Annotated in this window: 103 protein-coding genes, 4 tRNA genes, 3 rRNA genes and 1 riboswitch (2 of these 111 only partly in view); of the genes, 52 read left to right on the forward strand and 58 right to left on the reverse strand. The window is 52.6% G+C overall.

The features are described 5' to 3' along the window. The 6 genes from ilvA to ilvL form a co-directional block, all read right to left on the reverse strand. Window positions 1–1,528: the 5' portion of a threonine ammonia-lyase, biosynthetic gene (gene ilvA, locus RIN69_RS21455; RefSeq protein WP_313854447.1), read on the reverse strand. The gene continues 20 nt to the left of window position 1, outside the view; 1,528 of the gene's 1,548 nt are visible here — the first part of the coding sequence; the start codon lies at window positions 1,526–1,528; the stop codon falls past the left edge of the window. 2 nt (window positions 1,529–1,530) lie between these two features. Further along, a complete protein-coding gene (ilvD, locus tag RIN69_RS21460; RefSeq protein WP_313854449.1) occupies window positions 1,531–3,381 on the reverse strand; it encodes a dihydroxy-acid dehydratase in 1,851 nt (616 codons plus the stop codon). 65 nt (window positions 3,382–3,446) lie between these two features. Further along, a complete protein-coding gene (gene ilvE, locus RIN69_RS21465; protein WP_313854451.1) occupies window positions 3,447–4,376 on the reverse strand; it encodes a branched-chain-amino-acid transaminase in 930 nt (309 codons plus the stop codon). Between the two features lie 18 nt (window positions 4,377–4,394). Beyond that, window positions 4,395–4,652 (reverse strand): acetolactate synthase 2 small subunit, encoded by a 258-nt coding sequence (gene ilvM, locus RIN69_RS21470; RefSeq protein WP_313854453.1) that lies wholly within the window; start codon window positions 4,650–4,652, stop codon window positions 4,395–4,397. Then, the gene (gene ilvG / locus RIN69_RS21475) at window positions 4,649–6,295 is read right to left on the reverse strand and encodes an acetolactate synthase 2 catalytic subunit (protein WP_313854455.1); all 1,647 of its coding nucleotides are present in this window, start codon (window positions 6,293–6,295) and stop codon (window positions 4,649–4,651) included. The genes ilvM and ilvG overlap by 4 nt, the downstream gene beginning before the upstream one ends. 150 nt (window positions 6,296–6,445) lie before the next feature. Continuing rightward, on the reverse strand, window positions 6,446–6,544 hold the full coding sequence (gene ilvL / locus RIN69_RS21480) for an ilv operon leader peptide (RefSeq protein WP_072133251.1): 99 nt from the start codon (window positions 6,542–6,544) through the stop codon (window positions 6,446–6,448). 333 nt (window positions 6,545–6,877) lie between these two features. Between ilvL and RIN69_RS21485 the strand changes: the two genes are divergently transcribed. Beyond that, window positions 6,878–8,401: a YifB family Mg chelatase-like AAA ATPase gene (locus tag RIN69_RS21485; protein WP_313854458.1), complete on the forward strand. Its 1,524-nt coding sequence runs from the start codon at window positions 6,878–6,880 to the stop codon at window positions 8,399–8,401. A 27-nt stretch (window positions 8,402–8,428) separates the two neighbouring features. Here RIN69_RS21485 and RIN69_RS21490 read toward each other — a convergent pair whose 3' ends face one another. After that, window positions 8,429–8,767: a DUF413 domain-containing protein gene (locus RIN69_RS21490; protein WP_052900516.1), complete on the reverse strand. Its 339-nt coding sequence runs from the start codon at window positions 8,765–8,767 to the stop codon at window positions 8,429–8,431. A gap of 122 nt (window positions 8,768–8,889) precedes the next feature. On the opposite strand from RIN69_RS21490, the gene hdfR reads away from it, so the two are divergent. After that, window positions 8,890–9,711: an HTH-type transcriptional regulator HdfR gene (hdfR, locus tag RIN69_RS21495; RefSeq protein WP_313854460.1), complete on the forward strand. Its 822-nt coding sequence runs from the start codon at window positions 8,890–8,892 to the stop codon at window positions 9,709–9,711. A 166-nt stretch (window positions 9,712–9,877) separates the two neighbouring features. Here hdfR and RIN69_RS21500 read toward each other — a convergent pair. The 9 genes from RIN69_RS21500 to btuB form a co-directional block, all read right to left on the reverse strand. Further along, window positions 9,878–9,953 (reverse strand) — tRNA-Trp (locus tag RIN69_RS21500). Window positions 9,954–9,960: 7 nt separating this feature from the next. Further along, a tRNA-Asp gene (locus RIN69_RS21505) sits at window positions 9,961–10,037 on the reverse strand. 86 nt (window positions 10,038–10,123) lie between these two features. Beyond that, window positions 10,124–10,239 (reverse strand): 5S ribosomal RNA (gene rrf, locus RIN69_RS21510). Window positions 10,240–10,352: 113 nt separating this feature from the next. After that, window positions 10,353–13,261, reverse strand: a 23S ribosomal RNA gene (locus RIN69_RS21515). Window positions 13,262–13,456: 195 nt separating this feature from the next. Beyond that, window positions 13,457–13,532: transfer RNA gene (locus RIN69_RS21520), tRNA-Ala, on the reverse strand. A gap of 151 nt (window positions 13,533–13,683) precedes the next feature. Then, window positions 13,684–13,760 (reverse strand) — tRNA-Ile (locus RIN69_RS21525). A 74-nt stretch (window positions 13,761–13,834) separates the two neighbouring features. Continuing rightward, window positions 13,835–15,377: ribosomal RNA gene (locus RIN69_RS21530) — 16S ribosomal RNA — on the reverse strand. Together the 16S, 23S and 5S rRNA genes with 4 tRNA genes alongside form the textbook arrangement of a ribosomal RNA operon. A 360-nt stretch (window positions 15,378–15,737) precedes the next feature. Then, a complete protein-coding gene (gene murI / locus RIN69_RS21535) occupies window positions 15,738–16,589 on the reverse strand; it encodes a glutamate racemase (protein WP_313854462.1) in 852 nt (283 codons plus the stop codon). After that, window positions 16,534–18,417, reverse strand: coding sequence for a TonB-dependent vitamin B12 receptor BtuB (gene btuB, locus RIN69_RS21540; protein WP_313854463.1), 1,884 nt, complete (start codon window positions 18,415–18,417; stop codon window positions 16,534–16,536). The genes murI and btuB overlap by 56 nt, the downstream gene beginning before the upstream one ends. 72 nt (window positions 18,418–18,489) lie before the next feature. After that, a riboswitch (cobalamin riboswitch) is annotated at window positions 18,490–18,670 on the reverse strand. 123 nt (window positions 18,671–18,793) lie between these two features. On the opposite strand from btuB, the gene trmA reads away from it, so the two are divergent. Beyond that, a complete protein-coding gene (gene trmA / locus RIN69_RS21545) occupies window positions 18,794–19,894 on the forward strand; it encodes a tRNA (uridine(54)-C5)-methyltransferase TrmA (protein WP_313854464.1) in 1,101 nt (366 codons plus the stop codon). Window positions 19,895–19,933: 39 nt separating this feature from the next. On the opposite strand, the gene RIN69_RS21550 is transcribed toward trmA, so the two are convergent. Next, on the reverse strand, window positions 19,934–20,284 hold the full coding sequence (locus tag RIN69_RS21550) for a YijD family membrane protein (protein WP_313854465.1): 351 nt from the start codon (window positions 20,282–20,284) through the stop codon (window positions 19,934–19,936). A gap of 22 nt (window positions 20,285–20,306) precedes the next feature. Continuing rightward, window positions 20,307–20,948, reverse strand: coding sequence for an HTH-type transcriptional repressor FabR (gene fabR / locus RIN69_RS21555; protein WP_052901668.1), 642 nt, complete (start codon window positions 20,946–20,948; stop codon window positions 20,307–20,309). 194 nt (window positions 20,949–21,142) lie between these two features. Between fabR and sthA the strand changes: the two genes are divergently transcribed. Next, window positions 21,143–22,543, forward strand: coding sequence for a Si-specific NAD(P)(+) transhydrogenase (gene sthA / locus RIN69_RS21560; RefSeq protein ID WP_313854467.1), 1,401 nt, complete (start codon window positions 21,143–21,145; stop codon window positions 22,541–22,543). Here the strand turns inward: sthA and oxyR are convergent. Next, window positions 22,526–23,443 (reverse strand): DNA-binding transcriptional regulator OxyR, encoded by a 918-nt coding sequence (gene oxyR / locus RIN69_RS21565; protein ID WP_313854469.1) that lies wholly within the window; start codon window positions 23,441–23,443, stop codon window positions 22,526–22,528. The two genes, sthA and oxyR, sit on opposite strands and share 18 nt — an antisense overlap. Window positions 23,444–23,580: 137 nt before the next feature. On the opposite strand from oxyR, the gene RIN69_RS21570 reads away from it, so the two are divergent. After that, window positions 23,581–24,315, forward strand: coding sequence for a redoxin family protein (locus tag RIN69_RS21570; protein ID WP_313854472.1), 735 nt, complete (start codon window positions 23,581–23,583; stop codon window positions 24,313–24,315). A gap of 45 nt (window positions 24,316–24,360) precedes the next feature. Here RIN69_RS21570 and argH read toward each other — a convergent pair whose 3' ends face one another. The 4 genes from argH to argC all read right to left on the reverse strand — a co-directional run bounded on the left by argH (window position 24,361) and on the right by argC (window position 28,862). Then, window positions 24,361–25,734, reverse strand: coding sequence for an argininosuccinate lyase (argH, locus tag RIN69_RS21575; protein WP_313854474.1), 1,374 nt, complete (start codon window positions 25,732–25,734; stop codon window positions 24,361–24,363). A gap of 81 nt (window positions 25,735–25,815) precedes the next feature. Continuing rightward, on the reverse strand, window positions 25,816–27,030 hold the full coding sequence (locus tag RIN69_RS21580; protein ID WP_052901678.1) for an argininosuccinate synthase: 1,215 nt from the start codon (window positions 27,028–27,030) through the stop codon (window positions 25,816–25,818). Between the two features lie 30 nt (window positions 27,031–27,060). Further along, window positions 27,061–27,837 (reverse strand): acetylglutamate kinase, encoded by a 777-nt coding sequence (gene argB, locus RIN69_RS21585; protein WP_313854477.1) that lies wholly within the window; start codon window positions 27,835–27,837, stop codon window positions 27,061–27,063. Window positions 27,838–27,857: 20 nt separating this feature from the next. Continuing rightward, window positions 27,858–28,862: an N-acetyl-gamma-glutamyl-phosphate reductase gene (gene argC / locus RIN69_RS21590; RefSeq protein WP_313854478.1), complete on the reverse strand. Its 1,005-nt coding sequence runs from the start codon at window positions 28,860–28,862 to the stop codon at window positions 27,858–27,860. Window positions 28,863–29,048: 186 nt separating this feature from the next. Here argC and argE point away from each other — a divergent pair, with 186 nt between their 5' ends. Beyond that, window positions 29,049–30,200: an acetylornithine deacetylase gene (gene argE, locus RIN69_RS21595; RefSeq protein ID WP_313854479.1), complete on the forward strand. Its 1,152-nt coding sequence runs from the start codon at window positions 29,049–29,051 to the stop codon at window positions 30,198–30,200. 244 nt (window positions 30,201–30,444) lie between these two features. After that, complete coding sequence (ppc, locus tag RIN69_RS21600; RefSeq protein ID WP_313854481.1) at window positions 30,445–33,096, forward strand: phosphoenolpyruvate carboxylase; 2,652 nt, start codon at window positions 30,445–30,447, stop codon at window positions 33,094–33,096. Window positions 33,097–33,139: 43 nt separating this feature from the next. Here ppc and metF read toward each other — a convergent pair whose 3' ends face one another. The 3 genes from metF to metB form a co-directional block, all read right to left on the reverse strand. Further along, window positions 33,140–34,039: a methylenetetrahydrofolate reductase gene (gene metF, locus RIN69_RS21605; RefSeq protein ID WP_313854482.1), complete on the reverse strand. Its 900-nt coding sequence runs from the start codon at window positions 34,037–34,039 to the stop codon at window positions 33,140–33,142. 226 nt (window positions 34,040–34,265) lie between these two features. Next, the gene (locus RIN69_RS21610) at window positions 34,266–36,701 is read right to left on the reverse strand and encodes a bifunctional aspartate kinase/homoserine dehydrogenase II (RefSeq protein ID WP_313854484.1); all 2,436 of its coding nucleotides are present in this window, start codon (window positions 36,699–36,701) and stop codon (window positions 34,266–34,268) included. A 2-nt stretch (window positions 36,702–36,703) separates the two neighbouring features. After that, window positions 36,704–37,864 (reverse strand): cystathionine gamma-synthase, encoded by a 1,161-nt coding sequence (metB, locus tag RIN69_RS21615; protein ID WP_313854485.1) that lies wholly within the window; start codon window positions 37,862–37,864, stop codon window positions 36,704–36,706. 341 nt (window positions 37,865–38,205) lie between these two features. Here metB and metJ point away from each other — a divergent pair, with 341 nt between their 5' ends. Next, entirely contained in the window at window positions 38,206–38,523 is a 318-nt protein-coding gene (gene metJ / locus RIN69_RS21620; protein WP_125290568.1) for a met regulon transcriptional regulator MetJ, read from the forward strand. Between the two features lie 92 nt (window positions 38,524–38,615). Here metJ and rpmE read toward each other — a convergent pair whose 3' ends face one another. Next, on the reverse strand, window positions 38,616–38,831 hold the full coding sequence (rpmE, locus tag RIN69_RS21625) for a 50S ribosomal protein L31 (RefSeq protein ID WP_313854487.1): 216 nt from the start codon (window positions 38,829–38,831) through the stop codon (window positions 38,616–38,618). Window positions 38,832–39,048: 217 nt separating this feature from the next. On the opposite strand from rpmE, the gene priA reads away from it, so the two are divergent. The 6 genes from priA to rraA all read left to right on the forward strand — a co-directional run bounded on the left by priA (window position 39,049) and on the right by rraA (window position 46,224). Then, window positions 39,049–41,244, forward strand: a complete 2,196-nt coding sequence (gene priA / locus RIN69_RS21630) for a primosomal protein N' (RefSeq protein WP_313854488.1) — start codon at window positions 39,049–39,051, stop codon at window positions 41,242–41,244. Between the two features lie 244 nt (window positions 41,245–41,488). After that, window positions 41,489–42,490 (forward strand): DNA-binding transcriptional regulator CytR, encoded by a 1,002-nt coding sequence (cytR, locus tag RIN69_RS21635; protein WP_390902469.1) that lies wholly within the window; start codon window positions 41,489–41,491, stop codon window positions 42,488–42,490. A gap of 180 nt (window positions 42,491–42,670) precedes the next feature. Continuing rightward, window positions 42,671–43,576, forward strand: a complete 906-nt coding sequence (gene ftsN / locus RIN69_RS21640) for a cell division protein FtsN (RefSeq protein ID WP_313854490.1) — start codon at window positions 42,671–42,673, stop codon at window positions 43,574–43,576. Between the two features lie 89 nt (window positions 43,577–43,665). Further along, window positions 43,666–44,196, forward strand: a complete 531-nt coding sequence (gene hslV, locus RIN69_RS21645) for an ATP-dependent protease subunit HslV (RefSeq protein WP_004154863.1) — start codon at window positions 43,666–43,668, stop codon at window positions 44,194–44,196. Between the two features lie 11 nt (window positions 44,197–44,207). Further along, a complete protein-coding gene (gene hslU, locus RIN69_RS21650; RefSeq protein WP_313854492.1) occupies window positions 44,208–45,539 on the forward strand; it encodes an HslU--HslV peptidase ATPase subunit in 1,332 nt (443 codons plus the stop codon). 199 nt (window positions 45,540–45,738) lie between these two features. Next, window positions 45,739–46,224, forward strand: coding sequence for a ribonuclease E activity regulator RraA (gene rraA / locus RIN69_RS21655; RefSeq protein WP_313854493.1), 486 nt, complete (start codon window positions 45,739–45,741; stop codon window positions 46,222–46,224). A gap of 64 nt (window positions 46,225–46,288) precedes the next feature. Here the strand turns inward: rraA and zapB are convergent, their stop codons facing one another. Beyond that, entirely contained in the window at window positions 46,289–46,528 is a 240-nt protein-coding gene (zapB, locus tag RIN69_RS21660; protein WP_313854494.1) for a cell division protein ZapB, read from the reverse strand. A 441-nt stretch (window positions 46,529–46,969) separates the two neighbouring features. On the opposite strand from zapB, the gene RIN69_RS21665 reads away from it, so the two are divergent. From RIN69_RS21665 to glpX, 3 genes are all read left to right on the forward strand, one after another. Next, a complete protein-coding gene (locus RIN69_RS21665; protein ID WP_313854496.1) occupies window positions 46,970–47,824 on the forward strand; it encodes an MIP/aquaporin family protein in 855 nt (284 codons plus the stop codon). A 34-nt stretch (window positions 47,825–47,858) separates the two neighbouring features. Next, window positions 47,859–49,370: a glycerol kinase GlpK gene (glpK, locus tag RIN69_RS21670; protein WP_313854497.1), complete on the forward strand. Its 1,512-nt coding sequence runs from the start codon at window positions 47,859–47,861 to the stop codon at window positions 49,368–49,370. Between the two features lie 153 nt (window positions 49,371–49,523). After that, the gene (gene glpX / locus RIN69_RS21675) at window positions 49,524–50,534 is read left to right on the forward strand and encodes a class II fructose-bisphosphatase (protein WP_313854499.1); all 1,011 of its coding nucleotides are present in this window, start codon (window positions 49,524–49,526) and stop codon (window positions 50,532–50,534) included. A gap of 39 nt (window positions 50,535–50,573) precedes the next feature. Here glpX and emrD read toward each other — a convergent pair whose 3' ends face one another. Further along, complete coding sequence (gene emrD / locus RIN69_RS21680; protein ID WP_313854501.1) at window positions 50,574–51,752, reverse strand: multidrug efflux MFS transporter EmrD; 1,179 nt, start codon at window positions 51,750–51,752, stop codon at window positions 50,574–50,576. A 313-nt stretch (window positions 51,753–52,065) separates the two neighbouring features. On the opposite strand from emrD, the gene fpr reads away from it, so the two are divergent. Next, window positions 52,066–52,812 (forward strand): ferredoxin--NADP(+) reductase, encoded by a 747-nt coding sequence (fpr, locus tag RIN69_RS21685; protein ID WP_313854502.1) that lies wholly within the window; start codon window positions 52,066–52,068, stop codon window positions 52,810–52,812. Here fpr and RIN69_RS21690 read toward each other — a convergent pair. Continuing rightward, complete coding sequence (locus RIN69_RS21690; protein ID WP_313854504.1) at window positions 52,803–53,240, reverse strand: DUF805 domain-containing protein; 438 nt, start codon at window positions 53,238–53,240, stop codon at window positions 52,803–52,805. The two genes, fpr and RIN69_RS21690, sit on opposite strands and share 10 nt — an antisense overlap. Before the next feature lie 102 nt (window positions 53,241–53,342). Here RIN69_RS21690 and RIN69_RS21695 point away from each other — a divergent pair, with 102 nt between their 5' ends. Next, window positions 53,343–53,933 (forward strand): YiiQ family protein, encoded by a 591-nt coding sequence (locus RIN69_RS21695; protein WP_313854505.1) that lies wholly within the window; start codon window positions 53,343–53,345, stop codon window positions 53,931–53,933. 121 nt (window positions 53,934–54,054) lie between these two features. Next, window positions 54,055–54,819: a triose-phosphate isomerase gene (tpiA, locus tag RIN69_RS21700; protein ID WP_313857835.1), complete on the forward strand. Its 765-nt coding sequence runs from the start codon at window positions 54,055–54,057 to the stop codon at window positions 54,817–54,819. A gap of 68 nt (window positions 54,820–54,887) precedes the next feature. Here tpiA and RIN69_RS21705 read toward each other — a convergent pair whose 3' ends face one another. From RIN69_RS21705 to fieF, 4 genes are all read right to left on the reverse strand, one after another. Beyond that, on the reverse strand, window positions 54,888–55,640 hold the full coding sequence (locus tag RIN69_RS21705; protein WP_313854506.1) for a CDP-diacylglycerol diphosphatase: 753 nt from the start codon (window positions 55,638–55,640) through the stop codon (window positions 54,888–54,890). 114 nt (window positions 55,641–55,754) lie between these two features. Next, entirely contained in the window at window positions 55,755–56,744 is a 990-nt protein-coding gene (locus RIN69_RS21710) for a sulfate ABC transporter substrate-binding protein (RefSeq protein WP_313854507.1), read from the reverse strand. Window positions 56,745–56,892: 148 nt separating this feature from the next. Then, the gene (gene pfkA, locus RIN69_RS21715; protein ID WP_313854509.1) at window positions 56,893–57,855 is read right to left on the reverse strand and encodes a 6-phosphofructokinase; all 963 of its coding nucleotides are present in this window, start codon (window positions 57,853–57,855) and stop codon (window positions 56,893–56,895) included. 215 nt (window positions 57,856–58,070) lie between these two features. After that, window positions 58,071–58,973 (reverse strand): CDF family cation-efflux transporter FieF, encoded by a 903-nt coding sequence (gene fieF, locus RIN69_RS21720; protein WP_313854511.1) that lies wholly within the window; start codon window positions 58,971–58,973, stop codon window positions 58,071–58,073. Between the two features lie 353 nt (window positions 58,974–59,326). Here fieF and RIN69_RS21725 point away from each other — a divergent pair, with 353 nt between their 5' ends. Further along, on the forward strand, window positions 59,327–60,208 hold the full coding sequence (locus tag RIN69_RS21725) for a GNAT family protein (protein WP_313854512.1): 882 nt from the start codon (window positions 59,327–59,329) through the stop codon (window positions 60,206–60,208). A 205-nt stretch (window positions 60,209–60,413) separates the two neighbouring features. Here the strand turns inward: RIN69_RS21725 and cpxP are convergent, their stop codons facing one another. After that, complete coding sequence (cpxP, locus tag RIN69_RS21730) at window positions 60,414–60,929, reverse strand: cell-envelope stress modulator CpxP (protein WP_313854513.1); 516 nt, start codon at window positions 60,927–60,929, stop codon at window positions 60,414–60,416. A 151-nt stretch (window positions 60,930–61,080) separates the two neighbouring features. Between cpxP and cpxR the strand changes: the two genes are divergently transcribed. From cpxR to trmL, 3 genes are read left to right on the forward strand one after another with little or no spacing between them, the layout of a single operon-like run. Next, window positions 61,081–61,779 (forward strand): envelope stress response regulator transcription factor CpxR, encoded by a 699-nt coding sequence (gene cpxR / locus RIN69_RS21735; protein ID WP_313854515.1) that lies wholly within the window; start codon window positions 61,081–61,083, stop codon window positions 61,777–61,779. Next, entirely contained in the window at window positions 61,776–63,149 is a 1,374-nt protein-coding gene (cpxA, locus tag RIN69_RS21740) for an envelope stress sensor histidine kinase CpxA (protein WP_313854516.1), read from the forward strand. Before cpxR ends, cpxA begins: the two co-directional genes overlap by 4 nt. A 43-nt stretch (window positions 63,150–63,192) precedes the next feature. After that, on the forward strand, window positions 63,193–63,663 hold the full coding sequence (gene trmL, locus RIN69_RS21745; protein WP_313854517.1) for a tRNA (uridine(34)/cytosine(34)/5-carboxymethylaminomethyluridine(34)-2'-O)-methyltransferase TrmL: 471 nt from the start codon (window positions 63,193–63,195) through the stop codon (window positions 63,661–63,663). Between the two features lie 34 nt (window positions 63,664–63,697). Here the strand turns inward: trmL and cysE are convergent, their stop codons facing one another. From cysE to RIN69_RS21770, 5 genes are all read right to left on the reverse strand, one after another. Then, window positions 63,698–64,519, reverse strand: a complete 822-nt coding sequence (gene cysE / locus RIN69_RS21750; protein ID WP_313854518.1) for a serine O-acetyltransferase — start codon at window positions 64,517–64,519, stop codon at window positions 63,698–63,700. Window positions 64,520–64,590: 71 nt separating this feature from the next. Then, on the reverse strand, window positions 64,591–65,610 hold the full coding sequence (gene gpsA, locus RIN69_RS21755; RefSeq protein ID WP_313854520.1) for an NAD(P)H-dependent glycerol-3-phosphate dehydrogenase: 1,020 nt from the start codon (window positions 65,608–65,610) through the stop codon (window positions 64,591–64,593). Continuing rightward, the gene (gene secB, locus RIN69_RS21760) at window positions 65,610–66,074 is read right to left on the reverse strand and encodes a protein-export chaperone SecB (protein WP_313854521.1); all 465 of its coding nucleotides are present in this window, start codon (window positions 66,072–66,074) and stop codon (window positions 65,610–65,612) included. The genes gpsA and secB overlap by 1 nt, the downstream gene beginning before the upstream one ends. A gap of 48 nt (window positions 66,075–66,122) precedes the next feature. Beyond that, the gene (gene grxC, locus RIN69_RS21765; protein WP_313854523.1) at window positions 66,123–66,374 is read right to left on the reverse strand and encodes a glutaredoxin 3; all 252 of its coding nucleotides are present in this window, start codon (window positions 66,372–66,374) and stop codon (window positions 66,123–66,125) included. A gap of 19 nt (window positions 66,375–66,393) precedes the next feature. Further along, window positions 66,394–66,825, reverse strand: a complete 432-nt coding sequence (locus RIN69_RS21770; protein WP_313854526.1) for a rhodanese-like domain-containing protein — start codon at window positions 66,823–66,825, stop codon at window positions 66,394–66,396. Between the two features lie 515 nt (window positions 66,826–67,340). On the opposite strand from RIN69_RS21770, the gene envC reads away from it, so the two are divergent. Further along, complete coding sequence (gene envC / locus RIN69_RS21775) at window positions 67,341–68,648, forward strand: murein hydrolase activator EnvC (RefSeq protein ID WP_313854527.1); 1,308 nt, start codon at window positions 67,341–67,343, stop codon at window positions 68,646–68,648. 3 nt (window positions 68,649–68,651) lie between these two features. Then, window positions 68,652–69,569, forward strand: a complete 918-nt coding sequence (locus RIN69_RS21780) for a divergent polysaccharide deacetylase family protein (RefSeq protein ID WP_390902470.1) — start codon at window positions 68,652–68,654, stop codon at window positions 69,567–69,569. Between the two features lie 49 nt (window positions 69,570–69,618). Here RIN69_RS21780 and tdh read toward each other — a convergent pair whose 3' ends face one another. Beyond that, complete coding sequence (tdh, locus tag RIN69_RS21785; RefSeq protein ID WP_313854528.1) at window positions 69,619–70,644, reverse strand: L-threonine 3-dehydrogenase; 1,026 nt, start codon at window positions 70,642–70,644, stop codon at window positions 69,619–69,621. A gap of 11 nt (window positions 70,645–70,655) precedes the next feature. Further along, window positions 70,656–71,852 carry a glycine C-acetyltransferase gene (kbl, locus tag RIN69_RS21790; RefSeq protein ID WP_313854529.1) on the reverse strand — a complete coding sequence of 399 codons (1,197 nt, stop codon included), beginning with the start codon at window positions 71,850–71,852 and terminating at the stop codon, window positions 70,656–70,658. 235 nt (window positions 71,853–72,087) lie between these two features. Between kbl and rfaD the strand changes: the two genes are divergently transcribed. Genes rfaD through RIN69_RS21810 form a run of 4 tightly spaced genes read left to right on the forward strand, consistent with a single transcriptional unit; the run spans window position 72,088 to window position 75,986 of the window. Beyond that, a complete protein-coding gene (gene rfaD, locus RIN69_RS21795) occupies window positions 72,088–73,020 on the forward strand; it encodes an ADP-glyceromanno-heptose 6-epimerase (protein ID WP_313854531.1) in 933 nt (310 codons plus the stop codon). A gap of 17 nt (window positions 73,021–73,037) precedes the next feature. Further along, window positions 73,038–74,087 (forward strand): ADP-heptose--LPS heptosyltransferase RfaF, encoded by a 1,050-nt coding sequence (rfaF, locus tag RIN69_RS21800; protein WP_313857837.1) that lies wholly within the window; start codon window positions 73,038–73,040, stop codon window positions 74,085–74,087. Next, window positions 74,087–75,052 carry a lipopolysaccharide heptosyltransferase RfaC gene (gene rfaC / locus RIN69_RS21805; protein ID WP_313854535.1) on the forward strand — a complete coding sequence of 322 codons (966 nt, stop codon included), beginning with the start codon at window positions 74,087–74,089 and terminating at the stop codon, window positions 75,050–75,052. The genes rfaF and rfaC overlap by 1 nt, the downstream gene beginning before the upstream one ends. 10 nt (window positions 75,053–75,062) lie before the next feature. After that, the gene (locus tag RIN69_RS21810) at window positions 75,063–75,986 is read left to right on the forward strand and encodes a glycosyltransferase family 2 protein (RefSeq protein ID WP_313854537.1); all 924 of its coding nucleotides are present in this window, start codon (window positions 75,063–75,065) and stop codon (window positions 75,984–75,986) included. A gap of 21 nt (window positions 75,987–76,007) precedes the next feature. On the opposite strand, the gene RIN69_RS21815 is transcribed toward RIN69_RS21810, so the two are convergent. From RIN69_RS21815 to RIN69_RS21825, 3 genes are read right to left on the reverse strand one after another with little or no spacing between them, the layout of a single operon-like run. Further along, entirely contained in the window at window positions 76,008–77,255 is a 1,248-nt protein-coding gene (locus RIN69_RS21815) for an O-antigen ligase family protein (protein ID WP_313854539.1), read from the reverse strand. A gap of 32 nt (window positions 77,256–77,287) precedes the next feature. Then, complete coding sequence (locus tag RIN69_RS21820) at window positions 77,288–78,388, reverse strand: glycosyltransferase family 9 protein (RefSeq protein WP_313854541.1); 1,101 nt, start codon at window positions 78,386–78,388, stop codon at window positions 77,288–77,290. Then, window positions 78,385–79,347 (reverse strand): polysaccharide deacetylase family protein, encoded by a 963-nt coding sequence (locus RIN69_RS21825; protein WP_313854543.1) that lies wholly within the window; start codon window positions 79,345–79,347, stop codon window positions 78,385–78,387. The genes RIN69_RS21820 and RIN69_RS21825 overlap by 4 nt, the downstream gene beginning before the upstream one ends. Window positions 79,348–79,523: 176 nt before the next feature. Here RIN69_RS21825 and RIN69_RS21830 point away from each other — a divergent pair, with 176 nt between their 5' ends. The 7 genes from RIN69_RS21830 (at window position 79,524) to coaD (ending at window position 86,624) form a co-directional block, all read left to right on the forward strand. Next, complete coding sequence (locus tag RIN69_RS21830; RefSeq protein WP_313854544.1) at window positions 79,524–80,627, forward strand: glycosyltransferase; 1,104 nt, start codon at window positions 79,524–79,526, stop codon at window positions 80,625–80,627. 30 nt (window positions 80,628–80,657) lie between these two features. Beyond that, window positions 80,658–81,674 carry a UDP-glucose 4-epimerase GalE gene (gene galE / locus RIN69_RS21835; protein ID WP_313854545.1) on the forward strand — a complete coding sequence of 339 codons (1,017 nt, stop codon included), beginning with the start codon at window positions 80,658–80,660 and terminating at the stop codon, window positions 81,672–81,674. A gap of 132 nt (window positions 81,675–81,806) precedes the next feature. Further along, on the forward strand, window positions 81,807–82,883 hold the full coding sequence (gene rfaQ, locus RIN69_RS21840; protein ID WP_313854547.1) for a putative lipopolysaccharide heptosyltransferase III: 1,077 nt from the start codon (window positions 81,807–81,809) through the stop codon (window positions 82,881–82,883). Then, window positions 82,876–84,009, forward strand: coding sequence for a glycosyltransferase family 4 protein (locus RIN69_RS21845; RefSeq protein ID WP_313854548.1), 1,134 nt, complete (start codon window positions 82,876–82,878; stop codon window positions 84,007–84,009). The genes rfaQ and RIN69_RS21845 overlap by 8 nt, the downstream gene beginning before the upstream one ends. Before the next feature lie 90 nt (window positions 84,010–84,099). Beyond that, window positions 84,100–85,374: a lipid IV(A) 3-deoxy-D-manno-octulosonic acid transferase gene (gene waaA / locus RIN69_RS21850; RefSeq protein WP_313854550.1), complete on the forward strand. Its 1,275-nt coding sequence runs from the start codon at window positions 84,100–84,102 to the stop codon at window positions 85,372–85,374. Next, window positions 85,375–86,148 (forward strand): glycosyltransferase family 2 protein, encoded by a 774-nt coding sequence (locus RIN69_RS21855; protein WP_313854551.1) that lies wholly within the window; start codon window positions 85,375–85,377, stop codon window positions 86,146–86,148. Continuing rightward, window positions 86,145–86,624 carry a pantetheine-phosphate adenylyltransferase gene (coaD, locus tag RIN69_RS21860; RefSeq protein WP_313854552.1) on the forward strand — a complete coding sequence of 160 codons (480 nt, stop codon included), beginning with the start codon at window positions 86,145–86,147 and terminating at the stop codon, window positions 86,622–86,624. Before RIN69_RS21855 ends, coaD begins: the two co-directional genes overlap by 4 nt. Before the next feature lie 30 nt (window positions 86,625–86,654). Here coaD and mutM read toward each other — a convergent pair whose 3' ends face one another. The 4 genes from mutM to radC form a co-directional block, all read right to left on the reverse strand. Then, a complete protein-coding gene (gene mutM, locus RIN69_RS21865; protein WP_313854553.1) occupies window positions 86,655–87,464 on the reverse strand; it encodes a bifunctional DNA-formamidopyrimidine glycosylase/DNA-(apurinic or apyrimidinic site) lyase in 810 nt (269 codons plus the stop codon). A 78-nt stretch (window positions 87,465–87,542) separates the two neighbouring features. Further along, window positions 87,543–87,710, reverse strand: a complete 168-nt coding sequence (gene rpmG / locus RIN69_RS21870) for a 50S ribosomal protein L33 (protein WP_003024094.1) — start codon at window positions 87,708–87,710, stop codon at window positions 87,543–87,545. 11 nt (window positions 87,711–87,721) lie between these two features. Beyond that, a complete protein-coding gene (gene rpmB / locus RIN69_RS21875; RefSeq protein WP_052901820.1) occupies window positions 87,722–87,958 on the reverse strand; it encodes a 50S ribosomal protein L28 in 237 nt (78 codons plus the stop codon). A 280-nt stretch (window positions 87,959–88,238) separates the two neighbouring features. Then, entirely contained in the window at window positions 88,239–88,907 is a 669-nt protein-coding gene (gene radC, locus RIN69_RS21880) for a RadC family protein (protein ID WP_313854555.1), read from the reverse strand. A 190-nt stretch (window positions 88,908–89,097) separates the two neighbouring features. On the opposite strand from radC, the gene coaBC reads away from it, so the two are divergent. The 3 genes from coaBC to slmA all read left to right on the forward strand — a co-directional run bounded on the left by coaBC (window position 89,098) and on the right by slmA (window position 91,459). Beyond that, window positions 89,098–90,312: a bifunctional phosphopantothenoylcysteine decarboxylase/phosphopantothenate--cysteine ligase CoaBC gene (gene coaBC / locus RIN69_RS21885; RefSeq protein WP_313857838.1), complete on the forward strand. Its 1,215-nt coding sequence runs from the start codon at window positions 89,098–89,100 to the stop codon at window positions 90,310–90,312. After that, window positions 90,290–90,748, forward strand: a complete 459-nt coding sequence (gene dut, locus RIN69_RS21890) for a dUTP diphosphatase (RefSeq protein ID WP_313854558.1) — start codon at window positions 90,290–90,292, stop codon at window positions 90,746–90,748. Before coaBC ends, dut begins: the two co-directional genes overlap by 23 nt. A 114-nt stretch (window positions 90,749–90,862) precedes the next feature. Then, complete coding sequence (gene slmA / locus RIN69_RS21895) at window positions 90,863–91,459, forward strand: nucleoid occlusion factor SlmA (protein ID WP_313854560.1); 597 nt, start codon at window positions 90,863–90,865, stop codon at window positions 91,457–91,459. 4 nt (window positions 91,460–91,463) lie between these two features. Here the strand turns inward: slmA and RIN69_RS21900 are convergent, their stop codons facing one another. The 4 genes from RIN69_RS21900 to rph are packed head-to-tail and all read right to left on the reverse strand — an operon-like array spanning window position 91,464 to window position 95,434. Continuing rightward, window positions 91,464–91,952 (reverse strand): GDYXXLXY domain-containing protein, encoded by a 489-nt coding sequence (locus tag RIN69_RS21900; protein ID WP_390902471.1) that lies wholly within the window; start codon window positions 91,950–91,952, stop codon window positions 91,464–91,466. Next, on the reverse strand, window positions 91,939–93,987 hold the full coding sequence (locus RIN69_RS21905) for a DUF2157 domain-containing protein (RefSeq protein ID WP_313854564.1): 2,049 nt from the start codon (window positions 93,985–93,987) through the stop codon (window positions 91,939–91,941). The genes RIN69_RS21900 and RIN69_RS21905 overlap by 14 nt, the downstream gene beginning before the upstream one ends. Window positions 93,988–94,018: 31 nt before the next feature. After that, window positions 94,019–94,660 (reverse strand): orotate phosphoribosyltransferase, encoded by a 642-nt coding sequence (gene pyrE / locus RIN69_RS21910; RefSeq protein WP_313854565.1) that lies wholly within the window; start codon window positions 94,658–94,660, stop codon window positions 94,019–94,021. Between the two features lie 57 nt (window positions 94,661–94,717). After that, a complete protein-coding gene (gene rph, locus RIN69_RS21915; protein ID WP_313854567.1) occupies window positions 94,718–95,434 on the reverse strand; it encodes a ribonuclease PH in 717 nt (238 codons plus the stop codon). Between the two features lie 166 nt (window positions 95,435–95,600). On the opposite strand from rph, the gene RIN69_RS21920 reads away from it, so the two are divergent. After that, window positions 95,601–96,785 carry a NupC/NupG family nucleoside CNT transporter gene (locus RIN69_RS21920; protein ID WP_313854568.1) on the forward strand — a complete coding sequence of 395 codons (1,185 nt, stop codon included), beginning with the start codon at window positions 95,601–95,603 and terminating at the stop codon, window positions 96,783–96,785. A 36-nt stretch (window positions 96,786–96,821) separates the two neighbouring features. Here RIN69_RS21920 and RIN69_RS21925 read toward each other — a convergent pair whose 3' ends face one another. Next, window positions 96,822–97,259 carry a DUF3574 domain-containing protein gene (locus tag RIN69_RS21925; RefSeq protein ID WP_313854569.1) on the reverse strand — a complete coding sequence of 146 codons (438 nt, stop codon included), beginning with the start codon at window positions 97,257–97,259 and terminating at the stop codon, window positions 96,822–96,824. Window positions 97,260–97,386: 127 nt separating this feature from the next. On the opposite strand from RIN69_RS21925, the gene RIN69_RS21930 reads away from it, so the two are divergent. The 3 genes from RIN69_RS21930 (at window position 97,387) to RIN69_RS21940 (ending at window position 102,651) form a co-directional block, all read left to right on the forward strand. Beyond that, window positions 97,387–98,250, forward strand: coding sequence for a YicC/YloC family endoribonuclease (locus tag RIN69_RS21930; protein WP_313854571.1), 864 nt, complete (start codon window positions 97,387–97,389; stop codon window positions 98,248–98,250). Between the two features lie 558 nt (window positions 98,251–98,808). Beyond that, a complete protein-coding gene (locus tag RIN69_RS21935; protein WP_313854574.1) occupies window positions 98,809–100,182 on the forward strand; it encodes a glycoside hydrolase family 28 protein in 1,374 nt (457 codons plus the stop codon). Between the two features lie 189 nt (window positions 100,183–100,371). Next, complete coding sequence (locus tag RIN69_RS21940) at window positions 100,372–102,651, forward strand: FdhF/YdeP family oxidoreductase (protein WP_313854576.1); 2,280 nt, start codon at window positions 100,372–100,374, stop codon at window positions 102,649–102,651. Between the two features lie 54 nt (window positions 102,652–102,705). On the opposite strand, the gene RIN69_RS21945 is transcribed toward RIN69_RS21940, so the two are convergent. Further along, window positions 102,706–103,230 carry a hypothetical protein gene (locus RIN69_RS21945; protein ID WP_313854579.1) on the reverse strand — a complete coding sequence of 175 codons (525 nt, stop codon included), beginning with the start codon at window positions 103,228–103,230 and terminating at the stop codon, window positions 102,706–102,708. Window positions 103,231–103,902: 672 nt separating this feature from the next. On the opposite strand from RIN69_RS21945, the gene RIN69_RS21950 reads away from it, so the two are divergent. Then, window positions 103,903–104,298: a polyketide cyclase gene (locus RIN69_RS21950; RefSeq protein WP_313854580.1), complete on the forward strand. Its 396-nt coding sequence runs from the start codon at window positions 103,903–103,905 to the stop codon at window positions 104,296–104,298. Between the two features lie 6 nt (window positions 104,299–104,304). Here the strand turns inward: RIN69_RS21950 and RIN69_RS21955 are convergent, their stop codons facing one another. Then, window positions 104,305–105,024, reverse strand: a complete 720-nt coding sequence (locus RIN69_RS21955; RefSeq protein ID WP_313854582.1) for a helix-turn-helix transcriptional regulator — start codon at window positions 105,022–105,024, stop codon at window positions 104,305–104,307. 480 nt (window positions 105,025–105,504) lie between these two features. On the opposite strand from RIN69_RS21955, the gene RIN69_RS21960 reads away from it, so the two are divergent. Further along, window positions 105,505–106,122, forward strand: coding sequence for a trimeric intracellular cation channel family protein (locus RIN69_RS21960; protein ID WP_313854584.1), 618 nt, complete (start codon window positions 105,505–105,507; stop codon window positions 106,120–106,122). 38 nt (window positions 106,123–106,160) lie between these two features. Here RIN69_RS21960 and ligB read toward each other — a convergent pair whose 3' ends face one another. Next, window positions 106,161–107,837 (reverse strand): NAD-dependent DNA ligase LigB, encoded by a 1,677-nt coding sequence (gene ligB, locus RIN69_RS21965; RefSeq protein WP_313854585.1) that lies wholly within the window; start codon window positions 107,835–107,837, stop codon window positions 106,161–106,163. 252 nt (window positions 107,838–108,089) lie between these two features. On the opposite strand from ligB, the gene gmk reads away from it, so the two are divergent. Genes gmk through recG form a run of 5 tightly spaced genes read left to right on the forward strand, consistent with a single transcriptional unit; the run spans window position 108,090 to window position 113,955 of the window. Next, window positions 108,090–108,713 carry a guanylate kinase gene (gene gmk / locus RIN69_RS21970; protein ID WP_313854587.1) on the forward strand — a complete coding sequence of 208 codons (624 nt, stop codon included), beginning with the start codon at window positions 108,090–108,092 and terminating at the stop codon, window positions 108,711–108,713. Window positions 108,714–108,767: 54 nt separating this feature from the next. Further along, complete coding sequence (gene rpoZ / locus RIN69_RS21975) at window positions 108,768–109,043, forward strand: DNA-directed RNA polymerase subunit omega (protein ID WP_017801603.1); 276 nt, start codon at window positions 108,768–108,770, stop codon at window positions 109,041–109,043. Between the two features lie 21 nt (window positions 109,044–109,064). Continuing rightward, window positions 109,065–111,179, forward strand: coding sequence for a bifunctional GTP diphosphokinase/guanosine-3',5'-bis pyrophosphate 3'-pyrophosphohydrolase (spoT, locus tag RIN69_RS21980; protein ID WP_313854591.1), 2,115 nt, complete (start codon window positions 109,065–109,067; stop codon window positions 111,177–111,179). 2 nt (window positions 111,180–111,181) lie between these two features. Beyond that, window positions 111,182–111,877 (forward strand): tRNA (guanosine(18)-2'-O)-methyltransferase TrmH, encoded by a 696-nt coding sequence (trmH, locus tag RIN69_RS21985; RefSeq protein ID WP_313854593.1) that lies wholly within the window; start codon window positions 111,182–111,184, stop codon window positions 111,875–111,877. Beyond that, the gene (gene recG / locus RIN69_RS21990) at window positions 111,874–113,955 is read left to right on the forward strand and encodes an ATP-dependent DNA helicase RecG (protein WP_313854595.1); all 2,082 of its coding nucleotides are present in this window, start codon (window positions 111,874–111,876) and stop codon (window positions 113,953–113,955) included. The genes trmH and recG overlap by 4 nt, the downstream gene beginning before the upstream one ends. 4 nt (window positions 113,956–113,959) lie before the next feature. Here recG and RIN69_RS21995 read toward each other — a convergent pair whose 3' ends face one another. Beyond that, a complete protein-coding gene (locus RIN69_RS21995; RefSeq protein WP_313854596.1) occupies window positions 113,960–114,625 on the reverse strand; it encodes an SDR family oxidoreductase in 666 nt (221 codons plus the stop codon). A gap of 185 nt (window positions 114,626–114,810) precedes the next feature. Between RIN69_RS21995 and RIN69_RS22000 the strand changes: the two genes are divergently transcribed. Next, window positions 114,811–115,343, forward strand: partial view of a nucleobase:cation symporter-2 family protein gene (locus tag RIN69_RS22000; RefSeq protein WP_313854598.1) — the 5' portion only. The gene runs 856 nt beyond the window's last position; 533 of the gene's 1,389 nt are visible here — the first part of the coding sequence; the start codon lies at window positions 114,811–114,813; its stop codon lies beyond the right edge, outside the window.

Genomic DNA, 115,343 nt, shown 5'->3' on the forward strand with positions numbered 1-115,343 from the left:
AGCTGAACGCCGGATTCCGCGTCTCATCGTGGCAGTCATAGCCCAGCGCGGTGAGATGCTGTTCAAATTCCGGTTCGTTTTCTCCCAGCTCAAAACCGGCCAGTACCCGACCGTAGTCGGTGCCGTGACTGCGGTAATGGAACAACGAAATATTCCAGTGAGTACCCAGCGTCTGCAGAAAACGCAGCAGTGCGCCCGGTGACTCCGGGAACTCAAAGCTGAACAGCCTTTCGCGAAGCGGTTTTGACGGGCGTCCGCCGACCATATAGCGTACATGCAGCTTCGCCATTTCATCGTCAGACAGATCCACCACCTTGTAGCCGCCGTCGCTGAGCAGAGCGATGATTTCACCGCGCTCTTCAATGCCACGGGTTAAGCGCACGCCAACAAAAATGCAGGCGTTATCAGCATCAGCATAGCGATAGTTGAACTCGGTGACCGCTCTGCCACCCAACAGCTGGCAAAACTTCAGGAAGCTGCCTTGCTGTTCAGGAATCGTGACCGCCAACAGCGCTTCACGCTGTTCCCCCAGTTCGCAGCGCTCTGATACATAGCGCAGCCCGTGGAAGTTCACGTTGGCCCCCGACAGCACATGCGCCAGCCGTTCGCCTTTGATGTCGTGCTGCTGGATATATTTCTTCATCCCGGCCAGCGCCAGCGCGCCAGAAGGCTCCGCGACCGCGCGCACATCTTCAAACAGGTCTTTCATTGCCGCGCAGATCGCGTCACTGTCAACGGTGATGATGTCGTCGAGATACTCCTGACACAGGCGGAAGGTTTCGTTACCAATACGTTTGACTGCTACGCCTTCAGCAAACAGCCCGACGCGCGGCAGGTCGACCGGTTCACCGGCCTCCAGCGCGGCTTTCAGGCAGGCTGAATCTTCCGCTTCCACCGCAATCACTTTGATTTGCGGCATCAGCTGTTTAATCAGCACTGCCACACCGGCCGCCAGGCCACCTCCGCCAACCGGAACAAATATCCGATCAAGGTGCGCATCCTGCTGCAACAGCTCCATTGCCAGCGTTCCCTGGCCCGCAATCACCGCCGGATGATCGAACGGTGGAACAAAGGTGTAACCCTGAGCTTCCGACAGTTCAATCGCTTTGGCTTTCGCTTCATCGAAATTAGCGCCGAACAGAAAAGCCTCACCGCCAAACGCCCGCACCGCATCGACCTTGATGTCTGCCGTCGCCACTGGCATGACGATCAGCGATTTAATGCCCAGCTTAGTGGCCGACAGCGCCACGCCCTGCGCGTGGTTGCCTGCCGACGCCGTCACTACGCCGCGCGCTTTCTGCTCTTCCGTCAGGCTGGCGATCATCGCGTAAGCGCCGCGCAGCTTAAAGCTGTGAACCGGCTGACGATCTTCGCGTTTTACCAAAATGGTATTACCCAGACGCAAAGAAATTTTTTCCATTTTCTGCAGCGGTGTTACCTGCGCCACTTCGTATACCGGCGCGCGCAACACTGCGCGCAGATACTCAGCACCACAGGGTGCGTCGGATAGCGGTTGAGACTCTGCCATTTTTAGCCTCCCAGCTTGCTCTTATCGCGGATCGCGCCTTTGTCGGCACTGGTCGCCAGCAACGCGTAAGCACGCAGTGCAAGAGAGACCTGACGTACACGACCGTGCGGCGTGTAAGCTTCGGCACCGCGTGCCTCTTCTTCTTCACGACGCGCGTGCAGTTCGTTATCCGGCACATCCAGCTTAATGCCGCGATTCGGGATATCGATATCGATGATGTCACCGTCTTTCACCAGCGCAATTACACCGCCCGCTGCGGCTTCCGGTGAGGCATGACCGATAGAGAGACCGGAAGTACCGCCGGAGAAACGGCCGTCGGTGATCAGCGCACAGCTTTTGCCGAGGCCCATCGATTTCAGATAAGTGGTCGGATAGAGCATTTCCTGCATGCCCGGCCCGCCTTTTGGCCCTTCGTAGCGAATCACCACCACGTCGCCTGCAACCACCTTGCCACCGAGAATCGCTTCAACCGCGTCATCCTGTGACTCATAAACTTTCGCCGGGCCGCGGAAAACATGGCTCTCTTTCTCGACGCCTGCGGTTTTCACGATGCAGCCGTCCTGCGCGATGTTGCCGTACAGCACCGCTAAGCCGCCATCCTGACTGAAAGCAAATTCACGCGAACGGATACAGCCTTCCTGACGATCGTCATCCAGCGTGTCCCAACGGCAATCCTGCGAGAATGCCTGCGTGGTGCGGATGCCTGCCGGACCGGCGCGGAACATCTTCTTCACCGCTTCGTCTTTAGTCAGCATAATGTCGTACTGTTCCAGCGTCTGTTTCAGGTTCAGACCCAGCACGTTACGCACGTCGTTATTCATCAGTCCGGCGCGATCCAACTCACCGAGAATACCGAGCACGCCACCGGCGCGATGGACATCTTCCATATGGTATTTCGGCGTGCTTGGCGCCACTTTACACAGATGCGGCACCAGGCGAGACAGGCGATCGATATCACTCATATCGAACTCAATCTCGCCTTCCTGCGCAGCAGCCAGCAGATGCAGTACGGTATTGGTAGAACCGCCCATGGCAATATCCAGCGTCATCGCGTTCTCGAATGCCGCTTTACTGGCGATGCTACGTGGCAAGGCACTTTCGTCGTCCTGTTCGTAGTAGCGTTTTGCCAGATCAACGATACGTTTACCGGCATTAAGGAACAGCTGTTTACGGTCGGCGTGAGTCGCCAGCAGTGAACCATTACCCGGCTGCGACAGACCCAGCGCCTCGGTCAGACAGTTCATTGAGTTAGCGGTAAACATGCCGGAACAGGAACCACAGGTTGGACAGGCAGAACGTTCAATCTGATCGCTGTCAGCGTCGCTGACGTTCGGGTTTGCGCCCTGAATCATGGCGTCAACCAGATCCAGCTTGATGATTTTATCGGACAGCTTGGTCTTACCGGCTTCCATCGGACCGCCGGAGACAAAGATGACAGGAATGTTCAGACGCAGCGCGGCCATCAACATTCCTGGGGTGATTTTGTCGCAGTTGGAAATACACACCATTGCATCGGCGCAGTGGGCATTAACCATATATTCCACTGAGTCAGCAATCAACTCACGAGACGGCAGTGAATACAGCATGCCACCATGACCCATGGCGATTCCGTCATCGACTGCAATGGTGTTGAACTCTTTTGCCACACCACCAGACGCTTCAATCTGCTCGGCGACCAGCTTGCCCAGATCGCGCAGGTGCACATGGCCGGGTACGAATTGGGTGAATGAGTTAACAACCGCGATGATCGGCTTACCAAAATCATCATCAGTCATTCCGGTAGCGCGCCACAAGGCACGGGCACCCGCCATATTACGGCCGTGGGTGGTGGTGGCGGAACGGTACTTAGGCATGCTCTATTTACTCCAGTCTGAATAAGTTGCGAGCGGACAATAATCCGCTCGCCGAATCGTTATACTTATGGGTTTACCTGATCCAGCCAGCCCCATTTGTCTTCCGTTTCACCGGTAAACAGGCCGAAGAATGCTTGTTGAATACGCTTGGTGACAGGACCACATTTGCCCTCGCCGACCTTGATGCCGTCAACGCTGCGCACCGGGGTGATTTCCGCTGCGGTACCGGACATAAAGACTTCGTCTGCCAGATACAGGGATTCACGCGACAGGACCTGTTCACGCACTTCGATACCCATATCTTTGGCTAATTTGATGATGGCATCACGGGTAATGCCTGGCAGTGCTGAAGAGGTAAACGGCGGCGTAAACAGGATGCCATCTTTCACTTCAAACAGGTTTTCGCCTGCACCTTCAGAGATGTAGCCCTGAGTATCCAGTGCAATACCTTCCTGATAACCGTGACGACGCGCTTCGCTGCCAACCAGCAGTGAAGAGAGGTAGTTACCACCGGCTTTCGCTGCGGTTGGCAGAGTGTTTGGTGCGACGCGATTCCAGGAAGAAACCATGGCGTCGATGCCCTGCTCCAGCGCTTCAGCACCGAGGTAGGCACCCCAAGGGAAGGCAGCGATGATCACATCAGTGTTATAACCGTCTGGCGGGTTAACGCCCAGACCAACATCACCAACAAATACCAGCGGACGAATGTAAGCACTTTTCAGGTTGTTTTTGCGCAGAACTTCGCGGCACGCTTCCATCAGCTCATCGACGCTCTGGCTGACCGGGAAACGATAAATTTTGGCAGAATCATGCAGGCGCTGCATATGTTCACGATGGCGGAAAACTACCGGGCCTTTGTGCGAGTCGTAGCAACGGACGCCTTCGAATACTGAGGTGCCGTAGTGCAGTGCGTGGGACATTACGCTGACCTTAGCGTCTTCCCATTTAACCATCTCGCCATTGAACCAGATAAAGTCTGCTTTCTTCGTCGTCATTCTTATTTCCTTTCGCGACTACGCGCGGATTTGTTGTGTTGTCTGTTGTTGAATCTGAACGCAGGCAACGTCCATTAATTTACTCAGCTGCACTGACAGTAAATCGATGGAGCGCTGGCTGGCAACGGTCATTTCAATATTAATATTGCTCACATTGCTCGACGAAGCCATGTTCATAGAACAAACCTGGAATCCACGATGGCGAACAACGCGTAAAATACGCTCCAATATTTCAGGTCGGAAACGCGCTTCGATAGACAATTGATGCTGATTCATGAGATTTTCTCCATCATATTTGCGTTGCTGGCACCAGGCGGTACCAGTGGCCAGACGTTTTCATGCTCATCGATTGAAACATGCAGCATGTAAGGCCCTTCGCTATTCAGCAGAGCATCTAATGCAGCGTCGACCTGGTCTTTTCGGGTAATGCGCTGGCCTGGAATATCAAAGGCACGGGCCAGCATCAGGAAGTCGGGGTTGTCAGAGAGATTGGTTTCACTGTAGCGCTCAGAGAAGAACAGCTGCTGCCACTGTCGAACCATGCCTAAACGTTGATTATCCAGCAGGACGATTTTTACCGGCAGCTGTTTACGCTTGATGGTGCCCAGCTCCTGCACATTCATCATAAATGAACCGTCGCCGGATACGCAGATAACCGTGTCATCCGGGCGAGCCACCTGTGCACCGACCGCGGCAGGCAGGCCAAAACCCATCGTACCCAACCCACTGGAAGTAATGAAGTTCTCCGGGGCGCTAAAACTCATATGCTGAGCGCTCCACATCTGGTGCTGACCAACATCGGTAGTCACCACCGCACTGTCCGGCTTGCGGGCCGACAGCTGCTGTAAAAACAGCGGCGCATAGATTGCTTCACCCGGATGATCGTAACGCCAGCCGTGCTCAGCCTTCAGCGCCATCACATGTTCGCGCCAGGCAGCTATCTCTAATGGTTGGTACATCTCTGGCAGCAGCTGATTAAAATCACCCTGCAATGCGACATGCGCACGACGCAGCTTGTTCAGTTCTGCCGGATCGATATCCATATGGATAACACTGGCGTGTGGCGCGAAAGTATCCAGCTTACCGGTAACGCGGTCGTCAAAACGTGCGCCGATCGCAATCAGTAAGTCACACTCCTGAACCGCGAAGTTAGCCGCTTTGGTACCGTGCATCCCCAGCATGCCCAGGTAGCAGGCATCGTTTGCATCCGGTGCGCCAAGCCCCTTCAGCGTGGCAACGGTCGGGATCCCGGTCTCTTTAGCAAAGGCGCGCAGCGCCGGCACCGCTTGCGCCATACCCACGCCGCCACCCACATACAGCACCGGCTTTTTCGCCTGAGCCAGCATTGCACGCGCTTGCTGCAACTCGTTGACCGGATGCGCCAGCGGTTCCTCCACTGGCAGCAGATATGGCGTAAATTCGCCATTGGCCAGCTGAATATCTTTAGGAATATCGACCAGTACCGGGCCAGGACGGCCAGACTGAGCAATGGCAAAAGCTTCTGCCATTACTGAAGGCAGATCGTCGAGTGACTCAACCAGGAAACTATGTTTGGTGCATGACAGTGACAGGCCTAATACATCGATCTCCTGAAACGCATCGGTACCGATAAAAGCCGACGATACCTGGCCGGTGATGGCAACTACCGGCACGGAGTCCATCATCGCATCTGCCAGTCCGGTAATCAGGTTCGTCGCGCCCGGACCGGAAGTGGCGATACAGACGCCCACTTTACCGGTTGAGCGTGCATAGCCAATTGCTGCCATCGCGGCACCTTGCTCATGACGACACAGTAGGTGCTCGACGCCGCCATCATAGAGTGCATCGTACACCGGCATGATCGCGCCACCCGGATAGCCGAATACTGTTTCTACACCTTGCGCACGCAACGCCTGAACCACCCACTGAGCACCATTCATAGTTATTCCCCCGCCTCTCGCTGGGAACAACAGCATTTTATGCTACTGTTCATTCTTTATTCCTCTCGCATTCTCTGACATTGCGTCTGGTCGAAAAAAAACCCCCGGACCTTTCGGTGCGGGGGTTTTTTGTGAATTCAGACTTGATTTTTAAGCCTTTCTTTCTCCAAGCGAAGCCCCGCAAGGTGTGATAATAATCACCACCACGCTAATCACGACTAGGCTAATCACTCGTAGAAGGGCTTTCATTTTAGTTTCTATTTTTCGCTTGTTCGAAGTAATGCCTACAGAGTTATCACAGTTACCCAGTGAATGACAACTTTTTTCGGCGGAAATTTTTGCGCCGAGTGTTAGATAACTGAGTTAAGCGATTGTTATAACGTAAATAAACTGAACCCTGAAAAAAGTTCATCACACCGCTGGCGTGATAAAAACTTCAGCCGGCTTTGCGAAGCGTCGCCAGAATTTATTCAGCCATCTGTAACCGTCGACGATCATTTTCGACACACCACACATCATTCTGTTTTAGCCCTCGCCACTGCGAGATTCTCCGGACACACTGTTCGCTCACAAGGAGTGATTATGGCGATTGCGATTGTCTCAACGCGTGCGGCGCTGGGTGTTGAAGCACCGCTGGTTTCTGTCGAAGTACATCTAAGTAACGGTCTGCCCGCGCTATCTTTGGTCGGTTTACCCGAAACCACGGTAAAAGAAGCACGCGATCGCGTCAGAAGTGCGATTATTAACAGTGGATTTACCTTTCCAGCTAAACGCATCACCGTCAACCTGGCACCCGCCGACCTGCCAAAAGAGGGTGGCCGCTATGACCTGCCGATAGCCATCGCTATTCTTGCCGCCTCAGAGCAAATCCCTGACGATAAGTTGCCTGACTATGAATTCCTGGGAGAGTTAGCACTTAGCGGCGCACTACGAGGCGTACAGGGCGCTATTCCTGCGTCGATCGCTGCGCTGCATAGTGGTCGCCAGCTGATTCTGTCGCGGGATAATCAACAGGATGTCGGTTTAATCCAGCATGGCGAAAGTTTAGTTGCCAGCCATCTGCTGGAGGTGTGTAGTTTTTTGCATGGTCAGAGCAGCCTGGCGGTGGCCGTTGCCGATGCGTTGGCTGAAGCTGAAAATCCGCACGATCTCAATGAAATCATCGGTCAGCATCAGGCCAGGCGCGCTTTAGAAATTACGGCGGCAGGAGGCCACAATCTGCTGCTTATTGGCCCGCCCGGCACTGGCAAAACTATGCTGGCGACCCGACTGGTTGGATTGATGCCGCCATTAAGCGACCACGAAGCGCTGGAGTGTGCGGCAATTGCCAGCCTGGTTGGTAGCGGCACGATGCATAAACAATGGCGTCAGCGGCCGTTCCGGGCGCCTCATCACAGCTCCTCAATGTATGCGCTGGTCGGTGGCGGTTCGCTGCCGCGTCCGGGAGAAATTTCTCTTGCCCACAATGGCGTATTGTTTCTTGATGAGCTGCCGGAGTTTGAGCGACGGGCGTTGGATGCATTAAGAGAACCTATCGAGTCCGGGGAGATTTCGATTTCACGCGCACGCGCTAAAGTGACCTACCCGGCACGTTTTCAGCTGGTTGCCGCCATGAATCCCAGCCCTTCCGGCCATTATCAGGGCATGCACAGCCGCAGTTCACCGCAGCAAACTTTGCGCTATCTCAGTCGCTTGTCAGGTCCATTTCTTGACCGATTTGATCTGTCGCTGGAAGTACCATTACTGCCTTCGGGAATGTTAAGCAGCCGCGAACGGTGTTGTAGTGAGTCTACAGAGACGGTCAGACAGCGAGTGTTAACAGTCCGGAAGCGACAGCTGTCTCGCGCAGGGAAAAGCAATGCCATGCTAAGCAATAGTGAGATACAGCAATGGTGTGTAATTTCTCAGCAGGACGCTGAATGGCTGGAGTCGGTACTGATAAAACTGGGGCTTTCAGTCAGAGCATGGCAACGTATTGTTAAAGTTGCACGCACTATTGCTGACCTGGCGGGTGAGGAAGAGATACAGCGTGCGCATCTGCATGAAGCTCTTAGCTATCGCGCTATCGACCGCTTACTGATTCATTTGCATAAAAGTCTGGAATGAAAAATGGGGCTTTTGGCCCCATTTATTTTAATCGTCGCTGTCAGAGTAGTCTTCAACACCTTCCATCTGCGGTTTACCGCCTGAAAGGGTATGAAAGCGTTTCGGACGCTTGATGCGTGTCATATACTTTGACCAGACGCGTTCCGCTTCCGTTTGCGGTTCACGAACACCACGACACACTTCGATAAACAGACGCTCTTCTTCCGTAACCGGTTCGCGCTTTGCCAGATCCAGCTCATTGAACGCATAACCGTGACGTTCAAGAAGTTGCGCTTCCTTGATGGTGAAATCACCGTGACGAGAGAATCCTCGTGGATAATGTTTGTTATCAAAAAAACGATTAGTTGTTGCGAAGCTTTCCGCCATTTTACACGCTCCTAACTCTTTATATGGCCGTGCTATTTATGGCGCGGAGTATTAGATAGGCTTGACAGAGTGTAAAACAAAACATTTAAATCATTACGACAAATGATTTTTGGGAGATAACTGTGGATACGGAATTACTTAAAACCTTTCTTGAGGTGAGCAGAACTCGCCACTTTGGGCGTGCGGCTGAAGCACTTTATCTCACGCAGTCTGCGGTCAGTTTCCGTATCAGACAGTTGGAAAATCAGTTAGGGGTGAATCTCTTTACCCGCCATCGCAATAATATTCGTCTGACCTCAGCCGGAGAGCGTTTACTGCCCTACGCCGAGAGTCTGATGAGTACCTGGATGATGGCAAAAAAGGAGGTATCGCACACTCAGCAGCATCACGAGCTGTCGATAGGTGCCAGCGCTTCATTGTGGGAAGCCTATCTGACACCGTGGCTACAATCGCTGTATGAGAATCAACAGAACCTGCATCTTGAAGCGCGAATCGCTCAGCGTCATCTGTTGGTGAAGCAACTACATGAGCGTCAGCTTGATCTGCTTATCACCACTGAAGCACCGAAAATGGATGAGCTGACCAGCCAGCAAATTGGTCATATTTCTTTGACGCTATTCCGCTCACGACAGAGCGAAAAACGAGAAAAGTATGATTACATTAAGCTGGAATGGGGTGCGGATTTTCATCAGCATGGGAGCTATCTGGCTGGGGCCGATGACGTGCCGGTTCTCACTACCACCTCAGCACATTTAACCCGGCAATTGCTGCATACAACCGGAGCCTGCGCATTTTTGCCAGACGTTTGGCACAGTTTTTATCCCGATCTGCTGGTCATTCCAGACACACCAGTTGTGGTACGCCCTTTGTATGGAGTCTGGTTGCAGAACAGCGATCAACAGTCTCATATCCGTCAGCTGTTAAAATTTCCGGTCATTAAATAAGCCATAAGTTTAAAAAGCGAGCAGAGAAAATCAGGGTTGGCCATGGCTGGCCCAGTTGATTGCTGTTATTTGCAGCGAAAAGAAGTAAGAGGTGAGTAAGAGGTGAGCTTGCGTGGCAAATTGCAGACAAAAAAAATCCTTTGCCGAAGCAAAGGATTATTTTTTATGGCAGGGGCGGAGAGACTCGAACTCCCAACACCCGGTTTTGGAGACCGGTGCTCTACCAATTGAACTACGCCCCTAAAAGGGTGGCGGAACGGACGGGGCTCGAACCCGCGACCCCCTGCGTGACAGGCAGGTATTCTAACCAACTGAACTACCGCTCCACCGATTCTGTACTGATTCCAGACTTATCGTCTGACTTCAGGTGTTTCTCTCACTTCCGCGTCACGGGAAATGGTACTAATTTGATGCCTGGCAGTTCCCTACTCTCGCATGGGGAGACCCCACACTACCATCGGCGCTACGGCGTTTCACTTCTGAGTTCGGCATGGGGTCAGGTGGGACCACCGCGCTAAAGCCGCCAGGCAAATTCTGTTATCCGCGCCGCCCCTGCAGGCCACGCGAATCAATCCGTTTCGAACAAGCTGAATATTGATGGTTCTCTCACTTCACAACCACCAAAACACTTCTGGCGTTGTAAGGTTAAGCCTCACGGGTCATTAGTACCGGTTAGCTCAACGCATCGCTGCGCTTACACACCCGGCCTATCAACGTCGTAGTCTTCAACGTCCCTTCAGGACCCTCAAGGAGTCAGGGAGAATTCATCTCGAGGCAAGTTTCGCGCTTAGATGCTTTCAGCGCTTATCTTTTCCGCATTTAGCTACCGGGCAATGCCATTGGCATGACAACCCGAACACCAGTGATGCGTCCACTCCGGTCCTCTCGTACTAGGAGCAGCCCCTCTCAATTCTCCAGCGCCCACGGCAGATAGGGACCGAACTGTCTCACGACGTTCTAAACCCAGCTCGCGTACCACTTTAAACGGCGAACAGCCGTACCCTTGGGACCTACTTCAGCCCCAGGATGTGATGAGCCGACATCGAGGTGCCAAACACCGCCGTCGATATGAACTCTTGGGCGGTATCAGCCTGTTATCCCCGGAGTACCTTTTATCCGTTGAGCGATGGCCCTTCCATTCAGAACCACCGGATCACTATGACCTGCTTTCGCACCTGCTCGAGCCGTCACTCTCGCAGTCAAGCCAGCTTATGCCATTGCACTAACCTCACGATGTCCGACCGTGATTAGCTGACCTTCGTGCTCCTCCGTTACTCTTTAGGAGGAGACCGCCCCAGTCAAACTACCCACCAGACACTGTCCCCACGCCGGATTACGGCGCCAGGTTAGAACATCAAACATTAAAGGGTGGTATTTCAAGGTTGGCTCCACGCAGACTGGCGTCCACGCTTCAAAGCCTCCCACCTATCCTACACATCAAGGCTCAATGTTCAGTGTCAAGCTGTAGTAAAGGTTCACGGGGTCTTTCCGTCTTGCCGCGGGTACACTGCATCTTCACAGCGAGTTCAATTTCACTGAGTCTCGGGTGGAGACAGCCTGGCCATCATTACGCCATTCGTGCAGGTCGGAACTTACCCGACAAGGAATTTCGCTACCTTAGGACCGTTATAGTTACGGCCGCCGTTTACCGGGGCTTCGATCAAGAGCTTCTCCTTGCGGATAACCCCATCAATTAACCTTCCGGCACCGGGCAGGCGTCACACCGTATACGTCCACTTTCGTGTTTGCACAGTGCTGTGTTTTTAATAAACAGTTGCAGCCAGCTGGTATCTTCGACTGGCTTCAGCTCCGGGAGCAAGTCCCTTCACCTACGCGCCAGCGTGCCTTCTCCCGAAGTTACGGCACCATTTTGCCTAGTTCCTTCACCCGAGTTCTCTCAAGCGCCTTGGTATTCTCTACCTGACCACCTGTGTCGGTTTGGGGTACGATTTCGTGTTACCTGGAGCTTAGAGGCTTTTCCTGGAAGCATGGCATCAGTTACTTCACCACCGTGGTGGCTCGTCATCACGCCTCAGCCTTAAAGCATTCCGGATTTGCCTGGAATGCAAGCCTACACGCTTAAACCGGGACAACCGTCGCCCGGATAACCTAGCCTTCTCCGTCCCCCCTTCGCAGTAACACCAAGTACAGGAATATTAACCTGTTTCCCATCGACTACGCTTTTCAGCCTCGCCTTAGGGGTCGACTCACCCTGCCCCGATTAACGTTGGACAGGAACCCTTGGTCTTCCGGCGAGCGGGCTTTTCACCCGCTTTATCGTTACTTATGTCAGCATTCGCACTTCTGATACCTCCAGCAGACCTCACAGTCCACCTTCGACGGCTTACAGAACGCTCCCCTACCCAACAACACATAGTGTCGCTGCCGCAGCTTCGGTGCATGGTTTAGCCCCGTTACATCTTCCGCGCAGGCCGACTCGACCAGTGAGCTATTACGCTTTCTTTAAATGATGGCTGCTTCTAAGCCAACATCCTGGCTGTCTGTGCCTTCCCACATCGTTTCCCACTTAACCATGACTTTGGGACCTTAGCTGGCGGTCTGGGTTGTTTCCCTCTTCACGACGGACGTTAGCACCCGCCGTGTGTCTCCCGTGATAACATTCTCCGGTATTCGCAGTTTGCATCGGGTTGGTAAGCCGGGATGGCCCCCTAGCCGAAACAGTGCTCTACCCCCGGAGATGAGTTCACGAGGCGCTACCTAAATAGCTTTCGGGGAGAACCAGCTATCTCCCGGTTTGATTGGCCTTTCACCCCCAGCCACAAGTCATCCGCTAATTTTTCAACATTAGTCGGTTCGGTCCTCCAGTTAGTGTTACCCAACCTTCAACCTGCCCATGGCTAGATCACCGGGTTTCGGGTCTATACCCTGCAACTTAACGCCCAGTTAAGACTCGGTTTCCCTGCGGCTCCCCTATACGGTTAACCTTGCTACAGAATATAAGTCGCTGACCCATTATACAAAAGGTACGCAGTCACCCTGATAAATCAAGGCTCCCACTGCTTGTACGTACACGGTTTCAGGTTCTGTTTCACTCCCCTCGCCGGGGTTCTTTTCGCCTTTCCCTCACGGTACTGGTTCACTATCGGTCAGTCAGGAGTATTTAGCCTTGGAGGATGGTCCCCCCATATTCAGACAGGATGTCACGTGTCCCGCCCTACTCATCGAACTCACAGCAAGTGCAGCTTCGTGTACGGGGCTATCACCCTGTATCGCGCCACTTTCCAGAGGCTTCCACTGCTGCACAAACTGATTCAGGTTCTGGGCTGTTCCCCGTTCGCTCGCCGCTACTGGGGGAATCTCGGTTGATTTCTTTTCCTCTGGGTACTTAGATGTTTCAGTTCCCCAGGTTCGCCTCATTAAGCTATGTATTCACTTAATGATAATGCAACGAATTGCATTGGGTTTCCCCATTCGGGTATCGACGGTTGTAGCGCCTCATATCGGCTTACCGTCGCTTATCGCAGATTAGCACGCCCTTCATCGCCTCTGACTGCCAGGGCATCCACCGTGTACGCTTAGTCGCTTAACCTCACAACCCACAAGTGTTTCCACTGCGGTTGTAAGCATTTGAGAGACTCGAACACATCGCGATTCATTTCTTATTACGGAGAAATGAGACGACGCGTCGTTTCAATTTTCAGCTTGTTCCGGATTGTTAAAGAGCATAATACTTCGCAGCACACCGTTGCCGGTTTGCTCTGAAGTATTTTTTGAGTAAACAGTATGGTGGAGCTAAGCGGGATCGAACCGCTGACCTCCTGCGTGCAAGGCAGGCGCTCTCCCAGCTGAGCTATAGCCCCATACAGTTACTGCAGAGACCATCTACTACCACTCACCAGGAGTCACACTCGTTAAAAACACGAATGCTAATTTGTGCTCAGGCAAGGCGTGAGGTTGCGACGCATAGTTCACTATGCGAGCCAGCCGAACAACGCAGCATGAGTACAAATTTGGTAGGCCTGAGTGGACTTGAACCACCGACCTCACCCTTATCAGGGGTGCGCTCTAACCACCTGAGCTACAAGCCTGTAGAGGTTTTTTCTGCTCGTTACTTTTTCATCAGACAATCTGTGTGGGCACTACGCGGGTATCTTCACATAGGTAAGGAGGTGATCCAACCGCAGGTTCCCCTACGGTTACCTTGTTACGACTTCACCCCAGTCATGAATCACAAAGTGGTAAGCGCCCTCCCGAAGGTTAAGCTACCTACTTCTTTTGCAACCCACTCCCATGGTGTGACGGGCGGTGTGTACAAGGCCCGGGAACGTATTCACCGTAGCATTCTGATCTACGATTACTAGCGATTCCGACTTCACGGAGTCGAGTTGCAGACTCCGATCCGGACTACGACGCACTTTATGAGGTCCGCTTGCTCTCGCGAGGTCGCTTCTCTTTGTATGCGCCATTGTAGCACGTGTGTAGCCCTGGCCGTAAGGGCCATGATGACTTGACGTCATCCCCACCTTCCTCCGGTTTATCACCGGCAGTCTCCTTTGAGTTCCCGACATTACTCGCTGGCAACAAAGGATAAGGGTTGCGCTCGTTGCGGGACTTAACCCAACATTTCACAACACGAGCTGACGACAGCCATGCAGCACCTGTCTCACGGTTCCCGAAGGCACTAAGGCATCTCTGCCGAATTCCGTGGATGTCAAGGCCAGGTAAGGTTCTTCGCGTTGCATCGAATTAAACCACATGCTCCACCGCTTGTGCGGGCCCCCGTCAATTCATTTGAGTTTTAACCTTGCGGCCGTACTCCCCAGGCGGTCGACTTAACGCGTTAGCTCCGGAAGCCACGCCTCAAGGGCACAACCTCCAAGTCGACATCGTTTACGGCGTGGACTACCAGGGTATCTAATCCTGTTTGCTCCCCACGCTTTCGCACCTGAGCGTCAGTCTTCGTCCAGGGGGCCGCCTTCGCCACCGGTATTCCTCCAGATCTCTACGCATTTCACCGCTACACCTGGAATTCTACCCCCCTCTACGAGACTCAAGCTTGCCAGTTTCAAATGCAGTTCCCAGGTTGAGCCCGGGGATTTCACATCTGACTTAACAAACCGCCTGCGTGCGCTTTACGCCCAGTAATTCCGATTAACGCTTGCACCCTCCGTATTACCGCGGCTGCTGGCACGGAGTTAGCCGGTGCTTCTTCTGCGGGTAACGTCAATGACGAAGGTTATTAACCCTCATCCCTTCCTCCCCGCTGAAAGTACTTTACAACCCGAAGGCCTTCTTCATACACGCGGCATGGCTGCATCAGGCTTGCGCCCATTGTGCAATATTCCCCACTGCTGCCTCCCGTAGGAGTCTGGACCGTGTCTCAGTTCCAGTGTGGCTGGTCATCCTCTCAGACCAGCTAGGGATCGTCGCCTAGGTGAGCCGTTACCCCACCTACTAGCTAATCCCATCTGGGTTCATCCGATGGTGTGAGGCCCGAAGGTCCCCCACTTTGGTCTTGCGACGTTATGCGGTATTAGCTACCGTTTCCAGTAGTTATCCCCCTCCATCGGGCAGATCCCCAGACATTACTCACCCGTCCGCCACTCGTCACCCAGGGAGCAAGCTCCCCTGTGCTACCGTTCGACTTGCATGTGTTAGGCCTGCCGCCAGCGTTCAATCTGAGCCATGATCAAACTCTTCAATTAAAAAGCTTGATGCTCAAAGAATTAAAACTGTTATTCGTAATGAATATAGTAGTCACTCTTGAGACTTGATATTTCAAATTTTTTCCATCCGAGGATGGTTTGCGATATCAACCCTGCGAGTGCCCACACAGATTGTCTGATAAATTGTTAAAGAGCAGTGCAATCAGCATTTTAAGTTGCTGTTGCGAGGTCACGTATATTACGCTTTCCTCTTGAAGAGTCAAGTATTTTTTTACTTTTCTCTTCCTGATGCGGCGACCGTTAAGTCGTTGTTCCGTGTCAGTGGAGGCGCATTATAGGGAGTTTCTGACAGCTGACAAGCCCTAAATGCAAAAAACTTTTCGAGTGTCTCTTTTTTGCTCAAAACGTCAATTTTTCGAGCTTTTCAAAGCCATAACGCTGTAAAACGGGCATTAATTGCGCAGTTTCTTCGGTGAAAGCCATGCAATAAGCCGTATTGCCTGCCGCTGACAGCGCAACAGGAGACTCATGCTCCAGTAACCAGACTGTCCGTCGTGCAATAGCGGCACCGGAATCGACCAGCCGCGTGCCCTCAGGCAATACCTGCTGTAGCTCTTCACTTAATAAAGGGAAGTGAGTGCAGCCCAACACTACCGTGTCCGGTGGCTCAGCCATTCGCAGCCACGGCTGCAGAATGCGTTTGATCTCTTCTAAAGAGACCGGCTGACCGTGCAGTTTAGCCTCGGCCAGTTCCACCAGCTCCGCTGAGCCGAGCATTTCGGTTTTACATTCACTGGCAAAACGCGCCACCAGCTCATGAGTATAGGGACGACGTACCGTGCCACGGGTCGCCAGCAAACCGACAATACCGTTACGGGTCAAGCGTGCCGCAGGCTTAATCGCCGGCACAACGCCGACCACCGGAAATTCAAAGCGCGCGCGCAGAGCAGGTAAAGTGACGGTACTCGCCGAGTTACAGGCAATAACCACCAGTGCCAGAGGAGTAATTTGAGTAATTGCCGTCACAATCTCTACGACACGCTCAACAATAAACTCTTCACTCTTCTCACCATAAGGAAAAGCGACGTTATCGAAAGCATAGAGATAATGGAGATCCGGCAGCAGTTGCCGAATCTCATCATAGACAGAAAGCCCACCGACGCCGGAGTCAAAGATCAACACGGTGGGTCTTAAATCAGAAGCTGTAGCTGCCGTTGACGAAGTATTCCCGTCCTGGGGTTTGATAGCCATACGCTGTCTCGTAATCTTTATCGAACAGGTTGGCAATTCTACCACGAACGGTGAGCTGAGTTGTGACCGGATACGAAACCGCGAGATCCCACAAACTTACTCCACCGAGTTTTACGCTGCGGGCAGTGTAAGAAGAGTTGAAATCTTTATCATAGCGTTCGCCGAGATACTGATAACTCACTGACCAGTCAACGTTGTAGAGGGTCCAGTCAAGCTGGTACTTAACCTGCTGTTTAGCACGACGTAACAGTACTTCATTCGTCGTGACATCGCGTGGATCAACATAGTCATAAGAAATTTGATGGCTAAGCGGACCAGTATCAAAGGAGGCCGTGGCTTCAACGCCTTTAATCTTCGCTTTATCTATATTGTAGAAACGGTAGGTCGATGGATCGCTACTAATCAAATCGTCGATATCGTTACGATAGCCAGAAATGCGCCAGTTTACCGGACCGGTTAAACCGGCAAAGCCGCCTTCCCACTGCTTACTCTTTTCCGGATCGAGATCGCGATTGCCATAAGTTTCGCTGTAGACCTGATTGAGGTTGGGCGCTTTAAAAGCGGTGCCGTAAGAAGCGAAGACGCTATAACCGTCAACAAACTCCCATGACGCGGCAGATTGCCAGGTGTTATGCCAGCCAAATTCATTATTGTCGTCACCGCGCACCGCCCCCTCCAGCGTCACGCTGCCAAATTTCTGCTGGGTGGTGGCATAGACACCGGTATTGCGCTGCTCCTGTCCTGACTGTACAAAACCGCTGCCGGGCTCAGAGGTCTGCTTTTGCCAGTCAACACCGGCGCTCAGCGTGCCGTTAGCCACTGCGAAAGTATTGCCCCACTGCAGGTTATACTGCTGCACATCATCCAGCGTCGCGGAGGCATCGTAGCGACCCTTGGCAGGATCGTAATTGTAATCCTTGGTATGGCTGTAGCTGGCTATCAGCTGAGTTGAGTAGATACCTTCATGGAAACGTAAACCGGTATCCCAGGTCTGGCTGTAGAGTTGGCGGGTATCCGGCAGGCCTATAATGTTGAAGGCATCGTCGTAGGCCCAGGTACCATCATAACCGGTGCGATTATCAAAACCGTAACCACGAAAGAAACCGCTGAACCGATCGTCAAACTGATGTTCAACCATGCCGTACAGCGTTTTACTCATAAAGCCGTCGCGGTCTGGCTGTCCGGGAGTGCCATAAACATCCGGAAATCCGGCTTCGACATCAAACCCTTTGGTATAAGTGTAGTTGCCCGCCATCGTCAGCAAGGTGTTCTCACCTAACTGCTGCTGAGTCGAACCATCATAAGCCTGATAACCATGGGAACCGAGACCCGCTGTCAGAGTGGTGCCCGGCTTATCGCGGCCGGTGATAATATTTACCACGCCGCCAATCGCATCAGAACCATAGGCTGCAGAACGCGCGCCGCGCACATATTCTATGCGCTGTACCAAAGAGATGGGAATTTGACTGAGATCGGAAGAACCACTGATTCCAGCCTGATTAAGACGAATGCCGTCAATCAGCACCAGAACATGGCCAGAGTTGGTGCCACGAATAAACAGCGAGCTTTTCTGCCCCATTCCGCCATTTTGTCCGATATCTACACCCGGTAACCGGCGCATCACATCGGTGACAGTTTTAGATTGCCAGCGATCGATCTGTTCTTTCGTCACAACCGTTGTCGGGGCCAGTACTGAAGAAACTGGCTGCGCAAAACGATTAGCGGTAACTACCAGCTGATCATCATTTTGCTGCGCAACGCCGTTTTGCGCCCAGAGTGAAATTGCCGTGGCGCTAAAAGCCAGCAGCGAAGTTTTTGTTTTAATCATTTGAATTAAAGCATCCAAACAGATGTAGCAGGATGCCGCAGGCATACGACCGATAGCACGCGATGACCGTATAAATTGCGACGTACTCCGGCAGGTCTTCGGGCTTGGTGTCATTAACTGGCGAAGACTTCCCATCAATATAGACAGTGTCTGCACTGGCAATCGCCACGACAATCCTTACCGCTGCGCGTCAGCTCCAGATTTGCACTGGATTCCCTTTTAACTCAAGGAGGCCGGAAATCGCATACTACGATTTAGATGAATAGAAATCCAGACTTCCAGGCTGCTAAAATAAGGGTTTTCGCGACAACGCTGGACATCGACGATCGAATCCCTACAATCGCCCGGCAAGTCAGCCACTCAATCAGGAATTCTCATGACGCCCGAACAATTGCCAATCGAAAACTATGACGCCCAGCTGGCGGAGAAAGTCACCCGTTTACAGGGGATGATGTCACCCTTTGCTGCGCCTGAAGTTGAGGTATTTCGTTCACCGGTCAGTCATTACCGGATGCGTGCAGAGTTTCGCCTCTGGCATGACGGCGACGACATCTATCATATTATGTTTGATCAGCAGACCCGTGAGCGTATTCGCGTCGACAGCTTCCCGGCAGCCAGCGAACTGATTAATCGCCTGATGCCGCTGTTGATTGAAGCGATTCGCGATAACCGCGTGTTGCGCCGCAAACTGTTCCAGATAGATTATCTGTCGACCATGAGCAACCAGGTGGTGGTGTCGCTGCTGTATCACCGTAAGCTGGATGATGAGTGGCAACAGGCGGCAGCGGCACTGCGTGATGCGTTACGCGCGCAGGGGTTTGAGCTTCATCTGATTGGTCGCGCCACCAAAACCAAAATCTGTCTCGACCAGGATTTTGTCGATGAGCGTCTGCCGGTCGCGGGCCGTGAACTGGTTTATCGTCAGGTAGAAAATAGCTTCACGCAGCCTAATGCGGCGATGAATATTCAGATGCTGGAGTGGGCGCTGGATGTCACTGCCGGTTCACAGGGTGACCTGCTGGAACTGTATTGTGGTAACGGCAACTTCTCGCTGGCGCTGGCTCGTAATTTCCGCCGCGTACTGGCTACCGAAATCGCCAAGCCGTCGGTCGCTTCAGCGCAGTACAATATTGCGGTGAACCAGATTGATAATGTGCAGATTATTCGCATGTCGGCGGAAGAGTTTACCCAGGCGATGAACGGCACGCGTCAGTTTAACCGTTTAGAGGGTATCGACTTAACCAGTTACCAGTGTGAAACCATCTTTGTTGACCCGCCACGCAGCGGCCTTGATGACGAAACGGTGAAGATGGTGCAGGCGTATCCACAGATTCTGTATATCTCCTGTAACCCGGAGACACTGAGCGCTAACCTGCAAACGCTGTCGCAAACCCACGATGTGACACGCCTGGCACTGTTTGATCAGTTCCCGTATACCCATCATATGGAATGCGGTGTGCTGCTGACTCGCCGCTAAAAAACAGTAACGGCGAACCGAGTTCGCCGTTTTACGCTGTTATTTTCTGCCGGCTTTAATACGCAGCCCAATCCAGAAGATCAACGCCACCATCAAAATGGTCGGCACAAAATTCGATCCAATATCCGGATACTCCGCACGCACAATCGCGCTATACAGCAGAATGCCCAGCAGGAAAAATGCGGCGGCCAGCGAAGGCATGCCATCAGGCATCGCGCGGTTGAGATAACGCTGATGCAGACACCAGGCGGCAAGACCCAACGCAATCAGCGGAAAGATTGAAAACGGCACAATGGAGCTAAAAAGCACCGAAAAAGAACCATTTATCGACAGGCCAGTAATAAACGCTAAAACTAGTGTTCCTTTATCCCGGTGGGTCGGTTCAGTCATTTCATTATCCTTATCAACCAGCTTAATCATTTGATGCTAAAGTGACCGCCAGCCTCTCTTGCTCACGGCGATACCAGTAATACGCACCTTTCGAGATCATGCGCAGCTGTAACACCAGTCGCTCTTCGAGCTGACGGCGCTGCGCGACATCGATGTCCAGCGCCTCTGCACCGGCGTTAAAGACAATAATAACCATTGCCTCGGCCTGCGCTTCGGTGAAACTGCGCGGCATACGGTTTTCCAGCTCAAGATAATCCGCCAGTTCAGCGATAAAATGTTGTATCTCCCGCGCCACAGCGGCACGGAAAGCGGCAGAAGTACCCGAACGCTCGCGTAATAACAGGCGAAAAGCGTTGGGATTGTTGCCGATAAACTCCATAAAAGTAGAGACCGAGGTGCGAATAACGCTGCCGCCTTTGGCAATACGCTGACGAGCCTGACGCATCAACTGACGCAGCATCAGACCGCTCTCGTCGACCATGGTCAACCCTAACTCATCTACATCACGAAAGTGACGATAAAATGATGTCGGCGCGATTCCCGCTTCGCGCGCAACTTCTCGCAGGCTCAGGCTGGCGAAACTTCTTTCGGCACTCAGCTGACTGAATGCCGCTTCAATGAGCGAACGCCGTGTACGTTCTTTTTGTTGTGCTCTGACGCCCATGGTTGTGCCTGTTTGTCCTGCCGAAGCGGAACTATAGCAAACTTTTCAGCGTACAGTCCTATCAACTTTGTCAACGCTTGTTAACCTCACGCTTTGTCAAATCGAGGCAAAAATCGCTGATACAATTGGGATGTCTGCAATGAGATGTTAGAATCTCGTTGTAAAAATGTAGATAAAATATAGGACGTACTGGTATGCAACAGTCTTACGATTACGATGCCATAGTCATTGGCTCAGGTCCTGGTGGCGAGGGTGCCGCCATGGGCCTGGTTAAACAGGGAGCGCGTATCGCGGTAATCGAGCGCTTTCACAATATCGGCGGTGGCTGTACCCACTGGGGAACCATCCCGTCGAAAGCGCTCCGTCACGCTGTAAGCCGCATCATCGAATTCAATCAGAACCCGCTTTACAGTGACCACAGCCGCCTGCTTCGCTCCTCATTTGCTGACATTCTTAACCACACCGAAAACGTTATCAGCCAGCAAACCCGCATGCGTCAGGGTTTTTATGAGCGCAACCATTGCGAGTTGTTTCAGGGCGATGCCCAGTTTGTTGATGCCAACACCGTTGAAATTGTCTTTCCTGACGGCACTACTGACCGCCTGACCGCAGAGAAATTTGTTATCGCCTGTGGGTCACGCCCGTATCATCCGGCCGAAGTCGACTTTACCCATCCGCGCATTTATGACTCCGACTCGATCCTCAATCTGCATCATGAGCCGGGCCATGTGATCATTTATGGTGCCGGGGTGATCGGCTGTGAATACGCATCGATCTTCCGTGGCCTGAATGTCAAAGTCGATCTGATTAACACTCGCGATCGTCTGCTGGCATTCCTCGATCAGGAGATGTCCGACTCGCTCTCTTACCACTTCTGGAACAGCGGCGTGGTGATTCGTCACAACGAAGAGTTTGAGAAAGTAGAAGGCGTACAGGATGGCGTGATTGTGCATCTGAAATCCGGCAAGAAAGTGAAAGCTGATTGCCTGCTGTATGCCAATGGCCGTACCGGTAACACTGATTCGCTCTCGCTGGACAAGGTGGGTCTGGAAGCCGACAGCCGTGGCCTGCTGAAGGTTAACAGTATGTATCAGACTGCCCAGCCGCATATTTACGCGGTCGGTGACGTGATCGGTTATCCAAGCCTTGCGTCGGCAGCCTACGATCAAGGGCGTATTGCAGCACAGGCGATCATTAAAGGTGAAGCTTCAGCCCATCTGATTGAGGATATCCCAACCGGGATTTATACCATTCCGGAAATCAGTTCTGTCGGTAAAACCGAACAGCAGCTGACGGCGATGAAAGTGCCATATGAAGTGGGTCGTGCGCAGTTTAAACATCTGGCGCGTGCGCAGATTGTGGGTATGCACGTTGGTAGCCTGAAGATCCTGTTCCATCGCGAAACCAAAGAGATTTTAGGCATTCACTGCTTTGGTGAGCGCGCCGCCGAGATTATTCATATCGGTCAGGCGATCATGGAGCAAAAAAATGGTGGCAACACGATTGAATACTTCGTGAATACCACCTTTAACTATCCGACGATGGCGGAAGCCTATCGGGTAGCGGCACTGAACGGCTTAAACCGCCTGTTTTAAGCTACTGCCCATCACACCCTGCATATGGGTGCGAATCGCCTCTGCCAGCTGTTCATAACGGCTGCGCAGTGGCGAGCCAGGGCGATAGACCAGCGCAATCGTGCGCTGCGGTTCCGGCTTGTAGCACGACAGATAGCAGACGCCATCGCGCACGCGCTCTTTCGGCACCGCCAGTGAAGGTAACAGCGTAATACCGCTGCCTGCCGCCACCATATTGCGCAGCGTCTCTAAACTGGTGGCCCGGAAATGCGTATCTTCATCGGCACCCGCCTGGAAACAGAAGCCCATCGCCTGATCGCGCAGACAGTGACCGTCCTCCAGCATCAGCAGCTTTTCACCCGCCAGATCGGACATCGGCACACGATCGCGATCGTGCCATGGATGATCGGCATAGATCGCCAGTTTCATTGGCTCGTCGAATAACGGCACCTCAATAAAGGCTTCGCTCTCTTTGACCAACGCCAGGATCGCGCAGTCCAGCTTACCGCTGTCGAGTTGCGCCAGCAGCTGCTGGGTCTGAGATTCATGCAGATACATTTCCAGCTTGGGAAAAGTCTGGTGCAGCATCGGCACAATTTGTGGCAGCAAATAAGGCCCAACGGTTGGAATCAGGCCGATATGCAGTGGCCCGGACATCGCCTCGCCCTGTTGGCTCGCCATCTCTTTCAGTACTTTCACTTCACGCAGCACGGTGCGCGCCTGATCCACCAGCAGCAAACCCGCCTGCGTGAAAAGTACTTTACGGCTGGTGCGCTCCAGCAGCATGACGCCTAATTCATCTTCCAGTTTACGAATCTGGCCACTCAGCGTTGGCTGACTGACATGGCAGGAATCGGCAGCACGTCGAAAATGACGGTGCTCGGCTAACGCCACCAGATATTCAAGATCACGAATATTCATTTTATCCTCCGAGCCACGATAGTCCGTGGCGATAGATAGGATAGCAATCAACGATTATCCCTATCAAGCTGATAAAGCAATAATGTTAAGCATTCAGGCAAGGGCCAAATTGATTAATCTTAACCGCGAGGTACTTTATGTTTGCAAGTCAGGAAGGTAAGTCCATCCCGCAGGTCACTTTTCATACGCGTCAGGGCGATCGCTGGATCGACGTTACAACTGATGAGCTGTTTAAAGATAAAACGGTAATCGTGTTTTCACTGCCAGGTGCATTTACCCCGACCTGTTCGTCGAGCCACCTGCCACGCTATAACGAGCTGTCCAGCGTATTCGCTCAGCACGGCGTCGACAGCATTCTGTGCGTTTCGGTGAATGACACCTTCGTGATGAACGCGTGGAAAGCCGATCAGCATGCCAACAACATCACCTTTATTCCTGATGGCAACGGTGACTTTACCCGTGGCATGGAGATGCTGGTTGAGAAAGCCGATCTCGGATTTGGCCCGCGCTCATGGCGTTATTCAATGCTGGTGCGTAACGGTGTGGTAGAGAAGATGTTTGTTGAACCAAACAAACCGGGTGACCCGTTTGAAGTTTCCGATGCGGATACCATGCTGCGCTACCTGGCACCAGAATTTAAAGTGCAGGAATCAGTGTCACTGTTTACTAAACCCGGTTGTCCGTTCTGCACCAAAGCGAAACAGATGCTGCTGGACCGGGGCATTCAGTACGAAGAGATCGTGCTGGGTCAGGATGCCACCACCGTCAGCCTGCGCGCCGTAACCGGCCGCGCCACCGTACCACAGGTGTTTATTGGCGGTCGCCATATTGGTGGTAGTGACGATCTGGAGCAGTTCTTCGCCACTGCATAACAGATAGCTTAAGGGAGCCTTTTACGGCTCCCTTCTGTTATGCGCTTAGCCTAAACGTTGTTTCGCTTCAGTAATCGCCAGGGCAACCTGATGCGGAGAGACGCCACCTTTGGCATTACGCTGATCGAGGCAGGATTGCAGCGCAAGGTACGGATAGACATCATCGCCAATCACGCTGCTGAATTTCTGCAAATCAGCCAGTTTCAGTGCTTCCAGCGCCACACCCTGTTGAATCGCTTCCACTACCGCTTCACCGACAATATGGTGCGCTTCACGGAATGGCACGCCTTTACCAACCAGATAATCCGCCAGTTCAGTCGCATTAGCATAACCCTGCTCCGCCGCTTCCTGGCAACGTGGACGCTTCACCTGAATGCCATCCAGCACCAGCGCCGCCATATGCAGACAGTCGGACCAGGTATCGAGCGCATCAAACAGCCCTTCTTTGTCTTCCTGCATATCTTTGTTATAAGCCAGCGGCAGACCTTTCAGCGTCATCATCATGCCGGTCAGTGCGCCCTGTACGCGGCCACATTTACCGCGAATCAGCTCCAGCGCATCCGGATTCTTCTTCTGTGGCATCAGCGAGGAGCCGGACGTCACACGGTCGGACAGCTCAACAAAGCCGGCCTCACCGGTATTGAAGAAAATCAGATCTTCAGCGAAACGCGACAGGTGCACCATGCCGATTGAGGCATTGGAGAGAAGCTCTAACACGTGGTCGCGGTCGGAAACGGTATCCAGACTGTTACGGGTTGCCGACGCAAAGCCTAACCAGCCCGCCAGCTGCTCACGATCGATTTCATAGGCGGTACCGGCCAACGCACCACAGCCCAGTGGGCTGACGTCAAGGCGCTTCAGGGTGTCCTGCAGGCGGCTCTCATCACGCGCCAGCATCTCAACATACGCCAGACACCAGTGAGCAAAGGTAACCGGCTGCGCGCGTTGCAGATGGGTATAACCAGGCATCACGGCATCCTGATTAGCTTCGGCAGTGGCGACCAGCGCCTGCTGCAGCTGACGCGTGGCGCTCAGCAATTCGCTGACCTCGGTTTTACACCAGAGCTTCAGGTCGGTAGCGACCTGATCGTTACGGCTACGGCCAGTGTGGAGTTTCTTACCCAGCGCGCCGACTTTATCGATTAAACGCCCTTCCACCCAGCTGTGAATATCTTCTGCATCGCTTTCGAGAATCTGCTGCGGATTCGCACGCACTTCTTCCAGCAACACGGTTAATGCCTGTTCTAACTGCTGCTGTTCGTCCTCGGTCAGCACGTTAACCGTTACCAGCGCTTTGGACCAGGCGACGGAACCGACAATATCCTGTTCTGCCAGACGATAGTCGAAGCGCAGCGAGTCGTTGAAAAGCTTGAAACGTTGATCTGCTGCCTGAGTAAACCGTCCACCCCAAAGTGCCATGTTATTGCTCCGTTTGATAAAAATGAATAGGTATTGCCATTAAGACGGGCGGCGAAAACGCCGCCCACTACAGAGTTCGAATTATTTCTTTTCGTTCAGTGCACGGATGCGTGAAGAGAGCGAGAACAGACGGATAAAGCCGCCCGCGTGACGGTGGTCATATACTTCGTCTTCGCCAAAAGTCGCAAACTCTTCAGAGTACAGGCTGTTCGGCGATTTTTTCTGAATCGCAGTCACCTGGCCTTTGTACAGTTGCAGAACCACTTCACCGTTCACTTCTTCAGCCAGTGCTTCAGCGGAAGCCTGCAGGGATTTACGCAGTGGCGCGAACCAGCGGCCATCGTATACTACGTAAGACATTTCCAGGCCCAGCTGCTCACGCCATTTGAAGCTGTCGCGATCCAGAACCAGCTGCTCAACCGCGCGCAGGGCGTTGACCATAATGGTGCCGCCAGGCGTTTCGTAGCAACCGCGGGATTTGATACCCACCAGACGGTTTTCCACGATATCAATACGACCCACGCCGTGTTTGGCACCGATCACATTCAGTTTTTCCAGGCACTGGAACGGGCTAAGTGCTTCGCCGTTTACCGCCACTACACAGCCTTTTTCGACTTTGATGGTGACCTGCTCAGGCTGATCCGGTGCTTCCAGCGGATCAACGGTCCAGACCCAGCAATCTTTGTTTGGTGCATTCCACGGGCTTTCCAGCACGCCACCCTCGGTCGAGATGTGCCAGGCGTTTTCATCACGGCTATAGATTTTTTCCAGTGACGCGGTGGTCGGGATGTTACGCTCTTTCAGGTAATCCAGCAGGGCTTCACGGGAACGCAGGTTCCACTCACGCCATGGAGCCACAACTTTCAGCTGGGGTGCCAGCGCGGTGTAGGTGGTTTCAAAACGCACCTGGTCGTTACCTTTGCCGGTCGCGCCGTGGCACAGTGCATCAGCACCCACTTTCAGTGCCAGCTCAACCTGGGCTTTAGCAATGATTGGACGCGCCATTGAAGTACCCAGCAAATAAGTGCCTTCGTACAGCGCACCGGTTTGCAGCACCGGATAGACGTAATCGCGGATAAACTCTTCACGCAGATCGACTACATGGCACTCGGATGCGCCCGACTGCAGCGCTTTTTGCTCAACGCCTTCCAGATCGCCACGCTCCTGACCGATATCGGCAACAAATGCGACCACTTCGCAGTCGCCGTAATTCTCTTTCAGCCATGGAATGATTGCTGAGGTATCCAGACCGCCGGAGTAAGCCAGAACGATTTTCTTAATGCCTTGGTTTTGCATCTTTTAATCCTTGAATATAAAAACGTTTCGTTATGCGAGAATCCGGGTGCCAATGGACACACCGTTAAATAAAGTTGGCAACTGTTCAGCGTTACGCCAGCTGGCGATATCGACCGGACGTCCCAGCGTACGGGCAGCATCGAGAGCGGCGTTAACTTTAACAATCATGCCATCGGTAATAATGCCCTGCGCAATCAGCTGCTCGGCTTTCGCGGCGGTCATCTCTTCGATGCGCTGACCTTTGCCATCCAGAATACCGCTGACGTCAGAGAGCAGAATCAGGTCAGCACCGAGCGTGGCAGCCAGCGCCGTCGCCGCCTGGTCAGCATTGACGTTCATCAGTTCGCCAGCATCAGTAATGCCAATTGAGCTCACTACCGGCAAGAAATTAGCCGCCAGCAGGGTATTAATTAACACCGGGGAACCTGGCGTCGCATTACCAACATGCCCCAGTGATTCATCAAGTTGCGTCACGTTAACGCTATTGCCGTCACCGAGACACAGGCCAACAGCATTGATAGCATATTTCTTCGCCCACGCCAGCAGCGTTTTGTTGGCGGTTCCTGCCAGCGCACCGGTGATGATGTCGATCTGATCGGCAGGCGTCACCCGCAGGCCATTTTTCTTCTGAACCGGCAGCGCCAGTTTCTTCATCAGTTCATCCACCAGACAGCCACCGCCATGCACGATTAACAGCGGACGCTGGTGAGATTCACGATAAGTCACCAGCGCGTCAAACAGTCGCGCCAGCGCCTCTTCACTGTCCAGTAACACACCGCCCAGTTTGATAATGAGTGGATTGGTCATAATGTTCTCAAACTCGTCAGTTAAATAAGTGACAGCGTTTCAGGGAAACCGAAACGGATATTCAGACACTGCACCGCCTGCGAAGACGCGCCTTTCAGCAGGTTATCTTCCGCCGCAACGAGGATCACATGCTCGCCCTGTACGGCAAAACCAATATCGCAGAACGGCAGACCAATCACAGATTTTAGCGCTGGCAGGCTCTTGTCATGCAGACGCACCAGTGGTTTGTCGTGATAGGCGTTGTGCAACGCTTCCGCCACATCTTCACGGCTGATGCCGGCTTTCAGGCGACAGGTAATAGTTTCCAGAATACCGCGCGGGAAATTGCCCAGATGCGGGTTAAAAATTACCGGCATCCCCAGATGTTCAGCGATTTCCGGCTGATGGCGATGAGCAAACAGGTTGTAGGGTTGCAGGCTCACTTCGCAGAAACTGGTGTTAATACTGGCCTTACGACCGGCACCGCTGACGCCACTGGTGGCGTTGATCACCGGCCACTGATCGCGATTCAGCAGATCGGCTTCGATCAACGGCTTCAGCGCCAGCTGAGCCGCGGTCGGATAGCATCCCGGCACCGCAATCAGCTGCGCTTCTTTAATTCTGTCGTGCTGCCACTCGGCCAGGCCATAAACAGCTTTATCCAGCCACTGCTGATGCTGATGGGTAAAACCGTAGTATTGGGTGTAGAAGTTCTCATCGTTTACGCGGAAAGCGCCAGAGAGATCGAACACCACACAGCCGGCTTTCAGGAATTCAGGCGCCAGGTCGTGGCTGACCTCGTGGGCGGTGGCGAGGAATACCACATCAACCTTGCCAGCATACTCGGCAGCATCACTCAGCGGCTGTAAAGGCATATCAACGATGCCTTTCAGCTGCGGATGAAGCTCGGAGAGTAATTTTCCTGCATCCGGGCTTTGCGCTGAAACCGCTAAAGCGGTTATGTTCATATGCGGATGGCGATTCAGATAGGTCGCAAGCTCTACACCAGCATAACCGCTGGCACCAACAATCAGCGTATTCAACATCAGGCTGTATACCTTTTTACAGTCACCAAATTCCGGGTTGCAGCCGTTTAGGCTTCTGACCCACGATGCCAGGCGTTTATTTGTTCAGGGCACATTTAACCGTTCCCTTAAGCCTGACGTTAATGTATTTTTATTCACTATTAATGCATGAATATTGATACTATCCTAACCCAAGGACTGTCAACAGTGAAGACAAAATTACCCCCTTTTATTGAACTATACCGCCAGTTGATCGCGATACCATCAATCAGTGCTACCGACAGCGCGCTCGATCAGAGTAATGAAACTTTAATCAATTTGCTGGCCGGTTGGTTTCGCGACCTTGGCTTCAGCGTGGAGGTTCAGCCGGTACCCGGTACTCGCCATAAATTCAATATGCTGGCGAAGAGCGGTCTCGGTGCTGGCGGCCTACTGTTAGCCGGTCACAGCGATACCGTGCCGTATGACGACGGCCGCTGGACGCGCGATCCTTTCACCCTGACCGAACACGACAATAAGCTGTACGGCCTCGGCACCGCCGACATGAAAGGTTTCTTTGCGTTTATTCTTGATGCGTTGCGTGATGTCGATGTCTCAACGTTAACAAAACCGCTGTATATCCTCGCGACTGCCGATGAAGAAACCACCATGGCTGGCGCGCGCTATTTCTCGGAATCCACCACGCTGCGCCCGGACTGCGCGATTATTGGTGAGCCGACGTCACTGAAGCCGGTGCGCGCGCACAAAGGCCACCTGTCACACGCTATTCGCATTGAGGGGCAATCAGGCCACTCCAGCGATCCAGGTCGTGGCGTCAATGCGATTGAACTGATGCACGATGCGATTGGCCATTTGATGAATCTGCGTAACACGCTGAAAGAGCGCTACCATCACGATGGGTTTGCGATTCCCTATCCGACGATGAATTTCGGCCATATTAATGGTGGTGATGCGGCAAACCGTATCTGCGCCTGCTGCGAGCTGCATATGGATATTCGTCCGTTGCCTGGCCTGACGCTGAGCGATCTTGATGGCTTGTTAAACGAAGCGCTGGCACCGGTAAGTGAGCGCTGGCCGGGTCGCCTGACAGTAGGTGAGTTGCATCCGCCGATTCCGGGCTATGAATGTCCGCCCGATCATCAACTGGTGCAGGTAGTCGAGAAACTGTTAGGGACGCCCACCGAAGTGGTTAACTACTGTACCGAAGCGCCGTTTATTCAACAGATTTGCCCAACGCTGGTTCTGGGTCCAGGCTCAATTAATCAGGCGCATCAGCCCGATGAATTTATCGATACGGCATTTATTAAGCCCACTCGTGAGCTAATCGCTCAGGTGGTGCATCACTTTTGCCATCACTAAGCGACAATGGGGTAAATATCTGTAAAACCAGCCACTTGCCCCAGATTTATCCCGTGTTTAGTGATAAGAATAACTTATCTCGCTTTGATGTAATTAAATTTCATAAATTACCGTCATTTAGCATCAGGATGCTGCTCAATTAAGTCAATTGACGAATGGATAGTTACATGGCTAGATAAAAGACGAAGTTATGCCCGTCTGGGTGAAATAAAGTTACAAAAAATATAAGGGTGTCAGGGGTCATATGAACGAACAATATTCCGCAATGCGAAGTAATGTCAGTATGCTCGGCAAACTGCTCGGGGATACCATCAAGGATGCTTTGGGAGAGAACATCCTCGACCGGGTGGAAACCATCCGTAAACTCTCCAAGTCATCCCGTGCGGGAAATGACGCTCACCGTCAGGAATTGCTCAATACGCTGCAAAATCTGTCGAATGATGAACTGCTGCCGGTCGCCCGCGCGTTCAGTCAGTTTCTGAATCTGACCAATACCGCCGAGCAATACCACACTATTTCCCCGAAAGGTGAAGGCGCTAATCATCCCGAGATGCTGTCCAGATCCTTTGAGCACCTGAAACAACAGCCCAATCTGACCGAAAGCGCAATCCGTGAAGCGATCGAGTCGCTGTCACTGGAGCTGGTGCTGACTGCACACCCGACTGAAATCACCCGCCGTACTCTGATTCATAAACTGGTCGAGGTGAATACCTGCCTGAAGCAGCTCGACCATAACGATCTCTCTGATTACGATCGCGGCCAGATTATGCGCCGCCTGCGTCAGCTGGTTGCCCAGGCCTGGCACACCGATGAAATCCGTAAATATCGCCCATCACCGGTTGATGAAGCCAAATGGGGCTTTGCGGTGGTGGAAAACAGCCTGTGGGAAGGCGTACCAAGCTTCCTGCGAGAACTGAATGAACAGGTTGAAGCATCGTTTGGCTACAAGCTGCCGGTCGACTTTGTGCCGGTGCAGTTCACCTCCTGGATGGGCGGCGACCGCGACGGTAACCCGAATGTGACCTCCGACATTACCCGCCACGTGCTGCAACTCAGCCGCTGGAAAGCCACCGACCTGTTCCTGCGTGATATTGCCGTGCTGGTTTCCGAACTGTCGATGTCTGAATGTAATGATGAAGTACGTCAACTTTGCGGTAATCCGGAAGCGCTCGAACCGTATCGCGAGATCATGAAAAACCTGCGCAGCCAGCTGACGAATACCCAGGCTTACCTCGAACGCCGCCTGAAAGGCGAACGTCCGCCGCGTCCTGCTGATCTGCTGATCTCTAACGAACAGCTGTGGGACCCGCTCTACGCTTGCTATCAGTCACTGCAAGCCTGTGGCATGGGCATCATCGCCAACGGACAGCTGCTGGATACGATGCGCCGGGTGAAATGCTTTGGTGTGCCGCTGGTGCGTATTGATATCCGTCAGGAAAGCACCCGCCATACCGAAGCGATTGCCGAAGTGACGCGCTATCTGGGTCTCGGCGATTATGAAAGCTGGTCTGAAGCCGATAAGCAGGCTTTCCTGGTGCGTGAACTGAATTCGAAACGTCCACTGTTACCGCGCCAGTGGGAACCGAGCGCCGATACCCGTGAAGTATTGGATACCTGTCGCGTCGCGGCAGAAGCACCGAAAGGCTCTATCGCCGCTTACGTCATCTCGATGGCGAAGACGCCCTCAGATGTTCTGGCGGTTCACTTACTGTTGAAAGAAGCCGGTATCACCTATGCGATGCCGGTCGCCCCGCTGTTTGAAACCCTTGATGATTTGAATAATGCCAATGACGTCATGAGCCAGCTGTTAAACATTGACTGGTATCGCGGCTTTATTCAGGGCAAACAGATGGTGATGATTGGCTATTCTGATTCAGCGAAAGACGCCGGTGTAATGGCGGCATCATGGGCGCAGTATCAGGCTCAGGATGCGCTGATCAAAACCTGTGAGAAGGCTGGTATCGCGCTGACGCTGTTCCACGGACGTGGCGGCACCATTGGCCGCGGCGGCGCACCGGCCCATGCGGCACTGCTGTCACAACCGCCGGGTAGCCTGAAAGGCGGCCTGCGCGTGACCGAACAGGGTGAGATGATCCGCTTTAAGTATGGCTTGCCGGAAGTCACCATCTCCAGCCTTTCGCTGTATACCGGTGCGATTCTGGAGGCTAACCTGCTGCCACCGCCGGAACCGAAAAATGAGTGGTGCAGCATTATGGATCAGCTGTCGGCAGTCTCCTGCGAAATGTACCGAGGTTATGTGCGTGAAAATGAGGACTTCGTTCCTTACTTCCGCTCGGCAACGCCGGAACTGGAACTGGGCAAATTGCCACTCGGCTCACGTCCGGCGAAGCGCCGCCCAACCGGTGGCGTAGAGTCACTGCGTGCCATTCCCTGGATCTTCGCCTGGACACAAAACCGTCTGATGCTGCCTGCCTGGCTGGGTGCCGGTGCGGCGCTGCATAAAGCGATGGAAGAAGGTCATCAGGATCAGTTGGAAGCCATGTGCCGTGACTGGCCATTCTTCTCAACTCGTCTGGGGATGCTGGAAATGGTGTTCTCTAAAGCTGATCTGTGGCTGGCAGAATATTACGATCAGCGTCTGGTGGATAAATCATTGTGGCCGCTGGGCAAACAGCTGCGCGACCAGTTGGAGTCTGATATTAAAGCGGTACTGACCATCGCCAATGACTCACATTTGATGGAGGATCAGCCGTGGATTGCGGAATCTATCGCGCTGCGTAATGTCTACACCGACCCACTGAACGTACTGCAGGCCGAGCTGTTGCATCGTTCGCGTCAGCAGGAAGAACAAGGTAGTGAACCTGATGCCCGCGTCGAGCAGGCGCTGATGGTAACTATCGCCGGTGTCGCAGCCGGGATGCGTAACACTGGCTGACAGGCCTTAAAATCCAAGGGCGGCTCTATGCCGCCCTTAATCTTTATACCGCGGCCAATCCCGGACGCACGCCCAGCGTATGGCAAATCGCGTAGCTCAACTCAGCACGGTTCAGCGTATAGAAGTGGAAATCTTTCACCCCTTCACGGCTGAGAATCTTCACCATATCCATCGCCACATTGGCACCGACCATTTTGCGCGTCTCAGGGTCATCATCCAGCCCCGCAAACATCGCCGTCATCCAGCCCGGAACACGTACGTTAGTCATGGTGGCAAAACGCTGTAGCTGCTTAAAGTTAGACACTGGCAGAATGCCCGGCACGATTTCAACGTCAATGCCGGTCGAAACGCAGCGATCGCGAAAGCGCAGATAGCTCTCAACATCAAAGAAAAACTGAGTGATGGCGCGATTAGCCCCGGCATCAATTTTACGCTTCAGGTTAATCAGGTCGGCCTGCGCGCTTTTCGCTTCCGGATGCACTTCCGGATAAGCTGCTACTGAAATATCAAAGTCACCCACTTCACGCAGCAATGCCACTAAATCGGCGCCGTACATCTCCGGCTTGCCGCCGCCCGGCGGTAAATCGCCGCGCAGTGCCACAATATGACGAATACCGTTATTCCAGTAATCCTGGGCGATAGTGCGCAGCTCATCACGAGATGCGTCGATACAGGTCAGATGCGGTGCCGCTTCCAGACCGGTGCGATCTTTAATGCCTTTAATGATGCTGTGCGTACGGTCCCGCTCGCCAGAGTTAGCCCCGTATGTGACCGAAACAAATTTCGGTTTCAGACTGCTTAAACGATCGATCGAGCTCCAGAGAGTTTGTTCCATTTCACTGGTGCGTGGCGGAAAAAATTCAAAAGAGACATTAATTTGCCCGTTCAGCTCTGCCAGACTTTGATTCAGCGCTTCGCGCTGATTGGCGTGGAAAAAACTCATATCCGGTTACCTCATCCATCGCTTCTTATGATTATTACTGCGTAAGTTGAACATCCATACGTTTAGACGTCCAGACACTTAAATTGAACTATCGCGATGAAATCGTCAACATAAAAATGATCAACAGGCGTGACAAATCCTCAATCAAGGTGAAAGAGATTCAGGATGGCGGAGATTAGATGAAAATGGCCGGGATAACCGGCCACTGAAAGAAGAGTAAAAAGAACTACAGCAGCTGCGCCAGACGATTGATATCTGACTGAATTGCCCCGGCAGTGACATCACGCCCGGCACCCGGACCGCGGATCACCAGTGGATTATCACGATACCAGCGGCTTTCAATGGCAAAGACGTTATCGCACGGCAGCAATGAGGCCAGAGGATGCTCCGGTCGTACTGCTTCCACACCAACGCGTGCCTTACCATTGGCATCAAAACGGGCCACATAGCGCAACACCAGCCCCAGCTCCTGCGCAGCTTCCAGACGCTGTGACATCTGGTCATTCAGCGCATCACCATTTTCGAAGAAGTGATCGACCGAATCATTTTCACAACCGGCTGGCACCAGCGACTCGACCCGCACCTGATCCGGCTCAATATCATAGCCCGCTTCACGCGCCAGGATAACCAGCTTGCGCATCACGTCCTGACCCGAAAGGTCAACACGCGGATCCGGCTCCGTTAAGCCCTGCTGCCACGCCTGATCCACCAGCTCGGTAAACGGCACCGTGCCATCAAACTGCAGGAACAGCCACGACAGCGTGCCGGAGAAAATTCCACTGATAGCCAGAATACTGTCGCCGCTTTCGCGCAGATCGCGCACCGTATGGTTAACCGGTAAACCCGCGCCTACCGTGGCGTTATACAGCCAGTGGCGACCGGTTTTGGCAAAAGCATCGCGAATCTGACGCCAGGTATTGCTACAGGCAGCACCGGCCACCTTATTGGCACTGATCACGTGAAAACCGTGGCTGGCGAAGTCGAGATACTGATCGGCCAGCGGTGCACTGGCCGTCACATCCAGCACCACTAAGTCGTCGAACGGGTGCGCGCGCATCCACAGGAACAGCGACTCTTCATCCTGTGCAACCGCTTCATCTTCAAAAAACGCCAGCGCACGGCTGGCATCCAGTCCATCATAGCTCAGCAGGCTACGGCGGCTGTCCACCACCCCGGCCAGCACAAACTCAAAACCGGTACGGGCAGAAATTATTTCGTGCTCGCGGGCAAACAGCTCTAACCAGCGCGAACCAATATTGCCTTTGCCAAACAGCATCAAGCCAATGCGTTTTTCGGCGCGGAACAGCGACTGATGTAAACCCTGAACCAGATGTGCGGTCGGTCCAACACGCAGCACCGCCACCAGGCTGATGCTGTCTTCTGATTGCCAGATAAACTCTACCGGCTGATCTTTGATCTGTTGCCAGAAACGGTGGCTGTGCAGCGGGTTGCGGCTGACGCCTGCCCCCACCAGCGCCACCAGCGCCAGCCCGTCACGCAGCTGAAGATGGCCAGGCAAAGCGGCGTCCTGCAGCACATCCAGCGCGCTGTTAACCACTTCGGAGGTGTAGCACAACTGCAAAAGGTTACGGTCAGGATGCACACCGGTAGCCAGTGGACGCAGCTGCGCGCGCTTCAGCAGCAGATCGACCTCTTTGTGCAGTGTTTTAAAATCGTGCTGAGGCGGAACCTGGAATTCAATCAGGCAAACATCATCATGGCTGGTGACAATACGCGCACCGGTACCCGAAGCCAGCACACGCTCAATGCGGGTCGAACCCTGCTCTGGCTGATAACTGCAACGCAATTGCAGATCGATGTCGCTACCTGAAACCGGCTGAAGCGTACGAGTATGCAATACCGGTGCCGCTAAACGCGCCAGTTCACTGGCTTCATCCAGTCGCAGCAGCGGCAGCAAACAGGCATCTTTCACTTTACGCGGGTCAGCGCTGTAGACCCCGGCGACATCACTCCAGATGGTGACGCGCGATGCACCCGCCAGCGCACCAATTTGTGTGGCCGAGTAGTCCGAGCCGTTACGCCCCAACAGCACGGTTTCCCCTGCATCACTGCGACAAATAAAGCCGGTTACCACCAGGCGCTGATGCGGATGCTGGGCGATCAGCTGTTGCAGCAGTGGCCAGGATTTGCCTTCATCCACCTGCGGCTGCGCCGCGCGCTCGGCGCGCAGAAAATCACGCGCATCCAGCCAGACGGCTGCCATATCACGTTGATTCAGCACTGCCGCCATCAGGCGTGCCGACCAGACTTCACCGTGCCCTACCACCTCGGCATAAATCGCATCGGTAATTTTGCCATCCAGCAAGACCGCCAGCTTTTCCAGATCCTGGATAAACTCAGCAATCATCGGTTCGGCGTATTCAGCAGGCAGCAGGCCACCGATCAGCTCGCTTTGATAGCGACGCAGCGCTTGTTGCACCTGATGAGCCGAAAGGCGATCGCTTTGGCTTAACTTCAACCAGCTAATCAGCTGGTTAGTGGTGCTACCGGCGGCCGAAACCACCATCAGATCGCCCGGCTGACTGTAATCCGCCATAATACCGGCCACGCGCTGGTAACATTTGGCATCAGCCAGACTGCTGCCGCCAAATTTATGCAATTGCCGCGCGTTGTGCGTCCCTGCTACTGCTGAAATACTCATGATTACCTCTCGGCCGCTACCCGGAATGCATTATCCAGATCGGCTATTAAATCTTCGTGATCCTCAATTCCGACAGAAATACGCAGCAACGTTTCTGAAATTCCCGCTTCGGCACGCGCCTGCGCTGACATACCGGCATGGGTCATGGTCGCGGTATGGGAGATCAGACTTTCTACGCCGCCCAGCGATTCTGCCAGGGTAAACAGTTCCAGCGCTTTGAGGAAGCGACGCAGCGTCTGCTCATCACCATTCAGCTCAAAACTTAACATGGCACCAAAGCCACGTTGTTGTCGTACTGCGTATTCATGGCCGGTATTTTCCGGCAGTGAAGGATGATACAGCTTTTTCACTAAAGGTTGTTGCTTCAGGTAATCAACAATTGCCAGCGCATTGCGTTGTGCCGCTGCCATGCGTGGTGCAAGGGTGCGCAGACCGCGCAACAGCAGATAGCTGTCAAATGCCGCGCCGGTGACGCCGATATTGTTCGCCCACCACGCCAATTCAGTGGCGGTATCGGCATCTTTCGAAATCACCGCGCCGGCAACCACATCCGAGTGACCATTCAGGTACTTGGTGCAGGAGTGGATCACCAGGTCAGCACCCAGTGCCAGCGGATTCTGCAATGCCGGACTAAGGAAAGTGTTATCCACCACGCTGATCGCGCCTGCTTCACGTGCGGCTTGACAGATTGCGGCGATATCCACCACCCGCAGCAGCGGATTGCTCGGGCTTTCAATCAGTACCAGCTTCGGTTTTTCCGCCAGTGCCGCCGTCAATGCCGCCGCATCGTTTTGATCGACAAACTTCACCCGGTAAGCACCGCGCTTGCTCAGACTGTCAAACAGGCGATAGCTGCCGCCGTAACAGTCGTGCGGGGCCACCAGCAGATCGCCAGGCTTCAGGAACACAGTACACACCAGATGAATTGCGGACATACCGGTGTTGGTCATCACGGCGCCGGCACCGCCTTCCAGCTCCGCTAATGCGCGCTGAACCACATCACGTGTAGGATTACCACGACGCGAATAGTCATGGGCACGCGGCTGGTTGAAGTCGGTGAAGTTATAGGTGCTGGAGAGGTGAATCGGTGGGACAACGCAGCCATATTGCTCGTCATCATTCAAACCGCTGCGAACTGCGATGGTTGCCTGTTTACGCGTCATGGTGCTCACTGTTCCTGACTGGAGAGTAATAGAAGGTGTACAGAATAGCATTACGACAATAGACGTCAATACATCTGGACATCTAAATGTCTTTGCGTATAGATTGAGCAAAGCGTCAATACCCGCTAAGATTACGCGACATACGCCCAACAGTTTCCCAATGGTTGCCGTTATTCGGCAATGGGTAACATGCAGGGTCTGGCCAGGCTGAAATCCACGCGCATCACTGTTTGATGTTAAGCAGAAAACGCTGACATTTATTAGTGAGAAGCGGCAAGATCGGGCATAATTGGCTGATTTCCGACAATTTCACTTTTAAATGATAATTATTAAGGTAACCCATGGCTGAATGGAACGGCGAATATATCAGCCCTTACGCTGAGCACGGTAAGAAGAGCGAGCAGGTTAAGAAAATAACAGTTTCTATCCCCCTGAAAGTTCTCAAAATTTTAACTGATGAGCGTACACGCCGTCAGGTAAACAACTTGCGTCATGCAACGAATAGCGAGCTGCTGTGTGAAGCCTTTTTGCACGCCTTTACCGGACAGCCGCTGCCGGATGACGTGGATTTACGCAAAGAGCGTAGCGACGAAATCCCTGAAGCAGCAAAAGCGATTATGCGTGAAATGGGTGTCGATCCGGATACCTGGGAATATTAATTCCGCTTTAAGCTAACTTTGCTGAATACCAGCCATAAAAAAACCCGGCCGAAGCCGGGTTTTTCTTATTAACAAAACCGTAAGCGGTTTTATTAAGCTTTGCTGCCTGGAATGCTGAAACGCTTGTTGAAGCGGTCAACACGGCCACCGCTAGCAACGTCACGCTGCTTACCGGTGTAGAACGGGTGGCATTTGCCACAAACGTCCAGGTTCAGGTCACGGCCAACAGTTGAGCCGATTTTCATTTCGTTACCGCAAGAACATTTAGCAGTAATTTCAGTGTAAGTTGGGTGAATACCTTTTTTCATGGGAAAACCTCAGTTAAGGCCGCGTCGCTCTCCCGTGCCAGGAAATTTCCTGCACCGGCACCACACGAAGATTAAAAAATTAGGTGTCATTGATACTGAAACGCGGTATCAAAGGCGGCGAACTATACAGAAAATCACCACCCTCTGCAATCGAATCCGCACATTCCAGACCACACAGTGTACACTATCTCGTCATTTTTTTCATCTGGATGAATTCATGCCCGTTGTTCAGGTCGCGCTTCCGGTTCCACTTGCCCGCAATTTTGATTATCTGTTGCCCGCCCACCTGCAGGTGGTGACTGGCGGACGCGTCAGCGTCCCTTTTGGCAAACGTAAAGCCATCGGCATCGTCGTTGGCGTGAGCGAAAGCAGTGACTTTCCGCTGGATCAGCTAAAAGCGGTGCATGAAGTACTCGATCAGCAGTCGCTGTTTTCCCCTTCGCTGTGGCGCATTCTGCTGTGGGCGGCTGACTATTATCATTACCCGTTAGGAGAAGTGCTGTTCCATGCCATCCCGGTATTGCTGCGCCAGGGAAAACCGGCACTGGAGGCGCCGCTCTGGCAGTGGTTTATCACTGAACAGGGCCGTGAAACCGCCAGCGAGAGCTTAAAGCGTGCGCCAAAGCAGCAGCAGGCATTAGCCGCGCTGCGCCAGCGCCCAATCTATCGTCATGAAGTCACCGCTCAGGATTTGACGGATGCCACTCTGCAATCGCTGCGTGCTAAAGGCTTATGTGAACTGCGTGAGCATCAACGCGCGCCGGACGACTGGCGCGACAACTATGCGGTAAAAGGTGAACGCCTGCGGCTGAATACCGAGCAGGCAACCGCCGTCGGGGCGATCCGTAGCGAAGATGACCATTTTGCCGCCTGGTTACTGGCTGGCATTACCGGCTCGGGTAAAACCGAGGTGTATCTCAGCATTCTGGAAAACGTGCTGGCCAGTGGCCGTCAGGCGCTGATTATGGTGCCGGAAATTGGCCTGACGCCGCAGACCATCGCCCGCTTTCGCGAGCGTTTTAATGCTCCCGTCGACGTACTGCATTCGGCACTCAACGACAGCGAGCGTCTTGCCGTCTGGCTGCGCGCGCGCAGTGGCGAAACCGCTATCGTCATTGGCACTCGCTCCGCACTGTTCACTCCTTTTGCCCGGCTGGGTGTCATCGTTATCGATGAAGAACACGACAGTTCCTACAAACAGCAAGAGGGATGGCGCTATCAGGCGCGTGACCTGGCGGTATTTCGTGCGCGCGAAGAGGACATTCCGATTGTAATGGGCTCGGCGACGCCAGCGCTGGAAACCTTGCATAACGTGCAGATGGGCAAATATCGCCAGCTCAGCCTGAGTAAACGTGCCGGTAATGCGCGTCAGGCGACGCAGCAGCTGATCGATTTAAAAGGCGTCAAGTTGCAGGGTGGCTTATCTCCGGCGCTGATTCAAAAAATTCGTCAGCACCTGCAAGCCGATAATCAGGTACTGCTGTTTCTCAATCGCCGCGGCTTTTCGCCTGCGCTGTTGTGCCATGAATGTGGCTGGATAGCCGAATGTCAGCGCTGCGATCACTACTACACGCTGCATCAGAACCAGCGCCAGCTGCGCTGTCATCACTGCGACAGCCAGCGCCCGGTGCCTCACCAGTGTCCGCAGTGCGGCTCCACCCACCTGGTGCCGGTCGGTCTGGGAACCGAGCAGCTGGAACATAACCTCTCCGCGCTGTTTCCCGGCGTACCGCTGTCACGCATTGACCGTGATACCACCAGCCGCAAAGGCGCGCTGGAACAACATCTCAATGAGGTACATCGCGGCGGCGCACGCATTCTGGTGGGCACCCAGATGCTGGCAAAAGGCCATCACTTTCCTGATGTTACGCTGGTTTCGCTACTTGATGTCGATGGCGCGCTGTTCTCTGCCGACTTCCGTTCCGCAGAGCGTTTCGCCCAGCTGTATACCCAGGTTGCCGGGCGTGCCGGTCGCGCGGGTAAACAGGGCGAAGTGTTATTACAAACTCATCACCCGGATCATCCTCTGCTGCAAACGCTGTTGCATCAGGGCTATGACGCCTTTGCCAGCCAGACGCTGCAGGAGCGTAAAAGCGTATTTTTACCACCCTATACCAGCCATGTACTGATCCGCGCCGAAGATCACGACAATCAGCAGGCCGCCGCATTTCTGCAACAGCTGCGTAACCTGTTTGAAGCCAGTCCGTTAAAAGATGAGGCGCTGTGGGCCATGGGCCCGGTTCCCGCTCTGCTGGCAAAACGCAGTGGTCGTTATCGCTGGCAGCTACTGCTGCAGCATCCCTCACGCGCGCTGTTACAGCGCCTGCTGAAAACCAGCCTGCCGCTGGTGAGCACCCTGCCCCTGTCGCGCAAGGTCAAGTGGACGCTTGATGTCGATCCCAGCGAAAGCTGATCGCAGAGCCAGAACCGTAAAGGTTCTGCGAGAAGGATCGAAAAAAGTCGATTAAGTCACAATTTTTATGCAAATTAAGTAACAGCATCTCAACACAATCTGTTAAGAATGTGATGGTCATCCGCAAATAGTCGCAGACACGCTACGACTATGATAGTTCGCATAAAATCCAGTTGGTCAGGTCAGCTTTGCTGGCGTGAGGAGAAGAGTGTTGGAGCACAATCCAGAGACAACGGCAGCTACAATGAAAGATGTGGCTGAAAGAGCAGGGGTTTCAACGGCCACCGTGTCACGCGCACTGATGAATCCGGAAAAGGTTTCAGCGGCAACGCGGCAAAAAGTTGAACAAGCGGTAATCGATGTCGGCTACTCCCCACATGCGCTGGCGCGCAATGCTAAACGCAGTGAATCACGTACCATCCTGGTGATTGTGCCGGATATTTGCGACCCATTTTTCAGCGAGATTATTCGCGGCGTGGAGGTGACTGCCGCCGCCGAAGGCTATCTGGTGTTGATTGGTGACTGCGCCCATCAGAATCAGCAGGAAAAATCATTTTTAAACCTGATGCTGACGCGACAAATCGACGGCATGGTGTTACTTGGCTCGCAGTTGCCGTTTGAAACCGGGGTGGAAGAGCAGCGTAATCTGCCGCCGATGGTGATGGCCAATGAGTTTGCGCCAGAACTTGAGTTACCCACGGTGCATATTGATAACCTGACCGCCGCTTTTGAAGCGGTCAGTCATCTGCATCAGCTCGGCCATCGTCGCATCGCCTGTATTGCCGGGCCGGAAGAGATGCCACTCTGTCATTATCGTCTGCAGGGCTATATTCAGGCGCTGCGCCGTAACGGCCTGGCCGTCGATGCCGACTATATTGTGCGTGGTGATTTCACGTTTGAAGCGGGCTCAGCAGCATTTAAACAGCTGATGGCGCTACCACAACCGCCAGATGCGCTATTCTGTCATAGCGACATTATGGCGCTCGGTGCCATGTCGCAGGCGAAAAGCATGGGCTTGCGCGTACCGCAGGATATCTCGCTGGTTGGCTTCGATGATATTGAGCTGTCCCGCTACAGTGACCCATCACTGACCACCGTCGCTCAGCCGCGTTTTAATATTGGACGCGAAGCGATGCTATTGTTACTGGAACAGTTACAGGGAAAACTGGTCAGTAACGGGTCGCGGCTGCTCGATTTTGAATTAAAAGTTCGCGGCAGCAGCGCGCGCGCCGGGCGTAATAAATAACCGGCTGTTTTATCCCAATGTGAGATTCAGCAGATTCTTAGGTGACTCACTGCTGGTCAAACTTCCAGCCCTTGAGTAACATGACGTGCTAATAGCCGGGCTGATAATGTGCTGACTTAAGCACCGCTCACCATCGCTTGCCCGGCGTGCATTTTCTTATTTGATATTAGCGGAACGATAGTGGCACAAAAAGATTATGTAGGCCGCGGGCGTTCGACAGGGACGCGTCGCAAAAAGAGTAACAGTCGCAGCAAAAAACGCAGCAGTGGATCAGGTGTATCCAAACTGATGGTGGTTCTGGCTGCAGCGGTATTGATCACATTTGTTGGTGGCTTATGGTTTATTGCCCATCACAAAAAAGAGGAAGTGCCGGTCATTCCCGACCATAAAGCCACAGGTAATGGCCTGCCGCCAAAACCTGAAGAGCGCTGGCGCTATATAAAAGAGCTGGAAAATCGTCAGATTGGTGTGCCGATACCGAAAGAGCCATCTGCCGGCGGCGAAGTACGCTCCCAGACGCAACTGACCAATGAACAGCGCCAGTTGCTGGAGCAGATGCAGGCCGATATGCGCCAGGCGCCGACTCAGCTGAATGAAGTACCGTGGAATGAGCAGACACCTGCTCAGCGCCAACAAACGCTTCAGCAGCAGCAACAGCAACAGGCTAAGCAACAGCAGCAGCGCCTGTCGCAGCAAAACCAGTTGCAGCAGCAGTCACGCATGCAGCAGCAGCAACAACAGCAAACTCAACCGGTAGCGCCAGTCACGCGCGAACCCGTTCGTCAGGCACCGGTACAAGCGGCTAAACCGCAGGAAACGGCGAAGGCGAAAGAAGAGAAGAAAGAAGAGAAACCGAAAACACAAAGCTGGATGGTGCAGTGCGGTTCCTTCAAAGGCACCGACCAGGCTGAGTCTGCTCGTGCCGCACTGGCATTCGAAGGATTTGAGAGCCGGATTACCACCGGTGGCGGCTGGAATCGCGTGGTGGTTGGCCCGTACAACAATCGTGCAAGCGCCGACAGTACGCTGAAGCGCCTGCGTGGTTCAGGCCACTCAAACTGCATTCCACTCGCGGTTGGGGGTTGAAACCCGTCAAACTCGCCCCATATCTTGTTGCATAATGCCCTGCACCACGCGTGCAGGGACATCTTCCGACTGTAACAAGGGGTCTGCCCGTGACAACAATAGTAAGTGTACGACGCAACGGCCAGGTAGTGATTGGCGGTGATGGCCAGGCTACTCTCGGCAATACCGTGATGAAAGGCAACGTCAAAAAAGTGCGTCGTCTCTACAACGACAAGGTCATCGCCGGATTTGCTGGCGGCACCGCAGATGCCTTCACCCTGTTTGAACTCTTTGAACGTAAGCTGGAAATGCATCAGGGGCATCTGGTGAAAGCGGCTGTGGAACTGGCGAAAGACTGGCGTACCGACCGTATGCTGCGCAAGCTGGAAGCCCTGCTGGCGGTCGCCGATGAAAACGCCTCGCTGATTATCACCGGTAACGGTGACGTGATTCAGCCAGAGAACGATCTTATTGCCATCGGTTCAGGTGGTCCTTACGCTCAGGCTGCCGCTCGCGCGCTGCTGGAAAATACCGATATCGGCGCACGCGATATCGTGGAAAAAGCGTTGGGCATTGCAGGTGATATCTGTATCTACACCAACCATAATCTCACCATTGAAGAACTACCGTCCAAAGCGTAAGGATCCTAACTATGTCTGAAATGACTCCGCGCGAAATCGTCAGCGAACTCAACAGATTTATCATCGGCCAGGACGGCGCCAAGCGTGCCGTGGCAATCGCCCTGCGCAACCGCTGGCGCCGCATGCAACTGGACGAAGAGTTACGTCATGAAGTCACGCCAAAAAATATTCTGATGATCGGCCCGACCGGCGTCGGTAAAACCGAAATCGCTCGTCGTCTGGCTAAACTGGCTAACGCGCCGTTTATCAAAGTTGAAGCGACTAAATTCACCGAAGTCGGCTATGTCGGTAAAGAAGTGGATTCCATTATCCGCGACCTGACCGATTCTGCGCTGAAAATGGTACGCATGCAGGCTATCGACAAGAATCGTTACCGCGCCGAAGAGATGGCGGAAGAGCGTATTCTTGACGTGCTGATTCCACCAGCGAAAAACAACTGGGGACAATCAGAAGCCGCTGCTGAGCCCTCTTCCGCACGTCAGTCATTCCGTAAGAAATTGCGTGAAGGCCAGCTGGACGACAAAGAGATTGAAATCGATCTGGCTGCATCGCCGATGGGCGTCGAGATCATGGCTCCTCCGGGTATGGAAGAGATGACCAATCAGCTACAGTCGATGTTCCAGAACCTCGGTGGGCAGAAGCAGAAACCACGTAAGCTGAAAATCAAAGAAGCGATGAAGCTGCTGGTTGAAGAAGAAGCGGCGAAGCTGGTCAATCCGGAAGAGCTGAAAGAAGCGGCAATCGAAGCGGTGGAACAGCACGGTATCGTGTTTATCGACGAGATCGATAAAATCTGTAAGCGTGGCGAATCTTCCGGTCCCGATGTCTCCCGCGAAGGGGTACAGCGTGATCTGCTGCCGCTGGTTGAAGGCTGCACCGTTTCCACCAAGCACGGCATGGTTAAAACCGATCACATTCTGTTTATCGCCTCCGGCGCATTCCAGGTTGCCAGCCCTTCCGATCTGATTCCGGAACTGCAGGGTCGTCTGCCAATCCGCGTTGAATTACAGGCGTTAACGGTAAATGACTTCGAACGCATCCTGACTGAGCCTAACGCCTCGGTTACCGTGCAGTACAAAGCGCTGATGGGTACCGAAGGGGTGAATGTTGATTTCACCGACGATGGCATCCGTCGTATCGCCGAAGCGGCATGGCAGGTTAACGAGTCCACCGAAAATATCGGTGCGCGTCGTCTGCATACCGTACTGGAGCGTCTGATGGAAGATATCTCCTATGACGCCAGCGATCGCCCGGGTGACTCCGTCACCATTGATGCCGCCTATGTTGGTAAGCATCTGGATGAACTGGTTGCAGACGAAGATCTCAGCCGCTTTATCCTGTAATTATTGCCGGGACGGCAAACATGCCGTCCCTACTCACCCGCCTGCTTTTTTCACGCCTTTCATCAATTTCTGTTTCACTGGTGATGCGAAATTTATCTCCGGCAACCTCAGTGCATAATTTCTGACAATTGATGATTTTGCCAACAGCCGCCATAAAGCGATATACTTAGCGCTCCTGTGGCAAACAGACGAAACTCCTATGAAATACGATACTTCCGAACTCTGCGACATCTATCATGAAGAAGTGAATGTTGTAGAACCGCTATTTTCTAACTTTGGTGGCCGCACCTCCTTTGGTGGCCAGATCATCACGGTGAAATGTTTCGAGGATAACGGCCTGCTCTGGGACCTGCTGGAAGAGAATGGCCGCGGGCGTGTGCTATTGGTGGATGGCGGCGGTTCGGTACGCCGTGCGTTGATTGACGCCTCACTGGCGCGTCTGGCAGCGCAAAACGAATGGGAAGGTATCGTCGTTTACGGCTCGGTGCGTCAGGTCGATGATCTCGAAGAATTGGATATCGGTATTCAGGCCATCGCTGCAATCCCGGTGGGAGCCGCAGGCGAAGGCATTGGTGAAAGCGATATCCGGGTGAATTTCGGCGGCGTAACGTTCTTCTCCGGTGACCATCTTTATGCGGATAACACCGGCATTATCCTGTCTGAAGACCCACTCGACATCGAGTAGCGTGCTGCAGAAAACAAAACGGGTGCCCTGAGGCACCCGTTTTTGTTCTGTCAGTACTGAGATATCAGACTTCTTCCATCTTTCCCAGCAGAGCACGCAGACGTTCCTGCCAGACATGCTGCTCTTCTTTCAGCTGCTGGTTTTCGCGTACCAGCGACTCGCTATTACCTGAAGCCTGGCTGACTTCATGCTTCAGGTTATTGTTTTGATCTTTCAGCTCTTCGATTTCCATCTGCAGCAGAGTGATGGTATCAATCGCCTGCTGTACTTTCGCTTCCAGTTTCTCGAACACTTCAAATGACATCTTTATGACCTCTCCTAATCGCAGGGCGTTGATGATGCTAGCCGCAGGCTATGAGATTCATCGAAAAACTCCGCGGATAACAACGATTCCCCGATTGTATGTAGCCCGGCACTGCAAGTCCAGCAGCGAACCCATACCAGGTGCAGTCTGTAACAATTTTCAGCCTAAGACTAAAATTCGGCGCGAACAGTGACGCCTATAGTAGCGACGAAAAGAACATCCGGCGATGCGAACATTTTTAGCGGCTTTAATGATGTTTTTGGAAAGTGAAAAGACGCGGAATCGCTCATTTTTATGACATGGTACACAATTTTCGATTTCGCTATTTCTCGAAAATGCTCGTTAACGATAAATTCACATAAGCCCTACATTAGATCGGGGTCACTCACGGACAGAGAACAAAGACCGACAACACTTAACCTCGCCTTCAGGAATTTCATTATGAGCCAGACAGCAACAAGTACGCTTAAAGGTCAGTGCATCGCCGAGTTCCTCGGAACCGGTTTGATCATCTTCTTCGGCGCAGGATGCGTCGCAGCAATGAAGTTAGCCGGCGCCAGTTTCGGCCAGTGGGAAATCAGTATTATCTGGGGTCTCGGCGTATCGATGGCGATCTATCTGAGCGCCGCTATCTCCGGTGCTCATCTCAATCCGGCGGTCACCATCGCGCTGTGGCTGTTCGCCTGCTTCGATCGTCGTAAAGTCGTCCCTTATATTGTCGCCCAGGTTGCCGGGGCCTTTTGTGCCGCAGCGCTGGTATACGGTCTTTACTACAATCTGTTTTTCAATTTTGAAGAAACACATCAGATTGTGCGCGGCTCGACAGAAAGCCTCGACCTGGCAGGCATCTTCTCGACCTATCCGAATTCACTGGTAGGAACCGGGCAGGCATTTTTGATTGAAATGGTGATTACTGCGGTATTAATGGCGCTGATTATGGCGCTGACTGATGACGGTAACGGCATTCCACGTGGCCCACTGGCACCGCTGCTGATCGGCCTGCTGATTGCGGTGATTGGTGCTTCAATGGGCCCACTGACCGGCTTTGCACTGAACCCGGCTCGTGATTTCGGACCTAAGCTGTTTGCCTGGGCAGCAGGCTGGGGCGACATAGCCTTCACCGGTGGCCGTGAGGTTCCCTATTTCCTCGTGCCGATTTTCGGACCTTTAGTGGGCGCATGTCTGGGCGCATTCGGCTATCGTGCTTTGATAGGTCGTCACTTGCCGTGCGATGTTTGTGTCGCTGATAAAGAAGAGGCTGAAAAGCCTGCACGCGCAGAACAACGTAAAGCGTAATTGTGCCCATCTTTTACACCATCAGGAATTGATTATGACTACAGAGAAAAAATACATCGTCGCGCTCGACCAGGGCACCACCAGCTCACGTGCTGTAGTACTGGATCATGATGCGAATATCATCGCCGTCTCACAGCGTGAATTTCAGCAGATTTACCCAAAAACGGGCTGGGTTGAGCACGACCCGATGGAAATCTGGGCTTCACAAAGCTCGACGCTGGTTGAAGTGCTGGCAAAAGCCGACATTAATTCGGATCAAATCGCCGCGATTGGTATCACCAACCAGCGTGAAACTGCGATTGTCTGGGATAAAGAGACCGGCAAACCGATTTATAACGCCATTGTCTGGCAGTGCCCGCGTACCGCTGACTTTTGCGAAAAACTGAAGAAAGAAGGTCTGGAAGAGTACATTCGCCATACTACCGGGCTGGTAATTAACCCGTATTTCTCCGGTACTAAAGTAAAATGGATTCTCGATCACGTTGAAGGCGCTCGTGAGCGCGCCAAACGTGGTGAGTTGCTGTTCGGTACCGTGGATACCTGGCTGATCTGGAAAATGACTCAGGGACGGGTACATATCACCGACTTTACCAACGCCTCGCGTACCATGATGTTTGATATTCATAAACTGGAATGGGATCAGCGCATGCTGGATATCCTTGATATCCCGCGCGAAATGCTGCCAGAGGTACGTAAGTCCTCCGAAGTTTACGGCCAGACCAATATTGGTGGTAAAGGCGGCACGCGTATTCCTATCGCCGGTATTGCCGGTGATCAGCAGGCGGCGCTGTATGGCCAGCTGTGCGTCACTGAAGGGATGGCGAAAAACACCTACGGTACCGGCTGCTTTATGCTGATGAATACCGGCACCGAAGCCGTAACCTCCACCCATGGACTGCTGACCACCATCGCCTGTGGTCCACGCGGTGAAGTGAACTATGCGCTGGAAGGTGCTGTATTTATCGGTGGCGCGTCAATTCAGTGGCTGCGTGATGAAATGAAGCTCATCAGCGAGTCTGAAGATTCAGAATACTTCGCCACCAAGGTGAAGGATACCAACGGCGTATACGTGGTTCCGGCATTTACCGGCCTGGGTGCTCCGTACTGGGACCCGTATGCGCGTGGCGCAATCTTCGGCCTGACGCGCGGTGCAAATGCGAACCATATTATTCGTGCTACGCTGGAATCCATCGCTTATCAGACGCGTGACGTGCTGGAAGCGATGCAGGCTGATGCCGGCACCCGCTTGCAGTCGCTGCGTGTTGATGGCGGTGCGGTTGCCAATAACTTCCTGATGCAGTTCCAGTCCGACATTCTTGGCACCCGCGTTGAGCGCCCGGAAGTGCGTGAAGTTACCGCACTGGGTGCCGCTTACCTCGCCGGCCTGGCCGTCGGTTTCTGGAAAGATCTCGAGGAAGTTCGCGCCAAATCGGTCATTGAACGTGAATTCCGTCCCAGCATCGAAACCACCGAGCGTAACTACCGTTATGCCGGCTGGCAGAAAGCGGTTGCCCGTGCGAAATCCTGGGAAGATCACGACGAGTAATGCTTTACCCCATACGGGATAAGCAGCTTGTAAGCCATCAACAGGGGAGCCAACAACGGCTCCCCTGCTGTTAACGATGCGCATTCGCTGAAGTTTTGCCTGCCACCAACTGTGATAAACTCCTTGCCTCTTTAACTCCCTCCGAGGCATGTCATGAAACGAGAACTCGCCATTGAATTTTCACGCGTTACCGAAGCCGCCGCGCTGGCCGGATATAAGTGGTTAGGACGCGGAGATAAAAATATCGCCGATGGCGCTGCCGTTCATGCCATGCGCATCATGCTGAATAAAGTGGATATCGACGGGCAGATCGTGATTGGCGAAGGCGAAATTGATGAAGCGCCAATGCTGTATATTGGCGAGAAAGTCGGTACCGGCAACGGCGATGCAGTCGATATTGCCGTCGATCCTATCGAAGGCACCCGCATGACCGCCATGGGCCAGGCCAATGCACTGGCGGTATTGGCCGTCGGCGATAAAGGCACCTTTCTGCATGCGCCGGATATGTATATGGAAAAGCTGATTGTCGGCCCAGGCGCGAAAGGCAGTATCGATCTTAATCTGCCACTGGACGAGAATTTACAGCGCATTGCACTGGCGCTGGGCAAACCGCTGGCGGCACTCACCGTCACGATCCTTGCCAAGCCGCGCCACGACGCCGTAATAAAACAGATGCAGCAGCTGGGCGTTCGCGTCTTTGCTATTCCTGATGGTGATGTTGCCGCATCGATTCTGACCTGCATGCCGGACAGTGAAGTCGACGTGCTTTATGGCATCGGCGGCGCGCCAGAAGGCGTGGTCTCCGCTGCGGTGATCCGCGCTTTAGATGGTGATATGCAGGGGCGTTTGCTGGCACGTCACGTGGTAAAAGGGGATAACGCCGACAACCGCCGCATTGGCGAGCAGGAACTGGAGCGCTGCGAGCAGATGGGCATTACTGCCGGTAAGGTATTGCAGCTGGATGAGATGGCGCGTACCGATAATGTGGTTTTTGCTGCTACTGGCATTACCAGCGGCGACCTGCTGAAAGGCATTACGCGCAACGGCAATATCGCCACCACGGAAACCCTGCTGATCCGTGGCAAATCGCGCACCATTCGCCGCATTCAGTCTATTCACTACCTCGATCGTAAAGACACCAGCCTGCAGGAATATATTTTATAATGCGGCCAGGGCCAGAGACGTCTGGCCCTCAGTATTTCGTCAGACAGCCTGCGGTTCCGGTCTTTTTGACAAAGGCCACCAGCAAACCAGTATCAGCATTGCCATGGCAAACATCAGCATGCCGAGGCTGAACTGCCCGTTCTGCGGCAGCATTGCTGACAGCCAGGCAGTCAGCCCCGATCCTAAATTCTGCATACCGCCGACCAGCGCACCAGCAGTACCTGCCAGATAAGGATAAGGCTCCATCGCACCGGTCGTCGCCAGCGGAAAAAGCATTCCCGCGCCGAAAAAGAACAGCGCCGCGGGCACAATTAGCGTCCAGATGTTCATGATGCCAAACCACGCCGGGACCCACATCATCATTCCCGCCAGCAGACAGCTGTTAACCGAATACCACATCAGCGTGTTAAACGATTTATTATCGCGCCCGGCATACCATGCACCAAAAAATGCCGCCGGAATCGGCAGAATAAACAGAATACTGACGGTCAGTGCGCTTAGCTTTAGTACACCACCCATCAGCACGCCGCAGCTGGCCTCAAATACCGCAATACCCGCCAGCGCCCCGATCAGCATAATCAGATAACGCACAAAAGTGGTATCGGCCAGCAGTGGGCGATAGCGCGAAAACAGCGGGCGCTTATCCTGCGGCTCAGGCCGGGTTTCCGGCAGCCAGCGCAACATCGCGCCGCTGACGCCCAGACACAGAATCAGCAGAAAGGCAAAACAGGCGTGCCAGCCAAACAGATGGGTTAACACGGCGCCAATCACCGGTGCCAGTAACGGGCTGACCAGAATACCCATATTCAGCAGGCTATTAGCGTGGCGTAACGCTGCGCCGGCATACAGGTCGCGCGGCATGGTGCGCGCCATTACGCCAGCCACACCGGTTCCCATCCCCTGCAACGCGCAGGCGAAGATCAGGCTATCGAAAGTGGGTGCAAACAATGCAGCAATAGCGCCGGTAATAAAGATCGCCATACCGATTAAAATAATCGGCCGCCGACCAAAGCTGTCGGACAACGGGCCATACAGCAGCTGTGAAGCGCCGTAAGTGATCAGATAGGCCGCCATTAGCCGTTGCACCGCGCCATCGCGCACGTTAAACGCATCCGCGATGGTCGCCATGGCCGGAACATAGATGGTTTGCGCCATCTGGCCGACGGCCACCAGCACAATCAACATCACTAACAGGTGACTGTTTTCAATTTTCTTCATGATAACTTCTGCAGAACGAACGTCGCCGTACTTTCCGTCAGACAGAAAATACCGGGCAAGCTAAGATTAATGGCGGAGAAAATATCAGGAATTGATGACAAATCGAGAGGACAAGCTGAAACAGCTGAGACCAGGATGTCACTGAAACTGCGCACTGCTGTACAGTTAGTTTTACGCAATGGTGGCTGAAAGGGCGAAAAGTTTGTCGATATGAGCTTTGCCGCTGCCAGGGGGGTAGAAAAATCATCACACACTGGCGAAGATGAGCCAAGGCAGGTTTCGCATGCCACAAATCAACCACTAAGGAGTTTACATGGCTGAGTGGATCACCGGAAAAGTGACCAAAGTGACCAACTGGACCGACAGTTTGTTCAGTATCACAGTCAATGCCCCTGTCGCGCCATTTACCGCCGGTCAGTTTGCAAAACTGTCACTGGAAGTTGATGGCGAGCGCGTGCAGCGTGCTTACTCCTACGTCAATGCGCCCAGCGACGATAATCTTGAGTTTTACCTGGTCACAGTACCGGAAGGTAAACTGAGCCCGCGGCTGCATGCCTTAACGCCAGGTGACGAGGTGATGATTACCAAAGACGCTGCGGGGTTCTTTGTGCTGGAAGAGGTGCCCGAGTGTGAAACACTGTGGATGCTGGCGACCGGCACTGCCATCGGTCCCTACCTGTCTATTTTACAGGAAAGCAAAAATCTCGATCGCTTTAGCAATATCGTGCTGGTGCATGCTGCGCGCTTCGCCGCCGATCTCAGCTACCTGCCGCTGATGCAACAATTACAGCAGCGCTATAACGGTAAACTGCATATTCAGACGGTCGTCAGCCGTGAAGAGGTTGCCGGTTCGTTGACCGGCCGCGTGCCTGCGCTTATTGAGAGCGGGCAACTGGAAGCAGCAGTGGGTTTGACGATGGATGCTGAAACCAGTCATATAATGCTGTGCGGTAATCCTCAGATGGTGCGTGACACCCAGCAGTTGCTGAAAGAGTCACGCCAGATGCGCAAACATCTGCGCCGCAAACCTGGCCATATGACCAGTGAACACTACTGGTAATCAGGTTTACCAAAATAGTTTACCGGCCGTGCTTCGCTGCCAAAACGATTCTCACCCGCGGTGCCGGTGAATACCCCGAGATCGAGTAGCATCATCACAAAGATTAGCGTGGGTACAAACCGGCCCAGTGCCCACTGCCATGTGCCGTTAAACATCGTCCAGTTACCGGCCAGCAGCATCCACGCCAGGATCATCAGCAATGCCCACCAGCCCTTTTTATTGCGGTCATGCAAACGCTTGACCATCACTGCACTGGCAGGCCACAGCAGGCAGACCACGCAGAAGGCCGCCATTTGCGTATCAACCCAGTTATTACCCGCCAGCGTGAACAACACCACCATTGCGACAAGCCACACACCCTGCCAAATCCAGAAATCGCGCCGGCTAAGACGGCCACGATATGAAAAGCACCATTGTTGTAAGGTCATTAAAAAGTCCCGAGAAGCATGAATTATTGGCCGCAGCTTTTGACTTTGGCGGGTAAAAACCGTTTTAATCGTTGCCTGAGTTTACTGGTTAGGGCCAACAAAATGAAGAAAGCCGCAGGTGCCGCGTTACTATATGGCTGTTTATTATTGCATCCGGCCTGGGCCGATCCCGAACCGCAGGATCGCACCGAACATATGCCAACTGCCCCTTACCTGCTGGCAGGCTCACCCACCTTCGATATGACTATCGCCCAGTTTCGTGAACAATATAATACGGCAAACCCCGATCTGCCGATCAGTGAATACCGCGCCATCGAAGATCGCGATGACAAAAGTAACCTGACGCGCGCCGCCAGCAAAATTAACGAAAATCTTTACAGCTCAACCGCGCTGGAACACGGCACCGGAAAGATTAAAACTATTCAGATCACCTGGTTGCCAATTCAGGGGCCGGAAGAAAAGAGCGCACACGATAAAGCATTGGCCTATATGGCAGCAATGCTGCGCTTTTTCGAGCCGGGAATATCCGCCGAGGATGCAGCTAAACGCCTGAATAATTTACTGAACAAAGGTAAGGGATCGCGTTACTTTACCCAGACGGAAGGCGCACTGCGCTTTGTCATCGCAGATAACGGTGAAAAAGGGCTGACGTTTGCCGTTGAGCCAATAAAACTGGCGCTGGCAACCCCTTAACAGCTCGGGCAAATATGACGAAAAGCAAAGCCTTTAGGGGTTTTGATCTCTATACTGTCTGCAGACCTCACTGCTGAAAAGCAGTGCTATTTAAAGTATCACGTTAAGCGTGGAGGATATGATGCGACATCCATTAGTGATGGGTAACTGGAAACTGAACGGCAACAAACACATGGTCAACGAGTTGATCGAGGCTCTGCGTAAAGAGCTCAGCACTGTTGATGGCTGCGGCGTTGCTATCGCCCCACCGGTGATGTATCTGGATCAGGCTAAACACGCCATTTCCGGCAGCCACATTGCTCTGGGCGCACAGAACGTTGACGTAAATCTGTCAGGCGCGTTCACCGGTGAAGTTTCAGCGGATATGCTGAAAGATATCGGCGCAAAATACATCATCATCGGCCATTCTGAGCGTCGTACTTATCACCATGAGAGCGATGAGTTTATCGCTAAGAAGTTTGCCGTGCTGAAGGCTGCTGGTCTGATTCCAGTGCTGTGCATCGGTGAAACTGAAGCAGAGAACGAAGCGGGTAAAACCGAAGAAGTCTGTGCACGCCAGCTTGATGCGGTACTGGAAACTCAGGGTGCAGCAGCATTCGAAGGCGTAGTTGTTGCTTATGAGCCAGTTTGGGCAATCGGCACCGGTAAATCTGCCACGCCTGCACAGGCACAAGCGGTTCACAAATTTATCCGTGACCATATCGCCAAAAAAGATGCTGCTATCGCTAACCAGGTGATCATTCAGTACGGCGGTTCTGTAAACGATAAAAATGCCGCTGAACTGTTTACCCAGCCGGATATTGACGGCGCGCTGGTTGGCGGTGCGTCGCTGAAAGCTGATGCCTTTGCGGTTATCGTGAAAGCAGCAGCCGAAGCCAAAAAGTAATATCTGATTGCACGGGCGGTTTTCTCGCCGCCCGCATGAATGCTTTGCACCGTGCAAAGCATTCATTCCTACAGAATCTTACAGCTATGATCCTGTATCTCCTCAGCCGATGCCCGGTTTAACTTAAGCCAGTTACGTTCGATCGCCATCAGTGCCAGACGACCGTCCGGTAACATCGCCAGCGCCAGCCCATATTTACCCATTTGCCCAGCCGCACCCGGTACTTCCCCGGCTAAACGGATAAACACACTCTGTTGCGCCAGCTGCTCACGGGTCAGCGTTCTGATCAAATAAACGTGGTTCAGTATTTTCTCTGACTGCCACTGCTCATCCAGCGCCGGAGCCAGCCGATCAAGCTGCTGGCGCACATCAGGACGCAGACAGGAAATATGGATATGCAGCTGATTTTGCGTCCGCCCATACTCAGAATTTATCGCCAGAGAAATCGCGCTGTCTGGCACCGGCGCACCGCGCTTTCTCGCCATTAAATCGCGCTGCTGCCAGGAGTAATAAAAGAAGTTTGCGGTCTGATGATTAAGCACCAGCGGACTTTCGATACCGGTGATTCTGGCTACCGGCATTAACAAGTATTGCAGCGGACCGTTGCGATCTTTAAAAGTCACATAGCCCTGGCTGATATCGACATGCTCGCAGGGGGCGGGAATACCCTTCTGTTGCAGGCCTGGCACACACTGCTGGCTGACAATCTGCCACAGCGCATCACTGTTTTTATGGAAACTGAAGGCGGCAATTGCCAGCCCCACCACCAGCGCGGCGATCAGCAGCATCACTACAGTAACCGCGCGGTCTCTTCCTTGCATCTGCATTAACCTGATTTGAGAGTCTGCGCAGATAGTCGCTGAACCAACGATAAAAGTCACGTAACCGACAGGCAAAAAAAGAGCGACAATCAATGTCGCTCTTTTTTAGATTGGTCAGCGCTTCATTATCTGGTCGTAGCTGCCGCCTTCGGCAAAGTGGGTTTTTTGCGCGTTGGTCCAGCCACCAAACTTATTATCAATAGTAAACAGCTTCACCGGCTGGAAGGTGCTGGCAAATTTCTTCGCCACTTCAGCATCACGCGGACGATAATAGTTTTGCGCAGCAATCTCCTGCCCCTGTGGCGAATAGAGATACTTCAGATATTCATCGGCAACTTTGCGTGAATCACGCTCGTCGACCACTCTGTCCACTACAGAAACGGTTGGCTCAGCCAGAATGGATTCGCTCGGCGTAACAATTTCAAACTTATCTTTCCCTAACTTGTTCACCGCCAGGTAAGCTTCATTCTCCCAGGCAATCAGCACATCGCCAATACCGCGCTCCACGAAGGTATTGGTGGCACCGCGTGCGCCGGAATCCTGTACCTCAACATTTTTAAACAGCGCTTTGACGAACTCCTGCGCTTTCGCCTGATCGCCATTATTCTGATCCAGCGCGTAGCCCCATGCCGCCAGATAGTTCCAGCGTGCGCCGCCAGAGGTTTTCGGATTTGGTGTAATCACCGCCACGCCCGGCTTAACCAAATCTGGCCAGTCGTGGATCTGTTTTGGATTGCCTTTACGCACCAGGAATACGATGGTTGAAGTGTAAGGGGCAGAGTTGTCCGGCAGGCGTTTAATCCAGTTTTTATCAATGCGGCCGCGTTCAGCAATCGCGTCGACATCGGAAGCCAGCGCCAGGGTGACCACATCGGCTTTAATACCGTTAATCACCGAAGTTGCTTGCTTGCCGGAACCACCGTGGGACTGACGAATCACCACATTATCACCGGTCTCTTGCTTGTAGTGTGCGCTGAACGCTTTGTTGTACTGCTCGTACAGTTCACGCGTTGGATCGTAGGACACATTCAACAGCTGAATATCTTTTGCCAGCACGCTGGTTGAGGCCAGTAACAGGGTAAATCCCACACTCCACTTATTCATCGCACACTCTCCCAAAGTTGTTATGCCAGAAGCGTGACACAAACCATTGCGCGACTTAAAGAATTAAAAAGTAGCTTTTATAACCCAAGAGAATAAGAGAGTGCATAAGAAAGGCGCTGAACCCAGCGCCTTGAAAGAAAGGTGTTAATCAGTAGAGCTTTTTCGCGGTATCCAGCCAGTCGCCTTTAAACGGACGCTTCATATTTTCAATTGCGTCAATGATGTCGTGGTGCACCATTTTTTCATTCTGAATACCGACGCAGCGACCACCATAACCCTGCAGCAGCAGTTCGATAGAGTAAGCACCCATACGTGAAGCCAGAATACGGTCATAAGCTACCGGCGCACCGCCGCGCTGGATATGCCCCAGCACCGTTGCGCGGGTTTCACGCTTGGTTTCCGTCTCAATATACTTCGCTAACTCATCGATATCGCAGATATGCTCGGTAATCGCCACAATGGCATGCTTCTTACCTTTGGCGATCCCCGCTTTTATCTCTTCCACCAACTCTTCACGGGTGTAAGGGATTTCTGGCAACACGATAAATTCGCAACCACCGGCAATCGCCGCCGCCAGCGTCAAATCACCGCAGTAGCGCCCCATCACTTCAACGATAGAGATACGCTGGTGAGAAGAGGAAGTGTCACGCAGGCGGTCAATCGCTTCCACCACGGTTTCCAGCGCGGTGAAATAGCCGATGGTATAGTCGGTTCCTGCAACGTCATTGTCGATGGTGCCTGGCAGACCGATACAAGGGAAGCCCATTTCAGTCAGACGCTTAGCACCCATATATGAGCCGTCGCCACCGATAACCACCAGCGCGTCAATACCACGCTTCTTCATGTTTTCAATCGCTACCGCACGCACATCTTCGTTGCGGAAGTCAGGAAAACGCGCCGAACCAAGGAAGGTGCCGCCACGGTTAATCATGTCGGAGACGCTGTAGCGATCCAGGTTAATCATCCGGTCTTCATACAAACCCAGATAGCCATCATAAATACCAAAAACTTCAAGTCCTTCACTCAGTGCGGCGCGGACAACCCCACGAATAGCTGCGTTCATCCCTGGGGCGTCGCCGCCACTTGTCAGTACACCGATTTTTTTGATCATGACAACCTCTGAACTTGTTGATACAAAATGATGAATTCAGTGCGCCGAATGGGCCACGACGCCTAAAACAGAAATTGAGCCGAAGACTAATAATGACACATAGTATATCAAACACTTCAGGCTGAATTGATTCAGGTCAGACAAGTTTCCGCAAAATTTTTTGCTAACGGATAATCTTTGAACCTTCTGACTGCTATCTGGTTAATTTTATTACATTATAATTCAAAAAAACCCTGACGATCAGCAGGAACCACGGAACAGGGATCCTGATGGATAATAATATCCGCACCGGGGAATCTTAACAGCAATGCCTGCTCAATTTGCTCAGCAACCCGATGCGCCTGTACCAGCGGTAAGTGATCGTCCATCTCAAGGTGCAGCTGAATAAAGCGCGTCGGGCCTGACTGACGAGTACGCAAATCATGTGCACCGCGCACGCCGGGCCAGGCAGTGACAATATCAATAATATCGTCGCGCTCACTGTCCGGTAAGGCGCGATCCAGCAATGACTGAACCGCTTCATAGCCCATTCGTAGCGCGCAATAGAGTATCCAGACGCCGATACCCAGTGCGAACAGGGCATCCGCGCGTGAAAAACCATACCAGCTTAGTGCCAGCGCCAGCAATATCGCGCCGTTCATCACCACATCCGATTGATAGTGCAGCATATCGGCCCGAATTGCCTGGCTGCGCGTTTTGCGCACCACCCAGCGTTGAAAGGCGACCAGAAACAGCGTGGAAATAAGTGCGATAACCGTAACGATAATTCCAACCAGCGGTGCGTGCATCGTGCCAGGGCTGGCAAGGTGCTGCAGGCCGGTCAGAAACAGGAACAGCGCCGATCCAGAAATAAACATACTCTGCGCCAGTGCCGCCAGCGACTCGGCTTTGCCATGTCCAAAAGTATGTTCCGCATCGGCCGGTTGCAGGGAGTAGCGCACCACTAACAGGTTGGTCAGCGAGGCGGCGATATCGACCAGAGAATCTACCAGCGCGGCCAGCACGCTGACCGATCCGGTATGCCACCAGGCGAAAATTTTAATAATCAGCAACAGCGAGGCCAATACCGTTGCCGCGATAGCCGCCGCATTAACCAGGCGCGCGTATTGAGGATCCATACTGTGCTCCTCCAAAGTTGGAGTGTAAGTATACTTAAATTAAAGCAAAAAAAAGTATGCCTGCATCAATGAGCATACGGAAAAAATCCTGGCCGCTATTAATTTTTTCATTTTAAAACAATAGGTTAATTATTGTTCACTTCTGCATATTTTCCCAGTCGATATAAAAGCTGCCAGCCGTGGGTTTTGCCTTGTCTTCCCTGGTATCCTCTAACTCGCTAATATCCAAGTCTCAAAATAACCCAATACTATCAGTCATCTAAATAGCAAACTTATATTTAGTTAATTAATAATTAACAAGGCAATAACACCACTAACCTTATTTGGGAGGGGCCGTGTATATAAGGAAATTTATGGGCTGGGAGGATTGCTCAATCAGTGATTACACGCAGTGTTGCAATCAATTTGGCTATAACTCTGAGTCATCAGCCAGGTTTTTAACGTTCTTTTTAAATAATGGGGCTGCTTTAAAGTTTCTTGCTTACAGGCGTAAAGGCGAGTTGTCAGGCGCTGTGTGCCTGGATAATGGATGGATTGCCAACGACTATAAGAACCCAAAGATGCAAACCGGCGGCATGCCGCTACCCGCCTTCTGCGTGATCCCACCTTTCAAAGAAAACGTGCAGTGCGTCGCCCCTTTCAAGTCTAAAAGCCTCAGCGCGCATACTCGAAACTTCAGAAACGCTTCCTTTAACCTTTTCTCCCGGCGGCAGGTAGCCTATTCACGTTGCCTGAGAGAAGGATTCTCTAAAAAGGTCCGTTACAACAGAAACCGCGAAGTGAGAAACTTTCTTGAGTCTGGCGGCGAGTTTGTCGATGTGGGTGATATCAGTTCAGCATTTTTGCATGATTCTTATCATCAACTGTTTGCGAAAAGAAGACAAAAACAGGTGAAGCTCTGCGAGACGACAAAATCTTTTTTCTCAACTTACCATAATGATTTTTTTGGAAAAATAGCGTTATGGCGCGGTGATCCCGTCGGCGTGCAGCTGCTGATTACCTCCACATCTAAGTTGGGTTTTTTTGTGGATTTTATCAATATCGGCTATGACACGGACATCAGGAACCACTCACTGGGCACCATTATGATGTGGAATAACCTTGTTAGCGCGCATGAGCATGCAGAGCGCGCAGCACTGCCGCTGCATTTTTCGTATGGAATGATGTCTGGTGAGTACAAATCAATGTGGTGTACACCACAAAATACCGGCCGCATTGTCACATTGCTTGGCTAATCAGGGCGGGGGGCGGCACAGGGATAGTGCCAGATGATAAGTCTGCCCACATTACGTGCACACTGAAGGAAATTTAAAAGCGCATTAAAATGCTGACAGGTTTCAGGGCTGGTTTTTTTTCGTGAAAATCATAAAAAAAAACCCCCTCATCATGAGGGGGAAGACAGGGATGGTGTCTATGGCAAGGAAAAACAGGGATACTATGTTACTGGTTACTGCCGGTACTTCTCACTGCCTGCAGCGGTGAAGCTTGCTGCATGTTCGTTAGCCTGCGCAATTCACTCATGCGCTGCTGGTGACGCTTTTGCAAAACGTCCTGCTGCTCTGGCGTTAGCAGGTGATACATCTGGTTACGTACGCGGGCCATTTCGACCTGCCTGGCAACCTGTGCCTGTGCTAACTTTTCTGCCTGAGCCTTGACGGCCGTTTCGTTAAATTTTTCTGCAATGACTAAGTCATGCATAGTTTCTAAATCACTAAGACTAATGGGAGAACGTTCATGGCGCGCTTGCTGCATCAGGTCTCGCATTTGCTGACGTTGTTGCTCTGTCAGATTGATGCCATCAAACATGTGAGTTTGCGAATTTTGCGCCATACTGCGATTCGTCAATCCATCATCCTGTTGATGCATCTCGTCAATCGTCGTTACGTCTGCTGCCCATGCGCTGGAGAGACTGACCACCATCGCTAAAGCCATGACGACGGCGCTTAAGTTGCGCATCGTTCACTCCCGGTTACGTTTCCGTATTTCGATTCAACGAGGTCCAGTTTACGGAGATGGCTGCAAACTAGCGTCAGGGGGTGTAAAACTACGTAAAGCGATGGATTGACGCCATTGGATCAAGGTATTTTGCCTTCGGAGGGAAATAAAAATGAATAAAATCCTGTTGGTTGATGATGACCGCGAATTAACTTCGCTACTTAAAGAATTGTTAGAAATGGAAGGATTTGATGTGGTGGTTGCCAGTGATGGCGAACAGGCACTCAGTATCCTCGACAGCTCAATTGATCTGTTATTGCTCGATGTGATGATGCCGAAGAAAAACGGTATCGACACGTTAAAAGAGTTACGTCAGCAGCATCAGACGCCAGTCATTATGCTTACAGCACGCGGAAGCGAGCTGGATCGCGTTCTGGGGCTGGAACTGGGTGCAGATGACTACTTACCTAAGCCATTTAACGATCGCGAGCTGGTCGCGCGTATACGTGCGATTCTGCGTCGTTCTAACTGGAGCGAACAACAGCAGCAGCATGACAACAGTTCTCCGACGCTGGAAGTCGATTTCCTGCGCCTGAATCCTGGTCGTCAGGAAGCCAGCTTTGATGGCATCACGCTCGATCTGACCGGCACTGAGTTTACGCTGCTCTACTTACTGGCACAGCATCTTGGCCAGGTCGTCTCGCGTGAACATCTCAGTCAGGAAGTGCTGGGCAAACGACTGACACCGTTTGACCGTGCTATTGATATGCATATCTCTAACCTTCGCCGCAAACTCCCTGAACGCCGTGACGGGCACCCGTGGTTCAAAACCTTACGTGGACGCGGATATTTAATGGTCTCCGCAACATGATAAGCAGTTTGACCACCCGCATCTTCGCCATTTTCTGGTTAACTCTGGCGCTGGTGTTGATGCTGGTACTGATGGTTCCCAAACTTGATTCCCGCCAGATGACTTCGCTGCTCGAAAGTGAGCAGCGACAGGGAATCATGATCGAACAGCATGTTGAAGCCGAGCTGGGACACGATCCGCCTAATGATCTGATGTGGTGGCGGCGGTTGTTCCGCGCCATTGAAAAATGGGCGCCGCCGGGTCAGCGATTGTTATTAGTCACCAGTGAAGGTCGGGTGATTGGCGCTCAGCATAATGAAATGCAGATCATTCGTAACTTTATCGGCCAGTCTGATAACGCCGATCATCCACAGAAAAAGAAATATGGCCGTATTGAGCTGGCTGGCCCTTTCTCGGTGAGTGATGGCGAAGACAACTATCAGCTGTATTTGATTCGTCCGGCCGGCAGTTCCCAGCTGGATTTTATCAATTTGCTGTTTGACCGCCCTTTACTGCTGCTGATTGTTACCATGTTAATCAGCTCGCCACTGTTACTGTGGTTAGCCTGGAGCCTGGCAAAACCAGCGCGTAAGCTGAAATATGCGGCGGATGAAGTCGCCAGCGGCAATCTGCGCCAGCATCCGGAATTGGAAGCCGGGCCGCAAGAGTTCCTTGCTGCGGGTTCGAGCTTTAATCAGATGGTCAGCGCGCTGGAACGCATGATGACCGGTCAGCAACGGTTACTCTCTGACATCTCTCATGAGCTGCGTACTCCGCTGACTCGCCTGCAACTGGCCACTGCGCTGATGCGCCGTCGTCAGGGTGAAGGCAAGGAGCTGCAACGTATTGAGACTGAAGCGCAAAGGCTGGACGGCATGATCAACGATCTGCTGGTGCTGTCACGCACCCAGCATAAGAACGCGCTGATCAGCGAAGCAATGAAAGCCAATCAGCTGTGGTCTGGCGTGCTGGATGATGCCAGGTTTGAAGCAGAGCAGATGGGCAAGACGCTGGAAATTCCTTATCCACCGGGACCCTGGCCGCTTTACGGTAATCCGAATGCACTGGACAGCGCGCTGGAAAATATCGTGCGCAATGCGCTGCGTTATTCTCACTCAAAGATCTCTGTAAGTTTTTCAGTGGATAATCAGGGGATTACCGTGCATGTCGATGATGACGGCCCGGGCGTCAGTGAAGCAGACCGTGAACAAATATTCCGTCCATTCTACCGTACAGATGAAGCACGCGACCGCGAATCCGGTGGCACCGGGCTGGGTCTGGCGATCGTTGAAACCGCGATTCAGCAGCATCGAGGCTGGGTCAAGGCCGATGACAGTCCGTTGGGGGGGTTACGCCTGACCATGTGGCTACCGCTGTACTCCAGCCGTTAATATTTTGCTATCCTGCAGCCCTCGCTATTGAGGGCTGCTACTGATGTTAAATATCGTATTATTTGAACCTGAAATCCCACCAAATACCGGAAATATTATCCGCCTGTGCGCCAATACCGGCTTCCAGTTGCATCTGATTGAACCACTGGGTTTTACCTGGGACGATAAACGCCTGCGTCGTGCTGGTCTCGATTATCACGAGTTCACAGATATCAAACGTCATGCTGACTATGCGGCATTCCTGAGCGCTGAAGCGCCACAGCGGCTATTTGCCCTGACCACTAAAGGAACGCCTGCGCACAGCGCAGTAAGTTATCAGGCGGGCGATTATCTGCTGTTTGGCCCTGAGACACGCGGCTTGCCAGCCTCGATCCTCGACGTACTTCCGGCGCAGCAAAAAATCCGCATTCCAATGCAGCCTGACAGTCGCAGTATGAATTTATCGAATGCAGTTTCAGTGGTGGTATATGAGGCGTGGCGACAGCTCGATTACGCCGGAGCCGTCATCAAATAACCCACCGTTGGGCGGCGGGTTGCAGAAATATCAGTCAAATTCCGTCGCCAAATTCGAAACCTGGCACCATGCCATTAAAATGCTGATCCATCTCCATCGATGGCTTTTCGCTACCGGGTTTACCGACGATACGCGCTGGCACGCCAGCGGCCGTAGTGTGCGGCGGCACCGGTTGCAATACCACGGAACCGGCGCCAATTTTCGCACCACGGCCCACTTCGATATTGCCGAGGATCTTGGCGCCAGCGCCAATTAACACCCCTTCGCGAATCTTCGGGTGACGATCGCCACTGGTTTTGCCGGTACCGCCCAGCGTCACCGATTGCAGAATCGAAACATCATTCTCAATCACCGCGGTTTCACCAATTACAATACCGGTTGCATGATCGAGCATGATGCCGTGACCAATGCGCGCAGCAGGATGAATATCAACGGCAAAGGAAACGGAGATTTCGTTTTGCAGATAAACCGCCAGCGCACGGCGGCCTTCATTCCACAGCCAGTGACCAATGCGATAAGCCTGCAACGCATGGAAACCCTTCAGATAAAGCAGTGGAGTGGAATACTTGTCTACCGCCGGATCACGCTGGCGCACCGCCTGAATATCACAGGCCGCCGAGGCAATCATCGACGGATCATTGCGATAAGCTTCTTCAACAATTTCACGAATCGCGATAGCGGGCATTATCGGGTTAGCGAGTTTATTCGCCAGCATGTAGCTCAGCGCACTGCCGAGATTTTCATGCTTCAGTAATGTCGCATGGTAAAAGCTGGCCAGCATCGGTTCGCAATCCGCAAGCGCGCGCGCTTCCGCTTTGATATTATTCCAGACCAGTTCTAACTCTTCAGACGACATTACTCTCTCCCCATAAAAAAGCAGCGCACAGTTAAGCGGTACGCTTCAGGTGAATTGCTGTGCATCCGGCATCAGTTGCTGCTGTTTTCGTCCTTCCTTGCGCGCCCCAGCAAAGTTAATGCTGCCTCGCGAGCACTTTTTTCGCAATATAATACCTGATAAATTTGCTCAGTTATCGGCATCTCAACACCGTATCGCGCAGCCAAAGCTTTGACTTCTTTGGTATTTCTGTAACCTTCTACCACCTGGCCAATGGTCGTCTGCGCGCTTTCAACATCCACACCCTGCCCCAGCATCATGCCAAAACGGCGGTTACGTGACTGATTATCGGTACAGGTCAGTACCAGATCGCCCAGCCCTGCCATTCCCATAAAGGTGGTGGGATCGGCACCCAAAGCAGTACCCAGACGAGTCATTTCCGTCAGGCCGCGGGTAATCAGCGCGGTGCGGGCGTTAGCGCCGAAACCAATGCCATCGGAAATACCGGCACCAATCGCGATAACATTTTTAACCGCGCCGCCTAGCTGCACGCCAATAAAGTCAGAGTTGTTATAGACACGGAAGCTTTTGCCACAGTGTAATAACTGCTGCAAATCGTCAGCAAATTGCGTATCGGTTGCCGCCAGTGCAATCGCCGTCGGTAAACCGGCAGCCAGCTCTTTCGCAAAGGTGGGGCCAGAGATTACCGCTAACGGAATGTCATCACCGAGAATTTCACGGGCTACATCCTGCAACAGTCGGCCAGTCTCTTTTTCCAGCCCTTTCGTTGCCCAGACAATACGCGAGTCAGCGCGTAACAGTGGCTTTATCTGACGCAATACGTCACCAAAGACATGGCTCGGCACCACCACCAGCAAATCACGACTGGCGTCGATGGCTCGCTGGAGATCGCTTTCAAGCAGTAAGGTGTCGGGAAAGGGAACGTCGGGAAGGAAAGCAACATTGCAGCGATCGGCCTGAAGTTGCGCCTGATGCTGCGGGTTATGGCCCCACATCAACACGTTATGGCCATTGCGGGCCAGCGTGATTGCCAAAGCGGTGCCGTAAGAACCGGCACCGATAACGGTCATAGACGCGTTCAGCTTATTCATCAGGCATCCTGACGGACTTCTGCACCTTCACCTTGCTGCTGCAGATAGTTCATAAACAGCGCATCAAAGTTAACTGGCGCAAGGTTCAACTGCGGGAAAGTACCGCGTGAAACCAGGCTGGTAATGCACTCACGAGCATACGGGAACAGAATGTTCGGGCAGTATGCACCCAGGCAATGTGCCATCTGGTTGCCTTCGATACCGGAAATGCTAAAGATACCTGCCTGCTGAACTTCACACAGGAACGCAGTATCTTCTTCAACGGTAGCCGTTACCGTCACACGCAGCACCACTTCGAAAACATCATCTGCCAGCGAGCTGGATGCGGTGTCCAGATCCAGCTTAACTTCCGGCTCCCACTCTTTCTGGAAAACCTGTGGTGCATTCGGCGCTTCAAAAGAAATATCTTTAGTGTAGATACGTTGGATCTGGAAAGACATTTCGCTGGAGTTTTGTTCTGACATTTTACTCAATCCTATTCGTTAATAATCCGTTATCGCCCTGGAGGAGCATCATTTCAAAAGCGGGTCTAGCCCCTGGCGTCCATCCAACGCATATAAGTCATCGCAGCCGCCAATGTGCTGCGCATCAATAAATATCTGAGGTACGGTGGTGCGACCGCTACGTTGAATCATCTCTTCTCGTTTAACGGCATCGCCATCAATCGGGATTTCCTGAAACGCTACGCCTTTTTCACTCAGCAGTGCTTTTGCACGATGGCAAAACGGACACGTCGCTTTGGTGTAGATCTCTACGTTGGCCATTTACTGTACCTCGAAAGTTTTATTTTCCACGAACCAGAGGCAGATTATCACCACTCCAGCCCGACACACCCTCTTTGAGCACCGATACCTGAGCAAAGCCAGCAGCATTCAGCTGAGCGGCAGATTCTGCTGCAGACGTTCCGGTTGCATCAACCACAATAATAGGCTGAGCTTTATGCTTCTCAAGCTCAGCGAAACTGCCCTTTTTGATATCTGCCGCCGCAATGTTAATCGCGCCAGAAATATGACCTTTACGATAGTCATCACGCGAACGCACGTCGACTACCACGGCATCTTCTTTATTAATCTGGCGCGTCGCTTCGCCACGGCTAATGGTTTTTACCTTAGAGAACATGCCCTTAACGGTGGTAAAGATCACCAGAACCAGCAAAGCAACCCACGCCAGACTCAGGATTGGGTGATTGCTTGCGAATTGCATAATTTCTTGCATGAGGGGTAACAACTCCCGACAGGGTTAATAAGCTAAAACAAGGTTTCTGAGTATACCTGCGCCACTTCTCATGTACAGTCGCGAAGCCGCCAGAGTTACGTTTTATGAGGCAGATTTAAAAAAAAAGTGCCTTCACGCGGAAAACTGTTATTCGCTGCCCTGCTGCTTTGTTCTTAAGCGGTCATTTACCAGGCAATGGCTGCGTGAGGCCGCCAGATATTTTACGTTGTTGCTTCAAGCTTGTCGCGCTGAATGCACGGACAGATTAACTCTGGCATATGTAACTAAAGGTTTCGGGGCTTTCGTCGTTCATGGCCTGAGTCAGCCTGATTTTATCGTATTAACCTGGCAGAATAGCGACACTATTAGCCGCGTTTCTTAACTCTCTGTTGCAATAATAATCACACTGCCAGCATTAGTGGCATCGGCATCAGCGGTAATTTGTCACTGAATGAAATGGAAATCTCCGCAGAGATGACTGGTAAGCCGCTGTTCATCGTGGAATAATCCCTGCTGTGAGGGAAAAAGCGACAGTTTCATATCAACGGACCCGGTTTAACGGATTAGCCACACGCATCCCGTTACGCTCAAGATTGTCCACTCTGTCTGCCAGCGTTCTGTGCGCTGGCGTTTTGCTGTTGCCTTTTTCTGGCTACGCCGCCGACGATAATAAATCGCAGCTAAAATCCATCCAGCAGGATATCGCTGAGAAGGAAAAGAGCGTCAAACTGCAAAAAGAGCAGCGCAGTAAACTGCTCGACCAATTGCAAAGTCAGGAAAAAGTTATCGCTCAGGCCAGCCGCAAACTGCGCGACACGCAAACCTCACTGACCTCCCTGAATAAAGAGATCGCCGCGCTGACCGCGTCGATTAATAAACTGCAAACTCAGCAAGTCCAGCAAGAAAAACTGCTGTCAGAACAGCTTGATGCCGCTTTTCGCCAGGGGCAACACAGTGGTGTGGAACTGGTGCTGAGTGGCGAAGAGAGCCAGCGCAGCGAACGTATTCTTGCCTATTTCGGCTATCTCAACGCCGAGCGGCAAAAAAATATCGATAAGTTACAACAGACGCGTACTGAACTCTCCACGCAGAAAGCATCACTGGTAAGTAAGCAGGCGCAGCAGAAATCACTGCTGGGCGAGCAGCAGAATCAGCAAACCAGGCTGGAGCAAGCGCGTGCCGCGCGGCAGAAAACCATCACCACGCTGGAGTCGTCGCTGGAGAAAGATCAGGCTCAGCTGGTAGAAATGCGACAGAACCAGACGCGCCTGCAGGACAAAATTGCCAAAGCCGAGCGCGAAGCGCGTGCGCGTGCTGAACGTGAGGCAAAAGAAGCTGAGCGCGTACGCGCTCGCCAGCAGCAGGCGAAGAGCAAAGGTACCACCTACAAACCCACCGAAAGCGAACGTTCCCTGATGTCACGCACCGGTGGCCTGGGCCGCGCAGGCGGTCAGGCGGTGTGGCCAGTGCGCGGCAAAATTGAGCATCGCTTTGGCGAAACGCTGCAGGGCGAGCTACGCTGGAAAGGCCTGGTGATTGATGCGCCCGAAGGTACTGAAGTTAAAGCCATTGCAGATGGCCGGGTCTTAATGGCCGACTGGCTGCAAGGCTACGGTTTGGTTGTGGTAGTGGAGCACGGTAAAGGCGATATGAGCCTGTATGGCTACAACCAAAGTGCACTGGTGAGCGTGGGAACCCAGGTTAGGGCAGGACAGCCAATCGCACTGGTCGGTACCAGCGGTGGCCGGGGCACGCCTTCACTCTATTTTGAAATCAGACGACAAGGACAGGCCGTCAATCCACTGCCGTGGTTAGGAAAATAAGTCTTGTTTCAGCGCTTAAAACTCACCGCACTGCTCGGCGGCATGTTGCTTGCCAGCTCAGCCCATGCAGGCAAACTGGCCATCGTTATCGACGATTTCGGTTATCGCCCCGCGCAGGAAAATCAAGTTTTGCAGATGCCACAGGCAATCTCCGTCGCGGTACTGCCAAACGCGCCGCACGCCCGTGAAATGGCAACCAAAGCCCATCAGCGTGGTCATGAAGTGTTAATCCATCTGCCAATGGCACCGCTCAGCAAACAGCCGCTGGAAAAAGATACCTTACGTCCCGATATGAGCAGCGCAGAGATCGAGCGTATTATCAGCGAAGCGGTGAAGGATGTACCTTATGCGGTCGGTCTCAATAACCATATGGGCAGCGCGATGACTTCCAGCCTGTTTGGTATGCAAAAAGTGATGCAGGTGCTTGATCACTACAACCTTTACTTCCTCGATAGCATGACTATCGGCAACAGCCAGTCAACGCGCGCCGCGACAGGCACCAGTGTGAAAGTGATTAAACGCCGCGTGTTCCTTGATGATAATCAGAATGAAGCAGAGATCCGCAAGCAGTTTACCCGCGCGGTACGGCTTGCTCAGCGCGATGGTTCAGCCATTGCCATTGGTCACCCGCACCCTTCTACCGTCAGGGTATTGCAACAGATGCTGCCAACTCTGCCTGGTGACATTACGCTGGTTCGGCCAAGTCAGTTACTAAACGAGCCACAGCGGATTAATAATAAACCGCTGCCGCCAGAGAGTAAGCCCGTTCCACCGGTTAAACCGCGTAATCCATTCCGGGGTATTGAAACCTGCGTGAATAAACTGCCACAACAACCGGTACCAGCCACACGCGCACTGGGTGTGATTGGCGACAGTATCGCCGAAGGACATATTGCGAAGACGCTGGGAAGCCTGTTCTGACGTCGACTTTTCTACAAGGGAGCCGAAAGCGGCTCCCCTGCATTATTTCTTAATCCCAGCTTAAAATCACTTTGCCGGATCTGCCGGAACGCATCTCGTCAAAGCCCTGCTGGAAATCATCGATACTGTAGCGATGAGTAATTATCGGCGTTAAATCAAGGCCGGACTGAATCAGCGCAGCCATTTTGTACCAGGTTTCAAACATCTCACGACCGTAAATCCCTTTGATAAACAGCCCTTTGAAGATGACCTGATTCCAGTCAATCGACATCTCAGAAGGGGGAATACCCAGTAAAGCAATACGGCCGCCGTGATTCATCACGCTCAGCATGGTGCGAAAAGCCGGTGGTGCGCCGGACATTTCCAGCCCGACGTCAAAGCCTTCCGTCATGCCCAGTTCGCTCATCACGTCATTCAGATTTTCCGTGTTGACGTTAACCGCGCGCGTGACGCCCATTTTACGCGCCAGCCCAAGGCGATAGTCGTTTACATCAGTGATCACCACATTACGCGCGCCGACGTGTTTACACACCGCCGCCGCCATAATGCCAATCGGCCCGGCTCCTGATATCAGCACATCTTCGCCAACCAGATCGAATGACAGCGCAGTGTGCACCGCATTACCGAACGGATCAAAAATCGCCGCCAGCTCATCGGAAATATTATCGGGGATTTTGAAGGCGTTAAACGCCGGGATCACCAGATACTCAGCAAAACAGCCCTGACGGTTCACGCCGACGCCGATGGTATTGCGGCAGAGGTGCGTACGCCCCGCGCGGCAGTTACGGCAGTGTCCACAGGTAATATGTCCTTCGCCAGAGACGCGGTCACCAATCTGATAGCCATTCACTTCCTGGCCAACTGCCACCACTTCGCCGACATACTCATGCCCGACAATCATTGGCACTGGGATGGTTTTCTGCGACCACTCATCCCAGTTGTAGATATGCACATCAGTGCCACAAATGGCGGTTTTACGAATTTTAATCAGCAAATCGTTATGGCCCGGCTGCGGAATGGGCGCCTCGGTCATCCAGATACCTTCTTCCGCTTTCAGTTTCGCCAGTGCTTTCATCTCTTCACTCCTCAGCTGATAACCTTAAGTTGCTTACCAATACGCGTAAAAGCGTCAACTGCCCGCACAATCTGCTGGTGAGTGTGCCCTGCCGACAGCTGAGTACGGATACGCGCCTGGCCTTTCGGCACCACCGGATAAAAGAAGCCGGTGACATAGATCCCCTCTTTCTGTAGTAGACGCGCAAATTCCTGCGCTACCGTCGCCTCGCCCAGCATCACTGGAATAATGGCGTGGTCGGCACCGGCAAGGGTAAAGCCAGCTTTGGTCATCTCTTCACGGAAGAAGCGGGCGTTATCCCACAGACGCTGACGCAAGCCGTCGCCTTCGGCCAGCAAATCCAGCACGCGAATTGAGGCAGCCACAATCGCCGGAGCCAGCGAGTTAGAGAACAAATAAGGTCGTGAACGCTGGCGCAGCCACTCAACCACCTCTTTTTTCGCGGCGGTATAGCCGCCGGAAGCGCCACCCAGCGCTTTACCCAGCGTGCCGGTAATAATATCCACGCGGCCCATCACGTCGCAGTACTCATGGGTGCCGCGCCCATTGGCACCGACAAAACCTACCGCATGAGAGTCATCAACCATAACCAGTGCGCCATATTCATCAGCCAGGTCGCACACGGCTTTCAGGTTAGCGATCACCCCGTCCATCGAAAATACGCCGTCGGTCGCGATCATGATGTGTCGCGCACCGGCTGCTTGTGCCTCGTCCAGCCGCGCTTTCAGCTCGCTCATATTGTTATTAGCGTAGCGATAACGTTTCGCTTTACATAAACGCACGCCGTCAATAATTGAAGCGTGGTTGAGCGCATCTGAGATAATCGCGTCTTCCGCACCGAGCAACGTTTCAAACAGGCCGCCATTGGCATCGAAGCAGGAGGAGTAGAGGATCGCATCTTCCATGCCGAGGAACTCGGCCAGCCGTTTTTCCAGCTGTTTATGCGTATCCTGCGTGCCGCAGATAAAGCGCACTGAGGCCATACCGAAACCATGGCTTTCCATACCCTCTTTCGCCGCCAGAATCAGCGCCGGATGATTAGCCAGCCCCAGGTAGTTGTTAGCGCAGAAGTTGATGACGTGATTCCCTTCACCCACTTCGATATCGGCCTGTTGTGCCGAGGTAATAATGCGCTCTTCTTTGAACAGACCTTCCTGACGCGCCTGCGACAGTTGATCATTGATTTGACGATAAAAATCTGCGGCCATGTTTATCCTCCATTCCGGGCTAATGTCCGGGATATCTTACTGAAGAGAAAATCATTAAACGATAATCTGCGTTACCGATTATCATTTTTGCAGCATATATCACGCCCTGAAAGATTACTTACATTACGTTACGGACTCATCTGGCTGCCTGCCCGGCAATGAAATGTTATGATGTCAGTTATAAGCGTATGAAACCTCCTGTTTCATACCACTGTTCAAGGTTAAGGTTAAGCTCATGATTATCGTGACTGGCGGCGCTGGTTTTATCGGCAGCAATATTGTTAAAGCACTCAATAACGACGGTTTTAACGACATCCTGGTAGTGGATAACCTGAAAGACGGCACCAAGTTCGTCAATCTGGTCGATCTGGACATCACTGACTATATGGATAAAGAAGATTTTATCGCCAGCGTGGTTGCCGGTGATGATTTCGGCCCTATCGAAGCGGTATTCCATGAAGGTGCCTGCTCTTCCACTACGGAGTGGGATGGCAAGTACATGATGGACAACAATTATCAGTATTCGAAAGAGCTGCTGCACTTCTGCCTTGAACGCGAAATTCCTTTCCTCTACGCCTCTTCCGCAGCCACTTACGGCGGTCGTAATACTGATTTTATTGAAGAGCGTCAGTATGAGCTGCCGCTGAACGTCTACGGCTACTCAAAAGTACTGTTTGATCAGTATGTTCGCCAGATTTTGCCAGAAGCAGAGTCGCAGATTTGTGGTTTCCGCTACTTCAATGTTTATGGTCCGCGTGAAGGCCACAAAGGCAGCATGGCCAGCGTCGCTTTCCACCTGAATACCCAGTTGAACAACGGCGAGAATCCAAAATTGTTTGAAGGCAGCGATAGCTTCAAGCGCGATTTTATTTACGTTGAAGATGTGGCGGCGGTGAATCTGTGGTTCTGGAAAAATGGCGTTTCCGGCATTTACAACTGCGGCACCGGTCGTGCCGAGTCGTTCCAGGAAGTGGCGGATGCCGCGCTGAATTATCACCAGAAAGGTGAGATTGAGTATGTGCCGTTCCCGGAAAAACTGAAAGGACGCTACCAGGCATTTACCCTGGCCGACCTGACCAAGCTGCGTGCAGCGGGCTATGACAAGCCGTTTAAAACCGTTGCTGAAGGCGTGGCTGACTATATGGCCTGGCTGAACCGCGACGCTTAAGGAAGGCAAATTCGTTGATGAAAATTCTGGTGATCGGGCCGTCATGGGTCGGTGACATGATGATGTCGCAAAGTCTGTATCGCACGCTGAAGGCAAACCATCCTGAAGCGGTGATAGACGTTATGGCACCCGCGTGGTGCCGGCCGCTGCTGTCCCGCATGCCGGAAGTCAACGAAGCGCTGGCGATGCCGCTGGGTCACGGCGCGCTGGCGATCGGTGAACGTCGTCGGCTGGGGAAATCCCTCCGCGCCAGAGGCTATGACCGCGCGTATGTACTGCCGGGTTCATTCAAATCGGCGTTAGTACCGTTCTTTGCCGGAATCCGGCAACGTACCGGCTGGCGCGGTGAAATGCGCTACGGCTTACTGAACGATCTGCGCGTGCTGGATAAACCAGCTTTCCCGTTAATGGTCGAGCGTTATGCCGCGCTGGCTTATGACAAAGATCGGATTCGCTCAGCGCGCGATCTGCCTCAGCCGCTGCTGTGGCCGCAGCTGCAGGTCAGCGAAGAGGAAAAAGTCGCCACTGCTGCCGCTTTTTCACTAACCAGCGCGCGTCCGATTATCGGTTTTTGTCCGGGAGCCGAATTTGGCCCGGCAAAACGCTGGCCACACTATCACTACGCGGCGCTGGCGCAGCAGCTGATCGATCAGGGCTATCAAATCCTGCTGTTTGGATCGGCGAAAGACCATGAAACCGGCGAGCAAATTCTGCAATCTCTGGATGAATCAGCGCGGCCATTCTGTCGCAATCTGGCGGGTGAAACCCAGCTGGAGCAGGCGGTCATTCTGCTGGCACATTGCCGGGCGGTGGTCAGCAATGATTCCGGGCTGATGCATATTGCTGCTGCGTTGAATCGCCCGCTGGTGGCACTTTATGGCCCCAGCAGCCCGGACTTTACTCCGCCACTTTCCCAGCAGGCGCGGGTTATCCGCCTGATTACCGGCTATCACAAAGTCCGTAAAGGTGACGCGGAACAGGGCTATCACCAAAGCCTGATCGATATTCAGCCGGCTCGCGTGCTGAATGAGCTGGAAACCCTGCTCGTACAGAGCCAGGAGAATTAATGCAGGTTTTGATTGTTAAGACGTCTTCTATGGGCGATGTACTGCATACGCTGCCGGCACTGACTGACGCCATGAATGCCATTCCCGATATTCGTTTTGACTGGGTGGTTGAAGAGGGTTTCGCGCAGATTCCTTCGTGGCATCCGGCGGTCGATCGCGTATTACCGGTGGCAATCCGCCGCTGGCGGAAGCACTGGTTTGGCAGCCAGCAGCGTGAAGAACGCGTGCTGTTTAAACGTGAGCTGCAATTGCGCACTTACGATCGGGTGATCGACGCTCAGGGTTTGATTAAGAGCGCCGCGCTGGTTACCCGCCTCGCCAAAGGTGAGAAACACGGCTACGACAGCCGCAGCGCACGCGAGCCGTTTTCCAGCTGGTGGTTTGATAAACGCCACGAAATCAGTAAGCAGCAACATGCAGTAGAGCGCACGCGTGAGCTGTTTGCCAAAAGTCTCGGCTATGAAAAACCGCAGACAAACGGGGATTACGCCATTGCGGCGCACTTCCTCGCACAGCCACCGGTTGATGCTCATCCTTACCTGGTATTTCTGCATGCGACGACCCGTGACAGCAAACACTGGCCGGAAGAGCACTGGCGCGAGCTGATTGCCCTGATGGCCGACTCGGGATTACGCATTAAATTACCCTGGGGCGCAGAGCATGAGCATCAGCGTGCGCAGCGGCTGGCAGAGGGTTTTGATTTCGTTGATGTATTATCGAAGCTGACGCTGGAACAGGTAGCAAAAACGCTGGCGGGCGCTAAAGCGGTGGTTTCAGTGGATACTGGCTTGAGCCATTTAACGGCAGCGCTCGATCGCCCTAATATCACGCTTTATGGTCCAACCGATCCCGGCCTGATTGGCGGTTATGGTAAAAATCAGTTTGTGCTGAAGCCTGAAAGCGGTCATCTAATGGCTGATATTTCCGCTGCCAGCGTGGCGGCGGCTTTGAACAATCTCTTATAACGAGCACACTATGCCAATGCCTCCACTGTTAAGCATTATTATCACGGCACATAATGGCGAGGCATGGTTATCAGCCACTCTGGCTAGCGTGATTACGTCGCTCGGTGGCGCCCTGCCACTGTGCGAATTTATCATTACCAATGATAACTCCACTGACAACACCCAGCAGATTATCGATCGGTTCGCCGCTACTTATCCGGCCAGCAAAACTTTTATTACGCAATTTGCCAATATTGGTAAGGTGCGTAATTTTGCCGTCGCCGAGTGTCAGGGTGAATATATTCTGATGATCGATGGTGATGACTTGCTGTTAGCCAATAAGCTGAACGAGAAACTGCAAATTCTGCAACAGCAGCGCCCCGATCTGTTGATTTGTAAGCTGATTGAGACAGAAGAAAACGCCACGCATCCCGAAATCGTCACCGCATCCGCGCCAGAAATCCTGTCGCCGGATAATGCTATTGAGCGCTTCCTGATTCACCGTGATTTTCAGGCACATGTTATCGGCCAGTTCTTCCGGCGAGAGATTTTAATTGCTGCACCCTTTCCTGAATTTGTTTGCTACGAAGACAGCTGGGTGTTTCCGCAGGTGCTGACGTTAAGCAACAAAATCCTCTATTCACGCAGCGGTTTCTATCTGTATATCAAGCGCAGCGGAAGCCTTTCCGGCAAAATTAATCTGGCGAAAGTGCAATGCCTGTATCAGACGCTGGAACATATGGATCAGGTACTTCCTGCCCGTTTCAGCCATCTTATTGCCTGCCACTGGATCGATCTCTTTAACCGCTACGCGGGGGAAATGGCCGGGACAGTAGAACTGGAGAAGACAAAGAAGCGCATCAGGGAGATAGGGAAGTTAGCGTTTTTAGCCAACAGGCGCGTTCGCTTTAGTTATAAACGTAAACTGCTGAGAGTCGCCAGGCAGGCGCAATAATCACGCCTGCCCAACAGGGGCTTATTTACGATGCGTACCTGGCAAGCGATCGTTATGCCATACCACCACTGAAATAATCAGTAAGCTCAGCATAATGGTCTGCTCGCGGCTGCCAAACAGCACATCCGTAAGCCCACAAACGATAATCCCCATCATAATGGCGAACAGCGGCGGGTTACGGGTGTAATAAGCGTATCCCAACAGTGAGAAGTAGAAAAAAAGCAGCACCAGCGCTCCCTGTACGCCCATTAAACTGGCCACCTCGATCAATTCGTTATGCAGATGGACGTTAACATATCTTAATGCACTTTTATCCGCGTCATTACGCTTCACATAATCCTGCGCATAGTTCCAGCGTTCCTCGAGGCTGTTACCGAGCGGATGATCGATGATTAAGCTCTTGCCGATACTCCACATAGCCAGACGACTGGTCAGTGAGCCATGCTCATTACCATTCGTATTTTCATAGCGATTGAACTCGCTAACCGTGGCATCAAACTTCGGCTTAATAACATGTTGATAGCTCAACGCAGTGACGACGCCAATACTCAGTAACACAAAAATCAGTGGCTTAAAGCCAAGATGACGCAGCTTAACAATACCGACAAAGATAATCAGCAGCGGATACGTTGCCATAACATTACGCGTTCCGGTCTGGAAAATAATGTAATAAGAGACGGCAAAGATCACCAGGCTACACAGCATGGTTCTGCGGTTCACATTTTCGTAGACCAGCAGAAAGATTAATGCAGCAGACAGAATGGAGTAATCATAGGCAGCATTGGTGGCACGGCCAAGGAAGAAGTCTACCCGACCCGGCATATAGAAATGCTGCCAGATGCCCACGCCACTGGCGACAATAAAGGTCAGAACCAGCGCCAGCTTGATTACTGCCCGGCTGGTCTGGTGATATTTCGGCATCACGCTGAGCAAATAGTAGCCAATCACCGCAGCCAGAATTAAGCGCTTGCCGGTATTAAGGTAAGCGTTGAACTCGTCGAAGTCGGGATTGCCGATATAGATCCAGGCAAACCAGATAAGATCGCTAATGCCGAGCAAAAGTATCGGGGCAATAATCCACCAGTGACGATTTTGCAGGCGATGAAAATCACAGAGCATCCCCAGTAGTGAAAAATAGAACGCCCAGTAAAATGCCACTTTGGCGCTTTTAACACTGAAAAACATTGTCAGGTTAGACAATAAAACCAGCAGCAAAACGGTGTAAAACAACGTGCGACGATAATTTTTTAACGGTCCGAGTAAAGACATTCTCTTCCTGCCTGGCAGCAATGGCCGTTGATTCAGCTAAAAACAGCAAAATTATTTCGTAAACAGGCAATCACTTGCGCTGATGTAATCGTTTTCATCGCTTCGTTAGACAACGATCCTGGAATAAGTGCCATTCGCACACCATACAGAATCTGATGTATCTCAGTATCCTGATACGGGCCACTTGAATACGGCTCCTCAGTAACAAACAAGCTCAATGTCGGTACTTTGAGTGCAATCGCCAGGTGCAACGGCCCGGTATCACCGGTCAGCAATACATCGAAGTTATTGATGGTCTCGACCAACGCCGGCAACGTCGTCTTACCAATTTGGCTGTCAATTCGGTCGCGGAAAGCCGGATCGACCTTGTCCATAAACGGACTTTCCAGATGTTTTTCGCCTGGCCCGCCAATCAATACCACGCTGGCCCGAGGATTTTCCGCCAGCAGCGTATTGGCAACATCGGCAAAACTTTCCGCAGGCCAGCAACGCTCAGCAGAAGATGCGCCCATCTGAAAACCTATAACTCGTTGATTATCTGGCTTAACTATTTTCTCAGCCGGAGCACGCGGAACTCTCATTGCCACATTACTGATGTCACACCCTAATGGCGCAACTAACTCCAGCTTGCGCTGGACTAAATGACCTTTGAATCCATAGGTATAATTGGTCAGCCAGCGGTCGCGCCACGGAAAATCGTCGACATAATTGTCGCGGAAGATATATTTTGCCCCGGACATGACCGCGCTGAGGTAATCATAGGGATCGTGGGCGTGCAAAATGATCGCCAGGTCAGGTTGACCTTTTTCTTTCAACTGGTTTAACAGAGCCCGCAGCGAGTTTACTTTATTGTTCCAGTAAACCACGCGATCCCAGTCTTCACCGTCGGCCATAAAATCACGAAATTTCTGGTGCGCCACCAGCGTGATAAAAGCCTCGGGAAAACGCTGCCGCACCGCGTGAATCGCGGGTGTATTCATCATAAAATCACCCAACGCGGTAGTGGAGTAAATTACGATATTGGCAAACTGCTTTTCCTGAGGAAAGGTATCGCGTGAAGCTAACAATCCTTTGCGTTTGGTATACAGTCGCAAAATCAGATCGACTGCTTTAGCTTTCCAGGGTTTTCTCATCTGACTTCCTTAGCGTGCCGGTAATACTCGGCTAATGTCATTCCCAAAGTGCGCGACTGTAACCAGCTAAACAGCTGTTCCAGATCGTCATAAAGCTGTTCAATATCTGCTTCATTTTTGAATGTTGGACTTCCGCCCGGCATAAATTCTGATGAATGCAGCATAAATTCTACGTAATCAGCACCTTCAGCTAGCGACTGTTCAGCCACCCGCTTCATTTTCTCGAGGTTTCCCCCCACCGGGCGTAGCCAGTTTACCGACGGACTACGCTTTTTACCGCGTAAACGCGCCACACCCTGCTTAACGCTATTCATTAACGGAGAGTATTTGTGTTGAATGCTCATCGGCACTTCAAGCAGCGGCGAGTTGCCCGCTTTGGCAATATCCTGCCGATCGATGAAATAAGCGTGATGCGGAAAATCACGGTAATCAGTGCCGCCATTGCCTTTCGGATCGCCTGGTGAATTACGCCAGTCGACGCGAGGCGTGACCGAGCAATCGACCAGATAACCCTGCTCAATTAACAGCGAGGCGTAGTATTCATTAAACGCCCAACGCCCGGCGCGGTGGCTAAGCATCTTGGTCTGAAAGGTCTCTTCCAGCAGCTGTGTCATAAACTCAACTTTATCTTTAATGACATCCTGAGGATATTCAATAAGATAAGGCTTATATCGCCAGTCATCGCCGGTCAGGTCAACTAAAGGAGGACTGTTCCACGCATGCAGATGCATCCCTACTTCGCCCTGATTGCGTGCAATAACATCTTTGGCGAATTCCACGTAAACCGGATCGATGGCCATTTCATAGTTGGTTAACCAGGTCGGTTTAAAACCAAATTTCTCACACAGGGACTGGAACCGCGGCAAAAAAGCAGCGTTTCGCGTATCGATTTTGTCATGATTTTCCCAGAGGTTGTCACCTTCAGTATCAATCGTGATGAGAAATGCGGGCCTTGCCATAATCTTTCTGACCTCATAAAAACTGAGCAGTTATGTTACGCAGCGGGACTTATCAGCGCAAAGTAATTTAACCGGACATTGAGCAGGAAAAATCCGCAAAAGTAGCCATCGCATAGCCAGTCCATTAGAATTTAGCCCTAATCAACTTATCAGAATCAGCCTGAACTGCGGACGCCATGACAAAGCATATTCTTTTCATTATTGATGGCCTGCCCGGTGGCGGCGCTGAAAACGTCACGCTCACGCTGGCAAAAGGCATTGCCGATCGCGGCCATCAGGTCACCCTGCTGTCTCTGAGCAAACGACTGGATTACGATATTCCGCCAAATGTCGATTACCGGGTTGATCACGACAGCGGACGCGGCCCACTGCGTAAACTGACCGAGCTGCCACGACGGGCGCGCTCCCTTGATCGCCAGCTGGAACAGCTGTTCTCCGAGAAAGGGGAACCGGCACTGGTGATTTCCAGCCTGCATAAAACCGATCGGATTGTGGTGCGATCGCAGTTGCTAAAACGCTGTAATGTCTGGCACTGCATTCACGGCATTTATTCGCGTTCCTACCTCGGTAATAAGAAGCCGCTGGCTCGCTATTTGAAAAAAGCCAAAATTCAGCAGGTTTATCGCGGGCGCAACATTATTACCGTGTCGGATGCCGTTGGCGAAGATCTGGTCAACGCCATGGGCATTGTACCGCTCAGAATGTTAACCATCTATAACCCGTTCGATGTGGCGCAGATACAGCAACGCGCGCAGGCAGAGAATCCGTTTGCCGGTGAAGAGTATATTTTGCACGTCGGTCGCTTCCATCAGGTGAAGCGTCAGGATCGCCTGCTGGAAGCCTTTGCGCAGGCAAAACTGCCAACCAAACTGGTGATCGTCGGCCAGGGGGATGCGGCAGTAACCCAACAGCTGCAGGCAAAAATCGAGCAGCTTAATTTGCAACAGCAGGTCATCCTGGCTGGCTTTTGCAAAAATCCGCTGCCAATGCTGAAGGGTGCGCGGCTGTTTGCGCTCAGCTCTGACAGTGAAGGCCTGCCTACGGTATTAATCGAATCGCTAATTTGCGGCACGCCAATTGTCAGCACCGCTTGCCCCGGCGGCGTTGGTGAAATAATGGTCGGTGAACTGGCAGCATTTCAGGCGGATCTCAACGCCAGCTCACTGGCAGAGAAACTTCAACTTTGCTGGCAGTCACCACCGCACATTACCCCAGCAATGTATGCTAAATTCGATATTAATTTAATTATTGACCGTTATCTCGAACTCGCGGTCAGATAGCATTATCACTTCCTGACAGAAAGGATTTTTATGGCGATTCTGGTTACCGGCGGAGCAGGCTACATCGGTTCACATACCGTGCTCACGCTGCTGGAAAAAGGCGAAGATGTAGTGGTACTGGATAATCTGGTCAATGCCTCCGCTGTGGCTTTAGATCGGGTGGAGACCCTGACCGGTAAAACGGTGACGTTCTGTCAGGGTGATGTCTGCGATGCCGGAACACTCAGAGAAATTTTTGCCCGGCACAGCATTTCAGCGGTCATTCATTTTGCCGGACTGAAATCAGTCGGCGAGTCGGTGCGTAAGCCGCTGGATTATTATCATAATAACCTTACCGGTAGCCTGGTGCTGCTGGCGGAAATGCGCCGCGCAGGCGTCACTAAGCTGATCTTCAGCTCATCCGCTACCGTCTACGGCCAGCCGGAACAGATTCCGCTGGTTGAAACGTCGCGCACCGGCGGCACCACCAATCCCTATGGGACGTCCAAGTTAATGGTCGAGCAGGTTCTGCAAGACTTCGCGCTGGCCGAACCGGACTTCACTATTATCATTCTGCGCTATTTCAATCCGGTGGGCGCTCATCCATCCGGAATGATTGGCGAAGATCCGAACGGCATTCCTAACAATCTGATGCCTTACATTGCACAGGTCGCAATTGGCAAACTGGAAAAAGTGGCGATATTTGGTGATGACTATCCGACCAAAGACGGCACCGGCGTGCGCGATTATATTCATGTGATGGATTTGGCTGAAGGCCATCTGAAAGCGATTGAACATATCGACAGGCATCAGGGCGTTGCTGTTTATAATCTCGGAACCGGTGTTGGCTACTCGGTACTGGAGATGCTGCACGCGTTTGAACAGGCTTCCGGACGGAAAATACCTTATGAGGTGGTGCCGCGCCGCCCTGGCGATATCGCCGAATGCTGGTCAGATCCGTCGCTCGCCAAAACCGGGCTGGACTGGCAGGCGACGCGCAATCTTGATGTGATGATGGAGGACGCCTGGCGCTGGCAGTCCAGTAATCCGCAAGGTTTTCAGTCCTGACACTGCGTTAACCGGGGCAGGAGGCTACCTTCTGCCCCGATTTGGCTTTGCGTTACGCCGGTGCGTTAATGGCTTTAACCGGCCAAAGGTTTCCCCTACAATCGTTTCACTTAACTTTGAGAAACCATAAGTATGGCAAGCCCGATTCCCTCAACGTTTACGCCACGTAATATTCTGCTGATCAAATTACGCCACCATGGTGACATGCTGCTGACAACACCGGTGATTAATGCTCTGCATCAGCGTTATCCTGATGCACGGATTGACGTGTTGCTATATGCAGAAACGCGTCCGATGCTGCAAGCTCATCCGGCCATTAGCGACATTCACGTTATCGATCGTAACTGGAAAAAAGAGGGCGGATGGCAGCGTTTCAAGCATGAAAGCGCGCTCAAAGCGACCATTCGCTCCCGCCATTACGACGTCGTGATTAATCTTGCCGACCAGTGGCAAAGTGCCATGATTACCCGCTTCTCCGGCGCACCGGTGCGTATTGGTTTTGCCTTCAAAAAGCGTCGTAATCGCCTGTGGCAGTTTTGCCATAACTATCTTGTCTCTACCGATAATCACCACCTGCTGCATACCGTGGAGCAAAATTTATCTGCCCTGCAACCGCTTGATGTGCCAATTGAAGGCATCAGCGCCTCAATGCACTACAGCGAAAGCGATCTGCAGCAAACCCGTCAGGTGTTACAACAGCAGCACATCAATGGCCGCTATCTGGTGATTCAGCCAACTTCACGCTGGATATTTAAGTGCTGGGAAGATGAGAAAGTGGCCGCGGTGATCGATCAGCTGGCACATCCCAATCTGAAGGTGGTGCTGACCGCCGCACCGGATGCCCGGGAGCAGGCGATGATCGATAATATTCTGTCACTGTGTAAAAACGCCGATGTGGTCTCAGTGGCCGGTAAACTCACGCTGCCACAACTGGCCGCGCTGATCGATGATGCTGAACTGTTTATCGGCGTGGACTCTGCACCTATGCATATGGCCGCCGCTCTGAGTACGCCCTGCATCGCGCTTTTTGGCCCGACCAAACTGCAGCACTGGCGTCCGTGGGGCGAAAGAAACCGGGTTATCTGGGCCGGTGACTATGCGCCGCTGCCCGACCCGGACGCGATTAATACCAACACTCAACAGCGCTATCTCGCCGCCATTCCGGTGGAAGAGGTGGTAACAGCAGCAAGGAGCTATCTGGATGCATAAAGTCCGCCTCGCCATTGTCAGACAGAAGTATCGCCCTGACGGTGGTGCAGAACGCTTTATCTCCCGCGCGCTGGAAGCGCTGGAGAGCGATCGGCTCGACCTGAACATTATCACCCGCAGCTGGCAAGGCACGCCAAATCCTGACTGGCACCTGCATATCTGCAATCCAAAAAAGTGGGGTCGCATATCACGCGAACGCGGATTCGCCGAGGCCGCACGCGCCTGCTGGCAGCGGGAAAAGTTTGATATCGTGCAGAGCCACGAACGTATTGAAGGCTGTGATATTTTCCGTGCTGGTGATGGCGTGCACCGCGTCTGGCTGGAGCAACGCGCGCGCATTGTTTCGCCGCTACAGCGCTTCGCTACCCGCTTCAGCCCTTATCACCACTACGTAATGCAGGCTGAAGAACAGATGTTCCGCTCCGACTCTTTGAAGAAAATCATCTGTAACTCGGAGATGGTGAAGCGTGACATCATCCGCTGCTTCCAGGTACCGGAAGAAAAATTTGCGGTAATCTATAACGCCATCGACTCACAGCGTTTCCAGCCGGCAACCGAAGCCACGCGCCATGCAACCCGTAAGCAGCTGAATATCCCCGCTGATGCCTGCGCGCTAATCTATGTTGGCTCCGGCTTTGAACGTAAAGGTTTACGTGCGGCAATTGAGGCGCTGGCCAACAGCGATCGCTATCTGATCGTCGTCGGCCAGGATAAGCAGTTGAGTCGCTATCAGCAGCTGGCAAATCAGCTTAACTGCCTCGACCGTATCCGTTTTGTCGGCGTACAGCAGGATGTGATCTCTTTCTATCACGCAGCCGACGCCTTAATTTTACCCACATTGTACGATCCCTTCCCGAACGTGGTACTGGAAGCGATGGCGTGCGGTCTGCCGGTGATTACCAGCTTCGGCTGTGGCGGAGCAGAGTTTATTACTGATGGTCAGGAAGGCTTCGTTTGCGATGCATTAGATATCAAAGCATTAAACGATGCTGTTAATGCTATTCCGTCGAAAGCCGTTGATTCAGCGATGAGTGAGGCCGCACGCAGCAGAATTCTGCCTTACACGCCGCAACGCCTTGCCGCAGAGTTGCATTCTCTTTATCAACAAGTATTACTCACGTCATGATGAAGTAAGATGAGCACAGGCAAGTTATCTGCTACCATGCCGGATTGTTCACTGGATAATGTTTGACGCACACGTGTCGTAAAAATCGGTATGACGACAATTTACACCGCCTTGCTCTATCTCATTCAGCCACTGATTTGGCTTCGCCTCTGGTTGCGTGGTCGAAAAGCCCCTGCCTATCGTAAACGGTGGGCGGAACGCTATGGCTTTTGTGCAGGTAAAGTCAAACCAGATGGAATTTTGCTGCACTCTGTTTCGGTAGGTGAAACCCTTGCTGCCGTACCACTGGTTCGTGCGCTGCGCCATCGCTACCCGACGCTGCCGATTACCGTCACCACCATGACGCCAACCGGTTCAGAACGGGCACAATCTGCTTTTGGTAAAGACGTGCATCACGTTTACCTGCCTTACGATCTGCCCGGCGCAATTAATCGTTTTCTTGATACCACCCGCCCAAAATTGGTGATCATCATGGAAACCGAGCTGTGGCCCAACATTATCAAAGCCCTGCACGATCGAAAAATCCCGCTGGTGATTGCCAACGCGCGCCTTTCAGAACGTTCAGCGGCCGGTTATAAAAAGCTTGGCAAGTTTATGCGCCAGTTACTGCAACGCATCACACTGATTGCCGCGCAGAATCAGGAAGACGGTGAGCGGTTTGTCAGCCTTGGGCTGAAGCGTTCACATCTGACGGTTACCGGTAGCCTGAAATTTGATATTTCTGTCACGCCAGAACTGGCAGCACGCGCGGTGACGCTGCGTCGTCAGTGGGCGCCACGACGCCCGGTGTGGATAGCCACCAGTACTCATGAAGGCGAAGAGAGCATTATTCTTGATGCCCATCGTAAATTGCTGACACGCTTTCCGGATCTGCTGCTGATCCTGGTGCCCCGCCACCCGGAACGCTTTACGGTGGCACGTGATATGACGCAAAAAGCGGGTCTAAGCTATATTATGCGCAGCAGCGGTGAAATCCCTTCCGGCAGTACGCAGGTGGTTATTGGTGACACCATGGGTGAGCTGATGCTGCTGTACGGCATTGCCGATCTCGCCTTTGTTGGCGGCAGCCTGGTTGAGCGCGGCGGCCATAATCCGCTGGAACCGGCAGCACATGCCCTGCCAGTATTGATGGGCCCCCATATCTTCAACTTCAAAGATATCTGTAGCAAACTGCAGCAGGCAGACGGTCTGATCACCGTTACCGATGCCGATTCGCTGGATAAAGAGATCGGCATCCTGCTGACTGACGATGACTATCGCCGTTACTACGGACGTCATGCGGTAGAAGTGCTGCATCAGAATCAGGGCGCGCTTCAGCGTCTGCTACAGTTACTCGAACCTCACTTGCCACCACGGAATCATTAAATGAGTTCTCGCCAACGACTTTCGGTGGTGATGATCGCCAAAAACGAGGCCGGGCTGTTACCAGACTGCCTGGCTTCCGTCAGCTGGGCCGATGAAATCATTCTGCTCGACTCCGGCAGCAGCGATCAAACACCAGAGATTGCCCGCCAGCATAACGTTACGGTTTATCATTCTGAACAGTGGCCCGGCTATGGGCTGCAACGTCAGCATGCACAAAGTTATGCCACTGGCGATATGATTCTGATGATCGATGCTGACGAGCGGGTCACTGATGAACTGCGCGCCTCGATTGAGCGCGTGCTTCACTGCCCGGAACCGCACACCGTCTACAGCATCGCGCGCCGCAATCTGTTTCTCGGGCGCTTTATGCGTCACAGCGGCTGGTATCCGGATCGCGTCACCCGCCTCTATCCGCGCGACTATCACTATAATGATAATCAGGTTCATGAGTCGCTTGATACCCGCGAAGCGCATGTCGTTCCGTTACGTGGTGATCTCAAGCATCTGACCTGTCGCGACTTCTCTGCTTTTCAGCGCAAGCAATTTGCCTATGCGGAAGCCTGGGCCAAGCAGCGTTATCAGCAGGGTAAAAGTTGCAGTATGTTTTCGGTGTTCAGCCATACCATCAGTGCATTTCTGAAAACGCTGGTGCTGCGAGCCGGTTTTCTCGATGGCAAACAGGGTTGGTTACTGTCAGTGGTGAATGCACAGTACACCTTCAACAAATATGCAGCGCTGTGGGCGCTGAATCAGGCCAATAAAGGTAGCGTATGAGCACCAAGGCGATCTATCCCGGTACTTTCGACCCGATGACTAACGGTCATCTCGATATCGTCACGCGTGCCGCGCTAATGTTCGATCATATCGTGCTGGCTATAGCAGCCAGCCCGAGTAAAAAGCCGATGTTTACGCTGGATGAACGTGTGGCGCTGGCGCAGCAGGTGACCGCACATCTTGGCAATGTTGAAGTAGTCGGTTTCAGCGATCTGATGGCAAACTTTGCCAAAGCGCAGCAGGCAAATGTGCTGGTGCGAGGCCTGCGCGCAGTGTCTGATTTTGAGTACGAAATGCAGCTGGCGCATATGAACCGCCATCTGTTACCCACGCTGGAAAGCGTATTTATGATGCCGTCGGAAGAGTATTCATTTATCTCTTCCTCGCTGGTTAAAGAGGTAGCTCGCCATCAGGGCGATGTGCAAGCCTTTCTGCCAGCGCCGGTATACAGCGCGCTGATGGCTAAACTGGCGTAAGGACGGCATCACTGCCGTCACTCTCACCCATCACTTCTGGCAGGTACGGCAGAAGAAGGTGCTGCGCTGACCATGCCTGGCGCTTTCAATTAAGCTGCCACAAACCCGACACGGCTCACCTGCACGCCCGTAAACCTGCAATTGCTGGGCAAAATAGCCCGGTTTACCGTCAGTCTGTAAAAAGTCACGCAGCGTGGTCCCGCCCTGCTCTATTGAGCGCAGCAACACCGCTTTAATGGTTGCGACCAGCAGCGCTGCCTGCGACTGCGTCAGCGCCATTGCCGGATGATCGGGCAGGATCCCGGCAGTAAACAGCGATTCACTGGCATAGATATTCCCGACGCCCACCACCAGCTTATTATCCATCAACCACGGCTTAATCGCCGTACGCTTTCCGCGAGACTTTTCAAACAGATAGTCACCATTGAAGCTGTCACTTAACGGCTCTGGCCCTAAATGCGCCAGTACATTACTGGCCTGCAAATCGGCACACCACAACCAGGCACCAAAGCGGCGCGGGTCGGTATAGCGCAACACTTTGCCGTTGCTCATGACTAAATCGACGTGATCGTGCTTTGCCGGTGGAATCTCTTCCGGTAGCACGCGCAAGCTGCCGGACATTCCCAGATGAATAATAATCCAGCCGTCCGGCAGCTCTAACAGCAGGTATTTGGCACGCCGCTGTACGCTCAGCACCGGCTGATCGCTCAGCGCCTGAATTTCCTGGGACACCGGCCAGCGCAGGCGACCGTTACGCACTACCGCATGCAAAATGGTTTCACCGACCAGATGAGGCTCAATACCGCGCCGACTGGTTTCTACCTCAGGTAATTCAGGCATGCCAACTCCTCGTATTTTGTGGTCTCATAAAAACAAAAAAACCCGGCCGAAGCCGGGTTTTTTCTTAAGTCGCCAAAATTATTTAATTTTAGCTTCTTTGTAGAGTACATGTTGACGGACAACTGGATCGAACTTTTTCAGTTCCAGTTTTTCCGGCTTAGTACGCTTGTTCTTCGTGGTGGTATAAAAATGACCTGTACCAGCAGAAGAAACAAGCTTGATTTTCTCACGAATACCTTTAGCCATGATTCAGTTCCTTAGTACTTCTCACCACGGGTACGCATATCGGCCAGAACCGTATCAATACCCTTCTTATCAATTACACGCATACCTTTAGCAGATACACGCAGCGTAACGAAGCGCTTTTCGCTCTCAACCCAAAAACGGTGAGAGTGCAGGTTCGGCAGGAAACGGCGTTTCGTCGCGTTCATCGCGTGGGAACGGTTGTTACCGCTCACCGGGCGCTTGCCAGTTACTTGGCAGACTCGTGACATGTCTATTCTCCAAAAATCAAATCAGCTCGAGCTTTAAAAATAAGGTCTTGGCCGCCTCGTCAGGCTAGTAGCCCACCCAAGCGAGTTCTGTGTGAACCCACTGGCAGGCCCATACGCCAAACCCGAGATTCTCAAAGGTGGCGTAGTATACGCCCTGTAGCGCCAGTGCTCAAGTCCCGAACAGATAAAGATCCCGCTGGATCGCGCAAAATAGCGGCATCCGGGAACAAATCCGGCGAGAAAATGCGCAATACGCAGCCTTGTTGTCCAGTTGTCAGCGTTACAGCCAGCCGCGTTCAGCGAACGAAACATACTGACCCTGACCAATGACAAGGTGATCTAATATTCTGATATTTAGTAATAAACCCGCACTGACTATCTGGCGAGTAATATCACGATCGGCGGCACTGGGCTCAGCCATCCCCGAGGGGTGATTGTGCGCCAGAATTAGCGCCGCTGCATTGATTTTTAACGCTTCCCGCACAATTTCTCGCGGATGAACCTCAACGCTGTTGATACTGCCGGCAAACATCTCCTGCGAAGCGAGTACCCGGTGCTGATTATCGAGAAAAATAACGATAAAAATTTCGCGTTCCTGGTGCGCCAGCATGCTCAACAGATACTGATGCGTCGCCTGCGGATTCGCCAGTGCATCTTCGCGCGCCATACTGGCACGAAAAAAACGCCGCCCCAGCTCAGCCACCGCATGCAACTGCGCTAATTTGGCCGCGCCAATACCCGTTACCTCCGCCATTGCCTGCTTATCGGCGGTCATTACATGATACAGCGAACCAAATTGCAGCAGTAGCTGAGCAGCCAACGACATGACATCCTGTCCGACGGAACCGGTACGCAAAAATATCGCTAACAACTCCGCATCGGTTAACGCCCCCGCTCCCATCTGCTGCAACTTCTCCCGCGGCATTAACTGCTGCCATGATACGTTCATCTGTGCTCTCCCGAAATAAACGCACAATGCCCCGCACCCTCGTCGATGGACAGCGGCAAATTGTCAGCTTTCGCGCTGGCTCGCAAAGCTGGCAGTAAGCGGAAGGGACGAACAGCAGGAGTGTGATAAAATACACAAATCGTGACGCAATCAGGGCGTCAATCTGAATGTAGAGATGGCGGATAACATTATGATGGGATTAACCGGTAAACACATCGTATTGGGCGTTAGCGGCGGTATCGCGGCTTATAAAGCGCCAGAGCTGGTGCGTCGCCTGCGCGATCGCGGGGCGGAAGTGCGGGTAGTGATGACCGACGCTGCCAAAGCTTTTATCACTCCAATGAGCCTGCAGGCGGTGTCCGGTTATCCGGTATCCGATCATCTGCTCGACCCGGCAGCAGAAGCCGCCATGGGCCATATCGAGCTGGGTAAGTGGGCTGACTTAGTGATTCTGGCACCGGCCACCGCCGATCTGATTGCGCGCGTCGCTGCGGGCATGGCAAACGATCTGGTCACTACCATTTGCCTGGCAACCGCCGCGCCAATTGCCATCGCGCCAGCGATGAATCAGCAGATGTATCGCGCGATTCCGACCCAGCATAACCTGAAACTGCTGGCCGAACGCGGTGTGATGATCTGGGGCCCGGACAGCGGCAGCCAGGCCTGTGGCGATGTTGGCCCAGGCCGCATGCTCGATCCGTTAGCGCTGGTTGATGAAGCCATTAAATGGTCTTCCCCGGTCAACGACCTGCAACATCTCAATATTATGATTACCGCAGGACCAACACGTGAAGCGCTCGATCCGGTACGCTATATCAGCAACCACAGCTCGGGAAAAATGGGTTTTGCCATTGCTAAAGCCGCTGCCGCGCGCGGTGCCAACGTCACGCTGGTCGCCGGGCCGGTTGATTTACCGACGCCAGCATGGGTGAAACGCATTGATGTCACCACCGCACTGGAAATGCAAAAAGCGGTGATGGAACACATTACGCGTCAGCATATTTTCATTGGTAGCGCAGCCGTGGCAGACTACCGCGCGGCGACGATTGCCGAAGAAAAAATCAAAAAACAGGGTGATGAAGTTACCCTCACCATGGTAAAAAACCCCGATATTGTGGCGGACGTTGGCGCAATGAGCGAAAGCCGCCCGTATGTTGTAGGATTTGCCGCTGAAACCCAGAATGTGGAAGAATACGCCCAACAAAAACGTGCGCGGAAAAAGCTGGATTTAATCTGCGCCAATGATGTTTCAAAAGCCGGGCAGGGTTTCAACAGCGACACCAATGCTCTTCACCTTTTTTGGCAGGAGGGAGAAAAAGTCTTACCGCTCAGCGATAAGTCACTCCTTGGCCAACAGTTAATAGACGAGATTGTCAGCCGTTATGATGAAAAAAATCGACGTTAAGATTATGGATCCGCGTGTCGGCAACGAATTCCCGCTGCCAACCTACGCAACCTCGGGATCGGCAGGCCTTGACCTGCGCGCCTGCCTTGATGATGCCATCAATCTGGCACCTGGCGTTACCACGCTGGTTCCGACCGGTTTAGCGATTCACATCGCCGATCCCTCACTGGCGGCAGTGATCCTGCCACGCTCCGGGCTGGGCCATAAACATGGCGTCGTACTGGGCAACCTGGTGGGGCTGATTGACTCTGACTATCAGGGCCAGCTGATGGTATCCGTCTGGAACCGTGGGCAAGACAGCTTCACTATTCAACCCGGTGAGCGCATCGCACAGATGGTTTTCGTGCCTGTGGTTCAGGCCGAGTTTAATCTGGTCGAGGATTTTGATGCCAGCGCGCGTGGTGAAGGTGGCTTTGGCCACTCCGGTCGCCAGTAACACATAACGAACCATCCCCGTAACGATATAATTTTAACGCCGTGAGACGCCCTCTCACGGATGTTACGTGGGTATTTGCCCGTTTATGGTGAATTTTCAGGGGTCTTTTAAGTCATGGCAGAAAAAAAGAGTGCGAAAAGGAATCGTCGCGAGGAGATATTGCAGGCTCTGGCGCAAATGCTGGAGTCCAGTGATGGTAGCCAGCGTATCACTACCGCCAAACTTGCGGCCAATGTTGGCGTGTCCGAAGCGGCGCTTTACCGGCACTTTCCCAGTAAAACGCGGATGTTTGATAGTCTGATCGAGTTTATTGAAGACAGCCTGATAACCCGTATCAACCTGATATTAAGTGATGAAAAAGAGACGCTGCCACGCCTGCGCCTGATCGTTCAGCTTATTCTCGGCTTTGGTGAGCGTAATCCGGGCCTGACGCGAATTCTGACTGGTCATGCGTTAATGTTTGAACAGGATCGCCTGCAAGGCCGTATTAATCAGCTGTTCGAGCGAATTGAAGTCCAGTTACGCCAGGTGATGCGCGAGCGCAAAATGCGGGAAGGCGAAGGTTTCACCACCGATGAAACTCTGCTGGCCAGCCAGCTGATGGCCTTCTGCGAAGGTATGCTGTCACGCTTTGTCCGGTCCGAATTTCGCTACCGTCCAACCGCCGATTTCGAAGCGCGCTGGCCACTACTGGCTGCTCAGCTGGTATAAAGGGCTAAGGCGTTGCAGGTAAAGGCTTAAGTTGTTCGTCGAGTAAAGCCACCAGCAGCGCCGTGCCATCCTCCGCGACACGCAGTTCACCGTAACGCGCATCAATATAATCTTTCGCATGACCTTCCTCGAAGAACCACGCATCACTGGCAACCGCTATTCCCTGATTACCACGATGCGCCTGCAGATAATACTGATTCTCCTTTAACGGCTGTCCGCGATCCCAGCCGGCCTCGGTGGCAATCCGCTGCGGATTCAGCGTAACAATCAGCCGGTGATTGCCGGGTATCTCAGTGCTGCGCAAATGACTGTTCAGCGCATAGTTCAGCGCCATATAATCTCCCTGCATCAGCGCACGCGGATCTACCGGTGCCAGCTCCAGCCGCATCACACTGCCACTGCCCAGCAGCTGCTGCTTCTGGTATATCGCCAGGTTAGCCGCCAGCAGAATCAGCGCTAAAACCACGAACAGCAAGCCTTTACGCATCCTCACCTTCCTGTAAACGACGATGTGCCAGCACAGATATCGCAATTAACAATGCTCCGGCGGCGAACAGCATTAACGCTTTATCCAGCAGGGAAATGCCGAGGAAGTAATACCAGTCGAGCGTATACAGCCCCATCAGCACCGCTGCCGTCAGCATCAGGACTTTGCTGTTCTGGTAACGCGCCAGCAGCAGTAACAGCCAGGTCAGCGCGATACCCGGTGCAAAAAGGCTCATCGCGGCCAGCACCGTGGCAATCAACAGCAGTTGCCAGGCACCCGGCATACCTTCGCGTCGGCCGAGAATCAAAGCCGCGATCAGCAGACCAGCGGCAATGCCCTCGTTAAGCGTGGAGAAATCGCTATCACGCGGAGCAAACTCCTCTATTAACGCCAGGCCATCCAGCGGCACAGAACCATAGAAACACAGCAGCAACAGCCCGCAGCTCATCCCCGATAATACCGGTCGAAAACGCCAGCTGTAGCGATCGTCAATACCGGCAAGAATGATACCGACGGTAACCACCGCCGTAGCCACCACCGGCAGACTACTGGTGTACCAGGTCAGTCCACCAATCAGGAAAAAGATCAGCGCTGCGCTATTAAGGAAGCGATAAAAGTTATTGCGAAACAGAAGAAACAGTAGCGCCAGCGCAGGCACAAACATCAGCCACATCTGCCCGCTGATCCAGCTACGTTCATCTGTCCATAGCGCCACTGCCGTACAGACACTAAGCGTACAGGCTACCGCCCAGGATAAACCAATCTGCTGCTGAGCAAGCCCCGATTTGCGCAGCAAGAGCCCGCCGGGGATGCCACAAACCAGCGCCATCAGTAAAAAAGTGCCGGCATCAAACCGATCGAACAATCCGTAAAGAAAACAGGCCAGCACCAGCAGCGCAAAAGCCAGCAGCCCGGCAAACCAGCCGCTGATTACCAGCGCGGCGCGCACGTACCACGGCAGTTCATCATCTCTTTCTTGCTGCAGCTGGCTGATCTGCTGCGCGGTTAAGAGCGACTGCTGCTGTAAACGCAACCAGAGATTTTGCTGCTCGTGCCGCTCTTCGGCCGGCGATTGCGGCTCTTCTGCCCGCCACTTCATTATCCAGCGGCTGGCCTGCACCGCACACAGAGCGAGTACTACCAGCGCTACCACCAGGGTGAGAATAATATCGATGCCGATAAACAGCCGCATCGCGCCAGCCACCAGCAGACTGCTGATGCTGAATAAACCACAGGTAAGACTAAACAGATCGCGTTGATGATGATAAAACAATCGCCAGCCGCCGATCAGTAACGCCAGCCACAACAGTGCGCTGACAGCACCGGAGAGTGAACGATCATCAAACAGCGCGCTGGCGGTGGCTATTGTCAGCGTCACCAGCGTCCAGAACGCCATTATTCGAAACAGCCAGTCGGTGCGGCGGGTCGCCGTAAACCAGGCAATCAGCGCGACAACCAGCGCCAGCTGATAAATCAGGCTGAAATTCTGCAGAAAGGGAAAGTCCTGCCAGCCACCGAGCCACAGCACAAAAGCGATATTGGCAACTAAATAACAGAGAAACCACAGCGCCGTCAGGCGGGCAAAGCAGGCTAAGGCAAACAAAGCCATCGCCCAGGCACGGAATAAGGTCCAGCTTTCGGCACCGGTCTGATAAATCTGACCATATACTGCAAACAGCACGCCAATCAGTATGCCAATGGCGACTAACGCCAGTCGCCCGCTCAGCTGTGCCCAGCGCCACCAGACCACTACCGCCAGCGCGACGATCGCCCCTTCAACCAGGGCAAATTTAACCATCCGTGGTAACGCCGCCCAGTTCCATGCGAAAAAGAACATCACGCCGCATACCATGGCCAGTGTGCCGATCAACGCAAAGGTCGCGCGCAGAAACAGCAGCCATCCCTGCGCATCCGGACGCGCACCAATTAATTGCAGAATAGCGTGATGAGTTGCTGATGAAATAAAGCCCTGAGACTGTAACCGCCGCACCGCACGACCCACTGCGGTTGCGGATTTTCCTGCATATAGATGGTTTTCCACGCGTTTTCTCCGCGCCAGTCAGGGCGTTTTGTCAGATGCCGTACTCTTTACGATAAGCACGAACTGCCGCCAGGTGGTCGGCCATTTCCGGCTTCTCTTCGAGATAAGCGATCAGATCTTGCAGAGTGATGATGGAAGTCACTTTGCAGTGATAATCGCGCTCCACTTCCTGAATCGCAGAAATATCCGCACGTCCACGCTCCTGGCGATCCAGTGAAATCAGTACTCCGGCCAGCGTCGCACCCTGTGCCGCAATGATCTCCATCGATTCGCGAATTGCCGTTCCGGCGGTAATCACATCATCGACCAGCATAATACGGCCCTGTAATGGACTACCGACCAGCATCCCGCCTTCGCCATGATCTTTTGCTTCTTTACGATTAAAGCAGTATGGCACATCACGCTCATGATGATCGGCCAACGCAACCGCCGTGGTGGTCGCAATCGGGATACCTTTGTAAGCCGGCCCAAACAGCAAATCAAAATCGATAGATGAATCCACCAGCGCCTGGGCATAGAAACGGCCCAGCAGTGCCAGGTCGCGTCCGGTATTAAACAGACCAGCGTTAAAGAAATAGGGACTCTTACGGCCTGACTTCAGCGTGAACTCACCAAATTTTAATACCTGCTTGTTCAGTGCGAACTCGATAAACTGGCGCTGCCAGGGTTTCATAGGTCTCTCCTCAAATTTTAATCATAAAAAAGGCGACTCTCTGGTCGCCTGTAAAAATCAGTTTGCTAACGCCGCTTTCTGCGCCTGAATTAAGCTGTCGATGCCACCTCGCGCCAGCGCCAGCAGCTTCAACAGCTCGTCGTGGCTGAACGGCTCGCCTTCAGCCGTTCCCTGCACTTCGATCATCCGACCGTCTTCAGTCATTACCACGTTCATATCAGTTTCGGCCGCGGAATCTTCCACATACTCAAGATCGCATAGCGCTTCACCGCCCACAATGCCGACCGAAATTGCCGCGACCATCCCTTTCATTGGGTTTGCTTTGAGTTTGCCCTGCGCCACTAAGTGATTCAGCGCATCGGCCAGCGCCACACAGGCACCGGTGATGGACGCCGTACGGGTGCCGCCATCGGCTTGCAACACATCGCAATCAAGAGTGATGGTAAACTCGCCCAACGCTTTCAGATCCAGCGCTGCACGCAGTGAACGTGCAATCAGACGCTGAATTTCCAGGGTACGGCCGCCCTGCTTGCCTTTCGCCGCTTCACGCGCGTTACGGCTATGAGTGGCGCGTGGCAACATGCCGTACTCGGCGGTCACCCAGCCTTGCCCCTGCCCTTTCAGAAAGCGCGGCACGCCTTCTTCGATGGTAGCGGTGCACAATACTTTAGTATCGCCGAATTCAACCAGCACAGAACCTTCTGCATGTTTGGTGTAGTGACGGGTCAATGTGACGGGACGCACCTGTTGTGCGCTACGGCCTGCTGGACGCATGGTTTCTCTCCGGCTTGCGAATAATGGCTGCGCATTATACGGACTTAGGGCGCTGCTGCCTACCGACGCCTGAGCGCAATATTTTTTAATTCCGAAAACAGAGAGTTAATGAAAAATGCCGTGAACTGTGTATAAATGCGTCTTTTCCCCCGTAAGCTAAACTTTTATGTCTAACCTTCTACATTTTTTACTGGCGCTGGTGGTTGTTTTTGCCCTTGCGTTGCTGGTCAGTCATGACCGCAAGAAAATTCGTCTGCGTTATATCGTGCAACTGTTGGTAATTGAAGCGGTACTGGCTTACTTCTTCCTGCACGCGGCCAGCGGTTTATGGGTGATTAAGCATGTTTCCGGCTTCTTCGAAACGTTGCTCACCTTCGCCGCGCAAGGTTCCGACTTTGTATTTGGCGGCATGAGCTCACAAGGCCTGGCATTTATCTTCCTTGGCGTACTCTGCCCAATCATCTTTATTTCGGCACTGATTGGTATTCTGCAACACTGGCGCATTCTGCCGCTGCTGATTCGTCTGGTTGGCACGCTGCTGTCGAAAGTTAACGGCATGGGCAAACTGGAGTCATTTAACGCCGTCAGTACCCTGATCCTCGGCCAGTCGGAGAACTTTATCGCCTATAAGGGCATTCTGGCTGATATCTCGCCGCGTCGCCTCTATTCGATGGCAGCAACCGCCATGTCGACCGTTTCACTGTCGATTGTTGGCGCGTATATGACGATGATCGATGCGAAGTATGTTGTTGCGGCGCTGATTCTCAATATGTTCAGCACCTTTATCATTCTGTCGATTATCAATCCGACACCGGCAGGTGATGAGCCAGAGATTAAGCTGGATAAGCTGCATGAAGATCAGAGTTTCTTTGAAATGCTCGGCGAATACATTCTGGCCGGTTTTAAAGTCGCGATGATTATTCTGGCGATGCTGATTGGCTTTATTGCACTGATTGCGGCGGTCAACGCACTGTTTGCCGCGGTATTTGGCATCAGCTTCCAGCAGATTCTTGGCTATGTTTTCTGGCCGTTTGCCTGGCTGATCGGCATTCCTGCACAGGACGCATTGCGCGCCGGCAGCATTATGGCTACCAAACTGGTCGCCAATGAATTTGTTGCGATGATCGAGCTGAAGAAAATCGCCGCAGAAATGACGCCGCGCGGGCTGGGCATTCTGTCGGTGTTCCTGGTTTCATTTGCCAACTTCGCGTCCATCGGCATTGTTGCTGGTGCGATTAAAGGGCTGAACGAGCAGCAGGGAAATGTGGTTTCCCGCTTTGGGTTGAAGCTGGTGTATGGCGCGACGCTGGTCAGTCTGCTGTCGGCAGCCTTTGCCGGACTGATGCTGTAAAACGGTTTCCGGCGGTGCCAGCCGCCGGAAATTCATTCAGAATGCCACACACACCGGGGCATCAACCCGCATCACCGAATCCTGATTAAAACGCTGTTGGTAAAGAGTGCGCAGCGCTTCAATCCGCTGACCACTTTCATTGTCCGTCCCATGAATCAGCAACAGCGCTTTGCTGTCTTCCCGTGCCAGCTTGCCATCATTGCCCAACCACTGCCCCCTGGCCTCAAACACCGACAGCCCGTCTTTAAAGCGTGGCGTCACGTCTTTATCGATAAACGCTTGCCACTCCGCAGGGCTAATCACTGGCCCGTTCGGGCGGTTCATTCCAAAGTAGAGTGTGGTTTGCATCATGGCATCGCCGATAGCGCAAACCGGCGCGGTCGTGGTTTTCTGCGGAGCAACACAACCGCTGAGAACTAACGTCGCGGCCACCATCATCAGTTTTACGCGCCGCGGATTTATTATTATTGCCATCGTTAATCCTTATTGAATTGAAGAGAACTGCATCAGCCAAAATAATGGGTTTTAACGGGAATGCCTATCATGACCGGCCTGCCATCGCTATAATTCATTTATCTTTCTCAGCATACAGGTACGCAAAATGATCCGCAGCATGACAGCCTACGCACGGCTTGAAACCAAAGGCGAATGGGGCAGCGCAGCCTGGGAACTCCGTTCCGTTAATCAACGCTACCTGGAAACCTATATCCGCCTGCCGGAACAGTTCCGCAGCCTGGAACCGGTGATTCGTGAGCGCCTGCGTAACCGCCTGACGCGCGGAAAAATCGAGTGTAACCTGCGTTTCGATGCCGATCCCAGCGCACAAAGTTCACTGATTCTGAATGAAGCGCTGGCTAAGCAGCTGGTGCAGGCGGCCAACTGGGTCAAAATGCAGAGCGACGAGGGTGAGATTAATCCGGTCGATATCCTGCGCTGGCCTGGCGTGATGTCAGCACAGGATCAGGATCTTGATGCCATTACTGTCGAGCTGATGAAGGCGCTCGACGGTGCGATTGATGATTTCATTGCTGCGCGTGAAAGCGAAGGTGCTGCGCTGAAATCACTGATTGAACAGCGTCTGGAAGGTGTCAGTAGCGAAGTCACCAAAGTCCGTGCACAGATGCCGGAAGTCGTGAAATGGCAGCGTGAGCGTCTGGTCACCAAACTGGAAGAAGCGGAAGTTCAGCTGGAGAATAACCGGCTTGAGCAGGAGCTGGTGATGATGGCCCAGCGTATAGATGTCGCTGAAGAGCTGGATCGCCTCGATGCGCACGTTAAAGAGACCTATAACATTCTGAAGAAGAAAGAGGCGGTAGGTCGTCGTCTCGACTTTATGATGCAGGAATTTAACCGCGAATCTAACACGCTGGCGTCAAAATCGATTAATGCTGATATCACCACTTCCGCCATTGAGCTAAAAGTGTTGATCGAGCAGATGCGTGAGCAGATTCAGAATATCGAGTAAACCTTGCACGCCAGTTATATTACAAATAAAGCCCTGTTTTCAGGGCTTTTTAATTTCACGATTAGACTCAGCCGATTTTAAGCAAGCGAGCTGCTCCAGCCATAAATTTAAGCCTCGGCAGGAAACTATCAGCCTGGTCAGACGGAAATAATTCGGGTATTCGCAGCATCGTGCTAATATCCCCCACTCACTCTATGATGATGATCTGGCTGCCTTTTTTCTTATCAGCGTGCAAACAGAGAGTCATGATAATGACAAGCTCATTTCATCACGCCAACTCAATGAGCATACCTGGCTTTATGTCATCGAGTATGGAAGCGGTGGCGCCACAGTGCCTTTTATTTATCGTTATTATCTTGCCGATAATTGTCATATGTTCCTTTTGGATCAATGCAGCCATTCTTTGCAATCGCCCATCATCATTCAGGCATTTGCCTATAATTTTGCGCGAATAACCGACTGTCATCACGATTTGCGATCGCCAGAGTTATGCCGGTTTACCGAACTCTGTAGATTAATGAAACAGTGTTTCATTAATCTACCCAGCAAAGGATCAGCATGTATACTCGTCTTGTGTTACCTGTAATGGCTTCCTGCCTGTTCGCCACTGCTGGCGTCGCTTCTGCCGCCTCGTCCGTCAAATTTCCGGATAAGGTCTGTGATGTCACGCAATACGGTGCTGAAGGCCATCGATTACAAATTGCGTTAAATACCGACTCTTTCCAGAAAGCGATAGATGATTGTGCAGCTGCCGGCGGCGGTACGGTGCAGGTTCCTGCCGGGAACTATCTGGTTAATCCGCTATTTTTGAAGAGTAATATCCGACTGAATCTGGCAAAAAATGCCACTATTGTCGCCTCCACTGAGGTTAGCGCGTATCGGGCCAGTCAAAAAAATAAGCATGGCGAAGCCGAAAATAAGTGGCTGCCATTTATCAGTATTGCCGACGTCAGCAACGTCGCCATTACCGGTGAAGGCACCATTGATGGCCAGGGTGCCGTATGGTGGGAAAGATGGCGTGAGAACATCCGCGCAACCGGCAAAAAAGGCGGTACCGATCGTCCGCGCCTGATTTATATGACCCGCGCTGATAACGTACTGGTAGACGGCGTTCACCTGACTCATTCGCCAAGTTTTCACGTTGTGATGCGTAATTCCAGTAATATCGATATCAATAACACCAGAATCACTTCACCCTGGCATGCACCTAACACCGATGCCATTGATCCGATTGACAGCCGAAATATCCGCATCACTAATAACTACATTGACTGCAACGATGACCATATTGCGATCAAAGCAGAGAAACCCTCAGCGCGTTACCCTGATGGCGCGGTAGATAATATTTATATCGCCAATAACACCTTATTACAGGGGCGGGGCATCTCCATCGGCAGTGAGACTTCCGGTGGCGTCAATAACGTGCTGGTGGAAAATAATCGGTTTATTGGCTCGATGTATGGCATCCGCATTAAAACGCCGCGCGGTAAAGGCGGTGAAGTAAAGAATATCGTATACCGCAATACCACCATGGTTGATGTCGAAGTGCCGCTGGTCTTTTCTGGCTATTATAAGGCGGCGCCTATCGTGCAAGCCGAAGTAGACAAAATGGTGGCCGAGGGTGGATTTACCCTCGGTGAGCAAATCTATCCACCGGACAGTGATGCAAAACAGCCATTTGATGCGGTTAAAACGCCTCACTTCAGCAATATTACCGTATCAAATCTGACCTCCACCGGTAACAGTAAAGCGGCGGCCTTTATTATCGGTGTGCCGGAAGCGCCACTGAGTGGTTTTACTTTTGAAAATGTCCGTATTGATGCCAACGAAGGCGTGCGGGTGCGCAATGCTGAATTAACTACCAGCGGGTTAACTCTTAATATCAAACAAGGCCCGGATATGATTCTCGATAAGGGCGCAGTGATTGATTAACGACTGGATACAGAACTAACGGTTTTTTTCGATGGGACCACGGTCCCATCTTTACTGAAATCACCTCCCCCCCCTGCCCTGATAGCCCTTTTGGCGTAAAGATTTATCGCCGTCTAAGCTAAACCCATTAACTGGTTTCAGTTGGTTGCCAGCAACCTTTACCCTAAAGCAAGTCGTGCAGGAGTACATATGATAAAAAAAAGACGCGCAGTTCCGGGAATTCACTCGTATGACGGCCCCGCCGGTGGCTGGGGCGCGCTGAAAGCGACGGCAATCTCCGTGCGCACACAAATGGATGCGCTGGAAGCGCCGGGAACGCTGTTACGCACCAATCAACCAGACGGCTTCGACTGCCCCGGTTGTGCCTGGCCAGACAAAGAGCACCACTCGACATTCCAGTTTTGTGAAAACGGTGCGAAAGCGGTGACCTGGGAAGCGACCAGCAAACGCGTAACGCCGGAGTTTCTGGCGCAGAACACCGTCAGCTCACTGTTGCAGAAAACAGATTATGAATTAGAGGGTTATGGCCGCCTGACGCATCCACTGGCCTATGATCCTGATACCGATACCCTGCGCGTGGTCGAGTGGGACGAGGCTTTCAACCGTATCGGTGAAATTCTGCGTAATATGCCGTCGCCGGACCAGGTGGAGTTTTATACCTCTGGCCGTGCATCCAATGAAGCTGCGTGGCTGTTTCAGCTGTTCGCCCGCGAATACGGCACCAATAACTTTCCCGACTGCTCCAATATGTGCCACGAAGCCACCAGTGTTGGACTACCGCAGTCGATTGGCATTGGCAAAGGCACCGTATCGCTGGATGACTTCGACGATGCAGAGCTGGTTATCTCAATCGGGCATAATCCGGGCACCAACCATCCACGTATGATGGGCACCCTGCATGAACTGGCCCGACGCAACGTGCCCATCATCGTGTTTAACCCGCTGCGCGAGCGCGCACTCGAACGTTTTGCCGACCCGCAGAACGTGATTGAGATGGCAACCTACAGTTCAACGGATATCGCCTCGACCTACTTTCAGGTCAAAGCCGGTGGCGACGCCGCCGCTCTGAAAGGAATAATGAAGGCGCTGTTGGTACTTGATGATGAACAGGGCAATGTTATCGATCGTGATTTTATCGCGGAACATACGCAAGGCTTTGATCTCTCAGTTGCCGATCTGTCCGCTACCGACTGGCAGGATATCGAGAATGAGTCCGGGCTGACGCGCCAGCAGCTTACACAAGTCGCGGTCGCCTATGCTAAATCCAACGCAACTATCGTGACATATGGCATGGGCGTAACCCAACATAATAAAGGCACTGCAACCGTGCGCTTAATTGCCGACCTGCTGTTAATGCGTGGGAATTTTGGCAAGCCGGGTGCCGGGATTTGTCCGCTGCGCGGCCATTCCAATGTGCAGGGCAACAGAACCGTCGGCATTACCGAGAAACCTTCAAAAGCCTTTTTGGCACAGTTGGAAAAGGTATTTGGATTTGCTCCTCCAGAGCAGCATGGGCACGACGCGGTCAGAGCGATGCAGTCAATGGTCGACGGCACGTCGAAGGCGCTGATTTGTCTTGGCGGCAATTTCGCCGTCGCCTTACCCGACCCCGAAAAATGTTTTCCGGCAATGAAAGCGCTGGATTTAAGTGTCCATATCGGTACCAAACTTAATCGTTCGCATTTACTGGTTGCCAAAGAGAGCTATATTCTGCCTTGTCTGGGCCGCACTGAGCTTGATACGCAGGCCACTGGTCGGCAGGCAATAACCGTGGAAGACTCGATGTCGATGGTGCATGCTTCCTCAGGCAAACTTAAGCCGGCTTCGCCGCTGTTGCGCTCGGAACCGGCAATTGTCGCCGGCATGGCCAGCGCGGTGTTACCAGACACTAAAGTACCCTGGGCGGAACTGATAGCGGATTACAGCAAGATTCGCGACCTGATTGAGAAAACCATTCCGGGTTTTGACAACTATAACCAGCGCATCGCTATCCCGGGTGGATTTCGCATGCCACTGCCTCCTACCGAACTTAAGTGGCCAACCGCCTCAGGCAAAGCCATGTTCTCAGTGTTCAACGGGGTTCATGAGGATGCCGATGTGCAGGGTGACGACGTGCTACGCCTTATTACGCTGCGCAGCCACGACCAGTACAACACCACGGTGTATGCGATGGACGATCGTTATCGTGGCGTATTTGGCCGGCGCGATATCCTGTTTATGAACGATCTCGATCTCGATAAACGCGGGCTGGAGCATGGCGATTTAGTGGATATAGAGACCGTGGCATCCGGAAGAAAGTTGCGCCTGGAAAATATCACGGTTATTGCTTACAACATCGCCCCCGGCTCGGTTGGCGCTTACTATCCTGAAGCCAACATTCTGGTTCCGCTTGACTATATTGACAAAGAAAGCGGAACACCATCATATAAATCAGTCCCGGTACGAGTGATGCATTCCGCATCCGTTTAGCTGACAGCCAATAAAACCAAGCCCGAGTCATTACGGGCTTTTTTTTATGCTCAATTAGCTAAAACTATTAAAATAGACAAAGGAAACCTTCGACAGTGTTACGAACATAATATCGTCTTTGATTCCATATTTTTTCTTTAAAAAATACTTGGTGTTAATGACTGTCTTTTCCTGCACACCAAGAAATGCAGAAATCATGCTCGCGCTCCATTTCTTATAATACAAAAATAAAAACAACTTTTCAGTCTGAGACAGCATCACTTCTCTAAGAAACAAACCTTGCTTAGCCGATAAATTAAAGAACAGCTGATAAATACCGGACAGTGAGGTATGAAGACTAATCAGAATAATACGACCACCAATATTGATGGGACTGTGATGCTGATGTGTAAAAATGACAATAATTTCACTCTCATCTTCGAGAGACTTACTGACTAATGATTCCAGTTGCTCATAATATTGGTCAGTAAAACATATCCTTTTTGAAAAGCCTGACTTACCCCTGTCATTTTTTAAATAAGACACGACTGAAGAAATAGAAAATTTCAGCAAGCTGTCGTTCGAATGGACGCTATACATTTCAGTACCCCGAATAACGTAAGCTGATCCATTCTGGATATTGATAACTTTCCGGAAGTTAAGATTCTTAATTAATCGCCAAAAATCAATCGATATTAATTTCAGAAGATAATTATTTCTTCTTTTTGTAGATAATTTTAGTTCTTGATGAGCGACTCAAATGCTTATAAAAACAAAAAATAATCACAAACAACAATAAAAAAACGATCAATATTAAGCCCGGTGTACTCATGATACTTTCCCCCGATATGGCCAGAGAGAGAAATATATTTAATTATTAACCATTGTTCAACCCTAAATGATTGGTTTGCCAGGTTCTCAGGCATAAATAAGACAATCCTTAAAATGACTGTTCATTAAATCTTAATTATCATTCCTGGTCTGAAATGAGAATACCAAAAAAAGCCTTAAATTTCATAATCAAATGGAGTTTTATGCAGTAATACTGCATCTGAAATATGAAATTATTAATCTATCGACATCTGTGCAACGTGTTTAATCCCGCATAATAGCTTTTCCTTTCAATCTGGCAGGATCGGCAGCGCTCTGTGTACCTGTCAGCGATGGAAAAACCTGCGCCAGCTCACTACTGGTGGCTAATTCTGTTCATTCCGTTTCCTTCTGTCAGGTTCAGTGCTTAAATCATTTATCGACCCTATTTCAGGAGATAGCATGCTGCCATCACGCTCGATCAGCCTGACCATTCCACGCAACTGGATGGATCTTTATGAAACCATCTGGAAACCTGAATATTTCTCAAAGTGGGCCTCTGGCCTGAGCCACGCACCATTAGTTCAGGAAGGACATTACTGGAAAGCTAAAGGTCCGGAAGGCACGATAAAAATTCGCTTTACCGGATACAATGCATTAGGTGTGATGGATCACTACGTAGATACCGGCTTTGGTAAAGAGATTTATATACCGATGCGCATTATCGCCAATCAGGAAGGGGCTGAAGTTGTCGTCACCATTTTCCGCCAACCTTTGATGTCAGATGAGAAATTTGAACACGATATTGCGTGGATAAAACGCGACCTGCAAACCTTACATGCGCTAATGACTTCCTGACAGCGCCTATCTGGTATTCTTCCATACCAAAGGTGGCATGATTTTGTCAGTACGAATCTCTGCCACCTCTTTCTCTTTAGGCCGACAGCGCAGCATGGTTACGATCATTCTTAACTCATCAATTACCGCAAACAGATCGGCGATGTCATGCCTGCTATGAATCTGCAAACGCGTCAGTGCGTTCAGTTTATGTGCGTATACCGTTTTATCGGTAATACCCAGCCGTTGCCCCACCTGCTCTGCACTGTATGACCATGAAAGCATTAATAATATTTTCAACTGACGATCGGAAAGCATCACATCTGCACAATGATCATTCTGCAGCTGCCCGCGTAACCCCATCAGTTCAGTGGTAAGCAGCCAGGATAACTCAACCAGCGGCGTCTTGAGGGATATGACATTAACGGTGGTAAAATACTGCATAAATGCAGAAAAAATCGGAAGGAGTTTGCAGGTAATAATTAACTGGCGAACATCCGGATAATTTCGCTGATGGGTAAAGATGCGTTGAAGAACTCCGCCTAACGGCATATTTTCATGAAATAAATAGACAACCAGCTTTGGCCGATATTTTTCACAATGGAAAACAATGTCATGCATATCTTCCACTGCCAACACTTTCAACTTTACCGGTAAATGATTCAAAACTTCACATAACCCTGCTGCTGCCAGGGCATCTGAAGAAAAAAAGATGATATCATGCTTGTGTGTTTTCATTCCGCTCATTAATACCTGTGTATCATCTTGATTAGACGCAAGAAAAAAAAGCCACTTTGCAATTGGCCCCAGATCAAATATTTATTATCAACAGATAAAATAATTACGTATTTATCTTTCTCATCTGCAAGCGATGATAAATACCGCACGTTATGTGCTATATAATTAACGCGACACTTTTCAACAGAATCTAAATGGTTTCATAAATATTTTATAAATTTATGCAGCGATACCCTCGCCATCAGTGGCATATTATCTCTTGCCGATGATCAGCTTGCAGAGACACAGACATCCGGATTTAAGCGATCTGCTAATAAATTAAACTAATAGTGCCACTGCAAAGATTTTTATATAACCTGTTGTTAAATATGCTATAAACAGCACATCATCATCAGTTAAATTAATCCTGACCGATTACCCTTAGAAAATCTCAGTGGTCTTCCGTGCATTAAGCACTTAGTCTTGCCGGCGATTTTTCAGGAGTTGCCCATGTTACTTACCGTCCTCTATATCATTGGTATTACTGCAGAAGCGATGACCGGCGCATTGGCTGCAGGACGTCGTAAAATGGATATGTTTGGCGTAATTATCATCGCGTCTGTTACCGCTATTGGTGGTGGATCGGTGCGCGATATGCTGCTTGGCCATTACCCCCTTGGCTGGGTTAAACATCCGGAATACATCATGATTGTTGCTGCTGCCGCGGTAGTCACTACCGTGGTTGCTCCACTGATGACACACCTGCGCAAAGTCTTTCTGGTGCTTGATGCGTTAGGTCTGGTGGTGTTTTCAATTATTGGTACTAAAGTGGCGCTAGATATGGGGCATGCATCGATCATTGCGGCTATCAGCGCGGTTATCACCGGCGTATTTGGTGGCGTATTACGCGATATGTTCTGTAACCGCATACCGTTGGTGTTTCAGAAAGAGCTTTACGCCGGTATTGCCTTCGCCTCCAGCTGGCTTTACATCTTGCTGCTGAAAACTCCTCTGTCACATGAGTTCATCATCATTATTACTCTGCTGGCTGGCTTTATTGCCCGATTGCTGGCGCTGCGCTTCAAGCTGGGACTGCCAATCTTTAACTATCCGCACCCTGAACATTAAGGCGCCTGGAAAAATGGCAACATCTGCACCTGTGCGGGCTAAGGCATTTCAAGCTCCTGCTGCAAAAAAGCGATCAGGCTTCTGACGCTTTCATCAGCAAGAAAAACGGTGATGCGCTTTGCCAGCGTCTCACCAACGCCTGGCAGCGTTTGCCAGCTTTGCTGATCCCGATCCAGCAATTGCTGCCAGCTGTTATCCGGCATGGCATTCAGGGCCGCTTCCGGTAGCGGGACGCCAAGCCCCTTAACCCAGCGTTTAAAAGGTTGCTGACGGCTCAATTGGAAGCTGTGCCAAAGATGCTGCGCTCTGGCTTCACTGATCCCCGGCAGGGCATGCAGTTGTCCAACGCTAACCGTGAGCCATGAAAACAGATGACTGAAGCTGTCCATCTGCATTAATCGCTGCCAGCTACGGCGCTGGATGCCCGGCATATCCAGCACCGGTTTCTGACTGAGCCAGGCTAATCGCGCGAGGAACTGCTCACGACACACCGGCGTGTTTTGCAGACAACTCAGATAATGATGATCCTGCGGATCGGGCGCGATCGCTTTTTGCCGCTGCTTTACACGCCACACTACCCCCTCGAAGCGCGGTATCCCTTGCCCTGCCAGACCGATCGTCACCTGGTCACCGGCAACGATATCCGCTTCTTGCCAGCGTTGAACTGAGCCCAGACTGACCCGCCGCACGTTTTTATCATCCAGCTGCACCGGCACTACATTCAGCACCACGGCAATTTTTCCGGTACGGCCAATCGGAAAATCAATCGATATCACTTCCGTAGCAACCACCGGCGGTGGATATTTCCATGCGGCAACTTCATCACTCTGCCCCGGCAACCAGTGTTTGCCGGCCGAACGCTGCTCACGTTGTAACACCACGCCATCAGTGACAAAAGGAAGCGGCTGCCTGAACCACTGCTCGCGCCAGTGCGCGGCCTGATCAACGGTTTCAATGCGTTCTGTCCAGTGCGATTCCACACCAAAACCAAAGGCACTGAGCTGAGCTAATCGCTCCGACAGCGATAAAGGGCCATCGGGCCAGGCCCAGATAAATATTCCCAGTTTGCTAAGTAACGGAGAATCGCTGTGGCGCATCAGCGCCCCCGCCACCTGAGCACGCGCATTCGCGCCGCCTGCGATTGCCTGTTGATGATCGGTCATCGGCAGATACAGTTCGCCTTGCAATACAACTTGTTGGCGGTCGGTAGAGATTTTCTGCGGTACTGCTGTGATTTTTTTCACTTTTTCAAGCCATGATGCTCCCTGCTTTCCGTTGCCACGGCTGATGGCATCAACCAGCTTTCCCTGCTGATACACCAGCGTAACCGCCACGCCATCCACTTTGGGTTGAATCCACAGCGCATCTTTGTCCTGCATCCAGTGCGCAACCGCCTGCTGGTTCGCCAGCTTTTTTACCCCGGTGTGAGCGACCGGATGGTAATGATTGCCCTGACCGGTTTGCGGCTCGCGAGGTGCCTGCGCGGGCTGAAAACAGCGCTGCCACTGCTGCAAACGCAGGTGCAGGCTGTCATACAGTGCGTCATCGATCGGGCTTTCGCCTTGCTGGTAGTAAGCTTCATCCCATTGATTAAGCTGATGTTGTAATTGCGCGATCTCCTCGCGTGCGGTTACCGGCGCCCATACCGGACAGATAGCCTGCCCGATCGGACTGAACAACAACGCCGTTAGTGCCAGCCAGCGCATCCCTGCCATGATGTTTCTCCTTTATTGACCTGCTACCAGTAAAGAGGGCTGCGGTTAAAAACACCATCGGCAGCTGCAAACGCTGGAAAGCACGTCCAAAAGATTTTCTGCAAGGCGAAAAATGACCGATAAAACTGCGTAGTTTGCCGAGGAAAAGAAGAAAAAACGTCGCGGAAGAGTGCAAACGCTGCATGGCGGGCTGAAGCTGTGTATACTGTGCAGGAAACAGACTCCGCATTTTAAGACACTTCAAGAAAAATCATGGCTCAAGGCACGCTTTTTATTGTTTCCGCCCCTAGCGGCGCGGGTAAATCCAGTCTGATTCAGGCACTGTTGAAAACGCAACCGCTGTACGATACCCAGGTGTCCGTTTCACACACCACGCGTAGCGTTCGTCCCGGTGAGAATCACGGTGAGCATTACTTCTTCGTTTCCAAACACGCGTTTGAAACGATGATTCAGGAAGATGCTTTCCTTGAGCATGCTGAAGTTTTTGGTAATTATTACGGCACATCCCGCAAGGCGATTGAGCAAGTGCTCTCCACCGGGGTGGATGTTTTTCTCGATATCGACTGGCAAGGCGCCCAGCAGATTCGGCAGAGAATGCCACAGGCTCGCAGCATTTTTGTGTTGCCACCGTCCAAAGATGAACTCGATCGCCGTTTGCGCGGTCGTGGGCAGGACAGCGAAGAGGTGATCGCGAAGCGTATGGCACAGGCCGTCGCGGAAATGAGCCATTACGCTGAGTACGACTATTTAATTGTGAATGATGATTTTGATCTGGCAGTCTCAGATCTTAAACATATCATTCGTGCCGAGCGTCTGCGAATGGGCCGTCAAAAAGCCCGACATGATGCTTTAATCAGCAAACTATTGGCAGACTGAAGACACTTTCAGTATGATGCCGAGTCATTTCGTCACCCGTGGAGTATCACACTTATGGCACGCGTAACCGTACAGGACGCAGTAGAGAAAATTGGTAACCGTTTTGACCTGGTTCTGGTCGCTGCACGTCGCGCACGTCAGATGCAGGTTGGCGGTAAAGATGCACTGGTTCCTGAAGAAAACGATAAATCTACCGTTATCGCTCTTCGTGAAATCGAAGAAGGTCTGATCACTAACCAGATTCTGGACGTACGTGATCGTCAGGAACAGCAAGAGCAGGAAGCCGCTGAATTACAGGCAGTTACCGCTATCGCTGAAGGTCGTCGTTAATTAGTTGCCGGAAGGCTCGCCTTGTATCTGTTTGAAAGCCTCAATCAGCTGATTGAAAAATACTTGCCTGAGGACCAAATTAAGCGCCTCAAGCAAGCTTACCTTGTCGCACGTGATGCCCACGAGGGACAGACACGCTCCAGCGGTGAGCCTTATATCACTCACCCGGTTGCTGTCGCCTGTATTCTCGCTGAAATGAAGCTCGACCATGAAACACTCATGGCCGCGCTTCTGCATGATGTGATTGAAGACACTCCCGCGACTTATCAGGATATGGAACAGCTGTTTGGCAAAAGCGTTGCCGAACTGGTTGAAGGCGTATCCAAACTGGATAAGCTGAAATTCCGCGATAAGAAAGAGGCACAGGCAGAAAACTTTCGCAAGATGATCATGGCGATGGTGCAGGATATCCGCGTCATTCTGATCAAGCTGGCCGACCGCACACACAACATGCGTACCCTCGGGTCGTTGCGCCCGGACAAGCGTCGCCGCATCGCGCTGGAAACGCTGGAGATTTACAGTCCGCTGGCTCACCGTCTCGGTATTCATCACCTGAAAACCGAGCTGGAAGAGCTGGGCTTTGAGGCGCTTTATCCTAACCGCTATCGCGTTATCAAAGAGGTCGTGAAAGCGGCGCGTGGTAACCGTAAAGAGATGATTCAGAAGATCCTCTCTGAAATTGACGGTCGCCTGCAGGAAGCCGGTATTTCCTGTCGCGTCAGCGGTCGCGAAAAGCATCTCTACTCGATTTACTGCAAGATGCACCTGAAAGAGCAGCGTTTTCACTCAATCATGGATATTTACGCCTTCCGCGTAATCGTCCGCGATGTGGACACCTGTTATCGCGTGCTGGGCCAGATGCATAGCTTGTATAAGCCGCGCCCAGGACGAGTAAAAGATTATATTGCCATCCCGAAGGCCAACGGCTATCAGTCGCTGCATACCTCAATGATTGGGCCGCACGGCGTGCCGGTTGAAGTGCAGATTCGTACTGAAGATATGGATCAGATGGCAGAAATGGGTGTTGCCGCACACTGGGCTTATAAAGAACAGGGCGAAAGCAGCACTACGGCGCAGATTCGCGCCCAGCGCTGGTTGCAAAGCTTGCTGGAACTGCAGCAGAGCGCCGGTAGCTCCTTTGAATTTATCGAAAGCGTAAAATCCGATCTGTTCCCCGATGAGATTTACGTTTTCACCCCTGAAGGCCGCATCGTCGAACTGCCAGCGGATGCCACTCCGGTCGATTTTGCCTATGCCGTGCATACCGATATCGGTCATGCCTGCGTTGGCGCACGAGTCGATCGCCAGCCTTATCCGCTGTCGCAACCGCTTACCAGTGGCCAGACGGTGGAAATTATTACCGCTCCGGGTGCGCGTCCGAATGCCGCATGGCTTAACTTCGTCGTCAGCTCGAAAGCGCGTGCCAAAATCCGTCAGCTGTTGAAGAACCTGAAACGCGATGACTCCGTCAGCCTTGGACGTCGTCTGCTGAATCATGCGCTGGGCGGCAGCCGTAAACTGGCCGAGATCCCTGCGGAAAATCTTCAGCAAGAGCTTGAGCGTATGAAGCTCGCCTCGCTGGACGATTTGCTGGCAGAGATCGGTCTGGGTAACGCAATGAGCGTGGTCGTGGCGAAGAATCTGCAGCAGAATGAGCAGGTTCCGCCGGTTCAGTCAGCGAATCACTCACGCAGTAAGCTGCCTATCAAGGGTGCCGATGGCGTGCTGATTACCTTCGCCAAATGCTGCCGACCGATTCCTGGCGATCCGATAGTCGCGCACGTCAGCCCAGGTAAAGGACTGGTGGTTCACCATGAATCCTGCCGTAATATTCGTGGCTATCAGAAAGAGCCAGAGAAATTTATGGCGGTTGAGTGGGATAAAGAGACCGAGCAGGAGTTTGTCGCCGAAATTAAGGTGGATATGTTTAACCACCAGGGCGCGCTGGCAAACCTGACCGCCGCCATTAACACCGCCGCGTCGAATATTCAGAGCCTGAATACCGAAGAGAAAGATGGTCGTGTGTATAGCGCGTTTATTCGCCTGACCGCACGTGACCGCGTGCATCTGGCCAACATCATGCGCAAGATTCGCGTTATGCCGGATGTGATCAAAGTTCACCGTAACCGAAATTAAGCATGAATGCCCAACGCTTTGCCCGTATTCAAGAGATGCTTGCCGCACGTCAGCATGATCTGACCGTCTGCATGGAACAAGTGCATAAGCCACATAATGTGTCTGCTGTGATTCGCACGGCAGACGCGGTTGGCGTTCACGAAGTTCACGCCGTCTGGCCCGGTAACCGCATGCGCACTATGGTGTCATCAGCGGCAGGCAGTAACAGCTGGGTACAGGTGAAAACGCACCGTACCATCGCCGATGCCGTCGGCCATCTTAAAGGCCAGGGCATGCAGATTCTGGCGACGCATCTTTCTGATAAAGCAGTAGATTTCCGCGAGATTGATTACACCCGCCCTACCTGTATTCTGATGGGACAAGAGAAAACCGGCATTACGCAGGAAGCGCTTGATCTGGCAGACCAGGATATCATTATTCCGATGATCGGTATGGTGCAGTCACTGAACGTCTCCGTCGCCTCCGCGCTGATTCTGTACGAAGCACAACGCCAGCGCCAGAATGCCGGCATGTACAATCGCACCAGCAGTACTCTTGATTATGCGGAACAACAGCGCCTGCTGTTTGAAGGCGGCTATCCGGTGCTGGCGCGCGTTGCCAAACATAAAGGCCTGCCTTATCCGCTGATCAATGACAGTGGCGAAGTGGTGGCTGATGATGCATGGTGGGCAACCATGCAGGCTTCGGTGAAAAAATGACAGGCCGTCTGCTGGATGCCGTCCCGCTGAGTACACTCTCTGGCGTCGGTGCCAGTCAGGCTGGCAAGCTGGCTAAACTCGGCTTGCACACCGTGCAGGATATACTGCTGCATCTCCCGCTGCGTTATGAAGATCGCACCCAACTCTATTCCATCAACGATCTGCTGCCGGGCATTTATGCCACGGTAGAAGGTGAAGTGCTGCACACCGATATCAGTTTTGGTCGCCGCCGGATGCTGACCTGCCAGATTAGCGACGGCAGCGGCGTACTCACCCTGCGCTTCTTCAACTTCAATGCCGGAATGAAAAATAGCCTGGCAGCGGGCAAGCGCGTCACCGCCTACGGCGAGATAAAACGCGGGCAGCGCGGTGCCGAGATTATTCATCCTGAGTATCGCGTACAGGGTGAAAACAGCGTGACCGAGTTACAGGAGACGCTGACGCCGGTTTATTCCACCACTGAAGGCGTACGCCAGGCAACGCTGCGTAATCTTACCGAGCAGGCGTTAACGCTGCTGGAAACCTGCGCCATTGCAGAATTGCTGCCGCCCGATCTAAGCCAGGGCATGATTAGCCTGCCCAATGCGTTGCGCACGCTGCACCGCCCTCCGCCGGATATGGCGCTGGCCGATCTGGAAAGCGGTAAACATCCGGCGCAGCGCCGGCTGATTATGGAAGAGCTGCTGGCGCACAATCTCAGTATGCTGGCGGTACGCGCCGGCGCCCAGCGCTACCATGCGCTGCCAATGCCTGCCAGGCATGAGCTCAGTGATAAGCTGCTGGCCGCATTGCCGTTTAAACCAACCGGCGCACAACAACGGGTAGTTGCAGAGATAGAACGTGACCTTGCGCATGACTATCCGATGATGCGTCTGGTCCAGGGGGATGTCGGTTCAGGCAAAACTCTCGTCGCCGCGCTGGCAGCTCTCAATGTCATTGCTTATGGCAAGCAGGTGGCGCTGATGGCGCCAACCGAACTGCTGGCAGAACAGCACGCCAATAATTTTCGCCAGTGGTTTGCTCCCTTAGGGATTGAAGTCGGCTGGCTGGCAGGTAAGCAGAAAGGTAAAGCGCGTCAGGCACAGCAGGAAGCGATTGCCAGCGGCCAGGTTTCGATGATTGTCGGCACCCATGCGATTTTCCAGGAGCAAGTGCAGTTTAATGGCCTGGCGCTGGTGATCATTGATGAGCAGCACCGCTTCGGCGTCCACCAGCGTCTGGCGCTGTGGGAAAAAGGCGAGGAACAGGGTTTCCACCCTCACCAGCTGATTATGACCGCCACGCCGATTCCACGCACCCTGGCGATGACTGCCTATGCCGATCTCGATACCTCAACCATCGATGAGCTGCCGCCGGGACGTACACCGGTAACCACCGTGGCGATTCCCGACACCCGTCGCGCCGATATTATCGCCCGGGTAAAAAGTGCCTGTAGTGAAGAAGGACGGCAGGCTTACTGGGTCTGCACACTGATTGAAGAGTCAGAATTGCTGGAAGCACAGGCTGCCGAAGCGAGCTGGGAAGAGCTGAAAATTGCACTGCCGGATCTCAATGTTGGACTGGTACATGGCCGCATGAAGTCACAGGAAAAACAGGCAGTAATGCAGTCATTTAAACAGGGCGAGATCCAGCTGCTGATTGCCACCACGGTTATCGAAGTGGGGGTAGATGTACCGAACGCCAGCCTGATGATTATTGAAAACCCGGAACGACTGGGTCTGGCGCAGTTGCATCAGCTGCGTGGCCGCGTTGGTCGTGGCGCTGTCGCATCACACTGTGTGCTGCTGTATAAAGCGCCCCTGAGTAAAACCGCGCAGAAACGTTTGCAGGTACTGCGCGACAGCAATGATGGCTTTGTTATTGCTCAGTGCGACCTGGAAATCCGTGGCCCTGGTGAAATGCTCGGCACCCGGCAGACCGGTAATGCCGAGTTTAAAGTCGCCGATCTGCTGCGCGATCAGGCGATGATCCCGGAAGTTCAGCGCGTGGCGCGCCATATCCACCAGCATTATCCGCAACAGGCACAGGCGTTGATTGAGCGCTGGCTGCCAGAAACCGAGCGTTATACCAACGCCTGAGTGTTTAGCGACCGCTGTACGCGCCGATCTGCTGCACTGCGCTGTCGATCGGCTGCTGCCCTTCCGTCAGCTCAATAATCACTCGCTTCACTTCAGGGTGCTCGACCAAGCTATGTAATACCGCCGCCACATCTTCGCGCGGGATTTCACCATAGGCGATAGCCAGCCCGACATTCACTTTACCGCTGCCCGCTTCATTGGTCAGAGTGCCGGGACGTAAAATTACCCAGTCCAGATCGGTCGCAGCCAGCATTACATCCGCCTGGCGCTTAACCTTCATATAGTGCTCAAAAGTGGGCGAAATCTGTTTGCCGCGTCCGGCATCCGGAAACGCAGAAACCAGTATAAAGCGTTTAACACCCGCGATACGCGCCGCTTCTGCCGCGATCTGCGCGCCACGACCATCAATACCGTCGGTTAACTCAACGCCTGCACCGGCCGCACCGGCGGAAAACACCACCACATCACTGCCCTGCATTGCCTGTGCGAGGCTCTCAGCATTCGTGGTCAGCAGATCAAGCTCAACCGGCCTGACCTTATCCTCCGCCAGCTCGGCGGCCTGCTCCGGTTTACGGTGCAGCCCGGTCACCTGATGGCCAGACGCACTCAGTTGTTTTCTCAGTCGGCGACCCACGCCGCCAGTTGCTCCAATAATAAAAACCTGACTCATCGCTGCCTCATATTTTGTTACCCGCAATATCACGGACTGATTTAAGCGTAGTGCCATTCTGGCAGTCAGATTAAGCCTGATGTGCGGTAGTTTCTCTGGCTGATTATCAACACAGCATTGGCAAACGATTGCTTTTGCCTCGCAGATGATTAAAATCGCCACTTTGTTGCCAGGGAACCGTGAAAATGTCCGCCGATACTGATGCTGTTGCAGCGAATCGTAACCCAATACCAAACACTAAAAGTGAGCTGATTTACCGTCTGGAAGACCGACCGCCGCTGCCGCAAACGCTGTTTGCCGCCGGTCAGCATCTGCTGGCGATGTTTGTCGCCGTGATTACTCCGGCACTACTGATTTGTCAGGCTCTGGGATTACCAGCGCAGGATACTCAGCACATTATCAGCATGTCACTGTTTGCCTCTGGCGTAGCGTCGATTCTGCAGATCAAAACCTGGGGGCCGGTCGGCTCGGGCTTGCTGTCAATTCAGGGCACCAGTTTTAACTTTGTTACGCCGCTGATTATGGGTGGGCTGACGCTGAAAAATGGCGGAGCCGATGTTCCGACGATGATGGCAGCGCTGTTTGGCACTCTGATGGTTGCCTCCTGCACTGAGATGCTGCTGTCACGCGTATTACATCTCGCCAGACGCATTATCACGCCGCTGGTATCCGGCATTGTGGTGATGATTATTGGCCTGTCACTGATTCAGGTTGGCCT

The organism is Winslowiella toletana, from assembly GCF_032164335.1.
Classification (GTDB): domain Bacteria; phylum Pseudomonadota; class Gammaproteobacteria; order Enterobacterales; family Enterobacteriaceae; genus Erwinia; species Erwinia toletana_A.

Excerpts from the sequence above, each read along its gene's own strand:
- ilvD (WP_313854449.1), bottom strand. The coding sequence starts at position 3,381 with ATGCCTAAGTACCGTTCCGCCACCACCACCCACGGCCGTAATATGGCG.
- ilvE (WP_313854451.1), bottom strand. The coding sequence starts at position 4,376 with ATGACGACGAAGAAAGCAGACTTTATCTGGTTCAATGGCGAGATGGTT.
- ilvM (WP_313854453.1), bottom strand. The coding sequence starts at position 4,652 with ATGAATCAGCATCAATTGTCTATCGAAGCGCGTTTCCGACCTGAAATA.
- ilvG (WP_313854455.1), bottom strand. The coding sequence starts at position 6,295 with ATGAATGGTGCTCAGTGGGTGGTTCAGGCGTTGCGTGCGCAAGGTGTA.
- ilvL (WP_072133251.1), bottom strand. The coding sequence starts at position 6,544 with ATGAAAGCCCTTCTACGAGTGATTAGCCTAGTCGTGATTAGCGTGGTG.
- RIN69_RS21485 (WP_313854458.1), top strand. The coding sequence starts at position 6,878 with ATGGCGATTGCGATTGTCTCAACGCGTGCGGCGCTGGGTGTTGAAGCA.
- RIN69_RS21490 (WP_052900516.1), bottom strand. The coding sequence starts at position 8,767 with ATGGCGGAAAGCTTCGCAACAACTAATCGTTTTTTTGATAACAAACAT.
- murI (WP_313854462.1), bottom strand. The coding sequence starts at position 16,589 with ATGGCTATCAAACCCCAGGACGGGAATACTTCGTCAACGGCAGCTACA.
- btuB (WP_313854463.1), bottom strand. The coding sequence starts at position 18,417 with ATGATTAAAACAAAAACTTCGCTGCTGGCTTTTAGCGCCACGGCAATT.
- trmA (WP_313854464.1), top strand. The coding sequence starts at position 18,794 with ATGACGCCCGAACAATTGCCAATCGAAAACTATGACGCCCAGCTGGCG.
- RIN69_RS21550 (WP_313854465.1), bottom strand. The coding sequence starts at position 20,284 with ATGACTGAACCGACCCACCGGGATAAAGGAACACTAGTTTTAGCGTTT.
- fabR (WP_052901668.1), bottom strand. The coding sequence starts at position 20,948 with ATGGGCGTCAGAGCACAACAAAAAGAACGTACACGGCGTTCGCTCATT.
- sthA (WP_313854467.1), top strand. The coding sequence starts at position 21,143 with ATGCAACAGTCTTACGATTACGATGCCATAGTCATTGGCTCAGGTCCT.
- oxyR (WP_313854469.1), bottom strand. The coding sequence starts at position 23,443 with ATGAATATTCGTGATCTTGAATATCTGGTGGCGTTAGCCGAGCACCGT.
- RIN69_RS21570 (WP_313854472.1), top strand. The coding sequence starts at position 23,581 with ATGTTTGCAAGTCAGGAAGGTAAGTCCATCCCGCAGGTCACTTTTCAT.
- argH (WP_313854474.1), bottom strand. The coding sequence starts at position 25,734 with ATGGCACTTTGGGGTGGACGGTTTACTCAGGCAGCAGATCAACGTTTC.
- RIN69_RS21580 (WP_052901678.1), bottom strand. The coding sequence starts at position 27,030 with ATGCAAAACCAAGGCATTAAGAAAATCGTTCTGGCTTACTCCGGCGGT.
- argB (WP_313854477.1), bottom strand. The coding sequence starts at position 27,837 with ATGACCAATCCACTCATTATCAAACTGGGCGGTGTGTTACTGGACAGT.
- argC (WP_313854478.1), bottom strand. The coding sequence starts at position 28,862 with ATGTTGAATACGCTGATTGTTGGTGCCAGCGGTTATGCTGGTGTAGAG.
- ppc (WP_313854481.1), top strand. The coding sequence starts at position 30,445 with ATGAACGAACAATATTCCGCAATGCGAAGTAATGTCAGTATGCTCGGC.
- metF (WP_313854482.1), bottom strand. The coding sequence starts at position 34,039 with ATGAGTTTTTTCCACGCCAATCAGCGCGAAGCGCTGAATCAAAGTCTG.
- RIN69_RS21610 (WP_313854484.1), bottom strand. The coding sequence starts at position 36,701 with ATGAGTATTTCAGCAGTAGCAGGGACGCACAACGCGCGGCAATTGCAT.
- metB (WP_313854485.1), bottom strand. The coding sequence starts at position 37,864 with ATGACGCGTAAACAGGCAACCATCGCAGTTCGCAGCGGTTTGAATGAT.
- metJ (WP_125290568.1), top strand. The coding sequence starts at position 38,206 with ATGGCTGAATGGAACGGCGAATATATCAGCCCTTACGCTGAGCACGGT.
- rpmE (WP_313854487.1), bottom strand. The coding sequence starts at position 38,831 with ATGAAAAAAGGTATTCACCCAACTTACACTGAAATTACTGCTAAATGT.
- priA (WP_313854488.1), top strand. The coding sequence starts at position 39,049 with ATGCCCGTTGTTCAGGTCGCGCTTCCGGTTCCACTTGCCCGCAATTTT.
- cytR (WP_390902469.1), top strand. The coding sequence starts at position 41,489 with ATGAAAGATGTGGCTGAAAGAGCAGGGGTTTCAACGGCCACCGTGTCA.
- hslU (WP_313854492.1), top strand. The coding sequence starts at position 44,208 with ATGTCTGAAATGACTCCGCGCGAAATCGTCAGCGAACTCAACAGATTT.
- rraA (WP_313854493.1), top strand. The coding sequence starts at position 45,739 with ATGAAATACGATACTTCCGAACTCTGCGACATCTATCATGAAGAAGTG.
- zapB (WP_313854494.1), bottom strand. The coding sequence starts at position 46,528 with ATGTCATTTGAAGTGTTCGAGAAACTGGAAGCGAAAGTACAGCAGGCG.
- RIN69_RS21665 (WP_313854496.1), top strand. The coding sequence starts at position 46,970 with ATGAGCCAGACAGCAACAAGTACGCTTAAAGGTCAGTGCATCGCCGAG.
- glpK (WP_313854497.1), top strand. The coding sequence starts at position 47,859 with ATGACTACAGAGAAAAAATACATCGTCGCGCTCGACCAGGGCACCACC.
- glpX (WP_313854499.1), top strand. The coding sequence starts at position 49,524 with ATGAAACGAGAACTCGCCATTGAATTTTCACGCGTTACCGAAGCCGCC.
- emrD (WP_313854501.1), bottom strand. The coding sequence starts at position 51,752 with ATGAAGAAAATTGAAAACAGTCACCTGTTAGTGATGTTGATTGTGCTG.
- fpr (WP_313854502.1), top strand. The coding sequence starts at position 52,066 with ATGGCTGAGTGGATCACCGGAAAAGTGACCAAAGTGACCAACTGGACC.
- RIN69_RS21690 (WP_313854504.1), bottom strand. The coding sequence starts at position 53,240 with ATGACCTTACAACAATGGTGCTTTTCATATCGTGGCCGTCTTAGCCGG.
- RIN69_RS21695 (WP_313854505.1), top strand. The coding sequence starts at position 53,343 with ATGAAGAAAGCCGCAGGTGCCGCGTTACTATATGGCTGTTTATTATTG.
- tpiA (WP_313857835.1), top strand. The coding sequence starts at position 54,055 with ATGCGACATCCATTAGTGATGGGTAACTGGAAACTGAACGGCAACAAA.
- RIN69_RS21705 (WP_313854506.1), bottom strand. The coding sequence starts at position 55,640 with ATGCAAGGAAGAGACCGCGCGGTTACTGTAGTGATGCTGCTGATCGCC.
- RIN69_RS21710 (WP_313854507.1), bottom strand. The coding sequence starts at position 56,744 with ATGAATAAGTGGAGTGTGGGATTTACCCTGTTACTGGCCTCAACCAGC.
- pfkA (WP_313854509.1), bottom strand. The coding sequence starts at position 57,855 with ATGATCAAAAAAATCGGTGTACTGACAAGTGGCGGCGACGCCCCAGGG.
- fieF (WP_313854511.1), bottom strand. The coding sequence starts at position 58,973 with ATGGATCCTCAATACGCGCGCCTGGTTAATGCGGCGGCTATCGCGGCA.
- RIN69_RS21725 (WP_313854512.1), top strand. The coding sequence starts at position 59,327 with ATGGGCTGGGAGGATTGCTCAATCAGTGATTACACGCAGTGTTGCAAT.
- cpxP (WP_313854513.1), bottom strand. The coding sequence starts at position 60,929 with ATGCGCAACTTAAGCGCCGTCGTCATGGCTTTAGCGATGGTGGTCAGT.
- cpxR (WP_313854515.1), top strand. The coding sequence starts at position 61,081 with ATGAATAAAATCCTGTTGGTTGATGATGACCGCGAATTAACTTCGCTA.
- cpxA (WP_313854516.1), top strand. The coding sequence starts at position 61,776 with ATGATAAGCAGTTTGACCACCCGCATCTTCGCCATTTTCTGGTTAACT.
- trmL (WP_313854517.1), top strand. The coding sequence starts at position 63,193 with ATGTTAAATATCGTATTATTTGAACCTGAAATCCCACCAAATACCGGA.
- cysE (WP_313854518.1), bottom strand. The coding sequence starts at position 64,519 with ATGTCGTCTGAAGAGTTAGAACTGGTCTGGAATAATATCAAAGCGGAA.
- gpsA (WP_313854520.1), bottom strand. The coding sequence starts at position 65,610 with ATGAATAAGCTGAACGCGTCTATGACCGTTATCGGTGCCGGTTCTTAC.
- secB (WP_313854521.1), bottom strand. The coding sequence starts at position 66,074 with ATGTCAGAACAAAACTCCAGCGAAATGTCTTTCCAGATCCAACGTATC.
- grxC (WP_313854523.1), bottom strand. The coding sequence starts at position 66,374 with ATGGCCAACGTAGAGATCTACACCAAAGCGACGTGTCCGTTTTGCCAT.
- RIN69_RS21770 (WP_313854526.1), bottom strand. The coding sequence starts at position 66,825 with ATGCAAGAAATTATGCAATTCGCAAGCAATCACCCAATCCTGAGTCTG.
- tdh (WP_313854528.1), bottom strand. The coding sequence starts at position 70,644 with ATGAAAGCACTGGCGAAACTGAAAGCGGAAGAAGGTATCTGGATGACC.
- kbl (WP_313854529.1), bottom strand. The coding sequence starts at position 71,852 with ATGGCCGCAGATTTTTATCGTCAAATCAATGATCAACTGTCGCAGGCG.
- rfaD (WP_313854531.1), top strand. The coding sequence starts at position 72,088 with ATGATTATCGTGACTGGCGGCGCTGGTTTTATCGGCAGCAATATTGTT.
- rfaF (WP_313857837.1), top strand. The coding sequence starts at position 73,038 with ATGAAAATTCTGGTGATCGGGCCGTCATGGGTCGGTGACATGATGATG.
- rfaC (WP_313854535.1), top strand. The coding sequence starts at position 74,087 with ATGCAGGTTTTGATTGTTAAGACGTCTTCTATGGGCGATGTACTGCAT.
- RIN69_RS21810 (WP_313854537.1), top strand. The coding sequence starts at position 75,063 with ATGCCAATGCCTCCACTGTTAAGCATTATTATCACGGCACATAATGGC.
- RIN69_RS21815 (WP_313854539.1), bottom strand. The coding sequence starts at position 77,255 with ATGTCTTTACTCGGACCGTTAAAAAATTATCGTCGCACGTTGTTTTAC.
- RIN69_RS21820 (WP_313854541.1), bottom strand. The coding sequence starts at position 78,388 with ATGAGAAAACCCTGGAAAGCTAAAGCAGTCGATCTGATTTTGCGACTG.
- RIN69_RS21825 (WP_313854543.1), bottom strand. The coding sequence starts at position 79,347 with ATGGCAAGGCCCGCATTTCTCATCACGATTGATACTGAAGGTGACAAC.
- RIN69_RS21830 (WP_313854544.1), top strand. The coding sequence starts at position 79,524 with ATGACAAAGCATATTCTTTTCATTATTGATGGCCTGCCCGGTGGCGGC.
- galE (WP_313854545.1), top strand. The coding sequence starts at position 80,658 with ATGGCGATTCTGGTTACCGGCGGAGCAGGCTACATCGGTTCACATACC.
- rfaQ (WP_313854547.1), top strand. The coding sequence starts at position 81,807 with ATGGCAAGCCCGATTCCCTCAACGTTTACGCCACGTAATATTCTGCTG.
- RIN69_RS21845 (WP_313854548.1), top strand. The coding sequence starts at position 82,876 with ATGCATAAAGTCCGCCTCGCCATTGTCAGACAGAAGTATCGCCCTGAC.
- waaA (WP_313854550.1), top strand. The coding sequence starts at position 84,100 with ATGACGACAATTTACACCGCCTTGCTCTATCTCATTCAGCCACTGATT.
- RIN69_RS21855 (WP_313854551.1), top strand. The coding sequence starts at position 85,375 with ATGAGTTCTCGCCAACGACTTTCGGTGGTGATGATCGCCAAAAACGAG.
- coaD (WP_313854552.1), top strand. The coding sequence starts at position 86,145 with ATGAGCACCAAGGCGATCTATCCCGGTACTTTCGACCCGATGACTAAC.
- mutM (WP_313854553.1), bottom strand. The coding sequence starts at position 87,464 with ATGCCTGAATTACCTGAGGTAGAAACCAGTCGGCGCGGTATTGAGCCT.
- rpmG (WP_003024094.1), bottom strand. The coding sequence starts at position 87,710 with ATGGCTAAAGGTATTCGTGAGAAAATCAAGCTTGTTTCTTCTGCTGGT.
- rpmB (WP_052901820.1), bottom strand. The coding sequence starts at position 87,958 with ATGTCACGAGTCTGCCAAGTAACTGGCAAGCGCCCGGTGAGCGGTAAC.
- radC (WP_313854555.1), bottom strand. The coding sequence starts at position 88,907 with ATGAACGTATCATGGCAGCAGTTAATGCCGCGGGAGAAGTTGCAGCAG.
- coaBC (WP_313857838.1), top strand. The coding sequence starts at position 89,098 with ATGATGGGATTAACCGGTAAACACATCGTATTGGGCGTTAGCGGCGGT.
- dut (WP_313854558.1), top strand. The coding sequence starts at position 90,290 with ATGATGAAAAAAATCGACGTTAAGATTATGGATCCGCGTGTCGGCAAC.
- slmA (WP_313854560.1), top strand. The coding sequence starts at position 90,863 with ATGGCAGAAAAAAAGAGTGCGAAAAGGAATCGTCGCGAGGAGATATTG.
- pyrE (WP_313854565.1), bottom strand. The coding sequence starts at position 94,660 with ATGAAACCCTGGCAGCGCCAGTTTATCGAGTTCGCACTGAACAAGCAG.
- rph (WP_313854567.1), bottom strand. The coding sequence starts at position 95,434 with ATGCGTCCAGCAGGCCGTAGCGCACAACAGGTGCGTCCCGTCACATTG.
- RIN69_RS21920 (WP_313854568.1), top strand. The coding sequence starts at position 95,601 with ATGTCTAACCTTCTACATTTTTTACTGGCGCTGGTGGTTGTTTTTGCC.
- RIN69_RS21925 (WP_313854569.1), bottom strand. The coding sequence starts at position 97,259 with ATGGCAATAATAATAAATCCGCGGCGCGTAAAACTGATGATGGTGGCC.
- RIN69_RS21930 (WP_313854571.1), top strand. The coding sequence starts at position 97,387 with ATGATCCGCAGCATGACAGCCTACGCACGGCTTGAAACCAAAGGCGAA.
- RIN69_RS21935 (WP_313854574.1), top strand. The coding sequence starts at position 98,809 with ATGTATACTCGTCTTGTGTTACCTGTAATGGCTTCCTGCCTGTTCGCC.
- RIN69_RS21940 (WP_313854576.1), top strand. The coding sequence starts at position 100,372 with ATGATAAAAAAAAGACGCGCAGTTCCGGGAATTCACTCGTATGACGGC.
- RIN69_RS21945 (WP_313854579.1), bottom strand. The coding sequence starts at position 103,230 with ATGTATAGCGTCCATTCGAACGACAGCTTGCTGAAATTTTCTATTTCT.
- RIN69_RS21950 (WP_313854580.1), top strand. The coding sequence starts at position 103,903 with ATGCTGCCATCACGCTCGATCAGCCTGACCATTCCACGCAACTGGATG.
- RIN69_RS21955 (WP_313854582.1), bottom strand. The coding sequence starts at position 105,024 with ATGAGCGGAATGAAAACACACAAGCATGATATCATCTTTTTTTCTTCA.
- RIN69_RS21960 (WP_313854584.1), top strand. The coding sequence starts at position 105,505 with ATGTTACTTACCGTCCTCTATATCATTGGTATTACTGCAGAAGCGATG.
- ligB (WP_313854585.1), bottom strand. The coding sequence starts at position 107,837 with ATGGCAGGGATGCGCTGGCTGGCACTAACGGCGTTGTTGTTCAGTCCG.
- gmk (WP_313854587.1), top strand. The coding sequence starts at position 108,090 with ATGGCTCAAGGCACGCTTTTTATTGTTTCCGCCCCTAGCGGCGCGGGT.
- rpoZ (WP_017801603.1), top strand. The coding sequence starts at position 108,768 with ATGGCACGCGTAACCGTACAGGACGCAGTAGAGAAAATTGGTAACCGT.
- trmH (WP_313854593.1), top strand. The coding sequence starts at position 111,182 with ATGAATGCCCAACGCTTTGCCCGTATTCAAGAGATGCTTGCCGCACGT.
- recG (WP_313854595.1), top strand. The coding sequence starts at position 111,874 with ATGACAGGCCGTCTGCTGGATGCCGTCCCGCTGAGTACACTCTCTGGC.
- RIN69_RS21995 (WP_313854596.1), bottom strand. The coding sequence starts at position 114,625 with ATGAGTCAGGTTTTTATTATTGGAGCAACTGGCGGCGTGGGTCGCCGA.